139 protein-coding genes, 10 pseudogenes and 1 other annotated feature (2 of these 150 only partly in view) are annotated in these 115,343 nt (G+C 24.5%); of the genes and pseudogenes, 50 read left to right on the forward strand and 99 right to left on the reverse strand.

What is annotated here, in order from left to right; translation table 4 throughout:
* The 3 genes from AACL02_RS04625 to tsaE (AACL02_RS04635) all read left to right on the forward strand — a co-directional run.
* A protein-coding gene (locus AACL02_RS04625; RefSeq protein WP_339043040.1) for an IS1595 family transposase crosses the window boundary here: on the forward strand, positions 1–393 show its 3' portion. The gene continues 429 nt to the left of window position 1, outside the view; 393 of the gene's 822 nt are visible here — the last part of the coding sequence; the start codon falls outside the window, past its left edge; its stop codon occupies positions 391–393.
* A gap of 108 nt (positions 394–501) precedes the next feature.
* Positions 502–654 (forward strand): hypothetical protein, encoded by a 153-nt coding sequence (locus tag AACL02_RS04630; protein ID WP_339043041.1) that lies wholly within the window; start codon positions 502–504, stop codon positions 652–654.
* A gap of 95 nt (positions 655–749) precedes the next feature.
* Positions 750–1,220: a tRNA (adenosine(37)-N6)-threonylcarbamoyltransferase complex ATPase subunit type 1 TsaE gene (tsaE, locus tag AACL02_RS04635; protein WP_281749327.1), complete on the forward strand. Its 471-nt coding sequence runs from the start codon at positions 750–752 to the stop codon at positions 1,218–1,220.
* A gap of 40 nt (positions 1,221–1,260) precedes the next feature.
* Here tsaE (AACL02_RS04635) and AACL02_RS04640 read toward each other — a convergent pair whose 3' ends face one another.
* The 3 genes from AACL02_RS04640 to AACL02_RS04650 all read right to left on the reverse strand — a co-directional run bounded on the left by AACL02_RS04640 (position 1,261) and on the right by AACL02_RS04650 (position 3,981).
* On the reverse strand, positions 1,261–2,061 hold the full coding sequence (locus tag AACL02_RS04640; protein WP_339043043.1) for a hypothetical protein: 801 nt from the start codon (positions 2,059–2,061) through the stop codon (positions 1,261–1,263).
* Between the two features lie 140 nt (positions 2,062–2,201).
* Positions 2,202–3,322 (reverse strand): IS3 family transposase gene (locus AACL02_RS04645; protein ID WP_339040217.1). Its coding sequence is split into 2 segments (ribosomal slippage): positions 2,202–3,079 and positions 3,079–3,322, totalling 1,122 coding nucleotides; the frame shifts between segments, so codons are not numbered across the junction.
* A 509-nt stretch (positions 3,323–3,831) separates the two neighbouring features.
* A complete protein-coding gene (locus AACL02_RS04650; RefSeq protein ID WP_339043045.1) occupies positions 3,832–3,981 on the reverse strand; it encodes a hypothetical protein in 150 nt (49 codons plus the stop codon).
* A 119-nt stretch (positions 3,982–4,100) separates the two neighbouring features.
* On the opposite strand from AACL02_RS04650, the gene AACL02_RS04655 reads away from it, so the two are divergent.
* The 3 genes from AACL02_RS04655 (at position 4,101) to AACL02_RS04665 (ending at position 6,249) form a co-directional block, all read left to right on the forward strand.
* Positions 4,101–5,221, forward strand: a protein-coding gene (locus AACL02_RS04655) for an IS3 family transposase (protein WP_339043047.1) whose coding sequence is annotated in 2 segments (ribosomal slippage) — positions 4,101–4,344 and positions 4,344–5,221 — 1,122 coding nt in all. Because the reading frame shifts where the segments join, the coding sequence is not laid out codon by codon here.
* A 343-nt stretch (positions 5,222–5,564) separates the two neighbouring features.
* Positions 5,565–5,858, forward strand: a complete 294-nt coding sequence (locus AACL02_RS04660; RefSeq protein ID WP_339043035.1) for a hypothetical protein — start codon at positions 5,565–5,567, stop codon at positions 5,856–5,858.
* A complete protein-coding gene (locus AACL02_RS04665) occupies positions 5,839–6,249 on the forward strand; it encodes a hypothetical protein (protein WP_339043037.1) in 411 nt (136 codons plus the stop codon). The genes AACL02_RS04660 and AACL02_RS04665 overlap by 20 nt, the downstream gene beginning before the upstream one ends.
* On the opposite strand, the gene AACL02_RS04670 is transcribed toward AACL02_RS04665, so the two are convergent.
* Positions 6,241–7,479: an IS256 family transposase gene (locus tag AACL02_RS04670; protein ID WP_339043592.1), complete on the reverse strand. Its 1,239-nt coding sequence runs from the start codon at positions 7,477–7,479 to the stop codon at positions 6,241–6,243. The two genes, AACL02_RS04665 and AACL02_RS04670, sit on opposite strands and share 9 nt — an antisense overlap.
* A 75-nt stretch (positions 7,480–7,554) precedes the next feature.
* Here AACL02_RS04670 and AACL02_RS04675 point away from each other — a divergent pair.
* Positions 7,555–7,848 (forward strand): annotated as a pseudogene (locus AACL02_RS04675) (transposase); the annotation flags it as partial.
* A 175-nt stretch (positions 7,849–8,023) separates the two neighbouring features.
* Positions 8,024–8,278 (forward strand): annotated as a pseudogene (locus tag AACL02_RS12465) (hypothetical protein); the annotation flags it as partial.
* Between the two features lie 42 nt (positions 8,279–8,320).
* Here the strand turns inward: AACL02_RS12465 and AACL02_RS04680 are convergent.
* A complete protein-coding gene (locus tag AACL02_RS04680; RefSeq protein ID WP_339043039.1) occupies positions 8,321–8,449 on the reverse strand; it encodes a hypothetical protein in 129 nt (42 codons plus the stop codon).
* On the opposite strand from AACL02_RS04680, the gene AACL02_RS04685 reads away from it, so the two are divergent.
* The 3 genes from AACL02_RS04685 to tsaE (AACL02_RS04695) all read left to right on the forward strand — a co-directional run bounded on the left by AACL02_RS04685 (position 8,395) and on the right by tsaE (AACL02_RS04695) (position 10,043).
* Positions 8,395–9,216 carry an IS1595 family transposase gene (locus AACL02_RS04685; protein WP_339040174.1) on the forward strand — a complete coding sequence of 274 codons (822 nt, stop codon included), beginning with the start codon at positions 8,395–8,397 and terminating at the stop codon, positions 9,214–9,216. The genes AACL02_RS04680 and AACL02_RS04685 overlap by 55 nt on opposite strands.
* A gap of 108 nt (positions 9,217–9,324) precedes the next feature.
* On the forward strand, positions 9,325–9,477 hold the full coding sequence (locus AACL02_RS04690; protein WP_339043041.1) for a hypothetical protein: 153 nt from the start codon (positions 9,325–9,327) through the stop codon (positions 9,475–9,477).
* A 95-nt stretch (positions 9,478–9,572) separates the two neighbouring features.
* Positions 9,573–10,043, forward strand: a complete 471-nt coding sequence (gene tsaE, locus AACL02_RS04695; RefSeq protein ID WP_281749327.1) for a tRNA (adenosine(37)-N6)-threonylcarbamoyltransferase complex ATPase subunit type 1 TsaE — start codon at positions 9,573–9,575, stop codon at positions 10,041–10,043.
* A gap of 40 nt (positions 10,044–10,083) precedes the next feature.
* Here the strand turns inward: tsaE (AACL02_RS04695) and AACL02_RS04700 are convergent, their stop codons facing one another.
* Genes AACL02_RS04700 through ileS form a run of 4 tightly spaced genes read right to left on the reverse strand, consistent with a single transcriptional unit; the run spans position 10,084 to position 15,754 of the window.
* Complete coding sequence (locus AACL02_RS04700; protein WP_339043049.1) at positions 10,084–11,442, reverse strand: hypothetical protein; 1,359 nt, start codon at positions 11,440–11,442, stop codon at positions 10,084–10,086.
* The gene (locus AACL02_RS04705) at positions 11,442–12,365 is read right to left on the reverse strand and encodes an RluA family pseudouridine synthase (protein WP_339043594.1); all 924 of its coding nucleotides are present in this window, start codon (positions 12,363–12,365) and stop codon (positions 11,442–11,444) included. The genes AACL02_RS04700 and AACL02_RS04705 overlap by 1 nt, the downstream gene beginning before the upstream one ends.
* The gene (gene lspA, locus AACL02_RS04710; RefSeq protein ID WP_339043051.1) at positions 12,253–12,960 is read right to left on the reverse strand and encodes a signal peptidase II; all 708 of its coding nucleotides are present in this window, start codon (positions 12,958–12,960) and stop codon (positions 12,253–12,255) included. Before lspA ends, AACL02_RS04705 begins: the two co-directional genes overlap by 113 nt.
* Positions 12,961–12,991: 31 nt before the next feature.
* Complete coding sequence (gene ileS / locus AACL02_RS04715) at positions 12,992–15,754, reverse strand: isoleucine--tRNA ligase (RefSeq protein WP_339043053.1); 2,763 nt, start codon at positions 15,752–15,754, stop codon at positions 12,992–12,994.
* Positions 15,755–15,998: 244 nt separating this feature from the next.
* Between ileS and AACL02_RS04720 the strand changes: the two genes are divergently transcribed.
* Complete coding sequence (locus tag AACL02_RS04720) at positions 15,999–16,844, forward strand: TIR domain-containing protein (protein WP_339043055.1); 846 nt, start codon at positions 15,999–16,001, stop codon at positions 16,842–16,844.
* A 264-nt stretch (positions 16,845–17,108) separates the two neighbouring features.
* Here AACL02_RS04720 and AACL02_RS04725 read toward each other — a convergent pair whose 3' ends face one another.
* Positions 17,109–17,924: an IS1595 family transposase gene (locus tag AACL02_RS04725; RefSeq protein ID WP_339043596.1), complete on the reverse strand. Its 816-nt coding sequence runs from the start codon at positions 17,922–17,924 to the stop codon at positions 17,109–17,111.
* Between the two features lie 235 nt (positions 17,925–18,159).
* Between AACL02_RS04725 and AACL02_RS04730 the strand changes: the two genes are divergently transcribed.
* From AACL02_RS04730 to AACL02_RS04740, 3 genes are all read left to right on the forward strand, one after another.
* Complete coding sequence (locus AACL02_RS04730; protein ID WP_339043057.1) at positions 18,160–18,708, forward strand: hypothetical protein; 549 nt, start codon at positions 18,160–18,162, stop codon at positions 18,706–18,708.
* Positions 18,692–19,747, forward strand: coding sequence for a hypothetical protein (locus AACL02_RS04735; protein ID WP_339043059.1), 1,056 nt, complete (start codon positions 18,692–18,694; stop codon positions 19,745–19,747). Before AACL02_RS04730 ends, AACL02_RS04735 begins: the two co-directional genes overlap by 17 nt.
* Before the next feature lie 37 nt (positions 19,748–19,784).
* Positions 19,785–20,905 (forward strand): IS3 family transposase gene (locus AACL02_RS04740; RefSeq protein ID WP_339040217.1). Its coding sequence is split into 2 segments (ribosomal slippage): positions 19,785–20,028 and positions 20,028–20,905, totalling 1,122 coding nucleotides; the frame shifts between segments, so codons are not numbered across the junction.
* Between the two features lie 102 nt (positions 20,906–21,007).
* Here AACL02_RS04740 and AACL02_RS04745 read toward each other — a convergent pair.
* The 5 genes and pseudogenes from AACL02_RS04745 to AACL02_RS04765 form a co-directional block, all read right to left on the reverse strand.
* A pseudogene (locus AACL02_RS04745) lies at positions 21,008–22,021 on the reverse strand (IS256 family transposase); the annotation flags it as partial.
* A gap of 57 nt (positions 22,022–22,078) precedes the next feature.
* Positions 22,079–22,444, reverse strand: a complete 366-nt coding sequence (locus tag AACL02_RS04750; protein WP_339043063.1) for a hypothetical protein — start codon at positions 22,442–22,444, stop codon at positions 22,079–22,081.
* 95 nt (positions 22,445–22,539) lie between these two features.
* Positions 22,540–22,953 carry an ATP-binding cassette domain-containing protein gene (locus tag AACL02_RS04755; protein ID WP_339043065.1) on the reverse strand — a complete coding sequence of 138 codons (414 nt, stop codon included), beginning with the start codon at positions 22,951–22,953 and terminating at the stop codon, positions 22,540–22,542.
* A gap of 43 nt (positions 22,954–22,996) precedes the next feature.
* Positions 22,997–23,179, reverse strand: a complete 183-nt coding sequence (locus AACL02_RS04760; protein ID WP_339043067.1) for a hypothetical protein — start codon at positions 23,177–23,179, stop codon at positions 22,997–22,999.
* Positions 23,180–24,098: 919 nt separating this feature from the next.
* Positions 24,099–24,779, reverse strand: coding sequence for an IS1595 family transposase (locus tag AACL02_RS04765; RefSeq protein WP_339043069.1), 681 nt, complete (start codon positions 24,777–24,779; stop codon positions 24,099–24,101).
* Between AACL02_RS04765 and AACL02_RS04770 the strand changes: the two genes are divergently transcribed.
* Positions 24,760–25,038: a hypothetical protein gene (locus AACL02_RS04770; protein ID WP_339043071.1), complete on the forward strand. Its 279-nt coding sequence runs from the start codon at positions 24,760–24,762 to the stop codon at positions 25,036–25,038. The genes AACL02_RS04765 and AACL02_RS04770 overlap by 20 nt on opposite strands.
* Before the next feature lie 332 nt (positions 25,039–25,370).
* Here the strand turns inward: AACL02_RS04770 and AACL02_RS04775 are convergent, their stop codons facing one another.
* Positions 25,371–26,711 carry an IS1595 family transposase gene (locus tag AACL02_RS04775; protein WP_339043073.1) on the reverse strand — a complete coding sequence of 447 codons (1,341 nt, stop codon included), beginning with the start codon at positions 26,709–26,711 and terminating at the stop codon, positions 25,371–25,373.
* Here AACL02_RS04775 and AACL02_RS04780 point away from each other — a divergent pair.
* Positions 26,657–26,860 carry a hypothetical protein gene (locus tag AACL02_RS04780; RefSeq protein WP_339043075.1) on the forward strand — a complete coding sequence of 68 codons (204 nt, stop codon included), beginning with the start codon at positions 26,657–26,659 and terminating at the stop codon, positions 26,858–26,860. The genes AACL02_RS04775 and AACL02_RS04780 overlap by 55 nt on opposite strands.
* 219 nt (positions 26,861–27,079) lie before the next feature.
* On the opposite strand, the gene AACL02_RS04785 is transcribed toward AACL02_RS04780, so the two are convergent.
* Together AACL02_RS04785 and AACL02_RS04790 are read right to left on the reverse strand one after the other, a co-directional pair.
* On the reverse strand, positions 27,080–27,679 hold the full coding sequence (locus AACL02_RS04785) for a LemA family protein (protein ID WP_252319773.1): 600 nt from the start codon (positions 27,677–27,679) through the stop codon (positions 27,080–27,082).
* A 143-nt stretch (positions 27,680–27,822) separates the two neighbouring features.
* On the reverse strand, positions 27,823–28,125 hold the full coding sequence (locus AACL02_RS04790; RefSeq protein WP_339043077.1) for a JAB domain-containing protein: 303 nt from the start codon (positions 28,123–28,125) through the stop codon (positions 27,823–27,825).
* A 327-nt stretch (positions 28,126–28,452) separates the two neighbouring features.
* Here AACL02_RS04790 and AACL02_RS04795 point away from each other — a divergent pair, with 327 nt between their 5' ends.
* A complete protein-coding gene (locus AACL02_RS04795; RefSeq protein ID WP_339043598.1) occupies positions 28,453–28,941 on the forward strand; it encodes an IS1595 family transposase in 489 nt (162 codons plus the stop codon).
* A gap of 77 nt (positions 28,942–29,018) precedes the next feature.
* On the opposite strand, the gene AACL02_RS04800 is transcribed toward AACL02_RS04795, so the two are convergent.
* Both AACL02_RS04800 and AACL02_RS04805 read right to left on the reverse strand, forming a co-directional pair.
* Positions 29,019–29,459, reverse strand: a complete 441-nt coding sequence (locus AACL02_RS04800; RefSeq protein ID WP_339043079.1) for a UPF0758 domain-containing protein — start codon at positions 29,457–29,459, stop codon at positions 29,019–29,021.
* Positions 29,449–29,706, reverse strand: a complete 258-nt coding sequence (locus AACL02_RS04805) for a hypothetical protein (RefSeq protein ID WP_339043081.1) — start codon at positions 29,704–29,706, stop codon at positions 29,449–29,451. The genes AACL02_RS04800 and AACL02_RS04805 overlap by 11 nt, the downstream gene beginning before the upstream one ends.
* 88 nt (positions 29,707–29,794) lie before the next feature.
* On the opposite strand from AACL02_RS04805, the gene AACL02_RS04810 reads away from it, so the two are divergent.
* On the forward strand, positions 29,795–30,073 hold the full coding sequence (locus AACL02_RS04810; protein WP_339043083.1) for a transposase: 279 nt from the start codon (positions 29,795–29,797) through the stop codon (positions 30,071–30,073).
* Positions 30,074–30,114: 41 nt separating this feature from the next.
* Positions 30,115–30,438: an IS3 family transposase gene (locus AACL02_RS04815; RefSeq protein WP_339043085.1), complete on the forward strand. Its 324-nt coding sequence runs from the start codon at positions 30,115–30,117 to the stop codon at positions 30,436–30,438.
* Positions 30,439–30,485: 47 nt separating this feature from the next.
* Here AACL02_RS04815 and AACL02_RS04820 read toward each other — a convergent pair whose 3' ends face one another.
* Positions 30,486–30,737: a hypothetical protein gene (locus AACL02_RS04820; RefSeq protein WP_339043087.1), complete on the reverse strand. Its 252-nt coding sequence runs from the start codon at positions 30,735–30,737 to the stop codon at positions 30,486–30,488.
* On the opposite strand from AACL02_RS04820, the gene AACL02_RS04825 reads away from it, so the two are divergent.
* Complete coding sequence (locus AACL02_RS04825) at positions 30,683–31,504, forward strand: IS1595 family transposase (protein ID WP_339043089.1); 822 nt, start codon at positions 30,683–30,685, stop codon at positions 31,502–31,504. The two genes, AACL02_RS04820 and AACL02_RS04825, sit on opposite strands and share 55 nt — an antisense overlap.
* Here the strand turns inward: AACL02_RS04825 and AACL02_RS12470 are convergent.
* Positions 31,490–31,627: a hypothetical protein gene (locus tag AACL02_RS12470; protein WP_339042102.1), complete on the reverse strand. Its 138-nt coding sequence runs from the start codon at positions 31,625–31,627 to the stop codon at positions 31,490–31,492. The two genes, AACL02_RS04825 and AACL02_RS12470, sit on opposite strands and share 15 nt — an antisense overlap.
* Positions 31,628–31,640: 13 nt before the next feature.
* On the opposite strand from AACL02_RS12470, the gene AACL02_RS04830 reads away from it, so the two are divergent.
* Positions 31,641–31,859 carry a transposase gene (locus AACL02_RS04830; protein WP_422397843.1) on the forward strand — a complete coding sequence of 73 codons (219 nt, stop codon included), beginning with the start codon at positions 31,641–31,643 and terminating at the stop codon, positions 31,857–31,859.
* Between the two features lie 95 nt (positions 31,860–31,954).
* Here AACL02_RS04830 and AACL02_RS04835 read toward each other — a convergent pair whose 3' ends face one another.
* The 5 genes from AACL02_RS04835 to AACL02_RS04855 form a co-directional block, all read right to left on the reverse strand.
* Positions 31,955–32,731, reverse strand: a complete 777-nt coding sequence (locus AACL02_RS04835) for a Nif3-like dinuclear metal center hexameric protein (RefSeq protein WP_338976242.1) — start codon at positions 32,729–32,731, stop codon at positions 31,955–31,957.
* An 8-nt stretch (positions 32,732–32,739) separates the two neighbouring features.
* Entirely contained in the window at positions 32,740–34,092 is a 1,353-nt protein-coding gene (locus AACL02_RS04840; RefSeq protein WP_339043091.1) for a sigma-70 family RNA polymerase sigma factor, read from the reverse strand.
* Positions 34,093–34,124: 32 nt separating this feature from the next.
* Entirely contained in the window at positions 34,125–35,912 is a 1,788-nt protein-coding gene (gene dnaG, locus AACL02_RS04845) for a DNA primase (RefSeq protein ID WP_339043093.1), read from the reverse strand.
* A 4-nt stretch (positions 35,913–35,916) separates the two neighbouring features.
* Entirely contained in the window at positions 35,917–37,320 is a 1,404-nt protein-coding gene (locus AACL02_RS04850; protein ID WP_422397844.1) for a glycine--tRNA ligase, read from the reverse strand.
* A 132-nt stretch (positions 37,321–37,452) separates the two neighbouring features.
* Positions 37,453–37,584, reverse strand: coding sequence for a hypothetical protein (locus AACL02_RS04855; protein WP_339043098.1), 132 nt, complete (start codon positions 37,582–37,584; stop codon positions 37,453–37,455).
* 11 nt (positions 37,585–37,595) lie between these two features.
* Between AACL02_RS04855 and AACL02_RS04860 the strand changes: the two genes are divergently transcribed.
* Positions 37,596–38,351 (forward strand): IS1595 family transposase, encoded by a 756-nt coding sequence (locus AACL02_RS04860; RefSeq protein ID WP_339043100.1) that lies wholly within the window; start codon positions 37,596–37,598, stop codon positions 38,349–38,351.
* Here AACL02_RS04860 and AACL02_RS04865 read toward each other — a convergent pair.
* Complete coding sequence (locus AACL02_RS04865) at positions 38,337–38,645, reverse strand: hypothetical protein (RefSeq protein WP_339043102.1); 309 nt, start codon at positions 38,643–38,645, stop codon at positions 38,337–38,339. The two genes, AACL02_RS04860 and AACL02_RS04865, sit on opposite strands and share 15 nt — an antisense overlap.
* Here AACL02_RS04865 and AACL02_RS04870 point away from each other — a divergent pair.
* The gene (locus AACL02_RS04870; protein ID WP_281748321.1) at positions 38,626–39,447 is read left to right on the forward strand and encodes an IS1595 family transposase; all 822 of its coding nucleotides are present in this window, start codon (positions 38,626–38,628) and stop codon (positions 39,445–39,447) included. The genes AACL02_RS04865 and AACL02_RS04870 overlap by 20 nt on opposite strands.
* Positions 39,448–39,865: 418 nt before the next feature.
* Here the strand turns inward: AACL02_RS04870 and era are convergent, their stop codons facing one another.
* From era to AACL02_RS04895, 5 genes are all read right to left on the reverse strand, one after another.
* Positions 39,866–40,762, reverse strand: coding sequence for a GTPase Era (gene era / locus AACL02_RS04875; protein ID WP_338976253.1), 897 nt, complete (start codon positions 40,760–40,762; stop codon positions 39,866–39,868).
* Positions 40,763–40,765: 3 nt separating this feature from the next.
* On the reverse strand, positions 40,766–41,200 hold the full coding sequence (cdd, locus tag AACL02_RS04880; RefSeq protein WP_281748063.1) for a cytidine deaminase: 435 nt from the start codon (positions 41,198–41,200) through the stop codon (positions 40,766–40,768).
* Between the two features lie 11 nt (positions 41,201–41,211).
* Positions 41,212–41,682: an rRNA maturation RNase YbeY gene (gene ybeY, locus AACL02_RS04885; protein ID WP_281748062.1), complete on the reverse strand. Its 471-nt coding sequence runs from the start codon at positions 41,680–41,682 to the stop codon at positions 41,212–41,214.
* A gap of 46 nt (positions 41,683–41,728) precedes the next feature.
* Positions 41,729–42,133: a hypothetical protein gene (locus AACL02_RS04890; RefSeq protein ID WP_339043105.1), complete on the reverse strand. Its 405-nt coding sequence runs from the start codon at positions 42,131–42,133 to the stop codon at positions 41,729–41,731.
* A 138-nt stretch (positions 42,134–42,271) separates the two neighbouring features.
* On the reverse strand, positions 42,272–43,093 hold the full coding sequence (locus AACL02_RS04895) for an IS1595 family transposase (protein WP_339043107.1): 822 nt from the start codon (positions 43,091–43,093) through the stop codon (positions 42,272–42,274).
* Here AACL02_RS04895 and AACL02_RS04900 point away from each other — a divergent pair.
* Positions 43,039–43,167, forward strand: a complete 129-nt coding sequence (locus tag AACL02_RS04900) for a hypothetical protein (RefSeq protein WP_339043109.1) — start codon at positions 43,039–43,041, stop codon at positions 43,165–43,167. The two genes, AACL02_RS04895 and AACL02_RS04900, sit on opposite strands and share 55 nt — an antisense overlap.
* A gap of 373 nt (positions 43,168–43,540) precedes the next feature.
* On the opposite strand, the gene AACL02_RS12475 is transcribed toward AACL02_RS04900, so the two are convergent.
* Both AACL02_RS12475 and AACL02_RS04905 read right to left on the reverse strand, forming a co-directional pair.
* Entirely contained in the window at positions 43,541–43,864 is a 324-nt protein-coding gene (locus AACL02_RS12475; RefSeq protein ID WP_422397845.1) for an ATP-binding cassette domain-containing protein, read from the reverse strand.
* Positions 43,865–44,686, reverse strand: coding sequence for a hypothetical protein (locus tag AACL02_RS04905; protein ID WP_339043111.1), 822 nt, complete (start codon positions 44,684–44,686; stop codon positions 43,865–43,867).
* Between AACL02_RS04905 and AACL02_RS04910 the strand changes: the two genes are divergently transcribed.
* Positions 44,632–45,453 carry an IS1595 family transposase gene (locus tag AACL02_RS04910; RefSeq protein WP_339043113.1) on the forward strand — a complete coding sequence of 274 codons (822 nt, stop codon included), beginning with the start codon at positions 44,632–44,634 and terminating at the stop codon, positions 45,451–45,453. The genes AACL02_RS04905 and AACL02_RS04910 overlap by 55 nt on opposite strands.
* Here AACL02_RS04910 and AACL02_RS04915 read toward each other — a convergent pair.
* The 19 genes and pseudogenes from AACL02_RS04915 to AACL02_RS04995 all read right to left on the reverse strand — a co-directional run bounded on the left by AACL02_RS04915 (position 45,439) and on the right by AACL02_RS04995 (position 60,848).
* The gene (locus tag AACL02_RS04915) at positions 45,439–45,612 is read right to left on the reverse strand and encodes a hypothetical protein (protein WP_339043115.1); all 174 of its coding nucleotides are present in this window, start codon (positions 45,610–45,612) and stop codon (positions 45,439–45,441) included. The genes AACL02_RS04910 and AACL02_RS04915 overlap by 15 nt on opposite strands.
* Before the next feature lie 54 nt (positions 45,613–45,666).
* A pseudogene (locus AACL02_RS12480) lies at positions 45,667–46,056 on the reverse strand (cysteine peptidase family C39 domain-containing protein); the annotation flags it as partial.
* A gap of 54 nt (positions 46,057–46,110) precedes the next feature.
* The gene (locus AACL02_RS04920) at positions 46,111–46,326 is read right to left on the reverse strand and encodes a hypothetical protein (protein ID WP_174480618.1); all 216 of its coding nucleotides are present in this window, start codon (positions 46,324–46,326) and stop codon (positions 46,111–46,113) included.
* Positions 46,327–46,545: 219 nt separating this feature from the next.
* Positions 46,546–47,649, reverse strand: coding sequence for a MupG family TIM beta-alpha barrel fold protein (locus tag AACL02_RS04925; RefSeq protein ID WP_339043117.1), 1,104 nt, complete (start codon positions 47,647–47,649; stop codon positions 46,546–46,548).
* Positions 47,650–47,741: 92 nt separating this feature from the next.
* Positions 47,742–48,185 (reverse strand): hypothetical protein, encoded by a 444-nt coding sequence (locus AACL02_RS04930; RefSeq protein WP_339043120.1) that lies wholly within the window; start codon positions 48,183–48,185, stop codon positions 47,742–47,744.
* Between the two features lie 257 nt (positions 48,186–48,442).
* A pseudogene (locus tag AACL02_RS12485) lies at positions 48,443–48,805 on the reverse strand (hypothetical protein); the annotation flags it as partial.
* On the reverse strand, positions 48,795–49,481 hold the full coding sequence (locus AACL02_RS04935; protein ID WP_339043122.1) for a ribulose-phosphate 3-epimerase: 687 nt from the start codon (positions 49,479–49,481) through the stop codon (positions 48,795–48,797). The gene AACL02_RS04935 and the pseudogene AACL02_RS12485, both read right to left, overlap by 11 nt.
* Before the next feature lie 40 nt (positions 49,482–49,521).
* The gene (gene rsgA, locus AACL02_RS04940) at positions 49,522–50,376 is read right to left on the reverse strand and encodes a ribosome small subunit-dependent GTPase A (RefSeq protein WP_339043124.1); all 855 of its coding nucleotides are present in this window, start codon (positions 50,374–50,376) and stop codon (positions 49,522–49,524) included.
* Positions 50,377–50,388: 12 nt separating this feature from the next.
* A complete protein-coding gene (locus tag AACL02_RS04945; RefSeq protein ID WP_339043126.1) occupies positions 50,389–51,360 on the reverse strand; it encodes a serine/threonine-protein kinase in 972 nt (323 codons plus the stop codon).
* A gap of 112 nt (positions 51,361–51,472) precedes the next feature.
* Positions 51,473–52,288 carry an IS1595 family transposase gene (locus tag AACL02_RS04950; RefSeq protein ID WP_339043600.1) on the reverse strand — a complete coding sequence of 272 codons (816 nt, stop codon included), beginning with the start codon at positions 52,286–52,288 and terminating at the stop codon, positions 51,473–51,475.
* A gap of 103 nt (positions 52,289–52,391) precedes the next feature.
* Positions 52,392–53,141 carry a protein phosphatase 2C domain-containing protein gene (locus AACL02_RS04955; protein ID WP_339043128.1) on the reverse strand — a complete coding sequence of 250 codons (750 nt, stop codon included), beginning with the start codon at positions 53,139–53,141 and terminating at the stop codon, positions 52,392–52,394.
* An 11-nt stretch (positions 53,142–53,152) separates the two neighbouring features.
* Positions 53,153–54,436, reverse strand: coding sequence for a methyltransferase domain-containing protein (locus tag AACL02_RS04960; protein WP_339043130.1), 1,284 nt, complete (start codon positions 54,434–54,436; stop codon positions 53,153–53,155).
* Positions 54,437–54,591: 155 nt separating this feature from the next.
* Positions 54,592–54,960: a SemiSWEET family sugar transporter gene (locus tag AACL02_RS04965; protein ID WP_339043132.1), complete on the reverse strand. Its 369-nt coding sequence runs from the start codon at positions 54,958–54,960 to the stop codon at positions 54,592–54,594.
* 5 nt (positions 54,961–54,965) lie between these two features.
* A complete protein-coding gene (locus AACL02_RS04970; protein ID WP_339043134.1) occupies positions 54,966–55,313 on the reverse strand; it encodes a SemiSWEET family sugar transporter in 348 nt (115 codons plus the stop codon).
* A gap of 263 nt (positions 55,314–55,576) precedes the next feature.
* Positions 55,577–56,332, reverse strand: coding sequence for an IS1595 family transposase (locus tag AACL02_RS04975; RefSeq protein WP_339043136.1), 756 nt, complete (start codon positions 56,330–56,332; stop codon positions 55,577–55,579).
* 275 nt (positions 56,333–56,607) lie between these two features.
* Positions 56,608–57,725 (reverse strand): IS3 family transposase gene (locus tag AACL02_RS04980; protein WP_422397813.1). Its coding sequence is split into 2 segments (ribosomal slippage): positions 56,608–57,455 and positions 57,455–57,725, totalling 1,119 coding nucleotides; the frame shifts between segments, so codons are not numbered across the junction.
* Between the two features lie 1,772 nt (positions 57,726–59,497).
* Positions 59,498–59,812 carry a hypothetical protein gene (locus AACL02_RS04985; RefSeq protein ID WP_339043138.1) on the reverse strand — a complete coding sequence of 105 codons (315 nt, stop codon included), beginning with the start codon at positions 59,810–59,812 and terminating at the stop codon, positions 59,498–59,500.
* 54 nt (positions 59,813–59,866) lie between these two features.
* Entirely contained in the window at positions 59,867–60,679 is an 813-nt protein-coding gene (locus AACL02_RS04990; protein ID WP_339043140.1) for a hypothetical protein, read from the reverse strand.
* 19 nt (positions 60,680–60,698) lie between these two features.
* Entirely contained in the window at positions 60,699–60,848 is a 150-nt protein-coding gene (locus AACL02_RS04995; RefSeq protein ID WP_339043142.1) for a hypothetical protein, read from the reverse strand.
* Between the two features lie 24 nt (positions 60,849–60,872).
* Here AACL02_RS04995 and AACL02_RS05000 point away from each other — a divergent pair, with 24 nt between their 5' ends.
* Positions 60,873–61,688 carry an IS1595 family transposase gene (locus AACL02_RS05000; RefSeq protein WP_339043602.1) on the forward strand — a complete coding sequence of 272 codons (816 nt, stop codon included), beginning with the start codon at positions 60,873–60,875 and terminating at the stop codon, positions 61,686–61,688.
* A 53-nt stretch (positions 61,689–61,741) separates the two neighbouring features.
* On the opposite strand, the gene AACL02_RS05005 is transcribed toward AACL02_RS05000, so the two are convergent.
* The 15 genes and pseudogenes from AACL02_RS05005 to rplU form a co-directional block, all read right to left on the reverse strand.
* Positions 61,742–62,023 carry a hypothetical protein gene (locus AACL02_RS05005; RefSeq protein ID WP_339043144.1) on the reverse strand — a complete coding sequence of 94 codons (282 nt, stop codon included), beginning with the start codon at positions 62,021–62,023 and terminating at the stop codon, positions 61,742–61,744.
* 16 nt (positions 62,024–62,039) lie between these two features.
* Positions 62,040–62,228, reverse strand: a complete 189-nt coding sequence (locus AACL02_RS05010) for a hypothetical protein (RefSeq protein ID WP_174480113.1) — start codon at positions 62,226–62,228, stop codon at positions 62,040–62,042.
* Between the two features lie 40 nt (positions 62,229–62,268).
* Positions 62,269–62,427 (reverse strand): hypothetical protein, encoded by a 159-nt coding sequence (locus AACL02_RS05015; protein ID WP_339043146.1) that lies wholly within the window; start codon positions 62,425–62,427, stop codon positions 62,269–62,271.
* Between the two features lie 16 nt (positions 62,428–62,443).
* On the reverse strand, positions 62,444–63,271 hold the full coding sequence (locus AACL02_RS05020; protein WP_339043148.1) for a hypothetical protein: 828 nt from the start codon (positions 63,269–63,271) through the stop codon (positions 62,444–62,446).
* Between the two features lie 129 nt (positions 63,272–63,400).
* Positions 63,401–63,637 (reverse strand): hypothetical protein, encoded by a 237-nt coding sequence (locus tag AACL02_RS05025; protein WP_339041654.1) that lies wholly within the window; start codon positions 63,635–63,637, stop codon positions 63,401–63,403.
* Positions 63,637–63,759, reverse strand: a complete 123-nt coding sequence (locus AACL02_RS05030; protein WP_339043150.1) for a hypothetical protein — start codon at positions 63,757–63,759, stop codon at positions 63,637–63,639. Before AACL02_RS05030 ends, AACL02_RS05025 begins: the two co-directional genes overlap by 1 nt.
* 116 nt (positions 63,760–63,875) lie before the next feature.
* Positions 63,876–64,109 (reverse strand): hypothetical protein, encoded by a 234-nt coding sequence (locus AACL02_RS05035; protein ID WP_339042954.1) that lies wholly within the window; start codon positions 64,107–64,109, stop codon positions 63,876–63,878.
* 164 nt (positions 64,110–64,273) lie between these two features.
* On the reverse strand, positions 64,274–64,567 hold the full coding sequence (locus AACL02_RS05040) for a hypothetical protein (RefSeq protein ID WP_339042630.1): 294 nt from the start codon (positions 64,565–64,567) through the stop codon (positions 64,274–64,276).
* A gap of 2 nt (positions 64,568–64,569) precedes the next feature.
* Positions 64,570–65,034 carry a hypothetical protein gene (locus tag AACL02_RS05045; protein ID WP_339043152.1) on the reverse strand — a complete coding sequence of 155 codons (465 nt, stop codon included), beginning with the start codon at positions 65,032–65,034 and terminating at the stop codon, positions 64,570–64,572.
* Positions 65,035–65,042: 8 nt separating this feature from the next.
* A complete protein-coding gene (locus AACL02_RS05050; RefSeq protein ID WP_281748672.1) occupies positions 65,043–65,246 on the reverse strand; it encodes a hypothetical protein in 204 nt (67 codons plus the stop codon).
* Between the two features lie 358 nt (positions 65,247–65,604).
* Positions 65,605–65,799: a hypothetical protein gene (locus AACL02_RS05055; RefSeq protein WP_339043154.1), complete on the reverse strand. Its 195-nt coding sequence runs from the start codon at positions 65,797–65,799 to the stop codon at positions 65,605–65,607.
* Positions 65,800–66,183: 384 nt separating this feature from the next.
* The gene (gene coaBC, locus AACL02_RS05060) at positions 66,184–67,356 is read right to left on the reverse strand and encodes a bifunctional phosphopantothenoylcysteine decarboxylase/phosphopantothenate--cysteine ligase CoaBC (protein ID WP_339043156.1); all 1,173 of its coding nucleotides are present in this window, start codon (positions 67,354–67,356) and stop codon (positions 66,184–66,186) included.
* A gap of 102 nt (positions 67,357–67,458) precedes the next feature.
* Positions 67,459–67,746 carry a 50S ribosomal protein L27 gene (gene rpmA, locus AACL02_RS05065; protein WP_338976131.1) on the reverse strand — a complete coding sequence of 96 codons (288 nt, stop codon included), beginning with the start codon at positions 67,744–67,746 and terminating at the stop codon, positions 67,459–67,461.
* A 2-nt stretch (positions 67,747–67,748) separates the two neighbouring features.
* Positions 67,749–68,060, reverse strand: a complete 312-nt coding sequence (locus AACL02_RS05070) for a ribosomal-processing cysteine protease Prp (RefSeq protein WP_339043159.1) — start codon at positions 68,058–68,060, stop codon at positions 67,749–67,751.
* A 334-nt stretch (positions 68,061–68,394) separates the two neighbouring features.
* Positions 68,395–68,685, reverse strand: a pseudogene (gene rplU / locus AACL02_RS12490) (50S ribosomal protein L21); the annotation flags it as partial.
* Positions 68,686–68,696: 11 nt separating this feature from the next.
* Positions 68,697–68,769 (reverse strand) — a sequence feature (ribosomal protein L21 leader region).
* Between the two features lie 388 nt (positions 68,770–69,157).
* Here rplU and AACL02_RS05080 point away from each other — a divergent pair.
* Both AACL02_RS05080 and AACL02_RS05085 read left to right on the forward strand, forming a co-directional pair.
* Complete coding sequence (locus AACL02_RS05080) at positions 69,158–69,493, forward strand: hypothetical protein (protein ID WP_339043163.1); 336 nt, start codon at positions 69,158–69,160, stop codon at positions 69,491–69,493.
* A gap of 61 nt (positions 69,494–69,554) precedes the next feature.
* Positions 69,555–70,376, forward strand: a complete 822-nt coding sequence (locus AACL02_RS05085; protein ID WP_339043165.1) for an IS1595 family transposase — start codon at positions 69,555–69,557, stop codon at positions 70,374–70,376.
* Positions 70,377–70,467: 91 nt separating this feature from the next.
* On the opposite strand, the gene AACL02_RS05090 is transcribed toward AACL02_RS05085, so the two are convergent.
* Positions 70,468–71,418 carry an IS30 family transposase gene (locus AACL02_RS05090; protein WP_339043167.1) on the reverse strand — a complete coding sequence of 317 codons (951 nt, stop codon included), beginning with the start codon at positions 71,416–71,418 and terminating at the stop codon, positions 70,468–70,470.
* A gap of 321 nt (positions 71,419–71,739) precedes the next feature.
* Between AACL02_RS05090 and AACL02_RS05095 the strand changes: the two genes are divergently transcribed.
* A complete protein-coding gene (locus tag AACL02_RS05095) occupies positions 71,740–72,066 on the forward strand; it encodes a hypothetical protein (protein ID WP_339043169.1) in 327 nt (108 codons plus the stop codon).
* Here AACL02_RS05095 and AACL02_RS05100 read toward each other — a convergent pair.
* Positions 72,053–72,301: pseudogene (locus AACL02_RS05100) on the reverse strand (transposase); the annotation flags it as partial. The gene AACL02_RS05095 and the pseudogene AACL02_RS05100 sit on opposite strands and share 14 nt — an antisense overlap.
* Positions 72,302–72,367: 66 nt before the next feature.
* On the opposite strand from AACL02_RS05100, the pseudogene AACL02_RS05105 reads away from it, so the two are divergent.
* Together AACL02_RS05105 and AACL02_RS05110 are read left to right on the forward strand one after the other, a co-directional pair.
* Positions 72,368–73,488 (forward strand): annotated as a pseudogene (locus AACL02_RS05105) (IS3 family transposase).
* A 181-nt stretch (positions 73,489–73,669) separates the two neighbouring features.
* Positions 73,670–74,787 (forward strand): IS3 family transposase gene (locus tag AACL02_RS05110; protein WP_422397828.1). Its coding sequence is split into 2 segments (ribosomal slippage): positions 73,670–73,940 and positions 73,940–74,787, totalling 1,119 coding nucleotides; the frame shifts between segments, so codons are not numbered across the junction.
* Here AACL02_RS05110 and AACL02_RS05115 read toward each other — a convergent pair.
* The 3 genes from AACL02_RS05115 to AACL02_RS05125 all read right to left on the reverse strand — a co-directional run bounded on the left by AACL02_RS05115 (position 74,743) and on the right by AACL02_RS05125 (position 76,633).
* Complete coding sequence (locus AACL02_RS05115; RefSeq protein ID WP_339043173.1) at positions 74,743–75,099, reverse strand: IS3 family transposase; 357 nt, start codon at positions 75,097–75,099, stop codon at positions 74,743–74,745. The two genes, AACL02_RS05110 and AACL02_RS05115, sit on opposite strands and share 45 nt — an antisense overlap.
* 127 nt (positions 75,100–75,226) lie before the next feature.
* Positions 75,227–76,347 (reverse strand): IS3 family transposase gene (locus tag AACL02_RS05120; RefSeq protein ID WP_339040217.1). Its coding sequence is split into 2 segments (ribosomal slippage): positions 75,227–76,104 and positions 76,104–76,347, totalling 1,122 coding nucleotides; the frame shifts between segments, so codons are not numbered across the junction.
* A 37-nt stretch (positions 76,348–76,384) separates the two neighbouring features.
* On the reverse strand, positions 76,385–76,633 hold the full coding sequence (locus AACL02_RS05125) for a transposase (RefSeq protein WP_339043175.1): 249 nt from the start codon (positions 76,631–76,633) through the stop codon (positions 76,385–76,387).
* A 202-nt stretch (positions 76,634–76,835) separates the two neighbouring features.
* Here AACL02_RS05125 and AACL02_RS05130 point away from each other — a divergent pair, with 202 nt between their 5' ends.
* Positions 76,836–77,042 carry a hypothetical protein gene (locus AACL02_RS05130; RefSeq protein ID WP_339043177.1) on the forward strand — a complete coding sequence of 69 codons (207 nt, stop codon included), beginning with the start codon at positions 76,836–76,838 and terminating at the stop codon, positions 77,040–77,042.
* Between the two features lie 114 nt (positions 77,043–77,156).
* A complete protein-coding gene (locus tag AACL02_RS05135; protein WP_339043179.1) occupies positions 77,157–78,251 on the forward strand; it encodes a PQQ-binding-like beta-propeller repeat protein in 1,095 nt (364 codons plus the stop codon).
* A gap of 97 nt (positions 78,252–78,348) precedes the next feature.
* On the opposite strand, the gene AACL02_RS05140 is transcribed toward AACL02_RS05135, so the two are convergent.
* From AACL02_RS05140 to AACL02_RS05155, 4 genes are all read right to left on the reverse strand, one after another.
* Positions 78,349–78,798: a DxFTY motif-containing membrane protein gene (locus AACL02_RS05140; RefSeq protein ID WP_339043181.1), complete on the reverse strand. Its 450-nt coding sequence runs from the start codon at positions 78,796–78,798 to the stop codon at positions 78,349–78,351.
* 253 nt (positions 78,799–79,051) lie between these two features.
* Positions 79,052–79,873, reverse strand: a complete 822-nt coding sequence (locus AACL02_RS05145; RefSeq protein ID WP_339040600.1) for an IS1595 family transposase — start codon at positions 79,871–79,873, stop codon at positions 79,052–79,054.
* Positions 79,874–79,924: 51 nt separating this feature from the next.
* Positions 79,925–80,350: a hypothetical protein gene (locus tag AACL02_RS05150; RefSeq protein WP_339043183.1), complete on the reverse strand. Its 426-nt coding sequence runs from the start codon at positions 80,348–80,350 to the stop codon at positions 79,925–79,927.
* 116 nt (positions 80,351–80,466) lie between these two features.
* Entirely contained in the window at positions 80,467–80,634 is a 168-nt protein-coding gene (locus AACL02_RS05155; protein ID WP_339043184.1) for a hypothetical protein, read from the reverse strand.
* Between AACL02_RS05155 and AACL02_RS05160 the strand changes: the two genes are divergently transcribed.
* Positions 80,580–81,401, forward strand: a complete 822-nt coding sequence (locus AACL02_RS05160) for an IS1595 family transposase (RefSeq protein WP_339043186.1) — start codon at positions 80,580–80,582, stop codon at positions 81,399–81,401. The two genes, AACL02_RS05155 and AACL02_RS05160, sit on opposite strands and share 55 nt — an antisense overlap.
* A gap of 221 nt (positions 81,402–81,622) precedes the next feature.
* Here the strand turns inward: AACL02_RS05160 and AACL02_RS05165 are convergent, their stop codons facing one another.
* The 4 genes from AACL02_RS05165 to AACL02_RS05180 form a co-directional block, all read right to left on the reverse strand.
* On the reverse strand, positions 81,623–83,191 hold the full coding sequence (locus tag AACL02_RS05165; RefSeq protein WP_339043188.1) for a hypothetical protein: 1,569 nt from the start codon (positions 83,189–83,191) through the stop codon (positions 81,623–81,625).
* A gap of 196 nt (positions 83,192–83,387) precedes the next feature.
* Entirely contained in the window at positions 83,388–84,209 is an 822-nt protein-coding gene (locus tag AACL02_RS05170; RefSeq protein WP_339043190.1) for an IS1595 family transposase, read from the reverse strand.
* Positions 84,210–84,261: 52 nt separating this feature from the next.
* Positions 84,262–84,786, reverse strand: a complete 525-nt coding sequence (locus AACL02_RS05175) for a hypothetical protein (RefSeq protein ID WP_338977898.1) — start codon at positions 84,784–84,786, stop codon at positions 84,262–84,264.
* A gap of 226 nt (positions 84,787–85,012) precedes the next feature.
* Positions 85,013–85,504 (reverse strand): hypothetical protein, encoded by a 492-nt coding sequence (locus tag AACL02_RS05180; protein WP_339043192.1) that lies wholly within the window; start codon positions 85,502–85,504, stop codon positions 85,013–85,015.
* Here AACL02_RS05180 and AACL02_RS05185 point away from each other — a divergent pair.
* Positions 85,485–86,306 (forward strand): IS1595 family transposase, encoded by an 822-nt coding sequence (locus AACL02_RS05185; protein WP_339043194.1) that lies wholly within the window; start codon positions 85,485–85,487, stop codon positions 86,304–86,306. The two genes, AACL02_RS05180 and AACL02_RS05185, sit on opposite strands and share 20 nt — an antisense overlap.
* Before the next feature lie 151 nt (positions 86,307–86,457).
* On the opposite strand, the gene AACL02_RS05190 is transcribed toward AACL02_RS05185, so the two are convergent.
* Both AACL02_RS05190 and AACL02_RS05195 read right to left on the reverse strand, forming a co-directional pair.
* Positions 86,458–87,528, reverse strand: coding sequence for a hypothetical protein (locus AACL02_RS05190; protein ID WP_339043196.1), 1,071 nt, complete (start codon positions 87,526–87,528; stop codon positions 86,458–86,460).
* Positions 87,529–87,673: 145 nt separating this feature from the next.
* Positions 87,674–88,183 carry a hypothetical protein gene (locus AACL02_RS05195; protein WP_339043198.1) on the reverse strand — a complete coding sequence of 170 codons (510 nt, stop codon included), beginning with the start codon at positions 88,181–88,183 and terminating at the stop codon, positions 87,674–87,676.
* Between AACL02_RS05195 and AACL02_RS05200 the strand changes: the two genes are divergently transcribed.
* The 6 genes from AACL02_RS05200 (at position 88,129) to AACL02_RS05225 (ending at position 95,325) form a co-directional block, all read left to right on the forward strand.
* Positions 88,129–88,371, forward strand: coding sequence for a hypothetical protein (locus AACL02_RS05200; protein WP_339043200.1), 243 nt, complete (start codon positions 88,129–88,131; stop codon positions 88,369–88,371). The genes AACL02_RS05195 and AACL02_RS05200 overlap by 55 nt on opposite strands.
* 69 nt (positions 88,372–88,440) lie before the next feature.
* On the forward strand, positions 88,441–90,582 hold the full coding sequence (locus tag AACL02_RS05205) for an ATP-dependent Clp protease ATP-binding subunit (RefSeq protein ID WP_281748895.1): 2,142 nt from the start codon (positions 88,441–88,443) through the stop codon (positions 90,580–90,582).
* 83 nt (positions 90,583–90,665) lie between these two features.
* The gene (gene hrcA / locus AACL02_RS05210; RefSeq protein WP_339043202.1) at positions 90,666–91,679 is read left to right on the forward strand and encodes a heat-inducible transcriptional repressor HrcA; all 1,014 of its coding nucleotides are present in this window, start codon (positions 90,666–90,668) and stop codon (positions 91,677–91,679) included.
* A 15-nt stretch (positions 91,680–91,694) separates the two neighbouring features.
* Positions 91,695–92,339 (forward strand): nucleotide exchange factor GrpE, encoded by a 645-nt coding sequence (locus AACL02_RS05215; protein WP_339043204.1) that lies wholly within the window; start codon positions 91,695–91,697, stop codon positions 92,337–92,339.
* 14 nt (positions 92,340–92,353) lie between these two features.
* The gene (gene dnaK / locus AACL02_RS05220; protein WP_339043206.1) at positions 92,354–94,201 is read left to right on the forward strand and encodes a molecular chaperone DnaK; all 1,848 of its coding nucleotides are present in this window, start codon (positions 92,354–92,356) and stop codon (positions 94,199–94,201) included.
* A 20-nt stretch (positions 94,202–94,221) separates the two neighbouring features.
* A complete protein-coding gene (locus AACL02_RS05225; protein WP_339043208.1) occupies positions 94,222–95,325 on the forward strand; it encodes a DnaJ C-terminal domain-containing protein in 1,104 nt (367 codons plus the stop codon).
* 34 nt (positions 95,326–95,359) lie between these two features.
* Here AACL02_RS05225 and AACL02_RS05230 read toward each other — a convergent pair whose 3' ends face one another.
* Together AACL02_RS05230 and AACL02_RS05235 are read right to left on the reverse strand one after the other, a co-directional pair.
* A complete protein-coding gene (locus AACL02_RS05230; protein WP_339043210.1) occupies positions 95,360–96,151 on the reverse strand; it encodes a DUF1295 domain-containing protein in 792 nt (263 codons plus the stop codon).
* A 225-nt stretch (positions 96,152–96,376) separates the two neighbouring features.
* Positions 96,377–97,105 (reverse strand): annotated as a pseudogene (locus AACL02_RS05235) (IS256 family transposase); the annotation flags it as partial.
* Between the two features lie 105 nt (positions 97,106–97,210).
* On the opposite strand from AACL02_RS05235, the gene AACL02_RS05240 reads away from it, so the two are divergent.
* Positions 97,211–98,161 carry an IS30 family transposase gene (locus AACL02_RS05240; RefSeq protein ID WP_339040235.1) on the forward strand — a complete coding sequence of 317 codons (951 nt, stop codon included), beginning with the start codon at positions 97,211–97,213 and terminating at the stop codon, positions 98,159–98,161.
* A 25-nt stretch (positions 98,162–98,186) separates the two neighbouring features.
* Here the strand turns inward: AACL02_RS05240 and AACL02_RS05245 are convergent.
* From AACL02_RS05245 to AACL02_RS05255, 3 genes and pseudogenes are all read right to left on the reverse strand, one after another.
* Positions 98,187–98,699, reverse strand: a pseudogene (locus AACL02_RS05245) (transposase); the annotation flags it as partial.
* A gap of 57 nt (positions 98,700–98,756) precedes the next feature.
* A complete protein-coding gene (locus AACL02_RS05250) occupies positions 98,757–99,977 on the reverse strand; it encodes an IS256 family transposase (RefSeq protein WP_339043604.1) in 1,221 nt (406 codons plus the stop codon).
* A 1,797-nt stretch (positions 99,978–101,774) separates the two neighbouring features.
* A complete protein-coding gene (locus AACL02_RS05255; RefSeq protein ID WP_339043216.1) occupies positions 101,775–102,008 on the reverse strand; it encodes a hypothetical protein in 234 nt (77 codons plus the stop codon).
* 21 nt (positions 102,009–102,029) lie between these two features.
* Here AACL02_RS05255 and AACL02_RS05260 point away from each other — a divergent pair, with 21 nt between their 5' ends.
* On the forward strand, positions 102,030–102,269 hold the full coding sequence (locus AACL02_RS05260) for a hypothetical protein (RefSeq protein ID WP_339043218.1): 240 nt from the start codon (positions 102,030–102,032) through the stop codon (positions 102,267–102,269).
* On the opposite strand, the gene AACL02_RS05265 is transcribed toward AACL02_RS05260, so the two are convergent.
* Complete coding sequence (locus tag AACL02_RS05265) at positions 102,255–102,788, reverse strand: IS1595 family transposase (RefSeq protein ID WP_339043220.1); 534 nt, start codon at positions 102,786–102,788, stop codon at positions 102,255–102,257. The genes AACL02_RS05260 and AACL02_RS05265 overlap by 15 nt on opposite strands.
* Positions 102,789–102,839: 51 nt before the next feature.
* On the reverse strand, positions 102,840–103,073 hold the full coding sequence (locus AACL02_RS05270; protein ID WP_339043222.1) for a hypothetical protein: 234 nt from the start codon (positions 103,071–103,073) through the stop codon (positions 102,840–102,842).
* Between AACL02_RS05270 and AACL02_RS05275 the strand changes: the two genes are divergently transcribed.
* Positions 103,019–103,147: a hypothetical protein gene (locus tag AACL02_RS05275; RefSeq protein ID WP_339043224.1), complete on the forward strand. Its 129-nt coding sequence runs from the start codon at positions 103,019–103,021 to the stop codon at positions 103,145–103,147. The two genes, AACL02_RS05270 and AACL02_RS05275, sit on opposite strands and share 55 nt — an antisense overlap.
* 180 nt (positions 103,148–103,327) lie before the next feature.
* On the opposite strand, the gene AACL02_RS05280 is transcribed toward AACL02_RS05275, so the two are convergent.
* Positions 103,328–104,701: a hypothetical protein gene (locus tag AACL02_RS05280; RefSeq protein ID WP_339043226.1), complete on the reverse strand. Its 1,374-nt coding sequence runs from the start codon at positions 104,699–104,701 to the stop codon at positions 103,328–103,330.
* 102 nt (positions 104,702–104,803) lie between these two features.
* Positions 104,804–104,995 (reverse strand): hypothetical protein, encoded by a 192-nt coding sequence (locus tag AACL02_RS05285; RefSeq protein WP_339043228.1) that lies wholly within the window; start codon positions 104,993–104,995, stop codon positions 104,804–104,806.
* Here AACL02_RS05285 and AACL02_RS05290 point away from each other — a divergent pair.
* Positions 104,941–105,762 (forward strand): IS1595 family transposase, encoded by an 822-nt coding sequence (locus tag AACL02_RS05290; RefSeq protein WP_281747842.1) that lies wholly within the window; start codon positions 104,941–104,943, stop codon positions 105,760–105,762. The genes AACL02_RS05285 and AACL02_RS05290 overlap by 55 nt on opposite strands.
* 133 nt (positions 105,763–105,895) lie before the next feature.
* Here AACL02_RS05290 and AACL02_RS05295 read toward each other — a convergent pair whose 3' ends face one another.
* From AACL02_RS05295 to AACL02_RS05305, 3 genes are all read right to left on the reverse strand, one after another.
* Positions 105,896–106,783: a hypothetical protein gene (locus AACL02_RS05295; RefSeq protein WP_339043230.1), complete on the reverse strand. Its 888-nt coding sequence runs from the start codon at positions 106,781–106,783 to the stop codon at positions 105,896–105,898.
* A gap of 22 nt (positions 106,784–106,805) precedes the next feature.
* Positions 106,806–107,804 (reverse strand): hypothetical protein, encoded by a 999-nt coding sequence (locus AACL02_RS05300; protein ID WP_339043232.1) that lies wholly within the window; start codon positions 107,802–107,804, stop codon positions 106,806–106,808.
* A gap of 97 nt (positions 107,805–107,901) precedes the next feature.
* Complete coding sequence (locus AACL02_RS05305) at positions 107,902–108,024, reverse strand: hypothetical protein (RefSeq protein WP_339043234.1); 123 nt, start codon at positions 108,022–108,024, stop codon at positions 107,902–107,904.
* Between AACL02_RS05305 and AACL02_RS05310 the strand changes: the two genes are divergently transcribed.
* Entirely contained in the window at positions 107,970–108,791 is an 822-nt protein-coding gene (locus tag AACL02_RS05310; protein ID WP_339043236.1) for an IS1595 family transposase, read from the forward strand. The genes AACL02_RS05305 and AACL02_RS05310 overlap by 55 nt on opposite strands.
* Positions 108,792–108,883: 92 nt before the next feature.
* Here AACL02_RS05310 and AACL02_RS05315 read toward each other — a convergent pair whose 3' ends face one another.
* The 3 genes from AACL02_RS05315 to AACL02_RS05325 form a co-directional block, all read right to left on the reverse strand.
* Entirely contained in the window at positions 108,884–109,921 is a 1,038-nt protein-coding gene (locus tag AACL02_RS05315; protein ID WP_339043238.1) for a DUF3137 domain-containing protein, read from the reverse strand.
* Positions 109,922–110,072: 151 nt separating this feature from the next.
* The gene (locus tag AACL02_RS05320; RefSeq protein WP_339043240.1) at positions 110,073–111,227 is read right to left on the reverse strand and encodes a YitT family protein; all 1,155 of its coding nucleotides are present in this window, start codon (positions 111,225–111,227) and stop codon (positions 110,073–110,075) included.
* A 13-nt stretch (positions 111,228–111,240) separates the two neighbouring features.
* Positions 111,241–112,134 (reverse strand): hypothetical protein, encoded by an 894-nt coding sequence (locus tag AACL02_RS05325; RefSeq protein WP_339043242.1) that lies wholly within the window; start codon positions 112,132–112,134, stop codon positions 111,241–111,243.
* Between the two features lie 126 nt (positions 112,135–112,260).
* Between AACL02_RS05325 and AACL02_RS05330 the strand changes: the two genes are divergently transcribed.
* The 3 genes from AACL02_RS05330 to AACL02_RS05340 form a co-directional block, all read left to right on the forward strand.
* Entirely contained in the window at positions 112,261–113,082 is an 822-nt protein-coding gene (locus AACL02_RS05330) for a hypothetical protein (protein WP_339043244.1), read from the forward strand.
* 130 nt (positions 113,083–113,212) lie between these two features.
* A complete protein-coding gene (locus AACL02_RS05335; RefSeq protein WP_339043246.1) occupies positions 113,213–114,058 on the forward strand; it encodes a hypothetical protein in 846 nt (281 codons plus the stop codon).
* Between the two features lie 47 nt (positions 114,059–114,105).
* A protein-coding gene (locus tag AACL02_RS05340) for an IS256 family transposase (RefSeq protein ID WP_339043606.1) crosses the window boundary here: on the forward strand, positions 114,106–115,343 show its 5' portion. The gene runs 1 nt beyond the window's last position; 1,238 of the gene's 1,239 nt are visible here — the first part of the coding sequence; its start codon is at positions 114,106–114,108; only part of the stop codon is in view: it crosses the right edge, with 2 bases visible at positions 115,342–115,343.

Here is a 115,343-nt window from a genome sequence, read left to right on the forward strand (position 1 = left end):
TTGGTGAATAAAACCTTGATTGTTGGCATTTATCAAAAAACAACCAATAATTTAATTGTGAAAGTATTGAAAAACGCAAAGAGTAAAAATCTTTTGCAGTTTGCAAAAAACCACATTTCTTCAAAATGTATTGTATATACTGATTCTTGAAAAGGATATTGCGATTTTAAATCAGTTTTCACTAAGCATGAAACAGTTAACCATCAAGATGGCTATGTTTCAAAAATTGGTGTAAATACCAACCAAATTGAATCAGTTTGAAAACATATAAGAAGAACATTTAAAACACATATCAAAGTTGCAAAACATCATGTTCATTTATATGCTAAAGAAGCTGCATATAAATTCAACAAGATACCTAGTTTTGAAACTGTAATTCTATGTTTGATTTAAAAATGTGGGGAGAAGTCCGTAGATAGGCTTTTCTCAGCATTTATGTGATAAAATTAAAATAGTACATAAAGGGAGAAAAGCCTAATCGTTAATATTTTTCAAATAGCTATGTATTCGGGAGCTGCTCATAATCGTTTGGATGTAAATCTTTTATTAATGTGAATTGTTGCTCTTGGTAATTCATGCTTTGGTTTTTATCAATGATTTTTTGTAAGAAGTAAAGAAAAAGTGGTAGTTAAAAAAGAAACATATGAGCAGTAATAACTTTTAAATAAGAAAAATAATAATTTAGAAAATAAGTTATTATTTTGTATAATAGTTTGTAAAGTATAAAATAATTATCAAAGAAGGTTATTATGAAAAAAAATGTATATATATTAAAAAAATTAGATGACACTAATACTCTTGCCAAAATAATTGCTAAAATTGCTAAACCAAATTTAATTTTATTATTAAATGGTCCGCTTGGTAGTGGTAAAACGCAAATTACTAAATTAATTGGTAATTTACTTGGAGTTAAAAATATTATTAATTCACCAACTTTTATTATTTGAAATAAGTATCAAACTAAATATGAATGAAATTTAATTCATATGGATGCTTATCGTTTAATTAATCCTCATTTAGAAGAATATTATGAAATAATGATGAATAATTTTATGATAATTGAATGATCAGAAAGATTAAAAATTAATTTTAATAATTATTCATATATTGCTATAGATTTTAAAATTATTGATATTAATAGTAGACAAATAGTTATTAATACTAATCTTCTTACAAAAGAGGAAGAAAAGTATTTATTTGACGCATTAAAAAAAATATAGAATTTTATTTATAAAAAAAGTAGGAAAAATCCTACTTTTTTTATACTTGTATATGAAAGTAATTAAGCATAATGCTATTAATAGTACTTTGACTAATTAAGCCAAGTTTTTGATATTGTTTTAATACTTCTAAAGTATAGTTATTATCATCAACAGGATAATAATTATTTAAACCTCAAAGCAAACCAGCAAATAATACTAATGAACCAATAGCAATTGGACTAAAAGCATAATACACATTTATTTTACGATTATGATATCCGATTAAAGAAGCAAATAATCATCCTGTGACAAAAGCAATCATTCAATATAATAATGTCACTACTTGTTGATCAGTTATAAATCAAAATATTAACATTAATAAAATAGTTGTAAAGAAACGACTCATAATTGGAGTTTTAAATAATTTATAATTTCAAATGAAAGGTAACATTGCTCCTAATGAAATTACAGGAAAAACTCAAAATCCTGAAATGATATTAATATTATCAACAACACTTTGTAAAATACCAGTTAGAATCATTGCACCAATTCAAATGAAAATTGCTTTTCATCATCCATAAAATCCTTCAACAAATCTGCCAACACGATAAAACATTCAAAGTGAAAATATTAAATTAATAGGAGCTGAAGGATTTATATCATTACCAGCAAATGGATAAATTAATCACCTTCAATATTGATAAGCACCAAATATTAAGTTATGATAATTGGCACCAAAAAGCAAATGTTGTTTTTTATAATCTAATGCTAATCAATCATCTTGACTAAGATTTATAATTACTAGAAAAACAACAAGTGTAATAATAGGAATTATAAAAAGAAATCAGGTAACTGCCAAATTAGCATTAGTACATTTTTTTAATGTTTCGCTTAAGTAACGACGATTTTGAAAATTAACTTTTTTTCAATTATCACTTAAAGTTCCAGTACTATTATCTTCATTAGTCTCTTCATTTGGAATGGCAACCTTTTTTAGGACTATTTTTTGGTAGACATTTGTTTTTGATAATTAACTGGAGTTAAGTAGTTTAAAGTGCTGTGAATTCTTATGTTGTTATATCAATTGATGTAATCAAATAATTCTAATTTTAATTGGATTAATGATGTAAAATTTTTATCATTAATAAATTCGGTTTTGAAAGTTTTAAAGGTTGCTTCAGCAACAGCGTTATCATAAGGACAACCTTTTTTGCTTAAAGAGCGATTAATATTGAATGCTAGTAAAAGTTTATCAATAATTTTATTATTAAATTCATTACCGCGATCACTATGAAATATTTGAATATCTTTTAAACAGCGATTTGAGTGCATAAATGCTTGATATACTAATGATGCATCTTTTTTAGTACCTACACTATGTCCAATTATTTCGCGGTTAAATAGGTCAATTAATAAACAAATATAGTTTCACTTACCATTTACTTGAACATAAGTTAAATCACTAACAATAACTTCATTTTTAACTCTATTATTAAAGTTTCTATCAACAAGATTGTTTATTGGACTATCGTTAACTTTGTTATTATGATTTTTGTATGATAATTTAGTGTATTTTGATATTAAATTATGTTTATTCATAATTTCTTTAATTTTTCGTCTTGATAAATAAATTTCTTGGTTTTCTAGAATGACTTTTAATCTTCTAGTACCATAAACTTCTTTATTTTCTTTAAAAGCACTAATAACAGCTTCATCATAAATATTATTTTTGATTTTATTTTCTTTTTTCTTTAAATTAAAATAATATGTTGATTTAGAGATTTTTAAAAAATGACACATTGTGCGAATTTTATATTTAACTTTATTTTTGACAATAATTTCTATTTTCTGCCTATTATTAGTGCTGCTTGCTTTAAAATATCATTTTCCATTCTTAATTGTTTTAATTCTTTTCTTAATTTAATTAATTCATTTTCTTCAACAGAACGATTATCTTTAGTTTTAAAACTACCTGAATTAGTAAATTGCTTAATTCAATTGTAAGTAGCTGCTCTTGTAACATTATATTCTTTAGCAAGGCAAGATACTGATTTGCCACTTTGATATAAAGCTACTATTTGTTTTTTAAATTCATCGGTATATGAGTTAATATTGGCCATAATTATAGTTCCTTTCTTTGTTCACTTGTCTACGTAATTAGTGTCCAATAAAGTGTAACCCATCCAATTATTTTCAGTTTCAGTTTCAAGTTGGGGTAAGTCTACCTTAATAAATTTAGTAATACTAGGATAAAATTTAGATAATTCTTGAACAATTTTATCACTAGTAGCAATAATAACATCAACTGCTGGTGACATTCGATTTTCGTTTTGGTTATCATCATTTAAGATAACCATTAAATAACGAATATCTTTAACACCTTCATCTGCTAATTGTTTATGTAAAATTTCATAAACTTCATCTTTGTTTTTTAAATGGTGAGGATTAAAATTATTTTCTTTAATAATTTTAATGATATGATAAGTATTACTATCTTTATTAGTTAGATATACTTCACCTTTAACATGTAGTTTTAATTCTTTAGGAACATTAAATGGTCGATAATCTTGATGACTAATAAAATAATCAACTAATTGTAAACCTAAAATATCTAGAATATTATCATCCATTATTTAATACTTTCCTTTCGTAATAATTGTAATTTATTTTCAAAAAAATCAGGTAAATTACATTCAAAAGTCATAACTTTTTTAGTTGTGGGATGAGTAAAAGTAATGACTTTAGCATGTAAGTATTGTCCAATATTAGCATTTTCCAATTTAAACTTGCTGTATAAAGGGTCATTTACAATTGGATGTTCAATTCACTCAATGGATGGGTTACACTTTATTGGACACTAATTACGTAGACAAGTGAACAAAGAAAGGAACTATAATTATGGCCAATATTAACTCATATACCGATGAATTTAAAAAACAAATAGTAGCTTTATATCAAAGTGGCAAATCAGTATCTTGCCTTGCTAAAGAATATAATGTTACAAGAGCAGCTACTTACAATTGAATTAAGCAATTTACTAATTCAGGTAGTTTTAAAACTAAAGATAATCGTTCTGTTGAAGAAAATGAATTAATTAAATTAAGAAAAGAATTAAAACAATTAAGAATGGAAAATGATATTTTAAAGCAAGCAGCACTAATAATAGGCAGAAAATAGAAATTATTGTCAAAAATAAAGTTAAATATAAAATTCGCACAATGTGTCATTTTTTAAAAATCTCTAAATCAACATATTATTTTAATTTAAAGAAAAAAGAAAATAAAATCAAAAATAATATTTATGATGAAGCTGTTATTAGTGCTTTTAAAGAAAATAAAGAAGTTTATGGTACTAGAAGATTAAAAGTCATTCTAGAAAACCAAGAAATTTATTTATCAAGACGAAAAATTAAAGAAATTATGAATAAACATAATTTAATATCAAAATACACTAAATTATCATACAAAAATAATAATAACAAAGTTAACGATAGTCCAATAAACAATCTTGTTGATAGAAACTTTAATAATAGAGTTAAAAATGAAGTTATTGTTAGTGATTTAACTTATGTTCAAGTAAATGGTAAGTGAAACTATATTTGTTTATTAATTGACCTATTTAACCGCGAAATAATTGGACATAGTGTAGGTACTAAAAAAGATGCATCATTAGTATATCAAGCATTTATGCACTCAAATCGCTGTTTAAAAGATATTCAAATATTTCATAGTGATCGCGGTAATGAATTTAATAATAAAATTATTGATAAACTTTTACTAGCATTCAATATTAATCGCTCTTTAAGCAAAAAAGGTTGTCCTTATGATAACGCTGTTGCTGAAGCAACCTTTAAAACTTTCAAAACCGAATTTATTAATGATAAAAATTTTACATCATTAATCCAATTAAAATTAGAATTATTTGATTACATCAATTGATATAACAACATAAGAATTCACAGCACTTTAAACTACTTAACTCCAGTTAATTATCAAAAACAAATGTCTACCAAAAAATAGTCCTAAAAAAGGTTGCCATTCCAATTTGTTTTTATTCATGTTTTCATATTAAATTTCTCCTTTTTTCCTTGATTTTACTTATAAATTGTACTATTTTTGATTATTTTTACAAGTATGCTTTTAAATGCAAAATAACGCCTAAATTAAAGGCGTTTATTTTATGAGACCTATACTATTAATTATATTGAAATTGTTTATTATATTTTAAATATGAAAGTGGTTTTTAAAATATTTTTTATTTTATTTAAAATAACACTTATATATTTATATAATAATTAAGTAAATTAATTTTTTAAATATATTTACAATAAATTTAAAATTTAAAAAAAGTTAGGAGAATAATATGGATTTTAATATGGATTTTAATTATAAATGAACTTATAAAGAACAATATCCTAAAATTGATAAATTAATTTTAGAACATATAACAAAGAAATGAGAAAAGTGAGATTGAAGAAGAAAAAATACAAGAGATAAAAAGAAATATAAAATTGTTGATTTTCAATATCGAACAAGAAAAACAATGTATGGATTAGTAACTTATAAAAGAAGAATTTATGAATATTTTGATGAAAAATTACAAAAATTAGTTCGTGTTTGTTTAGTTGATGAAAAAAATGGAACTTCCAAAATATAAAAGAATTGGTGAAGATATCGAAGATACTATTATTGAAAATTTTGCTGATGGAAAAATATATCGTGATATTTGTGCGATTTGTAAAAAGGCAGTTATTAGTGTTAGTAGCGTTCATAGAGTTTTTAAAAATTTAGAAATAAATGAAGCAAATCCAGTAAAAGTAAAATTGGAAAAAAATCAACCTATTTTTGTAGCAATTGATGATGGACATCGAAAATTTTGAGATTTTAAACGTAAAGGTACAAAACACTCTATGAGATTAATAGTAACATATACAGATAATATTAATCATAAAGTACAAAATAAAAGAGTAAAAGCAATTATAAGAAAAACAAGAACTCGAGGCTTTTTAATAATATGTGTATCTTTGTTTTATAAAGTACTAGTTTAGATTAATTCTATCTTCAAATTTTATCATAAAATGAGCAATTGCTGTATTTCAATTTTGAATAGGCAATGTTCATTTTTTTGTTATATTTTCAATTGCCAAGTAAAATATTTTGAAAACTGCCATATCATTAGGAAAAAATTTTTTATTTCTGATGATTTTTCGTAATTGACTATTAACAGATTCAATAGCATTTGTAGTATAAATCACTCTTTTGATTTCTACTGGATAACTAATAAAAACCATTAAATTATCTCAATTTTTATATCAAGATTTAGTAATTTGAGGATATTGTTTATTTCATTTACTTTCAAACGATTCTAAAGCTTGCATTGCTTGTTCTTCACTACATGCACTATAAATTGGTTTTAAATCTGCAACTAGACCTTTTCGATGTTTGTATGAAACATATTTTAAACTATTTCTAATTTGATGAACAATGCATAATTGATGTTCTGTTTTAGGATAAACTGATTGTATTGCTTCTGACATGCCTGTTAAATTATCACTACAAGCAATAATAATATCATTTAAGCCACGATTTTTCATTTCTGTGAAATTAGATAATCAAAACTTAGAACCTTCATTTTCACTAATTCATAATCCTAAAACATCTTTTTTGCCTTCTAAATCAACTCCTAATGCTATATAAACTGATTTGTTAATAATCCGTTTATCTTGTCGTACTTTAACTACTATACAATCAAAATAAACAATAGGATAAATACTTTCTAATGGTCGATTTTGTCATGCTTTAACATCATCAATAACATCATCAGTAATTTGACTAATAACACTTTCACTAATATCAGCACCATGATATAACTCTTGCAACTGCATTTTAATGTCAGATAATGTCATTCCTTTTGCATACAAGGAAAGAACTTGTTGATCAAAACCATCAAATCTTCTTTGCCTTTTAGGAACTATTACAGGAGTAAAATTACTATTGCGATCTCTTGGTACATCAATTTCAATTTTACCTTGTTGAGTTATTAATTTTTTTGAACTTGTACCATTACGAGCATTTTCAGTAGTAGTATGTTGATTTTTTTCATATCCTAAATAATTTTGCATTTCAGAATTCAACATTTTTTCAACTAATCTTTTTGTTAATTCTTTATATAAACCGCCAGGTTTAAAAACTGTTGTTAAATCTTCAGTATTTTCTAGTAATAAATCTACTGCTTTTGATATTGGATGATTATTATTAAAGTTATCTTTTTTAGCCATCTGTAACTCACTCTTTCTAGTCATTTAATTATATTTACTAGAATTAATTAAACATAGTTATTTTTGTAAGTTACACAGATTACTAAACATTTCCGATATAAAAATTGAGATAATTTAATGGTTTTTATTAGTTATCCAGTAGAAATCAAAAGAGTGATTTATACTACAAATGCTATTGAATCTGTTAATAGTCAATTACGAAAAATCATCAGAAATAAAAAAGTTTTTCCTAATGATATGGCAGTTTTCAAAATATTTTACTTGGCAATTGAAAATATAACAAAAAAATGAACATTGCCTATTCAAAATTGAAATACAGCAATTGCTCATTTTATGATAAAATTTGAAGACAGAATTAATCTAAATTAGTAACTTTGTAAAACAAAGATACACAGATTATTAAAAAGCTTCAAAAGCCTCGCTTTTACTAATGTTATTTGTATAATTTTAATTTCGTTTGGTAAAATTTCTAATTTTTTTTTGAGGTTTTTTTGCTGTTAGTATTTATGGTTGTATTGCTTTAGTTTGAGATTATGTTGGTGATATGCAGTTGAATTTATTTTTCTTTTTGCCTTTTCAATTTATTGGCTATAGTTTATGGAAATTTCATTTAGATTCACAACAAGAAATAATTTCTAAACGTTTAAATTTAAAAACAAGTATTGTTACTATTTACTTTGCAATTGTTTTATCAGTATTTTTTTATTTTGAAATTCCTGAATTTTCACGTGTAATTTTAGGGAAATATGATTTTGATGGTAATACTTTTCAACAAGTTTTACCACATATTCTAGATTCATTAACTAATTCTTTAAGTATTGTTGCGCAAATACTAATGTTATTACGTTTTCGTGAACAATGAATTTTTTGAATAATCGTTCGGACTTCTCCCCACATGTACTTGTGGAGGTAATAATGAAACTGAATGAATTCAACAATGCTTTTCAAACTGAACAGCAATGTCTTGCATATATAGCAAATTTGAAAGAAAACAAATGTATTAGGTGTTTTAATTTTAATTTGAATACTTCTGATTTAAAAAGAATGAGATGTTTAAAATGTAATCAAACATTTAGCATTCTCACAGGCACCATATTTTCAAGGTCACAAACATCTTTAACATCTTGGTTTTATCTTATCTTTAGATGAATAAACACCAAACATGGAATTCCATCAACATATATTGCAAAAGAATTGGGAGTGACTTTGAAAACTGCTTGAAGAATGACTCATAAAATCAGAACACGTATTGCAAAACAAAAACCTCAATTTATTGTTGAAGGTACAGTGCAAATTGATGAAATGTATCTTTCACATATGGGTTTTAAAAAACAAGGAAGATCCTTGGTGAATAAAACCTTGATTGTTGGCATTTATCAAAAAACAACCAATAATTTAATTGTGAAAGTATTGAAAAACGCAAAGAGTAAAAATCTTTTGCAGTTTGCAAAAAACCACATTTCTTCAAAATGTCTTGTATATACTGATTCTTGAAAAGGATATTGCGATTTTAAATCAGTTTTCACTAAGCATGAAACAGTTAACCATCAAGATGGCTATGTTTCAAAAATTGGTGTAAATACCAACCAAATTGAATCAGTTTGAAAACATATAAGAAGAACATTTAAAACACATATCAAAGTTGCAAAACATCATGTTCATTTATATGCTAAAGAAGCTGCATATAAATTCAACAAGATACCTAGTTTTGAAACTGTAATTCTATGTTTGATTTAAAAATGTGGGGAGAAGTCCGGAGATAGGCTTTTCTCAGCATTTATGTGATAAAATTAAAATAGTACATAAAGGGAGAAAAGCCTAATCGTTAATATTTTTCAAATAGCTATGTATTCGGGAGCTGCTCATAATCGTTTGGATGTAAATCTTTTATTAATGTGAATTGTTGCTCTTGGTAATTCATGCTTTGGTTTTTATCAATGATTTTTTGTAAGAAGTAAAGAAAAAGTGGTAGTTAAAAAAGAAACATATGAGCAGTAATAACTTTTAAATAAGAAAAATAATAATTTAGAAAATAAGTTATTATTTTGTATAATAGTTTGTAAAGTATAAAATAATTATCAAAGAAGGTTATTATGAAAAAAAATGTATATATATTAAAAAAATTAGATGACACTAATACTCTTGCCAAAATAATTGCTAAAATTGCTAAACCAAATTTAATTTTATTATTAAATGGTCCGCTTGGTAGTGGTAAAACGCAAATTACTAAATTAATTGGTAATTTACTTGGAGTTAAAAATATTATTAATTCACCAACTTTTATTATTTGAAATAAGTATCAAACTAAATATGAATGAAATTTAATTCATATGGATGCTTATCGTTTAATTAATCCTCATTTAGAAGAATATTATGAAATAATGATGAATAATTTTATGATAATTGAATGATCAGAAAGATTAAAAATTAATTTTAATAATTATTCATATATTGCTATAGATTTTAAAATTATTGATATTAATAGTAGACAAATAGTTATTAATACTAATCTTCTTACAAAAGAGGAAGAAAAGTATTTATTTGACGCATTAAAAAAAATATAGAATTTTATTTATAAAAAAAGTAGGAAAAATCCTACTTTTTTTATACTTGTATATGAAAGTAATTAAGCATAATGCTATTAATAGTACTTTGACTAATTAAGCCAAGTTTTTGATATTGTTTTAATACTTCTAAAGTATAGTTATTATCATCAACAGGATAATAATTATTTAAACCTCAAAGCAAACCAGCAAATAATACTAATGAACCAATAGCAATTGGACTAAAAGCATAATACACATTTATTTTACGATTATGATATCCGATTAAAGAAGCAAATAATCATCCTGTGACAAAAGCAATCATTCAATATAATAATGTCACTACTTGTTGATCAGTTATAAATCAAAATATTAACATTAATAAAATAGTTGTAAAGAAACGACTCATAATTGGAGTTTTAAATAATTTATAATTTCAAATGAAAGGTAACATTGCTCCTAATGAAATTACAGGAAAAACTCAAAATCCTGAAATGATATTAATATTATCAACAACACTTTGTAAAATACCAGTTAGAATCATTGCACCAATTCAAATGAAAATTGCTTTTCATCATCCATAAAATCCTTCAACAAATCTGCCAACACGATAAAACATTCAAAGTGAAAATATTAAATTAATAGGAGCTGAAGGATTTATATCATTACCAGCAAATGGATAAATTAATCACCTTCAATATTGATAAGCACCAAATATTAAGTTATGATAATTGGCACCAAAAAGCAAATGTTGTTTTTTATAATCTAATGCTAATCAATCATCTTGACTAAGATTTATAATTACTAGAAAAACAACAAGTGTAATAATAGGAATTATAAAAAGAAATCAGGTAACTGCCAAATTAGCATTAGTACATTTTTTTAATGTTTCGCTTAAGTAACGACGATTTTGAAAATTAACTTTTTTTCAATTATCACTTAAAGTTCCAGTACTATTATCTTCATTAGTCTCTTCATTATTTTCAGTTTCAGTTTCAAGTTGGGGTAAGTCTACCTTAATAAATTTAGTAATACTAGGATAAAATTTAGATAATTCTTGAACAATTTTATCACTAGTAGCAATAATAACATCAACTGCTGGTGACATTCGATTTTCGTTTTGGTTATCATCATTTAAGATAACCATTAAATAACGAATATCTTTAACACCTTCATCTGCTAATTGTTTATGTAAAATTTCATAAACTTCATCTTTGTTTTTTAAATGGTGAGGATTAAAATTATTTTCTTTAATAATTTTAATGATATGATAAGTATTACTATCTTTATTAGTTAGATATACTTCACCTTTAACATGTAGTTTTAATTCTTTAGGAACATTAAATGGTCGATAATCTTGATGACTAATAAAATAATCAACTAATTGTAAACCTAAAATATCTAGAATATTATCATCCATTATTTAATACTTTCCTTTCGTAATAATTGTAATTTATTTTCAAAAAAATCAGGTAAATTACATTCAAAAGTCATAACTTTTTTAGTTGTGGGATGAGTAAAAGTAATGACTTTAGCATGTAAGTATTGTCCAATATTAGCATTTTCCAATTTAAACTTGCTGTATAAAGGGTCATTTACAATTGGATGTTCAATTCACTCAAAATGAACACGAATTTGGTGTGTTCGGCCAGTTTCTAATTGACATTGAACTAAAGTATAGTCTTTAAATCGCTCAATAACTGTAAAATGAGTAGTTGCTTTCTTACTATTTTGTTCATTGACCATCATTTTTAGACGATTATTATTGCTTCTAGCAATAGGTGCTTTAATGGTTCCTGATCTACCTTTAATTGTACCATGAACTAATGCAATATAAATTCGTTTAATTTCATGTTTTTGTAATTGTTCTGCTAAAATATGATGACTAATTTTATTTTTAGCTACTAATAATAATCCTGTCGTTTGTTTGTCAATACGATGAACAATGCCTGGACGTAAATTATTTTCTTCAATATTTTCAATTTTAGACTGGAATAATAATCCGTTAACTAAAGTATTATCTCAATTACCTGCTCCTGGGTGGACAACCAAATTATTAGGTTTGTTAATAACAAGAATTTCATTATCCTCATAAACTATTTCAAAATCAATTGCAGTTGTTTTTAAAGTTTTATCTTTGTCATTTTTAATAATAATATTTATTTCATCATTATTTTTTAATAATAAGTTAGCTGATGAAATAGTTTTATTATTAACTATTACTTGCCCATTAGTGATTAAATTTTGGATAAAATTTCGTGAATAATGATGTTCTGTTAATACCATTGCTAAATATTTGTCGATGCGGATATTTTTGTTTTCATGATATTTTAGTTTTATCATCTTTTGATTTTCTGTCATTGATGATTGTTGTAAATGTTCCATTGTTGACTTCATTATTGTGTTCTCCAAACTTTTCTTGATAGGCATTAATTATGGTTCCAATAATTATTTGTAGAATAATAATTGTGATACCAATGGTAATGAATATATCCGCAGTATTAAAAATAGTATATGGTGGGAATAGTTGTCATAATAAAAAGTCAATAACACCACCTTTGTGTAAAAATCTATCTGTTAAATTACCGATTGTTCCTGCAATAACAAAACTGAGACCTAGTGCTCTGTTAATAGATTTAGTAAATAATAGTCAGGTGCTACTAGCAATTGCTACTAGAAAAGCAAAAGTTATTAGAAAGATTCTTTGATTTTGAAAAAAACTAAAAGCAGAACCATAATTAATAATAAATTTTAAATTAATAAATCCGGGTATGAATTTATATTCTTCACCAGCTTTTATTCCATTTTGTACTGCTAATTTTATCATTTGATCAGTGATAATTAGAATAATAATTACGCAAAAACAAATTATTTTAGTTAATCATTTTCAATCACGTGTTTTTAAATGATTTTTAATTGCTAATCAAGAAAATTCCATAATTACTTCTTTCTAAACTAATATTAGTTATTTACATTATTAAGGATAACACTTCAAAACAACGATTACAAACATCTTCTTTTGTTTCATTAACAATTAATCAACAGCGAGGACATTTAGTACCATCTTTTGTTTTAACATTAATAGTTCAATCATTAACGTTGCTATTATCATAATTAATATTAACTTCACTAACAATTAATAATTGTGCTAATTCTTTTTCATCAATTGTTGATAAGATATTATTATTATCTTTAAAAATAATAGTTACTATTGTTTCTAGGGCTGTTTTAACAATTTTGTCTTTTTTAGCTTGTTCAATAACTTTATTAACTTCATTTTTAAAGTTAATAAAATATTCTCATTTTTCCATTAGTTTTGTTGGTTTGTTTAAATTTCATGGTTGTGGAAATTTTTTTAAATGAATAGAATCACTGCTTGTGTTTAAATCTTTTTTAGTTAAACTTTGGAATGCTTCTTCAGTAGTGTGTGGTAAAATAGGGGCTAATAAACCAATTAAAGTTTTTACTATTAAAAACATTGTTATTTGTACTTGTTTTCTTCTAATGTCTTTTTTGCTATTAACATATAAAATATCTTTAGTAAAATCACAATAAAAAGCAGACAAATCATTAGTAACAAAATTTAAAATTAAATGATAGATAGTATTAAATTGGTAAGTTTGATAATTTTCATTAATTTTAATCACTAATCCGTTTAATTTATTTAAAATATATTGATCAACTTCTGATAAAATATTAATAATTTCTTCTTCTGTTTTATTTTCAATAGTTTTGATATTTAAATCAAATAAATTACCTAGTAAGAAACGAAAAATATTTCTGATTTTACGATAGTTTTCAGTAACTTGTTTTAAAATTTCAGTACCAATTCTTGTATCATCAGTAAAATCAACACTGGCTACTCATAATCGTAAAATATCAGCACTATTAGTATCACAAATTGATTTAACACTAATAACATTACCAATTGATTTTGACATTTTATTGCCTTTAGCATCAGTTACAAAACCATGTGCTAACAAGTTTTTATATGGACTACTATTATTAGTAATAGTTCCTGTTGTTAAACTTGAATTAAATCAACCACGAAATTGATCATTACCCTCCAAATATAAATCTGCTGGTCAAGGTAAATTATTATTTTTAATAACTGCTAAGTGGGAAACACCACTATCATATCAAACATCCATGATATCTTGTTCTTTATAAAAAATACCATTTGGGCTATCTTTATGTTGATATTTAGGTGGTAATAAATCTTTTGCTTCTTTTTCAAATCAAATATTTGAACCATGTTTAGCAAATAAATCAGCCACATGATTAATAAGGTTTATATCCATGATTGGTTCTTTTTTTTCAGTGTAAAAAATTGGAATTGGTAATCCTCAAGCACGTTGACGAGAAATGCATCAATCATAGCGATTATTTGTCATTAATAACATTCTTTTTTTTGCTCATTCAGGAACAAAATTTACTTTATTAATATTTTTAGTAAGTAATGGTTTGATTTTTTCAATAGCGATAAATCATTGTAAAGTAGCACGATAAATAACGGGTTTTTTAGTTCGTCAATCATGTGGATATTGATGTTTAAATCATTTCATACCAATTAATGTACCATTATTTTTTAAGCGCTCAACAATAATTTTATTAGTATCATCATAAAACTTATTGACTAATTGTTCATCATTGATTTCTGCTGTAAATTGACCTTGATCATTAATTGGACAAAGAATTTTGATATTATGTTTTAATCCTAAATCAAAATCTTCTTCACCAAACGCTGGAGCAGTATGAACAATTCCAGTTCCATCATTTATAGTAACATGAGAACCATGAACGATTGGGGTTTTTCTTTGATATAATGGATGTAATGCTGTTAATCCAATTAAATCTTTACCAGAAATTGTTTTAACAATTGTAAAATCGGTGATGTTGTTTGCTTTAGTAAAAGAATCAATCAATGGTTGTGCAATAATATATTGTTGTTCATTAGTCTTAATAATACTATATGTAAATTCTTCATTTACTGCTAACATTTGATTGCTAGGAATGGTTCATGGTGTTGTTGTTCAAATTACTAGTGAGGTAGGTAAGTTAAATATTTTTTTTTCATCATTTAGTAAAAAGGCAACATAAATAGCAGCACTAGTTTTTGTTAAATATTCAACTTCAGCTTCAGCTAAGGCACTTTCACTTGATGGTGATCAATATACAGGATATAAATTACGATATACTAGTTTTTTTTCTACCATTTTAGCAAAAACTTTAATTTGTTCAGATTCATATTTTTTATCATAAGTAACATAATGATCTTCAAAATCTGTTAGTAATCCTAATGTTTTAAATTGATTAATTTGATTTGCTACTTGCAGTTCTGCATATTTTTGACATTGTTTTCTAAAATCTGATACTGCTATTGTTTTACGATTAATTCCTGAGTTAGTAACTGCTGTTTCAATAGGTAAACCATGCGTATCTCAACCTGCAATATAGGGTGCATAATAATTGCTACTATTATAATAGCGAACAATAATATCTTTTAAAATTTTATTTAATGCATGTCCTAAATGTAGATCACCGTTAGCATATGGAGGTCCATCATGAAGGATAAAAGTTTTCGTAGATTTTTTATTTTTGTTAATTAGTTGTTGATATATTTTTTGGTCTTGTCAATATTTTTGTAGTTGTGGTTCTTTTATAGTTAAATTAGCACGCATTTCAAAGTTAGTTTGAGGCATTAATAATGTATCTTTATAGTTTTTATTCATGTATATTATTCTCCTTTAAAATAACAAGTTTTATTTGTACTAATTATTCTTTTTTATTCTTAAATCATTATACTAGTAATTACTTGAAATTTGTATAATATTTACTTTATTTTAATAATAAGATTTTATAAAACTTAAAAGTTAAAAATATTACTTTTAGTGAGTATGATTTTATAATAAAGTATAAACTTATTAAAGTTTATAAAAAATATTTTTAAAATTTTAAAAAAGAGGTTAATGAATAATGTTAAAAATTTTTATTTCATATCATCATTTAAGAGAACAAAAAGCAAAGGATGAATTATCAGAATTAATTTTGCAGTGTTATGGAGAATATTTTGAAGTGAAAGACGTATCTGTAAAACTAGGTGATATTGATCCGCAATTGCCTCCTAAAAAGATATTTAAAACTATTAGAGAAGAGTATTTAAAAGATTCAGATATTACTGTAGTTATTTTAGGAAAACATACAAAATGTAGAAAACATATTGATTGAGAAATTGCATCTTCATTATCAATATATGGTAGTCTTCATCGAAGGGGAAAAAATGGTTTATTAATACTTTTAACTGATGATTTTATTAAAAAAGCAAAAAAAAATTGTGATTTTAATGATAATGATTACAAAACTTTAATTAATGAACAAAATTCTACTCCAAGAATTTATGAAAATGTAATAAATAACTATGCAATCGTTGAAAGTTTTTCAAATGTAGTTTCAAATCCTTTAAAGTTTAAAAAATTACTTGATAAATGTCAAGATAAAGTTAAAACTGAAAAATTGAAAAAAAACTTTGATCTTTTCAAAGAAATAAATTTGTTTGAAGAAAATATAGAAGATTGTCCAAAAAAATCTAAAAAGAAACTAAATTGTTATCTCTCTTCACAAAAACAGAAATCACAAACAAATTTATTTGAAGAAAATATAGAAGATTGTCCAAAAAAATCTAAAAATAAACTAAATTGTTATTTCTCTTCACAAAAACAGAAATCACAAAAAAATTTATTTGAAGACATTAAAACAGAAGTGAATAATATAGACTCTATTTCTGCAACTATTCAATATTTATTTGTTGATTTCTTTTTTTAAATCAAATTATTATCAAAAATATATAAAATTAAAAAGGTTTTATTTTTTTTTAGTAAATAAAACTAAAAAAACTTTATTTTAGTAGTATAATAAAAATACTTACTTAGTTAAGGGTAAGTAAATATTCATTGCGGTTGGCACCTAACAGTGAATAGGAGTTACCATTATTGGTAACTCTTTTAGGCTTTTCTCCCTTTATGTACTATTTTAATTTTATCACATAAATGCTGAGAAAAGCCTATATACGGACTTCTCCCCACATTTTTAAATCAAACATAGAATTACAGTTTCAAAACTAGGTATCTTGTTGAATTTATATGCAGCTTCTTTAGCATATAAATGAACATGATGTTTTGCAACTTTGATATGTGTTTTAAATGTTCTTCTTATATGTTTTCAAACTGATTCAATTTGGTTGGTATTTACACCAATTTTTGAAACATAGCCATCTTGATCGTTAACTGTTTCATGCTTAGTGAAAACTGATTTAAAATCGCAATATCCTTTTCAAGAATCAGTATATACAAGACATTTTGAAGAAATGTGGTTTTTTGCAAACTGCAAAAGATTTTTACTCTTTGCGTTTTTCAATACTTTCACAATTAAATTATTGGTTGTTTTTTGATAAATGCCAACAATCAAGGTTTTATTCACCAAGGATCTTCCTTGTTTTTTAAAACCCATATGTGAAAGATACATTTCATCAATTTGCACTGTACCTTCAACAATAAATTGAGGTTTTTGTTTTGCAATACGTGTTCTGATTTTATGAGTCATTCTTCAAGCAGTTTTCAAAGTCACTCCCAATTCTTTTGCAATATCTGTTGATGGAATTCCATGTTTGGTGTTTATTCATCTAAAGATAAGATAAAACCAAGATGTTAAAGATGTTTGTGACCTTGAAAATATGGTGCCTGTGAGAATGCTAAATGTTTGATTACATTTTAAACATCTCATTCTTTTTAAATCAGAAGTATTCAAATTAAAACTAAAACACCTAATACATTTGTTTTCTTTCAAATTTGCTATATATGCAAGACATTGCTGTTCAGTTTGAAAAGCATTTTTGAATTCATTCAGTTTCATTATTCCCTCCACAAGTACATGTGGGGAGAAGTCCGCTCTTTTATTTTAAATAATTATTATATACCTCAAAATTTAATAATATTTAAATTATTTATATAATATGAAAATAAAAAATATTGTAAAAATTTCTAAAATTTGGTAAAAGATAAGTGTAAAACTAAATATAGTTTTTAACCCATTGCTTTGTTTGTAAGTAAATGGGTTTTATTTTACTAAGAAGGTGTATAAAATGCGTGATAATGATAAAAGAAAATCAACAACATTTCAGCGAATAATGGAAAATAATCCAGAAAATATTTTTGCTCAAACCGATGGTTCTATAAAAAAAAGACATGGAGGTTTAGCAATAAAATATTCTAGAAGTGAAAATAGTTTAAATGAAGCAAATAATGATAGTAATGTTTTAAATAAATATAAATATAATTGTCTTACAATTATAGAAGATCAAAAGATAAGTAAACTTAGAGAAGAAATTTTTAATTTTACAAAACAATTAGAAGATGTCAAAAGAACAAATGATGATTTAAATAAAAAATTAACTATTATTAGAGAAAATATTTTTGAATTAGAAATTATTCAACTTAAACCTTTACTTGATGATTTAAAACGTAAAGAAAGAAAAATGGAAATAAATAAAACTAAGAAACAAAATACAACCGATAGTGAATTTAGAGAATATTTTGCGCTTAAAGAAACAATATCAGATAAAGAATTAGAAATTGAAGAACAAAGAAATATAAAAAAAGAATTGAATAATAATATTGAAAAAAAATTCTAAAATTGAAGAATTAGAAAATACTATAAGCAATTTAAATAGTGAACTAGATAGTTATAGTGATGATTGGATGCCGTTATCATTAAAAGAAAATATTAATAGAATAATAGAACTACAAAGAAAAATTGATGAAGAAAATTTAACTGAAGAGCAAAAACTAGAAATATTTTCTAATATTTCTAAGTTAAAAAAAGAAATAAAAAAAGAATGAAATATTAAAAGTCAAAATGTTCAAAAAATTTATGAAGAAATTTTTCCAATTGAAGATAAGATATTTTATATAACAACTTTAGTTTATAATGATGAATCAATTTTTGAAGAAATAATATATTTTGATAATAATGAAAAAAATGAGGTTGAAGTTTGAAAACAGACTAAAAAGTACCAGAGTATTGAAGAATATAAAAAAAGCACTTGTTTAATTGATAAAGAAAATGCAAATAATATTAGTACAATGCCAGTTAAAGAATTATTAAAAGAACAAATGGAATTAAAATCAAAGCCATCTAAAACGGAGTGAAAAGTTTGGGTTATTATTTTAGTCATTACTATTGTTATTGCTGTTCTTCCAAATTTGCTTCCTGTGATTTTAGCTCCTTATTTGGCTGCTGCAGTAGTGGCAACAATTAAGATTGATATTGCTATTGCTTCAGTTTTTATTAGTGGAGGTTTTAAAGCAATTACATCAGTTTTTTCAACTGCATCAAAAAAAGTTGAATCATGAATTTATAATAAAATATTTAAAAATAATAAAGATAAAAAAGAAAAAGAAAAAAAAGAAGTTAAATCAGTATCTAAGGATTTAACAAGTGATAAATTAGAAACTAAGTTAGAAACACAATTTAATATATTAAAACAAGAACTGGATGGTAGAAAACTTAAAACTATAAATGAACTAATGAATGATAAAACAATAATAAATGTTGAAAATAATATAATTCCAGTTGAAAATCAGTTTGATGTAGATAAAGCAAATTCTATGGACAATATGCAACATCCTACAAATGTAAGACTGGATGGGTTACACTTTATTGGACACTAATTACATAGACAAGTGAACAAAGAAAGGAACTATAATTATGGCCAATATTAACTCATATACCGATGAATTTAAAAAACAAATAGTAGCTTTATATCAAAGTGGCAAATCAGTATCTTGCCTTGCTAAAGAATATAATGTTACAAGAGCAGCTACTTACAATTGAATTAAGCAATTTACTAATTCAGGTAGTTTTAAAACTAAAGATAATCGTTCTGTTGAAGAAAATGAATTAATTAAATTAAGAAAAGAATTAAAACAATTAAGAATGGAAAATGATATTTTAAAGCAAGCAGCACTAATAATAGGCAGAAAATAGAAATTATTGTCAAAAATAAAGTTAAATATAAAATTCGCACAATGTGTCATTTTTTAAAAATCTCTAAATCAACATATTATTTTAATTTAAAGAAAAAAGAAAATAAAATCAAAAATAATATTTATGATGAAGCTGTTATTAGTGCTTTTAAAGAAAATAAAGAAGTTTATGGTACTAGAAGATTAAAAGTCATTCTAGAAAACCAAGAAATTTATTTATCAAGACGAAAAATTAAAGAAATTATGAATAAACATAATTTAATATCAAAATACACTAAATTATCATACAAAAATCATAATAACAAAGTTAACGATAGTCCAATAAACAATCTTGTTGATAGAAACTTTAATAATAGAGTTAAAAATGAAGTTATTGTTAGTGATTTAACTTATGTTCAAGTAAATGGTAAGTGAAACTATATTTGTTTATTAATTGACCTATTTAACCGCGAAATAATTGGACATAGTGTAGGTACTAAAAAAGATGCATCATTAGTATATCAAGCATTTATGCACTCAAATCGCTGTTTAAAAGATATTCAAATATTTCATAGTGATCGCGGTAATGAATTTAATAATAAAATTATTGATAAACTTTTACTAGCATTCAATATTAATCGCTCTTTAAGCAAAAAAGGTTGTCCTTATGATAACGCTGTTGCTGAAGCAACCTTTAAAACTTTCAAAACCGAATTTATTAATGATAAAAATTTTACATCATTAATCCAATTAAAATTAGAATTATTTGATTACATCAATTGATATAACAACATAAGAATTCACAGCACTTTAAACTACTTAACTCCAGTTAATTATCAAAAACAAATGTCTACCAAAAAATAGTCCTAAAAAAGGTTGCCATTCCATAGTCATTTAATTATATTTACTAGAATTAATTAAACATAGTTATTTTTGTAAGTTACACAGATTACTAAACATTTCCATTTCTACTGGATAACTAATAAAAACCATTAAATTATCTCAATTTTTATATCAAGATTTAGTAATTTGATGATATTGTTTATTTCATTTACTTTCAAACGATTCTAAAGCTTGCATTGCTTGTTCTTCACTACATGCACTATAAATTGGTTTTAAATCTGCAACTAGACCTTTTCGATGTTTGTATGAAACATATTTTAAACTATTTCTAATTTGATGAACAATGCATAATTGATGTTCTGTTTTAGGATAAACTGATTGTATTGCTTCTGACATGCCTGTTAAATTATCACTACAAGCAATAAGAATATCATTTAAGCCACGATTTTTCATTTCTGTGAAATTAGATAATCAAAACTTAGAACCTTCATTTTCACTAATTCATAATCCTAAAACATCTTTTTTGCCTTCTAAATAAACTCCTAATGCTATATAAACTGATTTGTTAATAATCCGTTTATCTTGTCGTACTTTAACTACTATACAATCAAAATAAACAATAGGATAAATACTTTCTAATGGTCGATTTTGTCATGCTTTAACATCATCAATAACATCATCAGTAATTTGACTAATAACACTTTCACTAATATCAGCACCATGATATAACTCTTGCAACTGCATTCTAATGTCAGATAATGTCATTCCTTTTGCATACAAGGAAAGAACTTGTTGATCAAAACCATCAAATCTTCTTTGCCTTTTAGGAACTATTACAGGAGTAAAATTACTATTGCGATCTCTTGGTACATCAATTTCAATTTTACCTTGTTGAGTTATTAATTTTTTTGAACTTGTACCATTACGAGCATTTTCAGTAGTACTATGTTGATTTTTTTCATATCCTAAATAATTTTGCATTTCAGAATTCAACATTTTTTCAACTAATCTTTTTGTTAATTCTTTATATAAACCGCCAGGTTTAAAAACTGTTGTTAAATCTTCAGTATTTTCTAGTAATAAATCTACTGCTTTTGATATTGGATCATTATTATTAAAGTTATCTTTTTTAGCCATCTGTAACTCACTCTTTCTAGTCATTTAATTATATTTACTAGAATTAATTAAACATAGTTATTTTTGTAAGTTACACAGATTACTAAACATTTCCGTTTTACCTGTTTTTTCTAGAGAAAATTGATCTTCTTCTAAAGCAATTTGTAATTTATCATTATCATTGCAACTAATTTCATATTTAGTTTCACTATGATTAATTTGACCACGATAAACTACTTTACTATAATTCAATATTGTTATTTCATCAGCTAAATTTTGTAATTCTGACAAGATATGTGATGAAATAAATATGGTTTTACCTTGTTTACGTAATTTTCTTAAATCATTAAATAATTCGGTTCTAGCTGTTGGATCTAAATTAGCAGCTGGTTCATCTAAAATTAAAACATCTGGATTATTTAATAATGATTGTGCTAATAACACCTTTTTTTCATGCCTGAATAATATTCATTAGGACTACGTTTTTTAAATTTTCATAAATCCAAGTTTTTTAAAACTTCTTCAGTTTTAACTTTTGCTTATTTATGAGTTAAACCACTAATTTCACCCATTGAAACTAAATATTCATAAGCACTAACTCTTCGTGGAAATTTTGCTGCTTCAGTAATGTAACCAATATGTTTCTTGGCAGCAACACTTCAAGCATTTTTTCCATAAATAAGTAAATCACCTTTATTTACTAACATTGCACTCACTAAACACTTGATAGTAGTTGTTTTACCCGAACCATTTGGTCCAATAAAACCATGAATAGTTCCTTTTGGAACACTAATTGTGGCATTATCTACTGCAACAAATTTTTTAAAGCTTTTTGTTAAATTTCCAATTCCAATAGCATATTCAGAATACTCATGATTATTATTAACAACATAATCAGTATTAAAAATATGAAAAACTTTTTCTTTAACGACATTTTTAAAATTTTTTAACATATTTAAAAAATCATTTCTTTTTTGAATTTAAAATTCTTTTTTATTATTTTTTTGACTTTGATCTAATTTTTTTTATGACTTTATATATAATTAATATTAATAAACTTAAAGCACCAACTACCAAAATAAATACTATTAACATACTTAACATTGGAGTACCACCAGTAGTAGTAGCATCATCTTTTGTATACTTAGCAACAATTTCTAAAAAATTTCATACAAACATATTTATTTTCTCCTTTGCTTTTGAATAAAATATTTAATTATTTTTTTATTTAATGCACTTTTAAAATATAATTATTGATAATTATTTGTAAGGATATAATGGCATTTTGTGATTTTTAAAATTAAGACTATTCTAAAAATATTTATTTTTTAACAAATAATATTTTTAGTATTTTAAAATGGTATTTTACGTTTTTGTAAAAATACAAATCAATTGTTTACTTACTAAATATTTTAATAAGAACGTACTTATTTTCATCACTATATTTTTTTTACTAATTGTAAAATGAAATTAATTTTTATTATATGTATTATGTTTTAAATTTATTGAATTAAACTCATTTTTCAACCATTAACAACTATATAGTCTTTTAAAATTTTATCTTTTAAAAAAACCTTTTTATTTTTACTAATAAAACTTATGTTTCTTTTAATAACTTTATTATTGATTATAGAAATATCATAAACTAATAATTTTGAATTACTACTATTAGTAGTAGTATTTAACAACAAAGTATAGTTTTCTTCATTTTCGGCAAGTAATAAAAATATACTTCATAATTGTTTTAAAAAAACTAAAATATTAATTTTATTTTCATTATTAATGAAGATAGCTTTAATACCTTGATAATTAAAAATAAATAAAGTTAACTTAATTATTTGCGTAATACTAAAAGTAAAAAAACATTTAAAAAGAGGCTTTTCTCCCTTTATGTACTATTTTAATTTTATCACATAAATGCTGAGAAAAGCCTATCTACGGACTTCTCCCCACATTTTTAAATCAAACATAGCATTACAGTTTCAAAACTAGGTATCTTGTTGAATTTATATGCAGCTTCTTTAGCATATAAATGAACATGATGTTTTGCAACTTTGATATGTGTTTTAAATGTTCTTCTTATATGTTTTCAAACTGATTAAATTTGGTTGGTATTTACACCAATTTTTGAAACATAGCCATCTTGATGGTTAACTGTTTCATGCTTAGTGAAAACTGATTTAAAATCGCAATATCCTTTTCAAGAATCAGTATATACAAGACATTTTGAAGAAATGTGGTTTTTTGCAAACTGCAAAAGATTTTTACTCTTTGCGTTTTTCAATACTTTCACAATTAAATTATTGGTTGTTTTTTGATAAATGCCAACAATCAAGGTTTTATTCACCAAGGATCTTCCTTGTTTTTTAAAACCGATATGTGAAAGATACATTTCATCAATTTGCACTGTACCTTCAACAATAAATTGAGGTTTTTGTTTTGCAATACGTGTTCTGATTTTATGAGTCATTCTTCAAGCAGTTTTCAAAGTCACTCCCAATTCTTTTGCAATATCTGTTGATGGAATTCCATGTTTGGTGTTTATTCATCTAAAGATAAGATAAAACCAAGATGTTAAAGATGTTTGTGACCTTGAAAATATGGTGCCTGTGAGAATGCTAAATGTTTGATTACATTTTAAACATCTCATTCTTTTTAAATCAGAAGTATTCAAATTAAAATTAAAACACCTAATACATTTGTTTTCTTTCAAATTTGCTATATATGCAAGACATTGCTGTTCAGTTTGAAAAGCATTGTTGAATTCATTCAGTTTCATTATTACCTCCACAAGTACATGTGGGGAGAAGTCCGTAAAAAGATTTAAAAATAAACGAAAAACTAAAATATATATAAAAATAAAAGGAATGACAGAAAAAATATTAATAGCATTTAATAAATTCAATGTTTGATTAGGAATAGCAACTAAATTGAAAAATAAATTTACAAAAAGAAGCAAAAAACTAATAAATTGTAAAGTATATTTTCTTTCCATATTATTATTAATTCCTAAAAAGAAACTAAAAATAAAAAAATAAAAAGTTAAAAGTGTAAAAATAGAAATAAAATAATTTAACATCATAAAATTTTGAAAACAATAAACTTGAGTAACTTGTAAACTATTATTAAAAACAATATTGTATGGTAAAATTTGCGTTAATAAAAACATTAATAACAATAAATAAAAAATCTTTTGATAACTAATATTACCAAAAACATGTTTTCTTTGAAAATTTAATATTTTATAATTAATAACTAATTTATTTTTAACAATTTTAAAAAAATAAAGGCTTTTCTCCCTTTATGTACTATTTTAATTTTATCACATAAATGCTGAGAAAAGCCTATCTACGGACTTCTCCCCACATTTTTAAATCAAACATAGAATTACAGTTTCAAAACTAGGTATCTTGTTGAATTTATATGCAGCTTCTTTAGCATATAAATGAACATGATGTTTTGCAACTTTGATATGTGTTTTAAATGTTCTTCTTATATGTTTTCAAACTGATTCAATTTGGTTGGTATTTACACCAATTTTTGAAACATAGCCATCTTGATGGTTAACTGTTTCATGCTTAGTGAAAACTGATTTAAAATCGCAATATCCTTTTCAAGAATCAGTATATACAAGACATTTTGAAGAAATGTGGTTTTTTGCAAACTGCAAAAGATTTTTACTCTTTGCGTTTTTCAATACTTTCACAATTAAATTATTGGTTGTTTTTTGATAAATGCCAACAATCAAGGTTTTATTCACCAAGGATCTTCCTTGTTTTTTAAAACCCATATGTGAAAGATACATTTCATCAATTTGCACTGTACCTTCAACAATAAATTGAGGTTTTTGTTTTGCAATACGTGTTCTGATTTTATGAGTCATTCTTCAAGCAGTTTTCAAAGTCACTCCCAATTCTTTTGCAATATCTGTTGATGGAATTCCATGTTTGGTGTTTATTCATCTAAAGATAAGATAAAACCAAGATGTTAAAGATGTTTGTGACCTTGAAAATATGGTGCCTGTGAGAATGCTAAATGTTTGATTACATTTTAAACATCTCATTCTTTTTAAATCAGAAGTATTCAAATTAAAATTAAAACACCTAATACATTTGTTTTCTTTCAAATTTGCTATATATGCAAGACATTGCTGTTCAGTTTGAAAAGCATTGTTGAATTCATTCAGTTTCATTATTCCCTCCACAAGTACATGTGGGGAGAAGTCCGTTAAATTATTGGTTGTTTTTTGATAAATGCCAACAATCAAGGTTTTATTCACCAAGGATCTTCCTTGTTTTTTAAAACCCATATGTGAAAGATACATTTCATCAATTTGCACTGTACCTTCAACAATAAATTGAGGTTTTTGTTTTGCAATACGTGTTCTGATTTTATGAGTCATTCTTCAAGCAGTTTTCAAAGTCACTCCCAATTCTTTTGCAATATCTGTTGATGGAATTCCATGTTTGGTGTTTATTCATCTAAAGATAAGATAAAACCAAGATGTTAAAGATGTTTGTGACCTTGAAAATATGGTGCCTGTGAGAATGCTAAATGTTTGATTACATTTTAAACATCTCATTCTTTTTAAATCAGAAGTATTCAAATTAAAACTAAAACACCTAATACATTTGTTTTCTTTCAAATTTGCTATATATGCAAGACATTGCTGTTCAGTTTGAAAAGCATTTTTGAATTCATTCAGTTTCATTATTCCCTCCACAAGTACATGTGGGGAGAAGTCCGAAAATAAATATGCAAACAAAAAAATTCATAATAAAAACATTAAAAAAGAAAAATTTGAAAAAATTTGAAAAAAAATATTCATATTACTTTACTACTTTCTTTAATATTTATTAAGAACTTACTTAATGAGTTAGATTATACCAAAATATAATTTTTCTTAAATAAAAAATGAAATAAAGAATAAAATAATTAAATCTAATTAATATAAATTTTAATTTTAAATAAAATACCCTTTCTTCAAACAAATCATAAATGTTTATTCAAAACAATTTATTTGTCTAAAGAAAGGGATAAAAAACTAATTTAAATATATTTTCAAAAATAAATTTAATTTTATAAGTCAATTTTAATATCTTGACGATCGCTATCTGATGCAAGAAAGTAATCTTTTGAAACTAAATTTAATGTTGATGCTACAACATTACTTGGAAAGGTTTTAATTTTACTATTGAACACTTTAACATTAGCATTATAAAATCTTCTAGCAGCAGCAATATTATCTTCACAATCTTTGGCACCTGATTGTAATTGTAAAACAGTAGTATTTGCTTTTAAATCAGGATAATTTTCTAATAAAGCATTAAATTTTCCAAAAGCTGCATTAAGTCCACTATCTGCTTTTGAAAGATCACTCATTGTTTCCATTTTTCCACTTCGTAAAGATACAACATCTGTTAATGTACTTTTTTCAAATTTCATATAACCTTTAGTAGCATCTACTAATTTTGTTAATAAATCAAAACGACGCTTTAATTGTACATCAATATCAGAAGCAGTTTCTTCAATTGATTGTTGTAATCTTAGAAAATTATTACGAGAAACAATAAATAAAATTATTGGAAATATTAAAACAAAAGATAAATAAACCATAATTTTTCCAAATAGTGACGGTTGGGCAGTAAATGATTCATTGCTAGGTTTAATTGTTGACATAATTTTCTCCTTTCTTATCAATATCTAATAACAAACTATGTTTAATAACTAGTCTATTCTTGGTAAGTTAAATATTATTTACACACTAAACCATAATAATTTTACTATATTTTTAAATTTAAGTAATGTATTTTTTTAAGTTTTTATTTAAGCTTATAATATTTTTTATTTAAATTTATACTAAAATAATTACCTTTGCCAATAATAATATGATCAACTAAGGTAATATTAAAAACCTGAAAATTTTTTTTAATTTCTTCGGTGATATATAAATCAGATAGTGAGGGTTCACTATTACCACTAGGATGATTATGAATACAAATTACTTTACTTGATTTATGAATAAGTGCCAGATGCAACATATCTTTAACATCAATTTTCATAGTATCATTAGTACCCTTATATAATAAATTTTGATGAATTAATTTACGGACTTCTCCCCACATGTACTTGTGGAGGGAATAATGAAACTGAATGAATTCAAAAATGCTTTTCAAACTGAACAGCAATGTCTTGCATATATAGCAAATTTGAAAGAAAACAAATGTATTAGGTGTTTTAGTTTTAATTTGAATACTTCTGATTTAAAAAGAATGAGATGTTTAAAATGTAATCAAACATTTAGCATTCTCACAGGCACAATATTTTCAAGGTCACAAACATCTTTAACATCTTGGTTTTATCTTATCTTTAGATGAATAAACACCAAACATGGAATTCCATCAACAGATATTGCAAAAGAATTGGGAGTGACTTTGAAAACTGCTTGAAGAATGACTCATAAAATCAGAACACGTATTGCAAAACAAAAACCTCAATTTATTGTTGAAGGTACAGTGCAAATTGATGAAATGTATCTTTCACATATGGGTTTTAAAAAACAAGGAAGATCCTTGGTGAATAAAACCTTGATTGTTGGCATTTATCAAAAAACAACCAATAATTTAATTGTGAAAGTATTGAAAAACGCAAAGAGTAAAAATCTTTTGCAGTTTGCAAAAAACCACATTTCTTCAAAATGTCTTGTATATACTGATTCTTGAAAAGGATATTGCGATTTTAAATCATTTTTCACTAAGCATGAAACAGTTAACCATCAAGATTGCTATGTTTCAAAAATTGGTGTAAATACCAACCAAATTGAATCAGTTTGAAAACATATAAGAAGAACATTTAAAACACATATCAAAGTTGCAAAACATCATGTTCATTTATATGCTAAAGAAGCTGCATATAAATTCAACAAGATACCTAGTTTTTAAACTGTAATTCTATGTTTGATTTAAAAATGTGGGGAGAAGTCCGTAGATAGGCTTTTCTCAGCATTTATGTGATAAAATTAAAATAGTACATAAAGGGAGAAAAGCCTTAATTTATTTTGATTATTTAATAATAATAAATAAAAATGTTCTTGCGTTAAATTTTGATAATATGCATTAACTAAATTAAAAACATCTTCGGGAATAATAATTTTAAAATATTTTTTTTGACTTTCAATAGTTCTTATTCTTTTTACTATTTCTAAACAACTTAAAATTTCTAAAGCCTTACTAACACCAATACCTTTAATACTCATTAAAGATTTAATAGTTACTTTATTTAAATTTTCAAGACCATTAAAATTAGTAATTATTTCTTGCGCTAAAAATAATACATTTTTTTCTTTAGTTCCTGTTCGCAAAATAATTGCTAATAATTCATTATCACTAAGAGCGTCAAAGCCATATTTAATGGCTTTTTCTCTTGGTTTTTTTGTATTATTAAGTTCTTTAAAATTCATAAAAAGGCGGTATTAAATGTGTTAATTTTTCTTGAAATTTATTAAATTCATCTTTAATTTTTGCTAAATCTTTACTATCATCTTTAGAACTGTCTCATTTACTTTCAATACCACCTGGTAACTTAATACTTCCTGAAACACTATTTCATAAATTTTTAATAACAGGAATTGCTATCCCCGCTAACACGGCACCCATTAAAAATTGAGCAAAACAACCACTAACTGCCTGACACTCTTGATCAGTCATTGGTTCTAAATCTTCTAAAATCTGGATGGGTTACACTTTATTGGACACTAATTACATAGACAAGTGAACAAAGAAAGGAACTATAATTATGGCCAATATTAACTCATATACCGATGAATTTAAAAAACAAATATTAGCTTTATATCAAAGTGGCAAATCAGTATCTTGCCTTGCTAAAGAATATAATGTTACAAGAGCAGCTACTTACAATTGAATTAAGCAATTTACTAATTCAGGTAGTTTTAAAACTAAAGATAATCGTTCTGTTGAAGAAAATGAATTAATTAAATTAAGAAAAGAATTAAAACAATTAAGAATGGAAAATGATATTTTAAAGCAAGCAGCACTAATAATAGGCAGAAAGTAGAGATTATTGCAAATAATAAATCTAAATATAAAATTCGCACAATGTGTCATTTTTTAAAACTCTCTAAATCAACATATTATTTTAATTTAAAGAAAAAAAATAAAATTCAAAATAATATTTATGAACAAGCTGTTATTAGTGCTTTTAAAAAAAATAAAGAAGTTTATGGTACTAGAAGATTAAAAGTCATTCTAGAAAACCAAGAAATTTATTTATCAAGACGAAAAATTAAAGAAATTATGAATAAACATAATTTAATATCAAAATACACTAAATTATCATTCAAAAATTATCATAATAAAGTCAATGATAGTCAAATAACCAATCTTGTTAATAGAAACTTTAATAATAGAGTTAAAAATTAAGTTATTGTTAGTGATTTAACTTATGTTCAAGTAAATGGTAAGTGAAACTATATTTGTTTATTAATTGACCTATTTAACAGCGAAATAATTGGACATAGTGTAGGTACTAAAAAAGATGCATCATTAGTATATCAAGCATTTATGCACTCAAATCGCTGTTTAAAAGATATTCAAATATTTCATAGTGATCGCGGTAATGAATTTAATAACGGACTTCTCCCCACATGTACTTGTGGAGGGAATAATGAAACTGAATGAATTAAAAAATGCTTTTCAAACTGAACAGCAATGTCTTGCATATATAGCAAATTTGAAAGAAAACAAATGTATTAGGTGTTTTAATTTTAATTTGAATACTTCTGATTTAAAAAGAATGAGATGTTTAAAATGTAATCAAACATTTAGCATTCTCACAGGCACCATATTTTCAAGGTCACAAACATCTTTAACATCTTGGTTTTATCTTATCTTTAGATGAATAAACACCAAACATGGAATTCCATCAACAGATATTGCAAAAGAATTGGGAGTGACTTTGAAAACTGCTTGAAGAATGACTCATAAAATCAGAACACGTATTGCAAAACAAAAACCTCAATTTATTGTTGAAGGTACAGTGCAAATTGATGAAATGTATCTTTCACATATGGGTTTTAAAAAACAAGGAAGATCCTTGGTGAATAAAACCTTGATTGTTGTCATTTATCAAAAAACAACCAATAATTTAATTGTGAAAGTCTTGAAAAACGCAAAGAGTAAAAATCTTTTGCAGTTTGCAAAAAACCACATTTCTTCAAAATGTCTTGTATATACTGATTCTTGAAAAGGATATTGCGATTTTAAATCAGTTTTCACTAAGCATGAAACAGTTAACCATCAAGATGGCTATGTTTCAAAAATTGGTGTAAATACCAACCAAATTGAATCAGTTTGAAAACATATAAGAAGAACATTTAAAACACATATCAAAGTTGCAAAACATCATGTTCATTTATATGCTAAAGAAGCTGCATATAAATTCAACAAGATACCTAGTTTTGAAACTGTAATTCTATGTTTGATTTAAAAATGTGGGGAGAAGTCCGTAGATAGGCTTTTCTCAGCATTTATGTGATAAAATTAAAATAGTACATAAAGGGAGAAAAGCCTTTAATAATAAAATTATTGATAAACTTTTACTAGCATTCAATATTAATCGCTCTTTAAGCAAAAAAGGTTGTCCTTATGATAACGCTGTTGCTGAAGCAACCTTTAAAACTTTCAAAACCGAATTTATTAATGATAAAAATTTTACATCATTAATCCAATTAAAATTAGAATTATTTGATTACATCAATTGATATAACAAAATAAGAATTCACGGCACTTTAAACTACTTAACTCCAGTTAATTATCAAAAACAAATGTCTACCAAAAAATAGTCCTAAAAAGGGTTGCCATTCCAATCATATTTATCAACCCCCTAAAACTTATTTTTATTTAAAAAATAGTTTTTTCCTTTTTAAATTTTATAAGTTTAAAAAAAAGTAATAGGATTTTCTAAATTATATTTAAAAACTTTAACTTTTGTTGATAATTTTTCAATAAGTAATTGAAAAAGAAAATCAACAAATTTTTGTTCCATATAATGACCAACCAAAATAACATTAATTTTTCTATCTTTAGCTTCCATAATATAGTTTCATTTCATTTCTCCAGTAATTAATAAATCAATATTGTTAGATAAATTACTAATAATATCACCACCAGCACCAGCAGATAAAGCAACAGTCACTATATTGTTATCACTCAATTTATTATTAACCAATTGTATATTTGCAACATTAAAATATTTTTTTAAGTTATTAATCAATTCTTTTAATGGCATTTGTCTATCAAATTTACCAACTATTGCCAACTTTTCTTCATTAATAAAATGAATATTTTTAATTTTTAATTCTTTAGCCATCAACATATTCATACCTACTAATGATATATCAAAATTAGTATGTAATGAATATACATTAATATCTGCTATTAGTATTTTACTATATAATTCTTTTTTTCAATTTGAAATATTAGATTGATTAATATCTTTAGCAAAAACTAATGGATGATGAGAAATTATTAAATCAATATTATTATTAATGGCCTCAGTTAAAACTTCATTAGTAACATCTAAACAAACTAAAATTTTATTAATATTGGTTTTTGTTTTTGATTTAATTTGTATTCCTGAAAAATCTCATTCACAAACATCTTTTAAAGGAAAATATGTTTCTAAAACATTAATTATATTATTGATAGTTAACATGTTAACTATTATCCTTTATAAAATTCTTTAATATGTTTAGATTTAGACGGATGTTTTAATTTTCTAATTGCCTTTGCTTCTATTTGTCTAATTCTTTCTCTTGTAACAATAAATTCTTTACCAACTTCTTCTAGAGTTTTTGGAGAATCGTACTTAGTAATATGACGATGAACAACCTTATCACTTAACAATTCTGTTTTATCTAAACTAGTATCATAGTGTAACTGTAAATTATTAACTACTGTTTTTAATTCAGTAATTTCTTTTTCATCTTCACAAAGTTCTAATAATCTTCTTAATTTTGTTGGTAAAATTCCAAAACGCATTCTAATAACTTTTTCTTCTCGTTTTGTTAATACTTCAGCAAAAACACGATCCAATTGTTCTCTTAATCAATGTCTTTCAGCATATTCATCGGGAGATAGCATATTTTTATCTTTAATAAAATCACCAAAATGTGTATCATCTTCTTCACCAATTGGTTTTTCTAAAGATACTGGTTCAATAGCAAGTTTTTTAATTTCACGAACACGATCGGCTGTCATGTTTTGTCCCATTTTATTGGCAATTTCCTCATGAGTAGGATCACGACCTAATTCTTGTGTTAAGTTTCTTTCAATTCTTGTTAACTTATTAATTCTTTCAACCATATGAACAGGTACACGAACCATTTTACCTTGATCAGCTAAACTTCGTGTAATTGATTGTCTAATTCATCAAGTAGCATAAGTTGAAAATTTAAAACCACGGCGATAATCAAATTTATCAACTGCTTTAATAAGACCAATATTACCTTCTTCAATTAAATCAGCAAAATCTAAACCACGATTTAAATGTTTTCTAGCAACAGAAACTACTAATTTTAAATTTGATTTAATTAATTGCTCACGACCATATGTTCTTTCCTCAACATCTTTTGATTCTAACATTTTAGCATATTTAATTTCCTCACTTTGACTCAATATTTGACTTGTTCCCAAAATATTAAAATAAGACTTAATTCCATCTTTTCTTCTTGTATCATTAGAGATCCCCATTGTATTTTTAAAACTCAAATCACTAACTAAAATATCAATATCTAAATCATCAGGTAATTGTTCATCATCAATATCGGGAAAATTAGCATCATCTTCAACTTCATCCATCAAAATATCAGTAAAGACTACTCCTTCTTTTTCTAACCGATCAAAAATTTCCTCAATCGTATCATCATCTAATTTTAAATGTGCAAACTCTTTAATGACATCTTCTTGTTTTAATTCTTTTGTTTGACTCTTTTCTAATTTTTTAATTAAATTACTTTCTACTTCCTCTAAAGTTAAAAGTTTTTTCAATTTCGTTTTTTGTTGTATAGCAGCCATATTTTCACCTTATCCTTAATTTATCATCATACTTATTTTTTCTTTATTTTATTTTTTAATACTGATATTTCTTTTAATAACAATATTTGTTTTTCAATATTTTTTTCAGATTTCAATTTATCATTGATCATTTTTATTTCATAATCAATTAGTTGATTATTAATAATTTTTAAGTAATCATTAATAATTTGAGGTTTTAAATCAAACTTTTTATTTTTATAATTATCAAGAAGTTTTTCTAAAATATTTAAAAGTGAATTACCTTTAAGTTCTTCTAAAATTAAATCAAAATTAATTGCTTCTATTTGATTATTTTGATATTTTTGACTAATTAAAAAGTATAAATTCATAAAATCTTGATTTGGAAAAATAAATTTTTCTTTTTCTAAAATTAAATAAACATTTCTTGATAACATTACTAAAAAAATAAGTTGTTCTTGTGCTTCAAAAAAAATATTTTTTACTTCTATTTTAGATTTATTTTTGATACTAAAAGTTGTAGTTACTAAATTATTATCAATATTTAAAATTTGTATTAAGTCTTCAGTGGATAAATTAGTTATTTTTGCTAACATATTTAAATAAAACTTTTGAGTAATAACATCATTGATTTTTGTTCAAATTGGAACTAATGATTTTAAAAATTCATTAAGTTCATAACTATCTTTTTTAATGTTATATTTAGTTAATGATAAATTAATTGCAAATTCAAAAGGATGAATAGTTTTTTTTATTATTTCATAAAATTTTTGAGGAAATTTATTTATTAATTCATCAGGATCAAATTTAGTATCATTATTGATAATTTGTACTTTAAAATTATTTGATAATAAAACACTAGCTATTTTTAAAGATGCTATTTTTCCTGGTAAATCACCATCTAAAAAAATAATAATATTAGTAGTAATTTTTTTTAAAAGTAAAATATGTTCTTTTGTTAAATTTGTTCCCATTAAAGCAACAACATTTTTAATATTTTGATTATTTAGAGCAATAACATCCATAAAACCTTCAGTCAAATAAATAACTTCATTTTTTTTAATATAATTTCTAACATTATTAAAGTTATATAAAATTTTACTTTTCTTAAAAAAATCTGTTTCTGGACTATTAATATATTTATAACTTTTATCTTCTCTATTATAATTTCTTGCAGAAAAACCAACACAGTCTCCATCTTCATCTTTAATAGCAAACATAATTCGATTTGAAAAGGTAGGAAGAAGTTGATCCTTATTATTAATTTTCATAAGTCCTAATTTTACAAATTCAATATTATCTTTATAACCTTGTGCATTAAGATAATCTATTAATTCATTATTAATAGGTGCATAACCAATATTAAAATATTTAATATTTTCAGTAGTAATATTACGATTTTGTAAATATTTCATTGCTTCTTGACCAATATCAGTTAGTAACTGATAACTAAAAAAATTCATTGCAATATTATTTAAAATTTTTAGTGGATTTTTTTTAGTTTCAACATTAAATTCAGATAAATTAATATCAAACTCTTTTAAATTTAAATTAACATTATCTGCTGCTTCTTTAAGAGCATTAATAAAATTAATATTTTTATATTTTTGTAAAAAAATAAAAACATTTCCTTGTTCACCACAAGAAAAACATTTATAAATTTGTTTTTCTTGTGAAATTGATAATGAAGGAGTAGAGTCTTCATGAAAAGGACAGATAGCTCAAAAATTATTGCCTTTACGGATCAAATTTAAATATTTACCCATAACTTCGACAATATTAATTTTTGCTTTAACTTCATTAATTTTTTTATTAAACTCGATATCCATATTTTTTCACACAATTCTAACAAATAATGTCTAATTTGTCATATAAATATTCTTTAAGTTGATCAACTTTAACTATAACTTGATTTGTAGTATCACGATCTCTAATTGTAACAGTACCTTTAGTTTTTGTGTCATAATCAATTGTTACACAATACATAGTACCAATACCATCTTGATAACGATAAGATTTACCAACACTTGATGATGCTTCATAAATTACTCTTAATTGTGTTTTATTTAACATTTCAAAAATTTCATATGCCTCTTTACCTAATTTTGTTTTATTTAAAGACATAACAGCTACTTGATAAGGGCAAATACTCTTATTTAATTTTAACACTAACCGTTCTTTATCGTCTTTTAAAACTTCTTTTGTAAATGCTTCACAAACTAAAGCTAATAAAAGCCTTTCAACACCAATTGAAGGTTCAATAACTGAAGGAATAACCATTCTTTTTACTGTAACATTAGGATCTTGAATCTCAAAATTTACACCAGAATTCTCACTATGTTTTGTTAAATCATAATTCCCACGATTAGCTATACCACATAATTCACTCATACCAAAAGGAAAATTATATTCAATATCAGTAGTTGCTAATGCATAATGTGCTAGTTGATTTTGTTCATGATTTTTAAATTTTATATTTTTTGAATTCAATAAACCTACTAGAGAGAGAAATTCTTTACATTGATCAACTCAATAATTAAATCAAGTATTATCATTTTTATCCTTTGGAATAAAGAAAAATTCTAATTCCATTTGTTCAAATTCTCTAGTACGAAAAATAAAATTACCAGGAGTTATCTCATTTCTAAAGCTTTTACCAATTTGACCAATACCAAATGGTACTTTTTTATTACAACTATTTCTTACATTATTAAAATTTATAAATATTCCTTGTGCGGTCTCAGGTCTTAAATAAATTTTATTTTTATCTTCTTTTAAAACACCTTGATATGTTTCAAACATTAATTGAAATTGTCTAACTTTAGTTCAATCTTCATTATTGCATTTAATACATTTAATATGATTTTGATTAATATATGTTTCTAATTTTTCATTACTTCAATTATCACAATTAATACTAGGAAAATAATGATTAATTAAATTATCAACTCGAAAGCGAGACTTACATTTTTTACAATCAATTAATGGATCACTAAAATTACTCAAATGCCCTGAAGCTTCTCAAACTTTAGATTTCATAATAATTGAACTATCTAGCCCAACATTGTATGTATTTTTTTCGACAAAAAAAACTCATCAACTTTTCTTAATATTATTTTTAAGTGCTACACCAAGCGGACCATAATCTCAACTATTAGCAAGACCTGAATAAATTTCTGATCCTTGAAAAATAAAACCATTTTCTTTTAAATGAGTAATTATTTCCTTCATTGACTTATCATTGATAATTTTATTAATCATTGCCCCTCCATTAATCATAAAAATTTTCTTAAATATCTTAAATAATACATAAAATCTCTAAAAAGAATAATCTTTTTAATAATATGTTCATAGATAGGTTTTGTCAACCTATTATAAGTGTTATATATTATTAAAAACAATATAACAACTAATTATTAAAATCGGACTTCTCCCCACATGTACTTGTGGAGGGAATAATGAAACTGAATTAATTCAACAATGCTTTTCAAACTGAACAGCAATGTCTTGCATATATAGCAAATTTGAAAGAAAACAAATGTATTAGGTGTTTTATTTTTAATTTGAATACTTCTGATTTAAAAAGAATGAGATGTTTAAAATGTAATCAAACATTTAGCATTCTCACAGGCACCATATTTTCAAGGTCACAAACATCTTTAACATCTTGGTTTTATCTTATCTTTAGATGAATAAACACCAAACATGGAATTCCATCAACAGATATTGCAAAAGAATTGGGAGTGACTTTGAAAACTGCTTGAAGAATGACTCATAAGATCAGAACACGTATTGCAAAACAAAAACCTCAATTTATTGTTGAAGGTACAGTGCAAATTGATGAAATGTATCTTTCACATATGGGTTTTAAAAAACAAGGAAGATCCTTGGTGAATAAAACCTTGATTGTTGGCATTTATCAAAAAACAACCAATAATTTAATTGTGAAAGTATTGAAAAACGCAAAGAGTAAAAATCTTTTGCAGTTTGCAAAAAACCACATTTCTTCAAAATGTCTTGTATATACTGATTCTTGAAAAGGATATTGCGATTTTAAATCAGTTTTCACTAAGCATGAAACAGTTAACCATCAAGACGGCTATGTTTCAAAAATTGGTGTAAATACCAACCAAATTGAATCAGTTTGAAAACATATAAGAAGAACATTTAAAACACATATCAAAGTTGCAAAACATCATGTTCATTTATATGCTAAAGAAGCTGCATATAAATTCAACAAGATACCTAGTTTTGAAACTGTAATTCTATGTTTGATTTAAAAATGTGGGGAGAAGTCCGTAGATAGGCTTTTCTCAGCATTTATGTGATAAAATTAAAATAGTACATAAAGGGAGAAAAGCCTTAATTAAATACAAATTAGTTATTTGATTACAATTAATACAATTAGTAAAGTTAAACTGAATTCCTTGAAATATTAAACTATGAAATAAGAAAAAAACATAAACTTTCTTAAAATTACTATTTATCATTAACTGTTCATATAAATTAAATAAAAAAGCGGACTTCTCCCCACATGTACTTGTGGAGGGAATAATGAAACTGAATGAATTCAACAATGCTTTTCAAACTGAACAGCAATGTCTTGCATATATAGCAAATTTGAAAGAAAACAAATGTATTAGGTGTTTTAATTTTAATTTGAATACTTCTGATTTAAAAAGAATGAGATGTTTAAAATGTAATCAAACATTTAGCATTCTCACAGGCACCATATTTTCAAGGTCACAAACATCTTTAACATCTTGGTTTTATCTTATCTTTAGATGAATAAACACCAAACATGGAATTCCATCAACAGATATTGCAAAAGAATTGGGAGTGACTTTGAAAACTGCTTGAAGAATGACTCATAAAATCAGAACACGTATTGCAAAACAAAAACCTCAATTTATTGTTGAAGGTACAGTGCAAATTGATGAAATGTATCTTTCACATATGGGTTTTAAAAAACAAGGAAGATCCTTGGTGAATAAAACCTTGATTGTTGGCATTTATCAAAAAACAACCAATAATTTAATTGTGAAAGTATTGAAAAACGCAAAGAGTAAAAATCTTTTGCAGTTTGCAAAAAACCACATTTCTTCAAAATGTCTTGTATATACTGATTCTTGAAAAGGATATTGCGATTTTAAATCAGTTTTCACTAAGCACGAAACAGTTAACCATCAAGATGGCTATGTTTCAAAAATTGGTGTAAATACCAACCAAATTGAATCAGTTTGAAAACATATAAGAAGAACATTTAAAACACATATCAAAGTTGCAAAACATCATGTTCATTTATATGCTAAAGAAGCTGCATATAAATTCAACAAGATACCTAGTTTTGAAACTGTAATGCTATGTTTGATTTAAAAATGTGGGGAGAAGTCCGTAGATAGGCTTTTCTCAGCATTTATGTGATAAAATTAAAATAGTACATAAAGGGAGAAAAGCCTAAAAAAGAAAAGATATTTTTATTATTAATAATAATTTTTTCTAAATAATTAATAACTATCTTGTTAAAACTCTTAATCAATTGATAACTTTTTTCATTTATAAAACTATTAAAACTTTTTATTTTTTTATATGTTATACATAAGTTTGAACAATCATAATTTTGATTAAAAATAAAAATTCAACAATCTAAAAGACTATATTTATTTAAATTGATTTTTATTTCTGGTAAAGAAACTATTTTAACACCATAATTTGATGTTAAAATAGTAACATTATTTATTGATTTAATGTAGTTAATGTTTAAAATCAAACCAGTATCAATATTAAACATATTTTAACTATAACCTAACTCTTTTAATTTTCTAGGATTATTTCTTCAATCAGGTATTACTTTTACAAAAGTTTTTAATATAATATGAGAATCAAAAATACTTTCTAAATCTGTTCTAGCTCTTATTCCAATTTCTTTAATCATACTACCTCCTTTACCAATAATAATTCCTTTTTGTGAGTCTCGTTCAACAACAATAACAGCATTAATATCAGTAATATTAGTATTTGGATTATAATTAATACTTTCAATTAATACTGCTACACTATAAGGAATTTCTTCTTCTGTTAAATTTAAAATTTTTTCACGAATAATTTCCTTAATTAAAGTATTATCTGAAACATCATCGTTATTTTCGATTAAATGATTCTTTTCACCAATTGGTAAATACTCATATAGTTTTTTCAATAATATATCTAAATTCATTTCTTTTATAGCAGAAATTGGAATTATTTCTTTAAATGGTAATAAATCTTTTCACTCATTAATTTTATCCATTAATTTTTCTTTTGTTACTAAATCAACCTTAGTTAATAAAAGTAGAATAGTTGTATTTACCCTTTCTGATAATAATTTAATAATATGTTTATCGCTATTTCCAATGTATTCATTACATGGCGCTAATAAACAAATAATGTTAGTTTCTTTAATGGCGCGATTAGCATCGCGATTCATCATTCGTCCAAGTTGGTTATTATGTTTATGAATGCCGGGAGTATCAAAAAATATGATTTGCATATCATCACTATTATAAATACCTTGAATTTGATTTCTGGTTGTTTGTGGTTTATTAGACACAATTGCCTTTTTTTCTTGAAGAATGGTATTTAATAAAGTTGATTTTCCAACATTACTTCTACCAATAAAACTAACAAAACCTGATTTAAAATTATTATTCATAAATTAATTCCCTTTCAATGAACTTGGTTTAAACGCTAAAGGTAATAAGTCTTTTACTAATATTTTACAAATTGTTTTAGTATCATTATTTTCATTTTTATTACTAATATAAATAGGACATGTTTCTGGCATAATTTCAATCATAAATTGACGACACATACCACAAGGAGAACCAACAGTTTCACTATCAGTAATTAAAAATAGACTAATAATATCTTCTTTTTTATAACCTTGAGCAATAACTTGTGACAAAGCCGCTCTTTCAGCACAAATGCCTACTGAGTATGCAGCATTTTCAACATTTACTCCTAACACTTCTTTACTATTTTTCAAAAGTACTATTGCAGCAACTCTAAATAAAGAATAAGGAGCATAAGCATTTTTTTGTATTGCTTTTGCTTTTTTCAATAATACTAATAAATCTATATCTTGTTCCATTATACCACCCCTTATTTTCTAGTAATACCAAGAATATTTAAAATTTCATCTTGTAAATCAAACATAACCTTTTCTTCTACGCTATTTTGATGATCATATCCTAATGTATGAAGTAATCCATGAATAAAAAGAAATGATAATTCTCTAATTAAACTATGGCCATATTCTTGTGCTTGCGCTACTGCCTTTGAATAACAAATATAAACATCACCTAAATCTCTAATATCAATATTAATATTTGGAAAATCATCATCATTATTTCCAAATGATAAAACATCAGGAACATAATCTTTATGACGATACATTTTATTTAATTCAATACTAGTCTGTTCGTCATTAAAAATAGCAGCAATACACCATGTAATTTTCTGTTTTAACTTAATAGCTACTGCATTTAAAATTTTTTCTGATAAAATATTAAAATTTTTAATGTCATAGTTATGATCATTGTAAATATTTACAATATTAATTTTTGCTGGCATTTATCTACCTAACTTCTTTTTGATTAAATTATATCAATATTTACATTTATGTTGTAATATTATTTCAAATAAATGTTAACAAACTTTCTTCACCAATAATTATTAATACCATTTGATTTAAATATGTATTAGAATTAATATTTTCTTCAATTAAAAGTTGATTATTATCATTTCATTTTGGAAAAAAAATTGTTAAATAACATTTATTAATAGAGAAAAAAATAGTAATTTGATTAAAACTATTAAACTTTAAACATTCTTCTCTTTTAAAATCTAATAAATAAGCAAAGTGTCCCTTATTTTCATATCTTGTCTCACTTATAAAAATAGTTTGACCATTACCAGCATAAACATGAGGAATATTAATAATTTTTAAACCTAATAAGAGTCTTAAAAAAAGAAAAATTGAACTACTCCCTAATAAATAAGTACTTTTTCTAAAAAAAATCATTATTCATTACCATCTATACTTTTATAATTATTTAAATCAATTACATTTTTAAATAAGGCTTTTCTCCCTTTATGTACTATTTTAATTTTATCACATAAATGCTGAGAAAAGCCTATCTACGGACTTCTCCCCACATTTTTAAATCAAACATAGAATTACAGTTTCAAAACTAGGTATCTTGTTGAATTTATATGCAGCTTCTTTAGCATATAAATGAACATGATGTTTTGCAACTTTGATATGTGTTTTAAATGTTCTTCTTATATGTTTTCAAACTGATTCAATTTGGTTGGTATTTACACCAATTTTTGAAACATAGCCATCTTGATGGTTAACTGTTTCATGCTTAGTGAAAACTGATTTAAAATCGCAATATCCTTTTCAAGAATCATTATATACAAGACATTTTGAAGAAATGTGGTTTTTTGCAAACTGCAAAAGATTTTTACTCTTTGCGTTTTTCAATACTTTCACAATTAAATTATTGGTTGTTTTTTGATAAATGCCAACAATCAAGGTTTTATTCACCAAGGATCTTCCTTGTTTTTTAAAACCCATATTTGAAAGATACATTTCATCAATTTGCACTGTACCTTCAACAATAAATTGAGGTTTTTGTTTTGCAATACGTGTTCTGATTTTATGAGTCATTCTTCAAGCAGTTTTCAAAGTCACTCCCAATTCTTTTGCAATATCTGTTGATGGAATTCCATGTTTGGTGTTTATTCATCTAAAGATAAGATAAAACCAAGATGTTAAAGATGTTTTTGACCTTGAAAATATGGTGCCTGTGAGAATGCTAAATGTTTGATTACATTTTAAACATCTCATTCTTTTTAAATCAGAAGTATTCAAATTAAAACTAAAACACCTAATACATTTGTTTTCTTTCAAATTTGCTATATATGCAAGACATTGCTGTTCAGTTTGAAAAGCATTGTTGAATTCATTCAGTTTCATTATTCCCTCCACAAGTACATGTGGGGAGAAGTCCGTTAAATAATTTTACTAGTGTTAAATCATGACCTGCATAAATAATAATTATTTTTTTATAATGATTCAATAATAAAGTTATTAACTTTATTTTTAAATCATTATTGATGTTACTCAAAATTTCATCTAATAAAATTACTTTTCAATCATAAAAAAATAAACTTAAGAAAATAATTATTTGTTTTTGACCTTGACTAAGATTAGCCCCATATTCTTGACAATAATAAAATGTTGTTAAACCTAAACTGCCCAAGAGATCATTAAATCCTAATTTTTGAAAATTTATTAATTTTTCTTTTGTAATATTAAATGATAAAATATTTTCTAAAACTGTACCGTTATGAATAATAGAATTTGAATGTAAATAAATACATTTTTTTGTCAAAATTCATATGAAATATTATCTAATCCAATTTAATTATTAATTAAAATTTTACCTTGAAAAGGCACATATTTCTGAATTAATAATGATAGTAAGGTTGTTTTACCAATGCCAGAAGGACCAATAATAATATTACTTTGTTTTAATATTAAATTTAAATTACTAAAAACTACTTTATTTCTTAAATTAAAATAACAATCTTTTAATACTATTTTATTAATTGATATTGAAAAAAAATTTTTGTTATTCTTATATTGTAATCTACAATTAATAAAAACCGGAAAGAAAATAAGACTATTACCAATATTTTGAAAAAAAGAATTAATATAAATACTAATACTAGTAATAAATATTAATTAAGATAGATTAATTTTACCATCAAAAATTAATATTAATGATAAATATATAGTAATAAAACTTGTTAACGAACTATTATTAATAACTAAATTATTTAATTGTCAATAATTATTAATATGTGTATTATACTTTTTAACTAATATACTTTTAATATGCAGTTGCAAATTGCGAAAAAAGGCATCTTCAAAATTTTTTTGACTTAAAATTATTTGTTGCTGCAAATCTAATTTGGTAACTAGTTCTTTTTTTACTAATGGTTTTTTTCATAACATTATTATAAAATTAATTAATACTGTTATAAAACCATTTAATAAATTTACTAATCAAATCATAAAATGAATCTTAATCAAAACTATGCTAACAATAACACTAGTAATAAAATTAATAATTATCTCTAAACTATTATGACAAAACATAGTTGATATATTATTAATATCTTGATATATTTGTAAAAAATCACTACCATTATATTTTTGTATTTCTATTGGTTTACTTTTAAATCATTTATTATGAAATAAATCTACTAAAAAGTTATTGAAATAAAAATAAAATTTTTGACATATTTTATTTAAAATATATTCAATTAAAATTTTCATTAAATTAATAAAAAAGAAACTTAATAATAAAATCATTGCTAACTGTAAACTATTATTTAAAATAATTTGATTAATAAAATGCTTATAAAATACTTGTGCTATAAAAAAGGTAGTAACCAAAAATAAATTATTAATCGGACTTCTCCCCACATGTACTTGTGGAGGGAATAATGAAACTGAATGAATTCAACAATGCTTTTCAAACTGAACAGCAATGTCTTGCATATATAGCAAATTTGAAAGAAAACAAATGTATTAGGTGTTTTAATTTTAATTTGAATAATTCTGATTTAAAAAGAATGAGATGTTTAAAATGTAATCAAACATTTAGCATTCTCACAGGCACCATATTTTCAAGGTCACAAACATCTTTAACATCTTGGTTTTATCTTATCTTTAGATGAATAAACACCAAACATGGAATTCCATCAACAGATATTGCAAAAGAATTGGGAGTGACTTTGAAAACTGCTTGAAGAATGACTCATAAAATCAGAACACGTATTGCAAAACAAAAACATCAATTTATTGTTGAAGGTACAGTGCAAATTGATGAAATGTATCTTTCACATATGGGTTTTAAAAAACAAGGAAGATCCTTGGTGAATAAAACCTTGATTGTTGGCATTTATCAAAAAACAACCAATAATTTAATTGTGAAAGTATTGAAAAACGCAAAGAGTAAAAATCTTTTGCAGTTTGCAAAAAACCACATTTCTTCAAAATGTCTTGTATATACTGATTCTTGAAAAGGATATTGCGATTTTAAATCAGTTTTCACTAAGCATGAAACAGTTAACCATCAAGATGGCTATGTTTCAAAAATTGGTGTAAATACCAACCAAATTGAATCAGTTTGAAAACATATAAGAAGAACATTTAAAACACATATCAAAGTTGCAAAACATCATGTTCATTTATATGCTAAAGAAGCTGCATATAAATTCAACAAGATACCTAGTTTTGAAACTGTAATTCTATGTTTGATTTAAAAATGTGGGGAGAAGTCCGTAGATAGGCTTTTCTCAGCATTTATGTGATAAAATTAAAATAGTACATAAAGGGAGAAAAGCCTTATTAATTATAATAATTAATGAATAATATAAATAATTTGGAATCAAAAATGGTGAAAAATTTTTAATTTTATTCATCTTTTTTTTATTAGTAATAAAGAATTTATTTATTATATTAGTTGAAATAACAACATTTGTAAAAATTTTTGCAAAATCTTCAATATTTTTTCAACTAAGTTCAATATCTTCTGGATTTGCCACCAGTCATTTATTTTTTTTCTTTTTGTAAATAACTAAAAAATGAAATCCAACATTAGCATTATATATTTGAATAATTAATGGTTTAACAATTATTAGTGATTTTAATTTATCAAAATTAATATTATAAGATTTTAATAATAAATTATAATTACTAGCCAATTGTTTTAATTCTAAAAGATTAATTCCCAATTTTGTTAAAAATATATCTTTTTTTATGTCATTAATTAATAACTTCTTCTTAAAATAAAACCTATATATCATAGCAAGACATGCCAAACCACAATCATTTTCTGTTTCTTGTTGAACAAAAGGATATTTCATATAAAAAATCACCGCCAATAATAATTAACAGTGATTACCATTTTTTCCTTTTTATTACTTACGATGTTTTTTCTTTTTAGCAGCAGCGCTTTGTTTTTCGCGTTTTTCATCACGCGCAGAAAGAAAATGTTTATGTCTTTTTTCTGCTCTTTTAGTCTCTTGGGCCTTTTTACTAAATCCTTTTAAAAGACGTTGAAACTCTTGTTCACTACTTGTTCGTTCTTCGTTTTCTTTGTTGTCTGATGATGGTGATTTTTTCACTGAATGCATTCATGTCAGCTCCTATTTTTTATTTTACTTTAACAATTATATTAGTAAATTAAAAAATTATCAATATTTTTATACAATATTAAACTTTTTATTTTAAAAAAAATTAAAAGTAAGATTATCTTTTAAAATTTCACACTTAATAACTATTATTTAATAATAATTAATGATTTTATCATATTTTAAATGTTTATGTTTTTAATAAATAAAATAAAAATTTATTTATAAAATAAATCTAAATGAACGATTTGACACTAAAAATGGAATAAAATTTAAATCTTCTTTAGAAAGTTTACCAACAACGTTACGAATACCATCATTTTTAATTTTATTTGTAATAATATGTAATTCACCGCGATAATTTTGTGCTTTATTATTAAGAATAACAACATCACCTTTTTCTAATCATTGATTAGTATTGTTAGCAGGGATATCTAATTCTTGATATATAACTCGAGAAATAACACTACGAATTATATCTCGTGCTAAATCAGATCTAACTTTATGAATATTTTTGTCAAAAAGAATCTGTTGTTCACTATCAGTAATATTAGAATTTAACTCAATTTTTAACGATAAATTTTTATAATCAATTTCATTTATCATTTTCAAATCATATTCTGTTAAAAACTGGTTAGCAATAATTATCATATCAATGCATAAAGCAATATAATGACGAATTTGTGTTACCAATGGTCAATCACGATGCAGTTCTAATGTTGGTAAATTATCATTATATTTTCAAGGTCCAATTTTATCTTTTCCTAATAATGTAACAAAGCTGGCAAATGGAATTTTATTAACAACGCTTTCAGATTTATTTAAACAAAAAAAGTCAATATCAGCACCGGTATATCTTTGTGGATAAAAATTATAACAACTAATAAGGTTATTAACATTAGCTTTATAAAATAATATTAAGTAGTTGATATCATTAACAACATATGAACCATTAATAAATATTTTAAAATTTAAACGATTTTGACTTAATTTTGCTTGATGTTTAATATCAATTCCTTCGTTGCAACGAATACCCGATAAACCATACATTTTAAAAAACTTTATGAAATCAAGTCGTTTATTAAGATTCAGATTAAATTCATTAATAAATTCAATATTAATATCTCCAAAAACATGCATATTATACTTTTTAGCAATTTGTGTTAATACTACTAATTTTTTTAAATTTTCATAATCTGTTTTTTTAAAACTAATTAAAGTTGTAAAAATAGTTTTAATATTATTCTTGGCTAATAATTCGGTATAATTTTTAATTTCTTCTAAATTTGCTAAATGTAAATAAACTGCAGCACCAATTTTTTCCATTTACTTCCTCCTTTACTTTTTATATATTAATTTTATCATTTTGTAACTTAATAATTTTTAAGGCTTTTCTCCCTTTATGTACTATTTTAATTTTATCACATAAATGCTGAGAAAAGCCTTAAATTATTGGTTGTTTTTTGATAAATGCCAACAATCAAGGTTTTATTCACCAAGGATCTTCCTTGTTTTTTAAAACCCATATGTGAAAGATACATTTCATCAATTTGCACTGTACCTTCAACAATAAATTGAGGTTTTTGTTTTGCAATACGTGTTCTGATTTTATGAGTCATTCTTCAAGCAGTTTTCAAAGTCACTCCCAATTCTTTTGCAATATCTGTTGATGGAATTCCATGTTTGGTGTTTATTCATCTAAAGATAAGATAAAACCAAGATGTTAAAGATGTTTGTGACCTTGAAAATATGGTGCCTGTGAGAATGCTAAATGTTTGATTACATTTTAAACATCTCATTCTTTTTAAATCAGAAGTATTCAAATTAAAATTAAAACACCTAATACATTTGTTTTCTTTCAAATTTGCTATATATGCAAGACATTGCTGTTCAGTTTGAAAAGCATTTTTGAATTAATTCAGTTTCATTATTCCCTCCACAAGTACATGTGGGGAGAAGTCCGATTATAAATTACTTCTTCATTGTCTAAACTAAAAAAAGAAATATATTTATATGTTAATTGTCAATTGTAAAAAATATATTCTGATTTTGCTTTTAATAAAAAACAATAATTATTTTCACCTAATAAAATTGGGTTAAAACATTCATATTTTTTTATTATATTAATACTAGCAAGTAACATATCCCAACGTATTCCATCACTTACTATCACTATTTGTTGAAAATTAATTTTTTTGGAAATTGCAGTAACTATCGCAAGTTCACTATCAATAAAATCTTTTTCTTTATTAAAAGTAATAATTTCAAAATTATGTATTTTACTTTGATCATTTAAAATCTTTAACTGTTGTTTATTAATGGTATCATTATCACCACAAATAAACTTAATTGGTTTTTTATATTTTAATAATGATAAAACACCAGTTTCAACACCAATAAAAATTGGATTAATAAATTGTTCTCAATTTAAATTATAATCACGACAAACAATTACTAATTGTTTAATATCACTATTTTTCATAATTTGTTAACATCGCAACTTGTTTTTTTACTGAATTATCACTATTTAATAAATAACTACCCGCTACTAGGTAATTAGCACCAGCAGTAATACAATCATTTGCTGTTAAATTATTAATGCCGCCATCAACAGCAATTGTAATATTTGGAAAATTATTATCGATATGTTTTACTAACATTTTAATTTTATTAATAGTTAAATCTAAAAAACGTTGTCCACCGGCACCTGGTTGCACACTCATAATTAAAATTGTATCAAGATCTTTCAAATAATCATAAATTTTTGAAATTGGTGTATCAGGATTAATGGCAATTCCTTTTTTAAAACCAGGGTTTTTTCACTGCATAAATTCTTTTAATTGTTCTTCTGTTAATGCTTCATAATGCAAAGTAATATTTTTAACTTGCGGTAAAATTATAAATGGTTTTAAATAATCACATACTTTTAATGTTGTTATCTTTACCATCATATGACAATCAATATTGATATTAGAACTAAATTTACATACATCACTTAATATTTTTGCACCAAAACTTAAATTTTCAACAAAATGATGATCCATAACATCAAAATGAATTCAATTAATTCCTGCATTTTGTAAATTTAATAAATCATCTTTTAAAGATAGAAAGTTAGCAGTTAAAATGCTAGCGGCAATTGTTACTTCTTTTTTCATATATTACCATCCTTTATTTTAAATTATTAATTTTATTGAATTATATTAAAATTTTACAATAATCTTCATAAAAAAAACCAGAAATTATTTTATTTGCAACTGCTTTTTTAATTGCACATTCTGGTTCTTGCTGATGTAAGCAAGTACGAAACTTACAATTTTGTCAAATATTAGTAAAACTAGGAAAATTAGTAGCAATATCAATACTACTTAAACCTTGCAATTGAAAGACCGAAAAACCAGGTGTATCTGCAATAATACCATCATGTAAAAAATAAAGGCGAGTTTTAGTTGTGGTATGTTTACCACGATTTAAACTTGTAGAAATATCCTGTGTTCATAGTTTTAAATTATTATCCAAACTATTTAAAGTTGAACTCTTTCCCACTCCTGAAGTACCTGTTAATATTGATAACTTGTTTGTAAAAACTTTTTTTAAATCTTCAATACCATTTTTTTTAACATTTGAAATAAAAATTACTGGTAAATTTAAATTCTGATATGCTTTAACTTTTGTTCAAACTTCATTATCTTTAGTTACCAAATCAATTTTTGTAAATATTAAAATTATTTTTAAATGATAATAATTAAAAATAGTTAATAATTTATTTAATAGAAAACTACTAAGAAAAGGATTAACAAGAGAACTAACAATTAATACTTGATCAACATTAGCAATGCTTGGTCGATATAGTTCATTAAATCGAGGTAAAATTGATTCAACCAAAGGATTTTTATCATCTTTAAAATTAACTTTAACATAATCACCAACTAAAATTTTTGCTGTTTGAAATTTTAAATTTCCTTTGATTAAACAAGAATAAATTTGATTTTCAATTCTTACTTCAACAAAGTTATTTGCAACTCCAATAACTATTCCTTGTTTAAAGTTCATAGTGTCCTCCAATTAATATAAAATTAATATGCTTATAATAACACCAATAAGTAATAATATAATTAAAATTAAAGATGATAAAAATTCTTTTTTTAAATAAAATGGTTTTTTTAATTTTTGTGAATTTAAGTAATTTTTCTTAAATAACATATTATTTTTATTTTCCATTTTTAAAAAACAATCTAAATCATTACTCAATTCACTAATTGTCCGATAGCGATCATTAATATCATTAGCAGTTGCCTTCAAAATAATATTTTCTAAACTTTGTGGAATATTTTTATTAATTTCATGAATTAATGGCATTGGTTCTTTAATATGTTTGGCCGCTAATATTTGTTGATTTTTATGAAAAAAAGGTGGTTTACCAACTAATAATTCATATAATATAATACCTAAAGCATAAATATCACTTTGAATTGTTGGTTTTTGAAATTTTACTACTTCTGGAGCAATATATTTCATTGTTCCTACAACTTGATTAGCGTGTTTTTTAACTTCATAATCATCAATAACAGCAATACCAAAGTCTAAAACTTTAATTGCTCCACTACTAGTTAAAATAATATTTTCGGGTTTTAAATCACGATGAATAATATTGACTGCATGACACGCATTAACCCCTTTTAAAATTTCTTTCATAATAACTATAACTTCATTAACTGATAAAACTGAATAATTACTTAAATATTCTTTTAATGTTTTACCTTCTAATAATTCAAAAACTAAGCATCAATCTTTCTTATCAATAAAAACATCATATACCAAAATAACATTGGGATGTCTAACTCTAGATACTGCTCTAATTTCTTGCAAAAATCGTTCTTTTATTAAGTCATCTAGTGGTGAAATTGGATTAATTACTTTTAAAGCAACTTGCCGATTTAAATATTTATCTTGTGCTTCATAAACTTTAGCCATACCACCCGAACCAATAATTTTTAAAATATGATAACGATTATTCAATAATTTATTTATTTCCATTAGTTTCACCATTACTTTTAAATTTATTTTGGCTTTTCTCCCTTTATGTACTATTTTAATTTTATCACATAAATGCTGAGAAAAGCCTATCTACGGACTTCTCCCCACATTTTTAAATCAAACATAGAATTACAGTTTCAAAACTAGGTATCTTGTTGAATTTATATGCAGCTTCTTTAGCATATAAATGAACATGATGTTTTGCAACTTTGATATGTGTTTTAAATGTTCTTCTTATATGTTTTCAAACTGATTCAATTTGGTTGGTATTTACACCAATTTTTGAAACATAGCCATCTTGATGGTTAACTGTTTCATGCTTAGTGAAAACTGATTTAAAATCGCAATATCCTTTTCAAGAATCAGTATATACAAGACATTTTGAAGAAATGTGGTTTTTTGCAAACTGCAAAAGATTTTTACTCTTTGCGTTTTTCAATACTTTCACAATTAAATTATTGGTTGTTTTTTGATAAATGCCAACAATCAAGGTTTTATTCACCAAGGATCTTCCTTGTTTTTTAAAACCCATATGTGAAAGATACATTTCATCAATTTGCACTGTACCTTCAACAATAAATTGAGGTTTTTGTTTTGCAATACGTGTTCTGATTTTATGAGTCATTCTTCAAGCAGTTTTCAAAGTCACTCCCAATTCTTTTGCAATATCTGTTGATGGAATTCCATGTTTGGTGTTTATTCATCTAAATATAAGATAAAACCAAGATGTTAAAGATGTTTGTGACCTTGAAAATATGGTGCCTGTGAGAATGCTAAATGTTTGATTACATTTTAAACATCTCATTCTTTTTAAATCAGAAGTATTCAAATTAAAATTAAAACACCTAATACATTTGTTTTCTTTCAAATTTGCTATATATGCAAGACATTGCTGTTCAGTTTGAAAAGCATTTTTGAATTCATTCAGTTTCATTATTCCCTCCACAAGTACATGTGGGGAGAAGTCCGTTTATTTTTTAAAAATTACTAACTTATTTATAATTTATATTTTACACAAAAATGTCAAAAGACTAAAATTTTATTTCCATTAATAATACAGTAACATTATCAGTTGAAACATTAAGTAATGCTTGCTTAATTAATAACTTAACTTTGTTATTAATATTTCCATTTTTTTCTAAAATATTAACTATTTCATATTCTTCTAAAAAATCATGAACACCATCACTAGTTAAAAGAAAATATGATGGAATTATTAAGGGTAAATGAAAAATATCGGTTTTTAATGGCTTACGTGGACCAAGAGCACTAGTTAATGCCTTTCAATAAGTGTGATTTAAATCAACACTTGATTCTTTAGTTGTGTTTTTTTGTAAATATATATTTAAAATATTATGATCAACTGTTAACTGTTTTAATCCTTGTTCACTATATTGATAAATACGTGAATCACCAATATTTACTAAATAAGCTTTGTTATTAGTAATTAAAATTATTACCATAGTTGTTCCCATATCAAGCGCTTGTTCATTACTTAAACTAAAATTATTCATTTCAATTTGAATAATATCTATCTTTTCTTGTAATCATGCATGAATTTGTTTATCATGTTTTAATTTAGTAAAATCTGTTGTTTCAAAAAATTTTTTTAACATACTAACAGCCATATTACTGGCCACTTCACCACATTTATGACCACCCAAACCATCACAAACAACACCAATAACTTGTCCCGTATTATTTGTTAAATATAAAACGGCATCTTGATTATTTGTACGATAATTACCAACATCTGTTTTATAACTAGCATTTATTTTCATAAACTGACCCCCTATATTCCTTTTTTTAATTTACAAATATAAAATCCATCAGTATTGTTATTAAAACCAAAAAATTGTTTTTCTGCAATGATTGTCATATCTGCGTGATTTTTAACAAACTTCTCAATTTGATTTTGATTTTCTTTAATATTGAAAGTACAAGTAACATACACAATTATCGCTTCGGGTTTTAAAAGTTGATAAGCCTTATTTAATAATTTTGCTTGAACAGTAATTAAGTGATTAATTTCTTCTTTACTTCAATTGATAAGTTTAACTTCTGGTTTTCTTTTAATTAAACCTCAAGCAGTACTAGGAGCATCAATTAAAATTTTGTCAAACTTATTATTAAAATCCAATATTGTAGAATCACCATATTTAAGTTCAGTATTTGTTACGCCTAATTTTTTTAAATAAGTAGCACCAATTTTTAATCGTTCTTCATTGATATCACAAGCAACTATCTTACCGTGATTAGACATTAAAGCTGCCATATGAGCTGTTTTACTAGCAATTCCTGCACACATATCTAATACTTCATCATATGGTTGTGGATCTAAAAAATGACTAACTAACATACTTGCTTGGTCTTGTTTAATAATTTCACCATTTTCATATAATTTTGTGTTAAAAATTGACTTTGAACTAATAATACCATCAGATACTATCTCGCTTAAACAAAAGTTAAAAGATTTATAATTTTCATTGTTTAACACTTTATTAACAGTAGTTTTTAATGTATTAACTCTAAAACTAATTAATGGCATTCTTAAGTTATCTTTTATCAATTGATTTGCAATATTAATACTAAATTGTGATTTTATTAAAGAATATAATCAACTAGGATAACTATATTTAATTAATTTAATATTTTGTTTACTTTCTTTTTGTAAGTTAAATTCTGATCTAAATTCAGTAAAACATAAATCTAATACTTTAGAAATAATAAATGTTAGTTTATTATCAATGGTGCTTACTTTTTTTAAAGTATTTTCAATGAAAATTTCTTTATTAGTAATTTCTAAAAAATAGATTTCATATAAAACTATTCATAATAAAATAGTTATGTGAAAAGGAATAGTAATTACTGATTTCAAAACATTTCATATTTGATTTAATATATAATCTAAATAAATTTGATTTTTTAAAGTTCCTAGTACTATCTTTTCAATTGCTTCTTTTTCTGATAATGTTAGATTTTTATCTCGCATCATTTGTGCTAATAAAACATTACAATGACCTTTTTCTAGGATTACTTGTACTAGAATTTTATAAACATCATTTTTAATTATCATTATTTAACCCCAAAAAATTTTTAATTATACATATATTATAACTTAAATTATTATTTTTAATTTTGATAAGTATTTTACTATTATAACTATTAAAAAATGCATCATTACAATGCATTTTTAGTAATAAATTATTATTTTTAATAAAAAATAAACTATTAAAAGTTGCTCTTTATATTTACTTTACCTTTTCATTTTTTACAAACTTCACAATATTTATACATATTATTAATTTTAATACCAAGAATAATTCCTGATCATATTGCACAAGGTGTATTAGCACAAATTATAACTAAATCTTTCATTAAAATTGTTGATTCAGATCCGCCATGATATGATAAATGAATAATACCCCATAATACTCATAAACTGTTAGCTGTTGTATAAAGAATAAATGTAAGTAAAGAAATACCATCTGTTTTTTTAGTTTTTATTGTTTTTAAAGATTGTGGACAAAATGCTATAACAGCAATAAGTGCTCCAATAATCCCTATTATAGTAATAATTCATCATTCAGTATTTGCCATTATTTTTATTCCTCCAAAGTTCTAGCATTTTCGCCCAACGTTTTCATATTTTTTACTTTAACATAAATAATACAATTAGTTGCAGTCATTGTTACTGTATACGGTATTATTAAGGTAGAACCTCAAATTGCAATTTCAAGAGTATCAGCACCTTTTGGTCACATTACTGGTAATGTTACTGAAAGTATTCCAAATATCAAGAAAAAAAGATTAGCAATATTATAAATTATATAAGTTGATAAGATTATATGTTTAGTTTCCTTAGTTTTTATTGTTTTTATTGCTTGTGGAATAAATGTTATAATAGATAATATTCCGGTTAAATAACCTATAATTCCAATAAAAGTTTGCATTTTCATCCTCCATTAAATTTTAAAAATATTTTAGTAGTTTTTTTAAAACTATTAATATATTTATTTCTTGTTTTATTAAAAACAACATTATTTTACTTTTAATCATTTAAAATAGAAAGTGTTTAATTAATATTTTTTCAAATAAATATAAAAAAATTAAAAATAATTTATAATAAAAAAAGGCTTTTCTCCCTTTATGTACTATTTTAATTTTATCACATAAATGCTGAGAAAAGCCTATCTACGGACTTCTCCCCACATTTTTAAATCAAACATAGAATTACAGTTTCAAAACTAGGTATCTTGTTGAATTTATATGCAGCTTCTTTAGCATATAAATGAACATGATGTTTTGCAACTTTGATATGTGTTTTAAATGTTCTTCTTATATGTTTTCAAAATGATTCAATTTGGTTGGTATTTACACCAATTTTTGAAACATAGCCATCTTGATGGTTAACTGTTTCATGCTTAGTGAAAACTGATTTAAAATCGCAATATCCTTTTCAAGAATCAGTATATACAAGACATTTTGAAGAAATGTGGTTTTTTGCAAACTGCAAAAGATTTTTACTCTTTGCGTTTTTCAATACTTTCACAATTAAATTATTGGTTGTTTTTTGATAAATGCCAACAATCAAGGTTTTATTCACCAATGATCTTCCTTGTTTTTTAAAACCCATATGTGAAAGATACATTTCATCAATTTGCACTGTACCTTCAACAATAAATTGAGGTTTTTGTTTTGCAATACGTGTTCTGATTTTATGAGTCATTCTTCAAGCAGTTTTCAAAGTCACTCCCAATTCTTTTGCAATATCTGTTGATGGAATTCCATGTTTGGTGTTTATTCATCTAAAGATAAGATAAAACCAAGATGTTAAAGATGTTTGTGACCTTGAAAATATGGTGCCTGTGAGAATGCTAAATGTTTGATTACATTTTAAACATCTCATTCTTTTTAAATCAGAAGTATTCAAATTAAAATTAAAACACCTAATACATTTGTTTTCTTTCAAATTTGCTATATATGCAAGACATTGCTGTTCAGTTTGAAAAGCATTTTTGAATTAATTCAGTTTCATTATTCCCTCCACAAGTACATGTGGGGAGAAGTCCGTAAAAAAATAAAAAACCACTAAAATAGTAAAAATTTATTTAAAATAAAATAATAAATTTAAAAAATATTAGTTAAAAATTAAATAAAATTTTAATTTTACAATAAATATAAAATTATGAAATAAATTCGCCTTTTTATAAAAAAGTGATTTTGGAATGGCAACCCTTTTTAGGACTATTTTTTGGTAGACATTTGTTTTTGATAATTAACTGGAGTTAAGTAGTTTAAAGTGCTGTGAATTCTTATGTTGTTATATCAATTGATGTAATCAAATAATTCTAATTTTAATTGGATTAATGATGTAAAATTTTTATCATTAATAAATTCGGTTTTGAAAGTTTTAAAGGTTGCTTCAGCAACAGCGTTATCATAAGGACAACCTTTTTTGCTTAAAGAGCGATTAATATTGAATGCTAGTAAAAGTTTATCAATAATTTTATTATTAAATTCATTACCGCGATCACTATGAAATATTTGAATATCTTTTAAACAGCGATTTGAGTGCATAAATGCTTGATATACTAATGATGCATCTTTTTTAGTACCTACACTATGTCCAATTATTTCGCGGTTAAATAGGTCAATTAATAAACAAATATAGTTTCACTTACCATTTACTTGAACATAAGTTAAATCACTAACAATAACTTCATTTTTAACTCTATTATTAAAGTTTCTATTAACAAGATTGGTTATTTGACTATCATTGACTTTATTATGATAATTTTTGAATGATAATTTAGTGTATTTTGATATTAAATTATGTTTATTCATAATTTCTTTAATTTTTCGTCTTGATAAATAAATTTCTTGGTTTTCTAGAATGACTTTTAATCTTCTAGTACCATAAACTTCTTTATTTTTTTTAAAAGCACTAATAACAGCTTGTTCATAAATATTATTTTGAATTTTATTTTTTTTCTTTAAATTAAAATAATATGTTGATTTAGAGAGTTTTAAAAAATGACACATTGTGCGAATTTTATATTTAGATTTATTATTTGCAATAATCTCTACTTTCTGCCTATTATTAGTGCTGCTTGCTTTAAAATATCATTTTCCATTCTTAATTGTTTTAATTCTTTTCTTAATTTAATTAATTCATTTTCTTCAACAGAACGATTATCTTTAGTTTTAAAACTACCTGAATTAGTAAATTGCTTAATTCAATTGTAAGTAGCTGCTCTTGTAACATTATATTCTTTAACAAGGCAAGATACTGATTTGCCACTTTGATATAAAGCTACTATTTGTTTTTTAAATTCATCGGTATATGAGTTAATATTGGCCATAATTATAGTTCCTTTCTTTGTTCACTTGTCTACGTAATTAGTGTCCAATAAAGTGTAACCCATCCATTCCTTAAAAAATGCTTTTTTATAATGTTTAGTTTTTGTTTTAGTTTTTCTATGTGATATATGAATAATTTCTTTTTGTAATTTTTTCTTACCTTTTTCTGCAACTTGACTATATGCAAATTTTTCTAAATGATGTAATAATCCAGTACCAAATAAAGTATTAACTGAAAACTTTAAACCAACATTTTTAAATGATTTGTTAATATTTTCAATAGGATTATTAATAACATTTACTACTTTATGATAAGTTCTTATTATTCTAAATATTTCTCTATATACTTTAAAACTATCTCTAATTACTTGTTGTAAAACTGGTGGAGCAAATGCTATTGCTTTTAATCATTTATTACGATTAACACCATAACCAATGTATCAACCACTATATCAACGATATCAATGGAATGGATGTATTTGAGTAATAAAAGTTTTTGCTTTAAGAATACTATCAACAACTGTAATTGTTTTATATTTAGGATTGCGATGATAAATAGTAATTGCACATTTATCTAATGACAAAGGTTGAATTTTACAACCCATAAATACTGGGGAATTTAATGGAATTAATTGTGCATGTTTAATTGCTCTTTTTTCTGCACTAGTAAATAAATCAGTTGCTTTTTCTTTTAATTTATTAATTTTTTCAAATGCTTGTTTTTCTAAATTTTCAAATTTTTCTTGTAATTTATATATACTTTCTCTTATTTTTTCAAAATATGGTGTATCTTTTCAAAATTTATTTAAACCTTTTTTTAAATAAAATCTAATATCAAAATATTTAAAAGTTTGATTTGCTTTTAAAACAAGTTTATGAATAACATTATTTTTAAAATTAAATTTAATAGCATTTGCACGAATTTTTTGTAAATCCAAAATTAAATATTTACCATATCTATTTTCTGTATGTATTGTATGAACTAAATTTAATCAATCATGTTGGTTCATAGATAGTACTTTTTTTAAATCAGTATTAAATTTTTTTAAAAAGTTATTTGCTTTTTCGATATCTTTAATTTTAAATTTAGGAGTTAATTGTGGACTTAATTTTATTAATGTATTTTGTAATAATAAGTGTTCCATTAATTTTTCTGTTTCTAGTTTTTGAAAATTATTCTTATATTGTCTTTTAGCAACATAACCTAAATCTCGTAATACTGTTTCACGATTAGGAGTAAAACTATAATTCATTAAATAACGTTTATTACCAATAATTTTATCTGTTAAAATTTCTTTTCCACTTACTTGACTAATAATTTCTTGTAAGTTTTTTGCTTCTTTAACACCAATTTGTTCTAATGTTTTAGTTTTTTGTGCTAATTTAATAAATTTAGTTATACGATAACCACGACTAATTTTATTAAGTCCAGCAAATGCAGGTAATAAATTTAAGAAAGTATTTAATTTTGTTACATTTCCTTTTAAATAATCATAAACTTGATTAATAGTAAAATCAGTTGTAGCATAAATACCAAAATTAATAGTACTTGCAATAAAATCACTTGCACCTAATCCAAGGGCTACACTTTCACTTAATCCACCAGTAAAAGGAGCAAGTGCTACTGCTATAACTTGTACACCAATCATTTCTAAAATTTCTCATCAAAAACTTTTATTTTCTTGTTGTTTACTTATTCTAGTATGTTTTGGTTTATTTATGTTTAAAAGTATTGCTGTACTAGTTGTACCAATTGGCATGATATTAATGTCCTTTATTTAAGAGTTATTTTAATTGGATTTGTTGTTCCTTTATAATTTAAGTCATTAACATTTGCAGTAATAGTTATATATAAGTCACCTGCTTTTTGTTTTTGATTACTTACATTAGTTTTTCCTTGTGCATCACTAAAATATTTAATAGTTGGATTTGTTAAATTAGGATTTAATGATTTAAGTTCATTAGTACTTTTTATTTGTGTATTTAATTCAATATTATTGTTATTAACATTTGCAGTAATATCAGTTGTTAAACTTGTGATTTTAGTTTTTAAATCAGTTTTATCAGTATTAATAATTCCACATAACATTCAGCGTGAAGTTGTTTCTTCTTTTGTTATATAGGGTATTGCTTCACCAGTTACTTATCCACCAACTAAATATCTTCTTCCAACTTTACCATCATTAATATCTTGAACATATACAACTGTATTTTGTAACATATATCTTTTCATTGCTCTTGGTGTTGCTAAAACAAAAGTCATAATTTTAGTTTCATTATTATCAGTAAAAGTCATATAATCATCCATTACAATTTGACATAGTACACCTTTGATATATAAATTTGTTCCATTTAATCTTAATTGTTGTGCTATTTGGTTATCAGTAATTAAACCTTTATTATCTGCTAAGTAAACTAAACTATCATATAAATTATTAGTAATAAAAAATTGACAATTGTTACTATTTCTTAATTGAAATAAAGTATTTCAAGCAGATAGCATTGATTTTAAATATCCTATTGGTGTTTTATCAGTAATATCTAATTTAGTTGAATATTTTGCAATTACATTTGTATCATTATTTGCTAGATAATCTGCTAAATCATTAGCAACTTCATATTGCATTGTATTTAACAAATTTTGTCCATTTTCTGCATTTAAATCAACATTAGCAATTATTTCACCTGCAACTGCTTCTTGTTTAATTTCTTTTAAAATTTTAATAGTTTCAGCATAACTAACATCTAATCCTTTGCTTTTATCATTTCATTTTAGTACTTTAATTTCTGAATTTTTTGGTTTTTTAACTATAAATTCAATTTTTGTAGAATTAACCATTTCAATAGGAAAAAAACTTGCTCATGGTGAATTTGATTGTTTATAAAATTCTATAAACTCCGGTGCTTCTACTAATTTTTCGGTATTATCTAAATTTTGATTGAACGGTACTGACATTTTTTTTATTTCCTTTCTGTTATAAATTATTTTTCTTTTTATAATCCAATAAAGTACTTTTTATTGAAATTGGCTGATTTGTTATTATTGTTTGTGGTTTACCACCTGTATTAATTATTTCTTTAAATAATGGTTGTTCTTTAATAATTTTTCGGACTTCTCCCCACATGTACTTGTGGAGGGAATAATGAAACTGAATGAATTCAACAATGCTTTTCAAACTGAACAGCAATGTCTTGCATATATAGCAAATTTGAAAGAAAATAAATGTATTAGGTGTTTTAATTTTAATTTGAATACTTCTGATTTAAAAAGAATGAGATGTTTAAAATCTAATCAAACATTTAGCATTCTCACAGGCACCATATTTTCAAGGTCACAAACATCTTTAACATCTTGGTTTTATCTTATCTTTAGATGAATAAACACCAAACACGGAATTCCATCAACAGATATTGCAAAAGAATTGGGAGTGACTTTGAAAACTGCTTGAAGAATGACTCATAAAATCAGAACACGTATTGCAAAACAAAAACCTCAATTTATTGTTGAAGGTACAGTGCAAATTGATGAAATGTATCTTTCACATATGGGTTTTAAAAAACAAGGAAGATCCTTGGTGAATAAAACCTTGATTGTTGGCATTTATCAAAAAACAACCAATAATTTAATTGTGAAAGTATTGAAAAACGCAAAGAGTAAAAATCTTTTGCAGTTTGCAAAAAACCACATTTCTTCAAAATGTCTTGTATATACTGATTCTTGAAAAGGATATTGCGATTTTAAATCAGTTTTCACTAAGCATGAAACAGTTAACCATCAAGATGGCTATGTTTCAAAAATTGGTGTAAATACCAACCAAATTGAATCAGTTTGAAAACATATAAGAAGAACATTTAAAACACATATCAAAGTTGCAAAACATCATGTTCATTTATATGCTAAAGAAGCTGCATATAAATTCAACAAGATACCTAGTTTTGAAACTGTAATTCTATGTTTGATTTAAAAATGTGGGGAGAAGTCCGTAGATAGGCTTTTCTCAGCATTTATGTGATAAAATTAAAATAGTACATAAAGGGAGAAAAGCCTAATTTTTTTAATAGTTTCTTCAATTTTTGAATTTTCTAAATTATTAGTTTTAAATTTTAAAAAATCATAAAATTCAGTTTTAACTTGATATTTTTTAAATATATTAATTATTTCTTTTTCTTTAATTTCTTGATTAAGTTTATTTAACTTATTTTCTGCTTCATTAACTTTATTTTCTATTTCTTGTGAAGAAGCATTGTTTTCAGTTAAAGGTTCAGTTGTTTGTTGAACATTATTTTCATTTTCTAACATTTACATCACCTCTTTATTATTTATTTTCTTTATTAATTTTTTCATTTAATTTTGCTAATTTTTTTTGATGTTTGATAATTTTGTTATTTGCTCTAACATGTTTTGGAGTTGTGATAAATCTTTTTAATAAAACAATAATTTCTCTGCAAATTAATGTTCCAACACTTGTTCCAATAATTATTAATTCATGTAAAAATTCTTTCATTTCAATATTTTCCTTTCAACTATTTATTGTTTATTTTTGATTATTCATCAAATTCACCTTTATTAATTCTTTCAATCATTGATTGTGAATTACTTATAACTTCTACTAATACAGATATTTTTTTTTCTAATTCTTCTATTTGTTCTTTATATGTTTTTATTTCATTATTATAATATTCAAGTATTTTTTCTTTATTCATAAATTATTCACCTCCTTTATAAACTCATATGATTATAATCTCAATTTAATGAAGCATTATCATGATTTAATGGTACTTCGCTCATATTATCACTACCATAATATTGACTTGCAGTTTCACTATTAATAGTAAATCTATTATCATTAATTAATCTTGTAGTTTCATTATTAAATGGTGTTTCTTGCATTTCTTGAATATGATTAGTTGTTTCCAATGGTAGTAAATTATGGATAATTTCAGAAGCACCAGCAACTATGGTAGGTATTGCATAAGCATTATTAAAATCATTATTAATACCCATTGCTACACCACTTGATATTAAACATCCACCAGTAGCCATATTACAAATCTTTCTTATTGTTTCAAATTTATTAGGTATTAACTCCGTTAATCCATTAATAAGATTTGATATACCATAAGCATTTAAACTAATATAAGTATCTCAATCCATTAATGACTGATGTTCTTGTTTATTTAATAGTAATCATGGTGGACCTTCTGTTGTAGTTGTAGTAGTGATTGGAGTTGGTGTTGTTGGAATAATTGGAGTAATATTATTTTCTGTTCATTTACTATAATTTGCTAAACCAATAGTCCCTAATCCTAGTAATATTTTTTTACCACTATTAATTAATTTAGTTTTAGTATTTGGTCTTTGATTTAAATTTCAAATATCTAAACCTAATTTTTTACCAAATAATAAACTATTAATTGAACCTAATACTGGATTTACAATTACTTGACCATAATAAGCACTTGTACCAATCATTGCACAAATTGGACTTATACCAGTTATAATTAATTTAGTTAAAGTATAATTTGATTGTGTATTTTCGTTTGGCATTTTAATCTCCTTTATTTGTTTTTATTAGTTCTCTTATAACATCTAGTAAATAATCTACTACATAAGAATTTAATTCAAATTCATAATTTCTAATTTTAATTTTTTCCTTCTGCATTTGTTTATTCTCCTTTAATTTTCTAATTTTTTAATTGTTACTTTAATTCAACCTTGATAAACATCATTATCACCAACTATTAATGCAACATTACTTTCGGGTTCAGAAACAATTATGTGTTTTGATTTAACATTTGGATATTGTCTTAAAATAATTGCTCTAATATCATTACTGGTATGAATTGCTTTTGGAAATGGTGATAATATTTCAATTTCATCTTTATTTTCAAACAAAGTAGGTAATATAATCATTAGTCAAATTCTCCATTTTCAATTCTTTCTTTTAAAGAAAAGATATATTCTGTATAAGTTCTATGTGGATTTTTATCATTTATAATTTCATCGATATCTAAAATTAATTTTTCTTTATTCATAATTTAACCTTTCTTTCCTAACTCTTTTATTTTTTTTTGTTTACATAAGTTATTACATTTATGAGCAAAAACTCTACCATAACCACATTTATTATTCTTTTTTATTTTTATTATCATTATTTATTTTCTTCTCATATGATATTTCCACAACTATTACAATTTTCAATTTTTTCTCAATTTTTAAAATTATTTTCAAAATCATTTATCAATTTTTTAAACTTATTTAAGTCATATTTATCAATACAAATATCATCTAGGTTTAAAGTAAAATCTCCATTTATTGAAAAATGACCAATATTAATTCCTTCTCATTCTTCTTTTCATTTGTTTAAAAATTCATTTATTGTCATTATTTTTTCTCCTTATTTTTAATTTGATTAGAAATTTCACTTAATATTTTTAATACTTTATATTCATTTTTTAATTCTTTAATAATAAATATTAAAATTATTATTAGTGTTATACTTGTTATTAATATTGGTACTATTAATAAAATTTTTCATAATATCATTTTTTACTCTTTTCATTTTTTAAATCATTTAACATTAATTGAACAAAATGTACGATTTTTAGGAATATTTAAAGTATTAAAAATTTGACCAGTTACTATAATTTCATCATTTTTGTTTAATAAAATACATCGTTTATAAAATTTTGGTTTATTAAAAATTAAAGTAACATAATTTAATCCATTTCATTGACCTCTAACACTATAATATAATTCTTTATTACCTTTTTCGTAATATTTTGCTTCAATAGTATTACTTAGTTTTACTGTTAATTTGACATAATTTGCTTTTTCTTTCATGTTTATAATTTCCTTAAATAATTATCAAAAATTAATATTTTTTTATGATTTTTTAAATAATATTGAATATGTTTATAAGCATCTTGTTCATGTTTTGTTAATTTTATATTTCCTTTATAATTTGTTATTTTATTTTTATTTTTTGGGTGGTTTTCTAGATAATCTCAGTTGAAAACATCTTGTACTAATACCATTAATGCACCAATAATTTTAGGTGTTGCTAATGGATTAGTTAATAATTGTTTTGAACTTAAAAAGAAATTTTCTACAATAACTAATATTTTTTTATCAATAAATTTTTCTTTAATTAATTGAAATTTTTCTTTATACATATTTTTAGTTCATAAAACAGTTAATGTATTGAATGTTTCATTAAAAACAATATTATTAGTTTCACTTGAATATATAACCATTCCATTATTACCAATTCCAGCAGGGTCAATTCCAATAATTAAGTCATATTGCATTAATTAAGTTAACCTCTAATAACCGTTTTAATAATTTCTAAATCACAATTACATCAACAATATTTACATTCTTCAATAAATTCTTTATGACCACAAACTAAATTATCTTTTTTTAAATCATCAATCAGTTTAATTAGCCCTATTTTAAATTCAATATCATCACTGTCTGGTATGCAAATCGTTCCTCTTTTAGTTAAATATTCTTTATCCATATTTATACCTCCTACTTAACTTAATATTTAAAATACAGTCATAACAAATTGCTTTACTATTTTTATCTCTTAAAAAATATTTTCTTGTTTTTATATCATTAGTATTAAAGAATAAATAATCTAATTTATTTTGTTTACATGTTCAACAAAAATACTTTTTCATTATGATTTGAAATTCCTTTCCTAATATGTCCTGTTGCTTCTAGCATAAAGGACATATATTTTGATTTTTAAATTATTAATAATACTATTATTAGTTTTATTCATTCCAGAAATTCTGGGCTCAAAAATAAATTATGAAATTTTAAAAAACATTGAGGCATTCGATTCAATATTTATTTAATTTGTGTTAAACAAATTAATATTTTAATTGAACCGGTACCGCTCAATTTTTTTTACAAGTTTGAAATTTATTTTCTCGCCCAAAAATTTTTTCAAAAAAATAAAAAATAAAACCAACACTTGCTCACTGGGGAGTGGCAAGGTTGGTTAAATAAAGAATAGAATTAATACAATAGGTCCCTACAACAGGTCTATATATACTAGTTTCCAATTCGCTCCCACCCCAATAATTACCATTAATGGTTAGTATAATTTATTAGGTATCACTCCACTTTTTATTTATCCATGCAAGTCCACATGCTCTAGCTACTATTTTTAACAACTGTGTTGTAGTTCACTTTTTTAGTTCCCTAACACGTGTTGATAATAGCGTTAAAGAAGATTATTAATTATTAACTTTCTCCTACTTGGTCACTGCGTGTAGTAGATATTTAAAGGATGTTAATAATAAAAATTTTAAAATTTTACAATTACACAAAAAAAGACAAGATTTTTATTCTCGTCTTTTGTAATTTATTTTTAATTTAAGGGTTTAAAAAAGAAAGGAGCTATTTTTAAAACTTTTTAGTTATCGACATCTTCGACACGCTCCCTATTAATAATTTAAAATATTTTTACTTATAATATCAACTATCTGTTTAGAAACTTCCACTTTTGAACCAATCAAATTATAATTATTATTTTTAAAATAAAAATTAATTTCTGTTTCATTTTTACCCATAACACTAATATTATTAATACAAATACCATCGCAATTTTTAATTTTCATTTTTTCGATACCAAGATTTTTATCATTAACTTCTTGAGCAGCAAAACCAATTAAAACTTGTTGTGCTTTCTGCTTACCTAAAAATGCCAATACATCAATATTAGCAATCAGTGATAAAGATAAATTTTCATTCTTATTTTTAATTATTTTATTAGGAATATATTTACTTACTTTATAATCATTTAAAGCAGCAGCACATATTACAATATCAGCATTATCAAAGTTTTCTTTCATTGCTAAGAACATTTTTTCATTAGTATTCGCTTTAATAATAGTTAGGTTTTTTTGCGATTTAATTTCAAAATCACAATCACCTGCAACTAATACTACTTTAGCGTTAGTTTTAAGAAAAGCATCTACTAATGCTTTACCCATTTTTCCTGAAGAATTATTAGTAATATAACGAATTGGATCAATATAAGTTCTAGTGCGACCAATATTAATTAAAATTTTTTTATCAGATAAATCAATATTTTTTTTAAAAAAATCTTTAATTATTGCTAATGCATTATCTGGACTTTTAACCCGTCCATCACCAATCATCTTACAGGCTAACATTCCTGAATCTGGAGGAATAATAGTAATATTTTCAAAATTAGATAATTCTAATAAATTTTTTTGAAAACTTTGATTGTGATACATATTATGATTCATTGCTGGAAATAATATCTTTTCTGCTTTGGAAGCTAAAAATACTGATAATGCTAAACTATCAGCAATTGCTAAATTTGCTTTACTAATAAAACTCATAGTAGCAGGATAAACAACAATTAAATTTGTTTTAATGGCTAAATTAGTATGAGTAATTAAATCTCCTTTAACATATGATTCTTGTTCAAACATTTCAGAATAATAAGAAAATGTTTTATCTTCTAGAAAATGTAAAGAACTTTTAGTACAAATAATATCAACTAAAAATTCTTTTTTTAATTGTTTTAATAAAATTAAGGCTTTGTTTGCTGCAATACTACCAGTAATTATTAAAGTAATATGTTTCATTATTTTCTCCTATCATATCATTAAACATAAAATAAACAAACAAAACCTATCTTCAAAATATGATAGCATTGAAAATAGGTTTTTATTATTAAAAATTTATTTTTACTTTTTATCAAGTATAACTGAAACTCGTGTTTTATTTTTTTTAAAAATAGTATACTTAACAATTCCTGATTTTAAAGCAAATAAGGTATCATCATCACCACGTCCTACATTTTCACCAGGGTGAATTTTAGTTCCACGTTGACGATAAATAATTGTTCCCTCTTTTAAACTTTGTCCATCACCAATTTTAGCACCTAAACGTTTAGAATGTGAATCACGACCATTACGAGTTGAACCCACTCCTTTTTTTGAAGCAAATAATTGTAAATTTAATTTATAAAACATAATTACACCTCCTTTATGTTAATATATTTTTGATATTGTTCTTTAATAGTTTTTAATTGTCAAAGCATTGTTTTTAAAATGATTTGACTATTATTAGTGAAACTAGCAACTTTAAGTTTAACTAATCCAGCAGTATTATTAATTACTTGAACTTGATTATTATCAAGTTCATGAAGTGCATTTAATGTACCAATAACAATGGCTGAAATCCCTGCACAAACAATATCATTTCCAATTTTTGAAAAATTAGCATGACCAGTAATTATAACTTCTACAATGTTACTATTTTGGTAATTATAAGTAACTTTAACCATAATTTAATATTACCTTAAATTATTTTTTATTATTTTCATCATCTTCTTTAACAACTTTAACAGTCATATTTTTATGATCAAAAATAGTTTTTAAATTACCTTCACTAACAACAGTTTTAGTGTTATCTGGTTCTGTAATATTATCCTTAACAACTGATTTAGTTTTAACAACTTTTTCTTTTGTAAGTTCTTTTTTTACTTTACTAACTACTGATTTTGGCTCTTTAATAATAGGAGTTACTACTTCAGAAATTACTTCTTTTTTTACTTCATCTTTAATTACTGGTTTTGATTGTTCATTCTTCTTATCAACAAGACTTTTACCACCAAGTAAGATATCAGTAATTAATACCTTTGTATATGGCTGACGGTGTCCATACATTGTTTTTGAATTTTTCTTAGGTTTATATTTAAACACTCGAATCTTTTTTGATTTATCTTGTTTAATAATCTCACCATGAACTTCAGCACCTTTTAGGAAAGGTTTACCGAATTGTTGATCAATCATCAATATTCTGTCAAAAATAATCTTATCTTTAGCTTTGCCAACAAGTTTTTCAACAAAAATCTCTTGACCATAGGAAACGTTAATTTGTTTTCCTCCTGTTTGAATAACTACAAACATTTTTCTTATTACCTCCAGTTTAGAATCGCCTTATAGGTGGAATAAATCACTTGTTAACCTAAAGTAGAGCGGTTGAAACTGCATAAACAGTCTTAAATATTATAAAGTATTTTTTATTAAAAGCAATACAAAATTTAGTAATTATACACATAATTTAAATATAAAAATTACTAAAAAAGAAAAATAAAAAAATATATCTTTAATATTTAATGTAACTATAATTATATCTACACTAAATTATGTAATTAATATTTTTTTATAATTATTATTAAAATTATGATATTATTTTTCTAAACTTAATATAAGTTTTTAACTCATTACTTGTTAAAAAGTAAATGAGTTTTTTTATTTTTAGAAAGGAAGATTAAAAGAGAGGGCTAAAGATAAAAATATCATTAATGAAACAATTGATTATTTACCGTTGTTTGGTCCTGGATTAGGAGCAATTGACTGTCTTTCATGAACAAATCCAGTGCCTGTTACCAACATTGCGATTGGTGCTGCAGCCGGAGGAATAGCAGTTTATCAAATTAAAAAAGCTGTAAAAAATAAAGATAAAAATAAAACTAAAGTTGGAACATCATTAATTTGTGGTGCTGGTGCTGGTGTATTAAATGCAGTATTAAATCCAGAAGCATCATTAATGAATACATTAAAAGCAACTGCTGGTGGTATTGTAATTGCTAAAGGTGGTAAATATATTGTTGATAAAGGCAGTAGTTATGTAAAATCTAGACCAGAATATCAAATATTGAAACAAGGATATAAAATTAATAAAAAAGTAAATAAGATTCAAGATTTTTCTTAAATAAAAAAAGAAGCAAATTCACTAAACGGACTTCTCCCCACATGTACTTGTGGAGGGAATAATGAAACTGAATGAATTCAACAATGCTTTTCAAACTGAACAGCAATGTCTTGCATATATAGCAAATTTGAAAGAAAACAAATGTATTAGGTGTTTTAATTTTAATTTGAATACTTCTGATTTAAAAAGAATGAGATGTTTAAAATGTAATCAAACATTTAGCATTCTCACAGGCACCATATTTTCAAGGTCACAAACATCTTTAACATCTTGGTTTTATCTTATCTTTAGATGAATAAACACCAAACATGGAATTCCATCAACAGATATTGCAAAAGAATTGGGAGTGACTTTGAAAACTGCTTGAAGAATGACTCATAAAATCAGAACACGTATTGCAAAACAAAAACCTCAATTTATTGTTGAAGGTACAGTGCAAATTGATGAAATGTATCTTTCACATATGGGTTTTAAAAAACAAGGAAGATCCTTGGTGAATAAAACCTTGATTGTTGGCATTTATCAAAAAACAACCAATAATTTAATTGTGAAAGTATTGAAAAACGCAAAGAGTAAAAATCTTTTGCAGTTTGCAAAAAACCACATTTCTTCAAAATGTCTTTTATATACTGATTCTTGAAAAGGATATTGCGATTTTAAATCAGTTTTCACTAAGCATGAAACAGTTAACCATCAAGATGGCTATGTTTCAAAAATTGGTGTAAATACCAACCAAATTGAATCAGTTTGAAAACATATAAGAAGAACATTTAAAACACATATCAAAGTTGCAAAACATCATGTTCATTTATATGCTAAAGAAGCTGCATATAAATTCAACAAGATACCTAGTTTTGAAAATGTAATTCTATGTTTGATTTAAAAATGTGGGGAGAAGTCCGTAGATAGGCTTTTCTCAGCATTTATGTGATAAAATTAAAATAGTACATGCTAAATTGTAAAGGTAAGTGCAACTAAATTATTTTTCTATCCAAATATTCTATCGGTGAAAGATAATTTAGTATTTTTCTTGGTCTTTGGTTTAAAGACAATATAAATTTATGAACTTCATTTTTACAAGTTTTTGAAAAATTAAATTTTTTAGGAAATTTTTCTCTAATTAAACCATTAGTATTTTCATTAGTACCTCTTTTTCAAGGTGAATATGGATTTGCAAAATAAATTTTCACATCTAAATTTTTTTCAAGTTGTTGTCAATTTGAAAATTCTTTACCACGATCAAAAGTAATGGTTTTAACAATATTTTTAGGAAGAATTGATAAATAATGGCTAATATTTTTGTTAATAACTTTAGTAGTTCTGTTTTTAACTAATATTGCTAAAGTAAATCGTGATACTCTTTCAACTAAAGTTATTAAACATTTTTTACTTTTGCCTCGTGATGATACTATAGTATCTCCTTCTCAATGACCAAGTGTTATACGATCATTAATATTAAGATCTCTTTCTTTAATTGATTTGCTATTGAATTTGCCACGATTTTCTTGAGATTTGCGTTTTTTGCCTTTTCTTCTTAAATTTTTACTAGTAACTTGATCAAGCAATCCAGAATAAATTCAATTGTAAATTGTTTTAAAACTAATAACTCATTGTTTATGAAAATTTTTAATTCTGCCATAAATTTGTTCAGGTGATCAGCCTAATAATAGTTTTTGTTGCACATATTTTACTAAATCTTTATTTTTAAACTTATGAAAAAAAATATGTGATTGTTTTCTATTTTCAGCTTTATTTTGTGCAATCAATGAAAAATAATTACTATTATCTTGATTTCTATTAATTTCTCGAATAATAGTACTAATATTTCGATTAAGATTTTTAGCTATTTCACTAATTTTAACTTTAAATTTCAATTGATTCTCAATATAAATTCTTTCATCTACGCCAAGATGTTTATAACTCATATAAAAACTCCTTACTTTTTTTATAAAATAAATTTAGCATTATGAAATTTTTATATGAGAATTTTTTTGCAATTTTATTTACTTGCACTTACAAGTATAATTCAGCACATAAAGGGAGAAAAGCCTCACTAAATTCACAAAAAAAATCTTCAACAAATCAATATAAATTAAAACTAATGTAAACTGATCAATAGTAAATTAAAACATTAAAAAATTATTTAGGAATGAAAATAAAATTGATATTCAATTTAACTCATTCCTTTTTAAGTATTGAAATTCAAACAAAAAAAACAATATAATAACACTTTGGAGTTGTGAAAGATGAAAAGAAAATTAAGTTATAAAAAAATGCTAGCAACAGTTGGTGTATTAACTGTTGTATTACCAATGTCTTTAAGTATTGCATCATGTGCAATAAAAGAAAAACAAAAAAATAATGATCAAAAAATAGTAAATGCAATTAATCAAACTAATTATTCACTTGATAATATCATAATTAATAGTACTATAGATGAATTAAAAACAAACATTAGTTCAGACTTTATTAAAAATTCATTAGATGAAATTAATCAAAAAAATTTTAATAATAATGACTTTAAAAAAATAGGACTTGGAATGGCAACCTTTTTTAGGACTATTTTTTGGTAGACATTTGTTTTTGATAATTAACTGGAGTTAAGTAGTTTAAAGTGCTGTGAATTCTTATGTTGTTATATCAATTGATGTAATCAAATAATTCTAATTTTAATTGGATTAATGATGTAAAATTTTTATCATTAATAAATTCGGTTTTGAAAGTTTTAAAGGTTGCTTCAGCAACAGCGTTATCATAAGGACAACCTTTTTTGCTTAAAGAGCGATTAATATTGAATGCTAGTAAAAGTGGATGGGTTACACTTTATTGGACACTAATTACGTAGACAAGTGAACAAAGAAAGGAACTATAATTATGGCCAATATTAACTCATATACCGATGAATTTAAAAAACAAATAGTAGCTTTATATCAAAGTGGCAAATCAGTATCTTGCCTTGTTAAAGAATATAATGTTACAAGAGCAGCTACTTACAATTGAATTAAGCAATTTACTAATTCAGGTAGTTTTAAAACTAAAGATAATCGTTCTGTTGAAGAAAATGAATTAATTAAATTAAGAAAAGAATTAAAACAATTAAGAATGGAAAATGATATTTTAAAGCAAGCAGCACTAATAATAGGCAGAAAATAGAAATTATTGTCAAAAATAAAGTTAAATATAAAATTCGCACAATGTGTCATTTTTTAAAAATCTCTAAATCAACATATTATTTTAATTTAAAGAAAAAAGAAAATAAAATCAAAAATAATATTTATGAACAAGCTGTTATTAGTGCTTTTAAAGAAAATAAAGAAGTTTATGGTACTAGAAGATTAAAAGTCATTCTAGAAAACCAAGAAATTTATTTATCAAGACGAAAAATTAAAGAAATTATGAATAAACATAATTTAATATCAAAATACACTAAATTATCATACAAAAATCATAATAACAAAGTTAACGATAGTCCAATAAACAATCTTGTTGATAGAAACTTTAATAATAGAGTTAAAAATGAAGTTATTGTTAGTGATTTAACTTATGTTCAAGTAAATGGTAAGTGAAACTATATTTGTTTATTAATTGACCTATTTAACCGCGAAATAATTGGACATAGTGTAGGTACTAAAAAAGATGCATCATTAGTATATCAAGCATTTATGCACTCAAATCGCTGTTTAAAAGATATTCAAATATTTCATAGTGATCGCGGTAATGAATTTAATAATAAAATTATTGATAAACTTTTACTAGCATTCAATATTAATCGCTCTTTAAGCAAAAAAGGTTGTCCTTATGATAACGCTGTTGCTGAAGCAACCTTTAAAACTTTCAAAACCGAATTTATTAATGATAAAAATTTTACATCATTAATCCAATTAAAATTATAATTATTTGATTACATCAATTGATATAACAACATAAGAATTCACAGCACTTTAAACTACTTAACTCCAGTTAATTATCAAAAACAAATGTCTACCAAAAAATAGTCCTAAAAAAGGTTGCCATTCCAATAGTTTCACTTACCATTTACTTGAACATAAGTTAAATCACTAACAATAACTTCATTTTTAACTCTATTATTAAAGTTTCTATCAACAAGATTGGATGGGTTACACTTTATTGGACACTAATTACATAGACAAGTGAACAAAGAAAGGAACTATAATTATGGCCAATATTAAATCATATACCGATGAATTTAAAAAACAAATAGTAGCTTTATATCAAAGTGGCAAATCAGTATCTTGCCTTGTTAAAGAATATAATGTTACAAGAGCAGCTACTTACAATTGAATTAAGCAATTTACTAATTCAGGTAGTTTTAAAACTAAAGATAATCGTTCTGTTGAAGAAAATGAATTAATTAAATTAAGAAAAGAATTAAAACAATTAAGAATGGAAAATGATATTTTAAAGCAAGCAGCACTAATAATAGGCAGAAAGTAGAGATTATTGCAAATAATAAATCTAAATATAAAATTCGCACAATGTGTCATTTTTTAAAACTCTCTAAATCAACATATTATTTTAATTTAAAGAAAAAAAATAAAATTCAAAATAATATTTATGAACAAGCTGTTATTAGTGCTTTTAAAAAAAATAAAGAAGTTTATGGTACTAGAAGATTAAAAGTCATTCTAGAAAACCAAGAAATTTATTTATCAAGACGAAAAATTAAAGAAATTATGAATAAACATAATTTAATATCAAAATACACTAAATTATCATTCAAAAATTATCATAATAAAGTCAATGATAGTCAAATAACCAATCTTGTTAATAGAAACTTTAATAATAGAGTTAAAAATGAAGTTATTGTTAGTGATTTAACTTATGTTCAAGTAAATGGTAAGTGAAACTATATTTGTTTATTAATTGACCTATTTAACCGCGAAATAATTGGACATAGTGTAGGTACTAAAAAAGATGCATCATTAGTATATCAAGCATTTATGCACTCAAATCGCTGTTTAAAAGATATTCAAATATTTCATAGTGATCGCGGTAATGAATTTAATAATAAAATTATTGATAAACTTTTACTAGCATTCAATATTAATCGCTCTTTAAGCAAAAAAGGTTGTCCTTATGATAACGCTGTTGCTGAAGCAACCTTTAAAACTTTCAAAACCGAATTTATTAATGATAAAAATTTTACATCATTAATCCAATTAAAATTAGAATTATTTGATTACATCAATTGATATAACAACATAAGAATTCACGGCACTTTAAACTACTTAACTCCAGTTAATTATCAAAAACAAATGTCTACCAAAAAATAGTCCTAAAAAGGGTTGCCATTCCAGATTGTTTATTGGACTATCGTTAACTTTGTTATTATGATTTTTGTATGATAATTTAGTGTATTTTGATATTAAATTATGTTTATTCATAATTTCTTTAATTTTTCGTCTTGATAAATAAATTTCTTGGTTTTCTAGAATGACTTTTAATCTTCTAGTACCATAAACTTCTTTATTTTCTTTAAAAGCACTAATAACAGCTTCATCATAAATATTATTTTTGATTTTATTTTCTTTTTTCTTTAAATTAAAATAATATGTTGATTTAGAGATTTTTAAAAAATGACACATTGTGCGAATTTTATATTTAGATTTATTTTTGACAATAATTTCTATTTTCTGCCTATTATTAGTGCTGCTTGCTTTAAAATATCATTTTCCATTCTTAATTGTTTTGGAATGGCAACCTTTTTTAGGACTATTTTTTGGTAGACATTTGTTTTTGATAATTAACTGGAGTTAAGTAGTTTAAAGTGCTGTGAATTCTTATGTTGTTATATCAATTGATGTAATCAAATAATTCTAATTTTAATTGGATTAATGATGTAAAATTTTTATCATTAATAAATTCGGTTTTGAAAGTTTTAAAGGTTGCTTCAGCAACAGCGTTATCATAAGGACAACCTTTTTTGCTTAAAGAGCGATTAATATTGAATGCTAGTAAAAGTTTATCAATAATTTTATTATTAAATTCATTACCGCGATCACTATGAAATATTTGAATATCTTTTAAACAGCGATTTGAGTGCATAAATGCTTGATATACTAATGATGCATCTTTTTTAGTACCTACACTATGTCCAATTATTTCGCGGTTAAATAGGTCAATTAATAAACAAATATAGTTTCACTTACCATTTACTTGAACATAAGTTAAATCACTAACAATAACTTCATTTTTAACTCTATTATTAAAGTTTCTATCAACAAGATTGTTTATTGGACTATCGTTAACTTTGTTATTATGATTTTTGTATGATAATTTAGTGTATTTTGATATTAAATTATGTTTATTCATAATTTCTTTAATTTTTCGTCTTGATAAATAAATTTCTTGGTTTTCTAGAATGACTTTTAATCTTCTAGTACCATAAACTTCTTTATTTTCTTTAAAAGCACTAATAACAGCTTCATCATAAATATTATTTTTGATTTTATTTTCTTTTTTCTTTAAATTAAAATAATATGTTGATTTAGAGATTTTTAAAAAATGACACATTGTGCGAATTTTATATTTAACTTTATTTTTGACAATAATTTCTATTTTCTGCCTATTATTAGTGCTGCTTGCTTTAAAATATCATTTTCCATTCTTAATTGTTTTAATTCTTTTCTTAATTTAATTAATTCATTTTCTTCAACAGAACGATTATCTTTAGTTTTAAAACTACCTGAATTAGTAAATTGCTTAATTCAATTGTAAGTAGCTGCTCTTGTAACATTATATTCTTTAGCAAGGCAAGATACTGATTTGCCACTTTGATATAAAGCTACTATTTGTTTTTTAAATTCATCGGTATATGAGTTAATATTGGCCATAATTATAGTTCCTTTCTTTGTTCACTTGTCTACGTAATTAGTGTCCAATAAAGTGTAACCCATCCAGTTTTAATTCTTTTCTTAATTTAATTAATTCATTTTCTTCAAAAGAACGATTATCTTTAGTTTTAAAACTACCTGAATTAGTAAATTGCTTAATTCAATTGTAAGTAGCTGCTCTTGTAACATTATATTCTTTAGCAAGGCAAGATACTGATTTGCCACTTTGATATAAAGCTACTATTTGTTTTTTAAATTCATCGGTATATGAGTTAATATTGGCCATAATTATAGTTCCTTTCTTTGTTCACTTGTCTACGTAATTAGTGTCCAATAAAGTGTAACCCATCCAACTTATTAATGCAAAAATTAATTATAATTATGGAAAAATTAAAAATCAATTTGTTGATTTAAAAATCAGTGTAAAATATTCAGATAAACAAATTGTTGATGCTATTAGTGAAACTACATATACAGTTAATATAACAATGAAAGATAGTTTAGAATCTATCAATAAAAAAATTAATAAATCTGAATTTATTAAAAATGAAATAAAAAATAATGATATTAAAAATGTTTTTAAATTCGAAGATTTTAAATTTAATAAAATTACTAATAATGAAGAAGATTTAAAACAAGAAGATTTAGATAAATGAGGTATAATTAATGCTAAAATCATTTTTAATTATGGATAAATTAAAAATAAAGAAACTTTATTAATAATTAATATTAATGCTTCTTCTGAAAAAATTGTTGATGATATTAATGAAACAAAATATACAAAAAAAGTTAATTTTCAAAGTTCAGTAATGGAATTAAATGATTCAATTAATGCTGAATTTATTAAAAATTCATTAATTTCTGAAATTAAAAATTCTTTTAAAAATAATTTATTTTCATTAAACAAAATTACTAATAATAAAGAAATTGATTTAAAAGATGAAGACTTCACAGTTAGTGGTTCTATTAATGCAAAAATTAATTATAATTATGATTCATTTAAAAATTTAACTACTAATCTAACAATTATCATAGGTGAAGGTCAAATTTCTAATAAATATGAATTAAATGATGGAAAAATAAATAAATTTCTTCAAATCTCAGATAGTATAATATTTGCTGCAACAGAGAACGGAAATATTTGAGAGATTGATTTTACTAATAATACAAAAATCAATAAATATCAATTAAATGAAGAACGTATAAATAGTTTAATTAAAGCATCAAATGGTAAAGTATATGTTGGTACAATAACAAATACAATTTGAGAAATTGATTTAGAAACTGAAACTGCAGAAAAGAAATTCATTGGATTTGGTGATAAGTATGATTCTAAAACTTTAATTGAAGGTTCAAAAGATAAGTTATATGTTGGTACTGGTATTGGTAATGTTTATGAATTAGATATTAATACTGGTAATACTAAAAAATATCGTTTTGACGATTGAGGTGATGTAAATGCCCTAGTTAAAATTGCAGAAAATAAAATATACGCTGGCACTAGTGAAGGGAAATTATGAGAAATTGATTTAGAAACTAAAACCCATAAATTAAAATATGATTTTAAAAATAAAAGTAATATTATTTTTGATATTAAAGCACTATCTGATACTGAATTAATATTAGCAACAGAAGACAAAATTTATCAGTATGATTTAATCAAAAATGAAATAACAGAAAAAATTAATTTGAAAGATGGTAAAATTTTTTCTTTATCAATAGAAGATTTAAATAACAAAATATATGCTACCACTGATAATAATAATGTTTATGAACTTGATTCAAGCTTTAGTCAAGTAAAAAACAAATATGAATTAAATGCTTCAGTATATTCATCATTAATAGTTGATAAAAAAATATTTGCTGGAACAATTACAAATGTATGAGAATTAGATATTGAATAATTTTTATACAGTAAATAAAAAACATATATTTAAAAAGGTGCGTAACATATATTACGCGCCTTTTTTTCGTTTTATTTTTTTAGATTTATATCACTTATTATAACTTAATATATGATTTTTTTTGTTTTTTTCTTAATACTAATAATAAAATAATACTCGTTAAAAAAATACCAATAACAGCACCAGCGATTGAAATAATAAAACGTATTAAAATTTGTTGAGGAGTTAAAAAGTATCCTGACAAATAAAATAATGATAAAACAAAAGCAAATGGAATACTATATGTAAATTGATCTAATTGATGTAATTTTAACTTATATGTAATAAAGGTTATAATAAAAGTAAATATAATTAAAATTAAACTAGAAAGTACCATTATTCAAAAAGGCAATTTAAAAGTAAAATCAGTACTAGTAGTAAAAAAAAGAATAATTCCTGGAATTAATACTTGTATTATTAAATAACCAACACTTAGAAAAAACTTAGTTCTTGGAAATGTATTTTCACTATTATTTTCAAAATTAACTTCTTGGTTTTTATTTTCCATACTTATCCTCTTCTATAATATAATTCTTTACAATAATATAATTATTTACAATTTTAACATGCTTTTATCAATAATTAAATAAGATTTATATTTATTAAATAACACTTATTTTAATACAAAAATTTAAAATAAAAATAAAAATAGTTTTCCACAATTTAATGAAATTAAAAAGGCTTTTCTCCCTTTATGTACTATTTTAATTTTATCACATAAATGCTGAGAAAAGCCTATCTACGGACTTCTCCCCACATTTTTAAATCAAACATAGAATTACAGTTTCAAAACTAGGTATCTTGTTGAATTTATATGCAGCTTCTTTAGCATATAAATGAACATGATGTTTTGCAACTTTGATATGTGTTTTAAATGTTCTTCTTATATGTTTTCAAACTGATTCAATTTGGTTGGTATTTACACCAATTTTTGAAACATAGCCATCTTGATGGTTAACTGTTTCATGCTTAGTGAAAACTGATTTAAAATCGCAATATCCTTTTCAAGAATCAGTATATACAAGACATTTTGAAGAAATGTGGTTTTTTGCAAACTGCAAAAGATTTTTACTCTTTGCGTTTTTCAATACTTTCACAATTAAATTATTGGTTGTTTTTTGATAAATGCCAACAATCAAGGTTTTATTCACCAAGGATCTTCCTTGTTTTTTAAAACCCATATGTGAAAGATACATTTCATCAATTTGCACTGTACCTTCAACAATAAATTGAGGTTTTTGTTTTGCAATACGTGTTCTGATTTTATGAGTCATTCTTCAAGCAGTTTTCAAAGTCACTCCCAATTCTTTTGCAATATCTGTTGATGGAATTCCATGTTTGGTGTTTATTCATCTAAAGATAAGATAAAACCAAGATGTTAAAGATGTTTGTGACCTTGAAAATATGGTGCCTGTGAGAATGCTAAATGTTTGATTACATTTTAAACATCTCATTCTTTTTAAATCAGAAGTATTCAAATTAAAACTAAAACACCTAATACATTTGTTTTCTTTCAAATTTGCTATATATGCAAGACATTGCTGTTCAGTTTGAAAAGCATTTTTGAATTCATTCAGTTTCATTATTCCCTCCACAAGTACATGTGGGAGAAGTCCGATTAAAAATTACCTATCCTATAAATTAATTGATTTTTTTGATTTATTTTTTGTTTTATTTTGTAAATCTGTATTAGAATTTATTGCGTGTTTTTGTGCTTCTTCTAAATCTTGTTTTTGTACTTTTTTCTTTTCATCAAATTTTTTTGCTGCTACTTTTCCTTTTATAATAGCTACATGACTACCTTTAACAACTGCATAAGTAACACCACCAGCAACAGCAGCTCCTGCAACAATAATGCCGGCAGGTGGAGATACAAAAAAAGTTGTAACCAAAACACCACCAGCACCAATAATAGTACCTCTAACAGCACCTTCAGGAATACCTTCATAACCCCCCTTAACAAGTCCTTTAGTAGATGCAGAAATAATTTTTAATGTTTTTGCTGCTGTTGAATGTTTTGTTTTAAATTTTTTTCAGTATTTGTATTTTTTCTTAGTCATTTCTGGATGATAATTACTATCAACTAATATAAAATTAGTTTAATCTTTTTGTCTTTCATCTAAATCTGCAATTGCCTTTTCTAATTCTAATCAAGTCATTATTAACTTCTCCTTTTTTAAAAAAATAAAAAAAACTCATTTACTTTTGAATAAGTAATGAATTTAAAACTTATATTAATTTTTAAAAAAATAATCGGACTTCTCCCCACATGTACTTGTGGAGGGAATAATGAAACTGAATGAATTCAACAATGCTTTTCAAACTGAACAGCAATGTCTTGCATATATAGCAAATTTGAAAGAAAACAAATGTATTAGGTGTTTTAATTTTAATTTGAATACTTCTGATTTAAAAAGAATGAGATGTTTAAAATGTAATCAAACATTTAGCATTCTCACAGGCACCATATTTTCAAGGTCACAAACATCTTTAACATCTTGGTTTTATCTTATCTTTAGATGAATAAACACCAAACATGGAATTCCATCAACAGATATTGCAAAAGAATTGGGAGTGACTTTGAAAACTGCTTGAAGAATGACTCATAAAATCAGAACACGTATTGCAAAACAAAAACCTCAATTTATTGTTAAAGGTACAGTGCAAATTGATGAAATGTATCTTTCACATATGGGTTTTAAAAAACAAGGAAGATCCTTGGTGAATAAAACCTTGATTGTTGGCATTTATCAAAAAACAACCAATAATTTAATTGTGAAAGTATTGAAAAACGCAAAGAGTAAAAATCTTTTGCAGTTTGCAAAAAACCACATTTCTTCAAAATGTCTTGTATATACTGATTATTGAAAAGGATATTGCGATTTTAAATCAGTTTTCACTAAGCATGAAACAGTTAACCATCAAGATGGCTATGTTTCAAAAATTGGTGTAAATACCAACCAAATTGAATCAGTTTGAAAACATATAAGAAGAACATTTAAAAAACATATCAAAGTTGCAAAACATCATGTTCATTTATATGCTAAAGAAGCTGCATATAAATTCAACAAGATACCTAGTTTTGAAACTGTAATTCTATGTTTGATTTAAAAATGTGGGGAGAAGTCCGTAGATAGGCTTTTCTCAGCATTTATGTGATAAAATTAAAATAGTACATAAAGGGAGAAAAGCCAAAATAATATCATATTTTCTATATTTAGTATCGAAAATTTAATTATTTTTATCAATATTACATAAATTTTTATACTATCTATATGATTAAAATTTAATAAACTATATCTATAATGACTAGGCTTACTTCAATTAACCACTTACTTTTTAATTTTTATTCTTCTTAATATTGCTATAACTACTGGAATAGCAATAATAACTAATAAAAAAGTACTACCAATAATTATAATATTTCAATTATTAATTAAAGTTGTTGTCTTTGGTTTTATTTCTGCTAAAGCAAAAGGGTTATTTTTATTTTTTTCATCATGTTTAACATTAGCATATAAATGAGTAATTAAATCGTGCTCATAAAATAATAATCAATAATGTAATTGACCTGGATTTAGTACATCAATTGCACAATCTATATTAGTAGTTTCTTGTAAATACTGATTAAATTCAATACCAGATTGACTATTAGCAAAATTAGTAAAACCAGAAAACTTAGTTGATAAAGGATTAATATTATAAATATTTAAATATTGTCTTGAATAATTATCAACTTTATCATTTACTATTCTTTGTAATAAATAAATAGTATGATCTTCAGATTGATATGTTTTTAATGGTTGATTTGAAATAGGTGTTACCTTTTCTTCTTGCGGAACAAGATTATCATCAACACGCTGATATGTTCATTTATCTTCACTAACATTAGCAGTAATAACAGCTTCTGATTTAATTTGACTAAAAGCAATCATTTGTAAATTACTATTTTTTTCATCATTAATAAAATATTGATGAATTAATGAAGATTTATCTTCTTTTTCATTAATAACTTGAATGTCTGGCATAGAACTATTAATAGTAAGTGTTTCTTGTCTTAAAACAGTACTACCATCACTATCATTTCATTTAACATTATATATAGTGGGCTTATTTTTACTATAATCTTGGTTTAAAATAGCATAGTCAAAAGTTTTATTACTATTAGTTTTAACAATTTTTTTTATTTCTCTGTTTTCATTATTAATAGAAATTTCTAATCCTAATTTTTTAAAAGGAGGATGCACATAAAAAACAAACATTTCATTACTAAAACTATCCTTAGTATTTGCAAATGGTCCAATTGGAAATATTTTAGCACGCTTTTCAAAATTAGATTTTTGAAAATTAGTAGTTGGTTGTAAATTATATGGAACTTCCATTAAAGTATTAATGTCACTTGCTTCATATATTGTTGCAAAAAGTCCTGCATCAATACTTTCTTTAATTGTTTGATGATATTGTAAAATTAAATTATTACTTTTTTCATTAAAAGTATGACCAAAAACACCTGCAGTAAGAAAACCTTCTGCATTTTTAAAATAACTACTATTATCATTAATAATATTTTTTAATTGACTATAACCTTGATCATTAATAATATCATTGGTTTCAATATTACTATGTGTTCAATCATTATTAATAATTTGATCATAACTATCAAAATTAACATTTAATGGTGTATTTTTAACATTATTATATAAATATTGTGAATCATTATTTAAAGATTTAATACTATTAACTAAGTTACGATTTGATGACTTAACAGTAATATGAAAGCCGCTAACTTTACTATTACTAGTTTGATGATTTTTATTATTAAAACTAATACTTAATACTGAGGTTACTAATAAACTGCTAGCACTAAGTAATAAAATTAATTTTTGTTTAAATTGTTTCATAATATTTCCTTATCAAATTTAATATTTAAAAGTTATTAAATTACTATTATTTATTTTTATCTAGCAATTATGTAATTAGTATATCAATTCTTTTAAAAATATGATATATATTATGGCTTTTCTCCCTTTATGTACTATTTTAATTTTATCACATAAATGCTGAGAAAAGCCTATCTACGGACTTCTCCCCACATTTTTAAATCAAACATAGAATTACAGTTTCAAAACTAGGTATCTTGTTGAATTTATATGCAGCTTCTTTAGCATATAAATTAACATGATGTTTTGCAACTTTGATATGTGTTTTAAATGTTATTCTTATATGTTTTCAAACTGATTCAATTTGGTTGGTATTTACACCAATTTTTGAAAAATAGCCATCTTGATGGTTAACTGTTTCATGCTTAGTGAAAACTGATTTAAAATCGCAATATCCTTTTCAAGAATCAGTATATACAAGACATTTTGAAGAAATGTGGTTTTTTGCAAACTGCAAAAGATTTTTACTCTTTGCGTTTTTCAATACTTTCACAATTAAATTATTGGTTGTTTTTTGATAAATGCCAACAATCAAGGTTTTATTCACCAAGGATCTTCCTTGTTTTTTAAAACCCATATGTGAAAGATACATTTCATCAATTTGCACTGTACCTTCAACAATAAATTGAGGTTTTTGTTTTGCAATACGTGTTCTGATTTTATGAGTCATTCTTCAAGCAGTTTTCAAAGTCACTCCCAATTCTTTTGCAATATCTGTTGATGGAATTCCATGTTTGGTGTTTATTCATCTAAAGATAAGATAAAACCAAGATGTTAAAGATGTTTGTGACATTGAAAATATGGTGCCTGTGAGAATGCTAAATGTTTGATTACATTTTAAACATCTCATTCTTTTTAAATCAGAAGTATTCAAATTAAAACTAAAACACCTAATACATTTGTTTTGTTTCAAATTTGCTATATATGCAAGACATTGCTGTTCAGTTTGAAAAGCATTGTTGAATTCATTCAGTTTCATTATTCCCTCCACAAGTACATGTGGGGAGAAGTCCGATTAAAAATTACCTATCCTATAAATTAATTGATTTTTTTGATTTAGTTTTTGTTTTATTTTGTAAATCTGTATTAGAATTTATTGCGTGTTTTTGTGCTTCTTCTAAATCTTGTTTTTGTACTTTTTTCTTTTCATCAAATTTTTTTGCTGCTACTTTTCCTTTTATAATAGCTACATGACTACCTTTAACAACTGCATAAGTAACACCACCAGCAACAGCAGCTCCTGCAACAATAATGCCGGCAGGTGGAGATACAAAAAAAGTTGTAACCAAAACACCACCAGCACCAATAATAGTACCTCTAACAGCACCTTCAGGAATACCTTCATAACCCCCCTTAACAAGTCCTTTAGTAGATGCAGAAATAATTTTTAATGTTTTTGCTGCTGTTGAATGTTTTGTTTTAAATTTTTTTCAGTATTTGTATTTTTTCTTAGTCATTTCTGGATGATAATTACTATCAACTAATATAAAATTAGTTTCATCTTTTTGTCTTTCATCTAAATCTGCAATTGCCTTTTCTACTTCTAATCAAGTCATTATTAACTTCTCCTTTTTTAAAAAAATAAAAAAAACTCATTTACTTTTGAATAAGTAATGAATTTAAAACTTATATTAATTTTTAAAAAAATAATATCATATTTTCTATATTTAGTATCGAAAATTTAATTATTTTTATCAATATTACATAAATTTTTATAATATCTATATGATTAAAATTTAATAAACTATATCTATAATGACTAGGCTTACTTCAATTAACCACTTACTTTTTAATTTTTATTCTTCTTAATATTGCTATAACTACTGGAATAGCAATAATAACTAATAAAAAATTACTACCAATAATTATAATATTTCAATTATTAATTAAAGTTGTTGTCTTTGGTTTTATTTCTGCTAAAGCAAAAGGGTTATTTTTATTTTTTTCATCATGTTTAACATTAGCATATAAATGAGTAATTAAATCGTGCTCATAAAATAATAATCAATAATGTAATTGACCTGGATTTAGTACATCAATTGCACAATCTATATTAGTAGTTTCTTGTAAATACTGATTAAATTCAATACCAGATTGACTATTAGCAAAATTAGTAAAACCAGAAAACTTAGTTGATAAAGGATTAATATTATAAATATTTAAATATTGTCTTGAAGAATTATCAACTTTATCATTTACTATTCTTTGTAATAAATAAACGGACTTCTCCCCACATGTACTTGTGGAGGGAATAATGAAACTGAATGAATTCAAAAATGCTTTTCAAACTGAACAGCAATGTCTTGCATATATAGCAAATTTGAAAGAAAACAAATGTATTAGGTGTTTTAGTTTTAATTTGAATACTTCTGATTTAAAAAGAATGAGATGTTTAAAATGTAATCAAACATTTAGCATTCTCACAGGCACCATATTTTCAAGGTCACAAACATCTTTAACATCTTGGTTTTATCTTATCTTTAGATGAATAAACACCAAACATGGAATTCCATCAACAGATATTGCAAAAGAATTGGGAGTGACTTTGAAAACTGCTTGAAGAATGACTCATAAAATCAGAACACGTATTGCAAAACAAAAACCTCAATTTATTGTTGAAGGTACAGTGCAAATTGATGAAATGTATCTTTCACATATGGGTTTTAAAAAACAAGGAAGATCCTTGGTGAATAAAACCTTGATTGTTGGCATTTATCAAAAAACAACCAATAATTTAATTGTGAAAGTATTGAAAAACGCAAATAGTAAAAATCTTTTGCAGTTTGCAAAAAACCACATTTCTTCAAAATGTCTTGTATATACTGATTATTGAAAAGGATATTGCGATTTTAAATCAGTTTTCACTAAGCATGAAACAGTTAACCATCAAGATGGCTATGTTTCAAAAATTGGTGTAAATACCAACCAAATTGAATCAGTTTGAAAACATATAAGAAGAACATTTAAAACACATATCAAAGTTGCAAAACATCATGTTCATTTATATGCTAAAGAAGCTGCATATAAATTCAACAAGATACCTAGTTTTGAAACTGTAATTCTATGTTTGATTTAAAAATGTGGGGAGAAGTCCGTAGATAGGCTTTTCTCAGCATTTATGTGATAAAATTAAAATAGTACATAAAGGGAGAAAAGCCTAAATAAATAGTATGATCTTCAGATTGATATGTTTTTAATGGTTGATTTGAAATAGGTGTTACCTTTTCTTATTGCGGAACAAGATTATCATCAACACGCTGATATGTTCATTTATCTTCACTAACATTAGCAGTAATAACAGCTTCTGATTTAATTTGACTAAAAGCAATCATTTGTAAATTACTATTTTTTTCATCATTAATAAAATATTGATGAATTAATGAAGATTTATCTTCTTTTTCATTAATAACTTGAATGTCTGGCATAGAACTATTAATAGTAAGTGTTTCTTGTCTTAAAACAGTACTACCATCACTATCATTTCATTTAACATTATATATAGTGGGCTTATTTTTACTATAATCTTGGTTTAAAATAGCATAGTCAAAAGTTTTATTACTATTAGTTTTAACAATTTTTTTTATTTCTCTGTTTTCATTATTAATAGAAATTTCTAATCCTAATTTTTTAAAAGGAGGATGCACATAAAAAACAAACATTTCATTACTAAAACTATCCTTAGTATTTGCAAATGGTCCAATTGGAAATATTTTAGCACGCGTTTCAAAATTAGATTTTTGAAAATTAGTAGTTGGTTGTAAATTATATGGAACTTCCATTAAAGTATTAATGTCACTTGCTTCATATATTGTTGCAAAAAGTCCTGCATCAATACTTTCTTTAATTGTTTGATGATATTGTAAAATTAAATTATTACTTTTTTCATTAAAAGTATGACCAAAAACACCTGCAGTAAGAAAACCTTCTGCATTTTTAAAATAACTACTATTATCATTAATAATATTTTTTAATTGACTATAACCTTGATCATTAATAATATCATTGGTTTCAATATTACTATGTGTTCAATCATTATTAATAATTTGATCATAACTATCAAAATTAACATTTAATGGTGTATTTTTAACATTATTATATAAATATTGTGAATCATTATTTCAAGATTTAATACTATTAACTAAGTTACGATTTGATGACTTAACAGTAATATGAAAGCCGCTAACTTTACTATTACTAGTTTGATGATTTTTATTATTAAAACTAATACTTAATACTGAGGTTACTAATAAACTGCTAGCACTAAGTAATAAAATTAATTTTTGTTTAAATTGTTTCATAATATTTCCTTATCAAATTTAATATTTAAAAGTTATTAAATTACTATTATTTATTTTTATCTAGCAATTATGTAATTAGTATATCAATTCTTTTAAAAATATGATATATATTATGGCTTTTCTCCCTTTATGTACTATTTTAATTTTATCACATAAATGCTGAGAAAAGCCTTAAATTATTGGTTTTTTTTTGATAAATGCCAACAATCAAGGTTTTATTCACCAAGGATCTTCCTTGTTTTTTAAAACCCATATGTGAAAGATACATTTCATCAATTTGCACTGTACCTTCAACAATAAATTGAGGTTTTTGTTTTGCAATACGTGTTCTGATTTTATGAGTCATTCTTCAAGCAGTTTTCAAAGTCACTCCCAGTTCTTTTGCAATATCTGTTGATGGAATTCCATGTTTGGTGTTTATTCATCTAAATATAAGATAAAACCAAGATGTTAAAGATGTTTGTGACCTTGAAAATATGGTGCCTGTGAGAATGCTAAATGTTTGATTACATTTTAAACATCTCATTCTTTTTAAATCAGAAGTATTCAAATTAAAATTAAAACACCTAATACATTTGTTTTCTTTCAAATTTGCTATATATGCAAGACATTGCTGTTCAGTTTGAAAAGCATTGTTGAATTCATTCAGTTTCATTATTCCCTCCACAAGTACATGTGGGGAGAAGTCCGTATATTATTTACACGAGAAATATATATTTAAGATCTAAAATACCTACAAGATCTATCACAAATATTAATATTATATTAAGTTTCTTTAATTGAAAATACTTATCCCTAAGTCAATTAAATATAAAATTAGCAGTTACTACTTGAAACTGCTAATTTTATTTGTTAGTATATTAATATGATTAGCAATCAATTAATTATATTGCTAAAAAGAGGAGTGACATTATGCAATTAAATGAAATCCCTAACTATAGTAATGATCCTAAAATTCTTGATAAATTCGCTCGTAATCTAATTGTACAAGCTAAAACAGGAAAAATGGATCCTATTATTGGACGTGATGAAGATATTCGTAAAGTAGAAGAAATACTCTCACGAAAAACTAAAAACAACCCCGTCTTAATCGGTTTACCTGGTATTGGTAAAACTGCTATTATTGAAGGTTTAGCCCAACGTATTGTTCGTGGTGATGTTCCTAGTAACTTAAAAGATAAAATTATTTATGAACTAGATATGGGAGCACTAATTGCTGGCGCTAAATTCCAAGGTGAGTTTGAAGAACGATTAAAAGCGGTTATTAACCAAATTAAAAATTCTAATGGTAAAATTATTTTATTTATTGATGAACTACATTTAATTGTTGGTGCTGGTAGAACACAAGGTTCAATGGATGCTTCTAATTTACTAAAACCAATGTTAGCGCGTGGTGAGCTACGTTGTATTGGTGCCACAACGCTTGACGAATATCGTCAATACATTGAAAAAGATGCAGCCCTTGAACGAAGATTTCGTAAGATGATTATTAAAGAACCAACAACAGAAGATACAACTGCTATCTTACGTGGTTTAAAAGAACGTTTTGAAGCTTATCATGGTGTAAAAATTCATGATAGTGCATTACGAGAAGCTGTTTATCTATCTAATAAATATATTAATGATCGTTACTTACCTGATAAAGCAATTGACTTAATTGATGAAGCTTGTGCTAGTATTAAAACTGAAATTGCTTCGGTTCCTAGTGATTTAGATGATATAAGAAGAAAAGTCTTACAATTAAAAATTGAACAAGCAGCCTTAAGCAAAGAAAAAGATGAAAACTCGCAAACAAGACTAATTGAAGTCGATAAACAATTAAAAACTAAAAAAAATACTTTACAACAATTAGAAGATAAATGAATCAAAGAAAAGTCAGCATTAGACCATATTACTAGTTTAAAAAATAAATTAGAAAATGCTAAATCAGAACTAGAATTGTATCAATTATCAGGTAATTTTACAAAAGCTGGTGAACTACAATATAGTATTATTCCCAACTTAGAAAAAGAACTTAAAGATAGTGAAAATATAAAAAAAGATAATCCTTTACTACGCGAAGATGTTACTAGTGAAGATATTGCAAAAGTTGTTGCAAAATGAACCGGCATTCCTGTTACTCGTTTATTAGCAACCGAAAAAGAAAAATTATTAAAATTACCCTTAACTTTAAATACAAGAATTAAAGGTCAAAGTAATGCCCTACAGTTGGTAAGTGATGCTTTAATTAGAGCTCGTGCTGGTATTAAAGATCCCAATCGTCCAATTGGTTCATTTATTTTCTTGGGTCCAACCGGTGTTGGAAAAACTGAAGTTGCCAGAACCTTAGCTGATATTTTATTTGATAGCGAAAAAAATATGGTTCGTATTGATATGTCAGAATTTATGGAAAAACACGCAGTTAGCAAATTACTAGGTTCACCTCCTGGCTATGTTGGTTATGAAAATGGTGGACAATTAACCGAAAAAGTAAGAAGAAATCCTTACAGTATCATTCTTTTTGATGAAATCGAAAAAGCCCATCCTGAAGTATTAAATATTTTATTACAAATTCTTGATGAAGGTAGAATTACAGACAGTCACGGTCTCTTAATTGACTTTAAAAACACAATAATTATTATGACTTCAAATCTTGGTTCACAAGAACTATTAAGTGGTAAAGATAACAGTAAAGAACAAGCATTAAATATCTTAAAAAAATCATTTCGACCAGAATTTATTAATCGAATTGATGAAATTATTATCTTCAATCCATTAAGTAAAAAAGTAATAACAGAAATTATTATTAAAGAATTAGATACTTTATTATTACGATTAAGACAAGAAAAAAATTTACAATTATCTTATGAATCAGAAGTAGTTAATAAAATACTAAAAGATGCTTATGATGAAGAATATGGCGCACGACCGATTAAACGCTATATTCAACACTATATTGAAACTATTATCGCACAAGCTATTATTAAAGAAGAACTAATACCCCACAAACGAATGGTAATTACTATCAATAAAGATAATATGTTTATTCTCAGTAAAAAAATAAAATTCAATTAAGTCTTGATATTATTACACTCTCAGTTATAATTATATAAGTATTGGCATTCAATGTTAATGAATGCTAAAAAAGGTGGTGAACAATGTTAAGTAACAGACAATCACAAATTTTAAAAATCATTGTTGAAAAATATATTAAAACAGGATTACCAATTGGTAGCAAAACTATTTTAGAAAATAATAACAATATTAATTTTTCTAGTGCTACTATTCGTAATGAATGTGTTGAATTAGAAACATTAGGATTATTAGAAAAAGCACATAGTTCTAGTGGTCGTATTCCTTCAACAAAAGGTTATCGCTATTATGTTGATAATTTAATGAATATGGGTGAACACCAAGAACTAGAAATCTTGAAGAAAAAAATAGCAGAAGTATTTAATAACCGTAATTTAGTAATTACCGAAGTATTAAATAAAACTAGTAGTATTTTAAGTGAAATGACTAATTTGATTAGTATTGTTACTGGTCCTAATCTTAATGAAGATACTTTAAAGAAAATTGAATTAATACCGATTAGTAATGATAATGCTTTAACAATTTGTATTACTAGTAATGGTCATGTTCAAAACAAAATGTTTAATATTCAAGAAACATCATTAACCGATTTATCAATTGCTATTGATATTTTTAACACCAGATTAATTGGTACTAAAATTAGTGAAATTAGTGAGAAAGTAAATTTATTAAAACCAATTCTTGAACAACAAGTACAAAAATCAGAATATATTATTCAAGGATTTGTTAACACTTTAATTAATTTCTCACGACCACTATCAACAACACATGGTGTTCAATATATGTTAGAAAATCCTGAATTTAATGATATTAATAAGGTTAAAACAATTATTAAATTGATTGAATCACAATCACCATGAATGTATTTTGATGAATTAAATAATAATCAACTACAAATTAAAATTGGTGAAGAACTGGGCAATGAAAATAACGATATGGCAATGATTACTACTACTTTTAAAATTCATGATGGTGAACAAGGACAAATTGCAATTGTTGGACCAAAACGTTTAGAATATGAAAAACTAACCGAAATTCTAAATTGGATTAATCAAACATTGATTAAAAAATTTAAATAGAAATGAGATGATAAAATGACAAAAGCTAAAAAAGATAACATTGATAACGTATCAGCAACAGAAACTAAAGATACAACTATTTCAACTCCTGTTACTGAAACACCAGTAAGTGTCGAAGAAGAAAAAATATCTTTAAATAAAGAAATCGAATTAGAAACAAAAATTAAAGAATTAACAACAGAACTTAATAAAATTAATTCACAGCAAAAGCAATTAATGCTAGCTACTAGATTAAATACCATTAAAGAATTAGAAATTCAAAATAAAGAAAACATTAAATATGCTAACCAAAAAATTATTAAAGATTTAGTTCATACTTTATTAAATTTCCAACGAGCACTAAACTTTAAAACTGATAATGCAGCAGTTAAAAATTTCCTAGTTGGTTTTAAATTTATCTATGAAGAATTAATTAAAGCACTTGGTAAAGAAGGTTTAAAAGAAATTACTGCTAAAGTTGGAGATCAATTTAATTCTCACCAACATGAGGCAGTAGAAATTATTAATGATAATACAAACAATGCTTATCAAAATGTAAAAAATAATACTATTGTTGAAGTTATAGCTAATGGTTATGAATTGCATAATCGTGTCATTAGCACTACTAAAGTTAAAGTTTTTCAAACTAAAGAAGAAAAAACAGAAACAAAGAAAAATTAAGGAGTGAAAATATTATGTCTACAAATAAAACAACAAATAAAGAAATCATTTTAGGAATCGATCTAGGAACAACTAATTCATGTGTTGCCGTAATGGAAGGTGATAAGCCAAAAGTTATTGAAAATGCCGAAGGTGGAAGAACAACACCATCAGTTGTTGCTTACAAAGATGGTCAAATTATGGTTGGTGAAGTTGCTAAACGTCAAGCTATTACTGATCCAGATAATACTGTTAGTTCAATTAAAAGAATTATGGGAACTAAAGAAACAGTTAAAGCCGCTACTAAAACACGTAAACCAGAAGAAGTGTCTGCAGAAATTTTACGCACTATTAAAACCTTTGCTGAATCAAAACTAGGTAAAAAAATATCAAAAGCAGTTATTACTGTTCCTGCTTACTTTAACAATGAACAACGTGAAGCTACTAAAAATGCAGGAATTATTGCGGGATTAAAAGTAGAAAGAATTATTAACGAACCAACTGCTGCTGCCATTGCTTATGGTTTAGATAAACAAGATAAAGATCACAAAATTTTAGTATTTGACTTAGGTGGTGGAACATTTGACGTTTCAGTTCTAGAATTAGCGGGTGGAACATTTGAAGTATTATCAACTAGTGGTGATAACAAACTTGGTGGTGATGACTTTGATGACTTAATTGTTCAACATTTAGTTAGTGAATTCAAAAAAAGTAATGGTGTTGACTTATCAAAAGATAAAATGGCAATGCAACGTTTAAAAGATGCTGCTGAAAAAGCGAAAAAAGACTTATCAGGAGTAGTACAAGCTGATATTTCATTACCGTTTATTTCAATGAATGCCTCAGGTCCATTACATTTAAATGAAAAATTAACACGTGCCAAATTTAATGAACTAACAAAATCACTAGTTGAAAGAACTATTGCTCCTGTTCGTGATGCCTTAAAAGAAGCTAAATTAAGCAAAAATGAAATTGATGAAGTTATTTTAGTTGGTGGTTCAACAAGAATCCCAGCTGTGCAAGAAGTTATTAAAAACGAAATTGGTAAAGAACCACATCGTGGTGTTAACCCTGATGAAGTAGTAGCTTTAGGTGCTGCTATTCAAGGAGGAGTATTATCGGGTGATGTTACTGACGTTTTACTATTAGATGTAACTCCTTTATCATTAGGTATTGAAACTTTAGGAGGAGTAATGACACCATTAATTTCTCGTAATACTACTGTTCCTACTAAAAAGTCACAAGTATTTTCAACTGCTGAAGACAATCAACCCGCTGTTGATATTAGTGTTTTACAAGGAGAACGTCCACTAGCTAAAGATAATCATTCACTAGGTCGTTTCCAATTAAGTGGCATCGAACCAGCACCAAGAGGTGTTCCACAAATTGAAGTTACTTTTGATATAGATGTTAATGGTATTGTATCTGTTAGTGCTAAAGATCTAAAAACTAATAAAGAACAAAAAATTACTATCAGCAATAGTGGTACTTTAAGTAAAGACGAAATTGAAAAAATGGTACAAGATGCTGAAAAGAATCGTGAAAACGATGAAAAACATAAAGAAGAAATTGAATTATCTAATCAAGCACAAGCCTATATTTATGATATTGATAAAATGACTGCTGAAGTTACTAAATCAGAAAAAGAAGGTGAAGCAGAAAATCAACAAATTGCTGAAATGAAAAAACTACGTGATGACTTACAAAAATCACTAGATGAAAAAAAATATGATGATTTAAAAGAAAAACTAGAACAATTAAAACAAGCGTTTGCTGCTGCACAACAATTTATGAACCAACAAAAACAAGAACCAACAGATCATATTAAAAAAGATGATAATAAAAGTGATGATGTTATTGATGTTGATGCAACAACTAAATAAAATAATTAGAGGTGGACAAAATGGCAAGTAAAAAACGTGATTATTATGAAATTCTAGGAGTTTCACGTAATGCTACTCCAGATGAAATTAAGAAAGCGTTTCGTACGCTTGCAAAAAAATATCATCCTGATTCACCAAGTGGTGGTGATGAAGCTCGATTTAAAGAAATAAGTGAAGCTTATCAAGTTTTATCTGATACTAATGAAAGAGCAAAATATGATCAATTTGGTCATGATATGCCTGGAGTTGGCAGTTCTTCTGGTTTCGGTGACTTTAGTTCAGCATTTGGTGACTTATTTGGTGACTTATTTGGTGGTAATAGAAGACAACAACAACGCTATAATGGTAAAACACCAGGTGATAATATCCTAACAAAAGTTGAAATTAGTTATCGTGATGTATTCTTTGGCAAAAAAATGACCATTAGTATTAACATTGATGTTGCTTGTAAGGATTGTAAAGAAACTGGTGCTAGAACTCCTAATGATATTAGTACATGTGATAAATGTAAAGGTAAAGGAGTTCTTGAATATGTTCAACAATCACCATTAGGTATGTTTAGACATCAAGGTGTTTGCAACCAATGTCAAGGACTTGGTAAAATTATTCGTCAAAAATGTTTAAAATGCAAAGGACATCGCTATTATATTGAAAATCAAAAATTAGAATTTGATATTCCTCGCAGTATTTTTGATGGTCAACAAATTAGAATTAAAGGTAAAGGTAAAATTGGTCATAATGGTGGCACTCAAGGCGATTTATTTGTTGGTATTAATATTAAGCGACACGCTTTCTTAGATCGTCAAGGTAGTGATATGTATATTAAATTACCAGTATCTTACTTAGATATTATTTTGGGAAATATTATTATGATTCCTACCTTTGAAGGAATAATTAAACATAAATTACCATTAGGACTACAATACGGTGACAAAATTACTTTAAAAAATAAAGGATTATATTACCCTAATAGTAGTAAACGTGGTGATTTACATGTTATTATTGATATACAAATGCCTAATAAAGTTACTAAAACAGAGCAAGAAAAATTATGAAATATTAATAACGAAACTAAATTTGATCCAAATGAAGATTTTGTTAATAGTGCAATAAAAAGAATTTAATAAATTAATATATAAAAAATAAGAACATATGTTCTTATTTTTTATATATTAATTTTTTCACTTTATTAATTGGACCTTTTTTACCAATATAACACATTACACAACTAGTTTCATTTAAATATTTGTAATAATCTTCATTAGAGTGGAACCTTTGTCATTGTTTTACTTCTCATATTGGTATGTCGGTAATATTAATTACTACAACATTAAAATACAACGAACTTAATAATCATAATAAATGATATAAATAATTTATATCACTATTAATATTTTTAAATAATAAATCACAAATAAACAATGCTGTCATCATATATCAAAACCCAATTTCTGCTAAATAATTAGGGTGACGACAATCTTTTCATAAACCATAATTAATAAAAAATAAATCATGTTTTTTCTTTAAGGAAAATCTAAAATTTTGTCAATCTGCAATTGTCTCAATAACTAAAAATAAAATAGCAAGCATAATAAAAATAAGTAAGTAATTATTAAATGTACTATTAAAATAAACAATATCAAGACTTAATGCAAAAACCGTAGGAATACTAATCATAAAAACTGAAATTCCTTGTAAAATTGAAAAAATACTAAATTTTCAAAAATTAATAATAATTTTATCAAACCGATATTCAACCTTATGTTTAATAATTTTTAATAATAAAAAACTACTTAATATTAGAACTCAAATATTATAAAGAACAAACAACGAAATTTGGACAGGACTAAAATTTTGCTTTCAAGCAAAAATGATCACACTTAAACAAATAAAACTTAAACAATAAATAATTTCAGTTAAAATAGCAGTTTTAAAAATAAAAGCTATCATAAAGAAAATAAAATTAATAGTTAATGATATTAAAAATATTCAAAGTATAATATAAAAATCCATAATAAATACCCCTTAAATTATATTAAATATATTTCAATTATAACAACTAATGAAATAATTTTAATAACTTAGATTTAAATTTTAATTTTGTACAAAAATATATTTAAATTATATATTTAAAGAGGCTTTTTAATAATATGTGTATCTTTGTTTTATAAAGTACTAGTTTAGATTAATTCTATCTTCAAATTTTATCATAAAATGAGCAATTGCTGTATTTCAATTTTGAATAGGCAATGTTCATTTTTTTGTTATATTTTCAATTGCCAAGTAAAATATTTTGAAAACTGCCATATCATTAGGAAAAACTTTTTTATTTCTGATGATTTTTCGTAATTGACTATTAACAGATTCAATAGCATTTGTAGTATAAATCACTCTTTTGATTTCTACTGGATAACTAATAAAAACCATTAAATTATCTCAATTTTTATATCAAGATTTAGTAATTTGAGGATATTGTTTATTTCATTTACTTTCAAACGATTCTAAAGCTTGCATTGCTTGTTCTTCACTACATGCACTATAAATTGGTTTTAAATCTGCAACTAGACCTTTTCGATGTTTGTATGAAACATATTTTAAACTATTTCTAATTTGATGAACAATGCATAATTGATGTTCTGTTTTAGGATAAACTGATTGTATTGCTTCTGACATGCCTGTTAAATTATAACTACAAGCAATAAGAATATCATTTAAGCCACGATTTTTCATTTCTGTGAAATTAGATAATCAAAACTTAGAACCTTCATTTTCACTAATTCATAATCCTAAAACATCTTTTTTGCCTTCTAAATCAACTCCTAATGCTATATAAACTGATTTGTTAATAATCCGTTTATCTTGTCGTACTTTAACTACTATACAATCAAAATAAACAATAGGATGCTGAATTATACTTGTAAGTGCAAGTAAATAAAATTGCAAAAAAATTCTCATATAAAAATTTCATAATGCTAAATTTATTTTATAAAAAAAGTAAGGAGTTTTTATATGAGTTATAAACATCTTGGCGTAGATGAAAGAATTTATATTGAGAATCAATTGAAATTTAAAGTTAAAATTAGTGAAATAGCTAAAAATCTTAATCGAAATATTAGTACTATTATTCGAGAAATTAATAGAAATCAAGATAATAGTAATTATTTTTCATTGATTGCACAAAATAAAGCTGAAAATAGAAAACAATCACATATTTTTTTTCATAAGTTTAAAAATAAAGATTTAGTAAAATATGTGCAACAAAAACTATTATTAGGCTGATCACCTGAACAAATTTATGGCAGAATTAAAAATTTTCATAAACAATGAGTTATTAGTTTTAAAACAATTTACAATTGAATTTATTCTGGATTGCTTGATCAAGTTACTAGTAAAAATTTAAGAAGAAAAGGCAAAAAACGCAAATCTCAAGAAAATCGTGGCAAATTCAATAGCAAATCAATTAAAGAAAGAGATCTTAATATTAATGATCGTATAACACTTGGTCATTGAGAAGGAGATACTATAGTATCATCACGAGGCAAAAGTAAAAAATGTTTAATAACTTTAGTTGAAAGAGTATCACGATTTACTTTAGCAATATTAGTTAAAAACAGAACTACTAAAGTTATTAACAAAAATATTAGCCATTATTTATCAATTCTTCCTAAAAATATTGTTAAAACCATTACTTTTGATCGTGGTAAAGAATTTTCAAATTGACAACAACTTGAAAAAAATTTAGATGTGAAAATTTATTTTGCAAATCCATATTCACCTTGACAAAGAGGTACTAATGAAAATACTAATGGTTTAATTAGAGAAAAATTTCCTAAAAAATTTAATTTTTCAAAAACTTGTAAAAATGAAGTTCATAAATTTATATTGTCTTTAAACCAAAGACCAAGAAAAATACTAAATTATCTTTCACCGATAGAATATTTGGATAGAAAAATAATTTAGTTGCACTTACCTTTACAATTTAGCGATAAATACTTTCTAATGGTCGATTTTGTCATGCTTTAACATCATCAATAACATAATCAGTAATTTGACTAATAACACTTTCACTAATATCAGCACCATGATATAACTCTTGCAACTGCATTCTAATGTCAGATAATGTCATTCCTTTTGCATACAAGGAAATAACTTGTTGATCAAAACCATCAAATCTTCTTTGCCTTTTAGGAACTATTACAGGAGTAAAATTACTATTGCGATCTCTTGGTACATCAATTTCAATTTTACCTTGTTGAGTTATTAATTTTTTTGAACTTGTACCATTACGAGCATTTTCAGTAGTACTATGTTGATTTTTTTCATATCCTAAATAATTTTGCATTTCAGAATTCAACATTTTTTCAACTAATCTTTTTGTTAATTCTTTATATAAACCGCCAGGTTTAAAAACTGTTGTTAAATCTTCAGTATTTTCTAGTAATAAATCTACTGCTTTTGATATTGGATGATTATTATTAAAGTTATCTTTTTTAGCCATCTGTAACTCACTCTTTCTAGTCATTTAATTATATTTACTAGAATTAATTAAACATAGTTATTTTTGTAAGTTACACAGATTACTAAACATTTCCTTTCAATTTTGAATAGGCAATGTTCATTTTTTTGTTATATTTTCAATTGCCAAGTAAAATATTTTGAAAACTGCCATATCATTAGGAAAAACTTTTTTATTTCTGATGATTTTTCGTAATTGACTATTAACAGATTCAATAGCATTTGTAGTATAAATCACTCTTTTGATTTCTACTGGATAACTAATAAAAACCATTAAATTATCTCAATTTTTATATCAAGATTTAGTAATTTGAGGATATTGTTTATTTCATTTACTTTCAAACGATTCTAAAGATTGCATTGCTTGTTCTTCACTACATGCACTATAAATTGGTTTTAAATCTGCAACTAGACCTTTTCGATGTTTGTATGAAACATATTTTAAACTATTTCTAATTTGATGAACAATGCATAATTGATGTTCTGTTTTAGGATAAACTGATTGTATTGCTTCTGACATGCCTGTTAAATTATCACTACAAGCAATAAGAATATCATTTAAGCCACGATTTTTCATTTCTGTGAAATTAGATAATCAAAACTTAGAACCTTCATTTTCACTAATTCATAATCCTAAAACATCTTTTTTGCCTTCTAAATCAACTCCTAATGCTATATAAACTGATTTGTTAATAATCCGTTTATCTTGTCGTACTTTAACTACTATACAATCAAAATAAACAATAGGATAAATACTTTCTAATGGTCGATTTTGTCATGCTTTAACATCATCAATAACATCATCAGTAATTTGACTAATAACACTTTCACTAATATCAGCACCATGATATAACTCTTGCAACTGCATTCTAATGTCAGATAATGTCATTCCTTTTGCATACAAGGAAAGAACTTGTTGATCAAAACCATCAAATCTTCTTTGCCTTTTAGGAACTATTACAGGAGTAAAATTACTATTGCGATCTCTTGGTACATCAATTTCAATTTTACCTTGTTGAGTTATTAATTTTTTTGAACTTGTACCATTACGAGCATTTTCAGTAGTACTATGTTGATTTTTTTCATATCCTAAATAATTTTGCATTTCAGAATTCAACATTTTTTCAACTAATCTTTTTGTTAATTCTTTATATAAACCGCCAGGTTTAAAAACTGTTGTTAAATCTTCAGTATTTTCTAGTAATAAATCTACTGCTTTTGATATTGGATCATTATTATTAAAGTTATCTTTTTTAGCCATCTGTAACTCACTCTTTCTAGTCATTTAATTATATTTACTAGAATTAATTAAACATAGTTATTTTTGTAAGTTACACAGATTACTAAACATTTCCAAACAAAGATACACAGATTATTAAAAAGCCTCTTTTATTTTATTAGCAATCATTTCTCTAATACTATTAGTACTATTAAATTCTTCAATTGTGGTTACCTTTGTAATAGTAAATTTACCAATAACTTCTTCTTTAGAACAAATATTATTGTTACTATTATTATTTATCTTTTCTTCTAAATCTATTTTTTCTTTTTTTATTTGTTCAAGTTCTGATTGAATTTTAATTATTTTTTCTTGAAGTTCTTTTTTATTATTTTCTAAAAGTTCTTTTTCTAAATCTTTTTGTTTTTGTTCTAAATCTTTAATTTCTTTATCAATTTTAGCTGCTTTATCATAATCAGCATCTTTTACAAATTGTTCTTTTTCTTTAATTAAATTATTTTTATTATTTTCTAATTCACTTAACTTATCTTTAATTTCTTGACTATTAGTATTATTATTATTTATTTTTGCTTCTAATTCTTTAATTTGTTTATTCTTTTCTTCAATATTTTTGTTTAATTTTTCAATTTATTTCATAGATTTATCATTATTATAATTTAGAAGTTGATCCATTTTTTTATTAATTGTTTCACAACATTGACTATTATCATTTTTTTCATTAGATTGACAATTATCAAGTTTTTCATTTATTTCTTTTAATTGCTCTTGTAAAATTTGACAATTAATTAAATGAATCTTATTTTTTTTCTTCTTTTATTAAAATTTCCAATTTTTTTTAACACTATTGATTTGTTTTTCAATAGCTTCTTTTTCTTCTATATTATCTTCTAAGTCCTCTAATGACTCTGGATCATTTTTAATATTTTGAATTTATTTTTCCTTTTCTTTTAATTTCTTTTCAAGTCTTTCTAATTTCTCTTTTAATAATTCAATTTTAGGATTAGGTTTTATTTCATTATTATCTTTTTCATTTAATTGTTTTCTTAATTTTTCAATTTCTTTATTAGCTTCTTCTAACTTATTTTTTAGTTCTTGTAATTTTTCATTATCACTACAGTTTTTAATTTCTTCTTTTAATTTAGATACTTCTTTATTAGCTTCTTCTAACTTAGACTCTACTTCTTCTTTAGCCTTACTAGTTTCATCTAATTTAGATTGAACTTCCTCTTTTTCTTTACTTATATTTTCTTTTTCTTTATTAGCTTCTTCTAACTTATTTTTTAGTTCTTGTAATTTTTCATTATCACTACAGTTTTTAATTTCTTCTTTTAATTTAGATACTTCTTTATTAGCTTCTTCTGATTTAATTTCTAATTATTTTATTTTTTCATTATCATTAGCATTATCAATTTCTTCTTTTAATTTTTCAATTTCTTTATTAGCTTCTTCTAACTTATTTTTTAGTTCTTGTAATTTTTCATTATCACTACAGTTTTTAATTTCTTCTTTTAATTTAGATACTTCTTGATTAACTTCTTCTAACTTAGACTCTACTTCCTCTTTAGCCTTACTAGTTTCATCTAATTTAGATTGAACTTCCTCTTTTTCTTTACTTATATTTTCTTTTTCTTTATTAGCTTCTTCTAACTTATTTTTTAGTTATTGTAATTTTTCATTATCACTACAGTTTTTAATTTCTTCTTTTAATTTAGATACTTCTTTATTAGCTTCTTCTAATTTAATTTCTAATTCTTTTATTTTTTCATTATCATTAGCATTATCAATTTCTTCTTTTAATTTTTCAATTTCTTTATTAGCTTATTCTAACTTATTTTTTAGTTCTTGTAATTTTTCATTATCACTACAGTTTTTAATTTCTTCTTTTAATTTAGATACTTCTTTATTAGCTTCTTCTAACTTAGACTCTACTTCCTCTTTAGCCTTACTAGTTTCATCTAATTTAGATTGAACTTCCTCTTTTTCTTGAGTAATTTTTTCTAGTTGCTTTTGTAAATCTTCTATAGAAATATTTTCTTCATCACTAGTATACATTGATTTTTTCTACTTCTATATATGTTAAAAATAACATTTTTTATAATCTGATTTTTAATTAAATTTAAAAATAAAAATATCAGAATAGTTCTAATTTATATTAGTAGTTTCCTTGTACCAATATTAAGATTCATCAAAAATATAATTTTTTTAATTTTATTTAAGGCTTTTCTCCCTTTATGTACTATTTTAATTTTATCACATAAATGCTGAGAAAAGCCTATCTACGGACTTCTCCCCACATTTTTAAATCAAACATAGAATTACAGTTTCAAAACTAGGTATCTTGTTGAATTTATATGCAGCTTCTTTAGCATATAAATGAACATGATGTTTTGCAACTTTGATATGTGTTTTAAATGTTCTTCTTATATGTTTTCAAACTGATTCAATTTGGTTGGTATTTACACCAATTTTTGAAACATAGCCATCTTGATGGTTAACTGTTTCATGCTTAGTGAAAAATGATTTAAAATCGCAATATCCTTTTCAAGAATCAGTATATACAAGACATTTTGAAGAAATGTGGTTTTTTGCAAACTGCAAAAGATTTTTACTCTTTGCGTTTTTCAATACTTTCACAATTAAATTATTGGTTGTTTTTTGATAAATGCCAACAATCAAGGTTTTATTCACCAAGGATCTTCCTTGTTTTTTAAAACCCATATGTGAAAGATACATTTCATCAATTTGCACTGTACCTTCAACAATAAATTGAGGTTTTTGTGCAATACGTGTTCTGATTTTATGAGTCATTCTTCAAGCAGTTTTCAAAGTCACTCCCAATTCTTTTGCAATATCTGTTGATGTAATTCCATGTTTGGTGTTTATTTATCTAAAGATAAGATAAAACCAAGATGTTAAAGATGTTTGTGACCTTGAAAATATGGTGCCTGTGAGAATGCTAAATGTTTGATTACATTTTAAACATCTCATTCTTTTTAAATCAGAAGTATTCAAATTAAAATTAAAACACCTAATACATTTGTTTTCTTTCAAATTTGCTATATATGCAAGACATTGCTGTTCAGTTTGAAAAGCATTTTTGAATTCATTCAGTTTCATTATTCCCTCCACAAGTACATGTGGGGAGAAGTCCGTTATTTAATATAAACAATTGTAAATTTAAAAAAGTATAAAATAATATTGAATTATATGGTATTTTGATTAAATTCCAATTTAAATTTATAATTGAAAAAATAAATATACAATAAAAAAAGTACTTTAATTTACTAAAATACTTTTTTTGATTTATTAAATTTCAAAATCACATAATTATATAATATAGAAATATTATTATACATTTACTATATACTGTTTTATATAGTAAATGAGCGTGGCTTTGAAAGAAATGATTGTTCAAACTCTGTTTTAAGAATTGAACTAATAATTCCACCATCCAAAGAATTTGTACCCTCACAATAGTTATTGAATGTTCCATAGTTATTTCTTGGCTTAGTAGTAGATCCAAAATTACTATCTACTTTCTGCTCTTCAACAGCATCAAAAAATTCTTCATCACTTTCAAAAGATAGTTTTGATTTTTCAAAATTTCATTCTTCTTCATTACATAATTGTCCAATAACACTAGAAAATTCTTCAATACTTTCTAATTCACTAAAAATATCTACTAAACAAGAATCATTAATAGAGGATTGACATGATGTTACTGATTGTTCAATATTACCATTATTTTGTTGATAACCAGTTCATCTTTTAATAGTATCTATAACAGTACTCAGTTTTGGAAGAAATGGTATTCCTTCTTTATTAACCATACAATTAAGTAAAGATGAAACTAGAGAAAGAGTTATACCACCAATAACTTTTGGAGCATCTGTTGACAGTTTTTTTCAAGTAAATTCTTGATTAGATATATAATTCTCAGTACCTCATGTTATAGCCATTGATATTGGTGTTATAAAAAATAATGGTAAAATATTTTTATAAAAAAAATTACTATTTTCATCACTATTTTGTTCACTATTAAGAAGTTGATTTTCTATATCATTAATATTGTTATTAAATAAACTTTTAACTTTTTCTCAACCTAATTTTATTACTTTTTCTATCCTAGAAATGATTGCACCATGAAAAGTCATATTTAACACATAACTAGTAAATTCAATAGTTGTCTGTCCAAGAATTTCCATTGAAATTCAACTATCTAAAATATTATTAGAAGCTCTATCCAAAATTACACCAGAATAACTTAAAAATAATAAGAAAGGAATAACTTTTATTATTTCTTTTCCTACATTAATATTATTTTCATTGTTTTTTCATTTATCTATAACTCAATTTTCAATATTTTCGATTGAATCAAAAATAAAAGGTTCAATAGCTGTATCACAACCAATAAGTATACCACTAAATATCAAACTATCCTTAATAGTTTGTCAATTTCATGATGTTTTAGCAACAGTAGTACTAATTATCATTTGAGCAGTGATATTACCAGAAAGAGCAACAATAAAAGTAATATTTTTACCTAAAAGTTTAGTTATTTTTGATAAATATTTGTTTTCTTTAATAGCAGTTTCTTCAAAAATAGATATTGTACTACTATTAGATATGCTAGAAAAATCACCACTTGAACCCAATAAACTTATTGCACTATCATCAGACATTCTACGAATATTAGGATTTTGATTACCTGTAAATAAAGGAGACATTTTAAACACTTCTTTCATATATAATAATATTTTTTTAAGTTGCTACTTTTTTAAAATAAAAAGTAGCTTCCAGTAATATAATTATTACGTGAAACTACTTCTTTTAGTCGCATATATTATTTAACCTAAAAAGGTATGAAAAAATAATAGCATGTGTTTTATAACTTGTCTATATTTTTTTAATTTTTTTAAAACAAAAATAGTTATAAAAGTAATTTTTATCGGACTTCTCCCTACATGTACTTGTGGAGGGAATAATGAAACTGAATGAATTCAACAATGCTTTTCAAACTGAACAGCAATGTCTTGCATATATAGCAAATTTGAAAGAAAACAAATGTATTAGGTGTTTTAGTTTTAATTTGAATACTTCTGATTTAAAAAGAATGAGATGTTTAAAATGTAATCAAACATTTAGCATTCTCACAGGCACCATATTTTCAAGGTCACAAACATCTTTAACATCTTGGTTTTATCTTATCTTTAGATGAATAAACACCAAACATGGAATTCCATCAACAGATATTGCAAAAGAATTGGGAGTGACTTTGAAAACTGCTTGAAGAATGACTCATAAAATCAGAACACGTATTGCAAAACAAAAACCTCAATTTATTGTTGAAGGTACAGTGCAAATTGATGAAATGTATCTTTCACATATGGGTTTTAAAAAACAAGGAAGATCCTTGGTGAATAAAACCTTGATTGTTGGCATTTATCAAAAAACAACCAATAATTTAATTGTGAAAGTATTGAAAAACGCAAAGAGTAAAAATCTTTTGCAGTTTGCAAAAAACCACATTTCTTCAAAATGTCTTGTATATACTGATTCTTGAAAAGGATATTGCGATTTTAAATCAGTTTTCACTAAGCATGAAACAGTTAACCATCAAGATGGCTATGTTTCAAAAATTGGTGTAAATACCAACCAAATTGAATCAGTTTGAAAACATATAAGAAGAACATTTAAAACACATATCAAAGTTGCAAAACATCATGTTCATTTATATGCTAAAGAAGCTGCATATAAATTCAACAAGATACCTAGTTTTGAAACTGTAATGCTATGTTTGATTTAAAAATGTGGGGAGAAGTCCGTAGATAGGCTTTTCTCAGCATTTATGTGATAAAATTAAAATAGTACATAAAGGGAGAAAAGCCATTTTTATTATTAATTTTTATCTTTTCAAAAAGGAACTAAAAATTTATTAATTAACTATTAGTAGTAAAAATAAAAGTTAAACCTTCATATTTATTACCAAAAGCAATATCCTTTGAATTTTTACCCTCTAATCCAATTTTTATATAATCATAATATTTATCACCAAATTTTTTATTACCAGTAATAGCAATAACATTATTATATCCACCAGCATTTAACAAATATGGTTTAAAATTATCAAAAGTTAACCAAGTAACGGGTTTTTTTGGAATAAAATTTAACAATGGAACTAAAATATTACCAAGTAAAGGGTTTTTCACTTCTTCAGAAGGAATTCACTCTTGAAATGATTTTCAAAAATTTTCAGCTGCATCTGAATTATTTCTTAAATATTGTTCTTTTTGATTTTTTTCTTCTCTTTTAAAAGTAGCACCAGCAGTAACTAAATCATTATAAAATCCACCACTATCCTTTTTATTAATTGATAAATATTGTGTTCCATTAACTAATGGTTCTAATTTTTCATTTATATAATCTTGTAATGGACTAAAATTAGCATTAAAACTACAATCTTTTACTGCAGAATTATTATAAATAGTTAAATGAATTTTAATGTTAGTACTATTAATTTTTTTTATTTCATCTTGACCATTAGGAATTTCATAAGTAATATTACTAAAATCTTCTGGAGCAGTATTAAACAAGTTCCAAATATTGTCTTCAATTAATTTTTTAAAATCAGAAACATGAGTTTTATTTTCGGGTTTTAAAAAATTAGTAAAATTGGGATAAGTATTATTAGCAATTAAATTTGCAGCATCTTCTAATAATTGCTGATAATCAACTGATGAATTGTGAAAAACATCACATGCGCTAATATTAATACTAGTAATACTAGTAAATGCAAAAACACTTATAATTTTTAATATTTTTTTCATAATAAACTTCCTTAGATAATCACTACTTTTTTAGTATTATCTTCAAATTTTTCTTTTTTGTATTAATAATTCTATTTTTAATTTGTGAAATTTCAGCGTGATCTGTTATTTCATAAAATAAATGATAATAAATATATTTCAACTCACTAACTTTAATATTTTGTTTTTCAACAAATATTAGAAATTGATAAATTTCATGTAAAAGTTCAAATATTTTATTTTTTTCTTCATTAGTTAATACTTTTTGTTTTAATTCATTTCGAATAATTATTGGTGCTTCTTTAACAAATAGAAAATCACTAATGATATTTTTATAATCTCAATTATAAAATATTTTAAAATCATCAACTTTGGTTTTAACATCTTTAATATTTTTTAAAATAGTTTTAACATCGTTTTTAACTAAACTTTGAATAAAGACTGCTAATATTAATGCTAAAGAACTAGCGGGAATAAAGTACTTTAAAACTTGATCAATGTTAATAGCACCCTTAGTAAAATTCAAAATTGAATTTTTTACAATTAAATATAAAACTTCAAAACCTAAAATAATAAATAATGATCGTTTTTCTATATCTTTTCATCAAGGATTACCAAGAATCTGATTTTTTTCTTCTAATATTTTTTCTAAAATAATATAAATAATAAAATAACAAAATCAATAAGTTAAAACAAATAATGTGGTAAAAAAATTAGTAAAACAAAAAATATAAGTAATGTTTCTAGCAACATTTAATACTAATAAAGCTTTAAAAATAAAGAAATTATTTTCAAAATTTGAAATTACCTTATATTTATTTTCAATATATTTTTTCATTCAACATCTGATTTGAATAAATATTAAAGTATTACTTGCAATACAACTACTAAAAATAGCAATATATAAATAAGTTTTTAAAGTAATAATAGTTTCATCAGTAATACTAGCATTATTAAAAAAATCAAATGTTAAAATTTTATTAAAAATACTACTTTTAACTTCTCATAAAATTGCACAAATAATCAAACAAATTGTTAACAATATTCATAAGATCGTCTGCATCAAATATTTATTGTTAAATCATTTTCAACTTGATTTTAATAATTGATAGTTATTCATAATTTTATCTACCTTATTTTTAAATTATTGTAAAGTAATTTATATAAATTATCGGACTTCTCCCCACATGTACTTGTGGAGGGAATAATGAAACTGAATGAATTCAACAATGCTTTTCAAACTGAACAGCAATGTCTTGCATATATAGCAAATTTGAAAGAAAACAAATGTATTAGGTGTTTTAATTTTAATTTGAATACTTCTGATTTAAAAAGAATGAGATGTTTAAAATGTAATCAAACATTTAGCATTCTCACAGGCACCATATTTTCAAGGTCACAAACATCTTTAACATCTTGGTTTTATCTTATCTTTAGATGAATAAACACCAAACATGGAATTCCATCAACAGATATTGCAAAAGAATTGGGAGTGACTTTGAAAACTGCTTGAAGAATGACTCATAAAATCAGAACACGTATTGCAAAACAAAAACCTCAATTTATTGTTGAAGGTACAGTGCAAATTGATGAAATGTATCTTTCACATATGGGTTTTAAAAAACAAGGAAGATCCTTGGTGAATAAAACCTTGATTGTTGTCATTTATCAAAAAACAACCAATAATTTAATTGTGAAAGTATTGAAAAACGCAAAGAGTAAAAATCTTTTGCAGTTTGCAAAAAACCACATTTCTTCAAAATGTCTTGTATATACTGATTCTTGAAAAGGATATTGCGATTTTAAATCAGTTTTCACTAAGCATGAAACAATTAACCATCAAGATGGCTATGTTTCAAAAATTGGTGTAAATACCAACCAAATTGAATCAGTTTGAAAACATATAAGAAGAACATTTAAAACACATATCAAAGTTGCAAAACATCATGTTCATTTATATGCTAAAGAAGCTGCATATAAATTAAACAAGATACCTAGTTTTGAAACTGTAATTCTATGTTTGATTTAAAAATGTGGGGAGAAGTCCGTAGATAGGCTTTTCTCAGCATTTATGTGATAAAATTAAAATAGTACATAAAGGGAGAAAAGCCTAAATTATTATTATAATTGTAAGCTATTAACTCACATTTGTGCTTGCGTTAAATTTAAAATATCTTTACTAATCATTGCTAATAATTTATTAATAAACTTTTCAAGATTAGTAGTAGTGGGTAAAACCATCAATTTTCCTTTTCCATCATTATATGGATTTTTTCCTAATTCATATTTTCAACTTAATGTTAATTGTTCATTTTCTATGTGAATAACTGGTAAATCCTTATTTCCTAAACTATAAGCAAATTCATTAAGTAAATTCATTACTTTTGGTTCTAAAATTAATCTTAATTTAATTTGATTATCACATTTTACTTCAAATAAATCTTCAAATAAATGTGATTCTAATTGAACTTTCTTTTTACTACGAAATTTTTTTGAAAATATATTACGTGGTGTTAATGTCATTGTAAAATTATTATTCCTAATAATAGTTGTGTAATAAACAAAACGTGTATAATAACAAGTAATTTTTTCTGTTTCAATAACTTGAGCAGCACTATTATATCCAGAACTTGTTTCATACATAACTTTTTGGTTAATGATACTTCCATAGTTAAAATTTTGACCATTAATACTTCCTATCATTACTTGTTCGCAATAATTATAATAATAATTAGGTTGTTCATCTAAAGGTAAATTACCTTGTGGTTCAATTGTTCAATAATCACTAATAGTTGTTAAATTCATTTGTGAATTATTATCTTTAATAACTCATTGATAATAGTTAATAATTGGTAATTCTTCTATTAATTTTTCATTAATTTTAGTTTTTAATACAAAACTCTGTACTAATAAAAAACATCCAACAATAAATCCAATAATACTAATAATGGTAAATGGTTTTTTAATAAATGATGATTTGTTAATACCAATACTAGCACCAATAGCAATTAGAGCAATAATGGTAGTAATAATTCATAAACTAATTCATAAACGATTATTTATTAATTTAATTCATCAATGATTACTACTATTATTATAGTCAGTATGAATATTATTAAGAATCTCATTTACAACCTTTGGCGATAAATTATGTTTCATAATTATTCCATTCTTTTTTAATTCTTAATATAGTTTATAACTAATTTTGTTTTATAAAAAATAGAAAAAGACTAACTATAGATGTAATAATCTATTTAGAAGTCTAAAAACCTATTATTATAAAACTAATTACATTATAACATATATATTATTAGTTTTTTTCTAAAAAATCATTAATTTCAGTAATATTAACAGGTGCATTTTGTGGAGGTTTACCTGCATTACCACCATGCATATATTTTGCAAGAACTGCTACCATAAAAACTTTAGGATCGATTCGAACTATTTTTGTTTTAAAAAAATTATATTCTAATAATGACATTGTTGTCATCATCATTTTATATTCATTACCTGAATACAAACCTTTCACATTTCAAACATTACCACCACGTAAATAATTATTTCGATAAATATCATTACGGATTTGCTCTAATTCATTAGAAATAATAAAGACACTCATCAACATATATTTTGGATAAACTCTATTCATAACAAAAGCTGCTACATAAATATAAACAAGCGTTGACATAAAATAAGGTCTAACTAAAAAATTATCAACAAGACTAGTTTTCTGTAAAAAAGTTCCATCAAGAATTAAAACAATAACAACAATAATAATATTAGTATTTCTAATAATAGTAGCAATTGAATATTTACGTTTCATAGAAATATAAGTACTAATAAAATCCATACCACCACTAGATCCACCAGTTTTAAATAAAATACCAATACCAGCACCATAAATTAATCCACCTAAAGCAGCAAAAATAAAAGTACGTGGTAAAACTAAGTGCCAATAATCTGTAGTACCTTTTAATGGCTCATTACCTAAAACTTGAAAATTTTTAAGAACATCAATTGATGTTAACAAAAAGTTAATTCCGTTTTGAAATAACAAATAAATAATAGTATAAAGAGTAAAACGAAATCCAACCTTGAATAATCCTCAAATAATGATAGGACCATTAATAAGAAAATATACTGGATAAAATCAAAATGCTTGGGTTGTTTCTTGTTCAGTAATACTGCCATTATAAGATAAGGCAATAAATTTAGCTATTAATTGTGCAAAAGCTGATAAACCATTAGTATATAAACCAGCACGATTAATAAAATAAAAAAAGGAAACAGTTGTTAAAAAAGCACCAATAAAAATTAATAATAAATTTTTGGAAGTTATTTTTCAATTAAATTTTTTTCATGAAGAATGGATCTCTTGCTTAACACCAATATTTTTAAAAGTAAAGGCATCAACAATTAACGGTGGCTCTTTATCTTTATTTTTTGCTTCTGAATTATTGGACATATTAAACTCCTTTTTAACTATTAAATTGAAGTATTGTTGGAACATAATTACTATCATCATAAGGCGAAGGTAAAGACATGTCAATTAATGAATCTTGAAAACTAATCACAAAATTAACTTTAAGTTCTAATTTATTAGGACCAGAACTTGTAACTTTTTGACCATCAATTCCTTTGATATTAATATTAACAGAATTAACATGAGGATTATTATTTAATGCTAAACTTATTCCTTCTTGAACTAAAGTTTTAGTTTTTTGAGAAAAATCAGCATATGTTTTATCAATATCAGGTTTAGTTTTTTCATCAACACTAATTGGTACTATTTGTTCTGATAATTTAGTAACATCACTAACACAACTATAAACTATGTAATCGCTTTGTGTATAAGAACATTTTATATTAAAAGTTTTTTTTATGTATTGTTCAACTTTAAAACTTTTATCATTATTTACTACTCCAACTTGATAAGTAATATTAATACTAATTCTACCAGTTGAAGCATCAACATCTCAAGTTATTGATTTTGTTAATTCATCTATTTTACCATTATCAATCGTAAAATAATAACATTTAGTACCCACTTCTAATTGACTATCAAATCAAGTTGGTTCTTTAATATTTGCTTTATCTAAAATTAATTTGGCAAGTGATTGTGCAAGACTGTTTTCTAATGCTTCATTTTTAATAACTTGTTCTTTTTCAGGTCTTTGACCATCAATAGGAACATCCACTGGTTTTTTAATACCAACTTTTGACAAAGTTGCTTCTCAACCATTATAATTACCATTACCATTAGTAATTGCTTTTAAAATACTATCTTGTTGTTGATCAGAACAAGCTAAAACTGGCGTTACTATTCCACTACCAAAAGCAATAGTACCCATTAATGTTAAAATTTTTTTCATAATTATAATCATTCCTTAATTTATAAAATATCATATATAAATTGTAACTTATTTTTATTATTTTGCTATACACTATCTTCAAAATCTTTATAATTAATATTAGTTTATATTAAAGGAATTGATAATATGTTTAAAATTTTATATACACTAGTTACTATTTCACTAGTCACTTTTACTAATTTAAGCCAAGTGAAAATAAATAATTATCATCATAAAGAAATAAAATCAGAAAATACTATCCTAAACGAACAAAGTTTAACCTTAGCTTTTGAAAGTGGAAATTTTTATAATTGAAATGAAAATGATTCAAATAATTCTATTGCTGGTATTTTTACAAATTCACAAGCACAATCTTATTTATTAAATAAGGATGGCACATATAATAATTTAGACTTACAAATTAGTAATTTTATTAGATTTGATGATAACTTAGGAATTGCTACTTTAAATAATTTTCATAAAAGTGATGATAGTAATTTTATTAATAATTCATTTTTAATGACTAAAAATGGTATTAGTGATGATGCTACTGCCATTGAAACTCCAAATCATACTTTTACTAACTTTGGTAATAATATCGTTAGTACCGATATTGGTGCTGACTTAATTAATACAGACGGAAAAGTAACTAACTTAGTTACTCCCTATCATTATGGAAAAGGTAAAACTAGTTTTACTACTATAAATGCTACTTTTGGCGTTTTTGTTGGTGGTGATCAAAATTCTTATATTCTAAAAGTTGATGGTAATATCAAACCAATTAATATTAATGTTCCTAATCCAATACTATTAAATTCTTTTGTTGCCATTAATGATAATGGTGGCATTATTCGTGATGTTAATGGGCAATTATTTTATTTAACAATAGATGATAATGGTAATGCTACAACAAAACCATTAATTATTAATAAGGAACCACTGTTTAGTACTACTACTGTTTTTTTTTAGCAAGACTGGTAACAATCAAGGAATTTTAAACGTAAATCTCAAAAATAGCTCCAAATTTTTTGGACAACCTTATCATTTAAGCATTACTGATAGTAATGATATTAAACTTACAAAAATTAATGAACATTATATGAATAATTTCATTTTACTTCATGATGGTTTAGGTGTTTTTATTGATGAACAAGAAATTGGCTATTTTGTAAATGAATTAGGTACTTTTACTAAAATTGGTTATTGTGCCAATTTCCAAAGAATAAATGATAATCTTGGTTTTATTAATAATAATACAAGTAAATTATTACTAAGTGATAGTAAAAATAACAATTGAAGTCGAATTAATACTATTAAATTTACTAAAACTAAAGATGAACAATTGACTAATTTTATTAATTCATATATTGATAAAGATAAACTCACTGCAGTTAATCGTACTAATAATTGAATTAGTAATAATAGTTTAATTTTAAATGTAACTAATGATGAGCTAAAAGATATTACTATTAATGATAATCAACCATTATTACCAAATATTAATAATAATATTACGACTATTATTAATAGTAATTCTGAAATTAATATTAAATTTGAAGATGAAATAATAACTTACCATGTATTAATATATAATCAAAATATTTTGCCAACACTAGATAATAGTACTAATACTAATATTAAATATGTTGGAATAGTAAATAATAATTTATATGATATTAATAGCACTAATACTAATGACGGTTTTACAATTGATTTTAACTATGATAATACTATCCAATTTGTAAATATTATTACTATTGATAGTACTACTATGAATAAAATGAATTTATGAACATTAAAACCAAAAACTACTTTTAAATTAAATGCCAAAAGCAATAATAATGTATATCTACTACAAACTGTTAATTGAAATAATATTAGCAACTGACAATATTTTAGGAAATGTTTAGTAATCTGTGTAACTTACAAAAATAACTATGTTTAATTAATTCTAGTAAATATAATTAAATGACTAGAAAGAGTGAGTTACAGATGGCTAAAAAAGATAACTTTAATAATAATCATCCAATATCAAAAGCAGTAGATTTATTACTAGAAAATACTGAAGATTTAACAACAGTTTTTAAACCTGGCGGTTTATATAAAGAATTAACAAAAAGATTAGTTGAAAAAATGTTGAATTCTGAAATGCAAAATTATTTAGGATATGAAAAAAATCAACAGAGTACTACTGAAAATGCTCGTAATGGTACAAGTTCAAAAAAATTAATAACTCAACAAGGTAAAATTGAAATTGATGTACCAAGAGATCGCAATAGTAATTTTACTCCTGTAATAGTTCCTAAAAGGCAAAGAAGATTTGATGGTTTTGATCAACAAGTTCTTTCCTTGTATGCAAAAGGAATGACATTATCTGACATTAGAATGCAGTTGCAAGAGTTATATCATGGTGCTGATATTAGTGAAAGTGTTATTAGTCAAATTACTGATGATGTTATTGATGATGTTAAAGCATGACAAAATCGACCATTAGAAAGTATTTATCCTATTGTTTATTTTGATTGTATAGTAGTTAAAGTACGACAAGATAAACGGATTATTAACAAATCAGTTTATATAGCATTAGGAGTTGATTTAGAAGGCAAAAAAGATGTTTTAGGATTATGAATTAGTGAAAATGAAGGTTCTAAGTTTTGATTATCTAATTTCACAGAAATGAAAAATCGTGGCTTAAATGATATTCTTATTGCTTGTAGTGATAATTTAACAGGCATGTCAGAAGCAATACAATCAGTTTATCCTAAAACAGAACATCAATTATGCATTGTTCATCAAATTAGAAATAGTTTAAAATATGTTTCATACAAACATCGAAAAGGTCTAGTTGCAGATTTAAAACCAATTTATAGTGCATGTAGTGAAGAACAAGCAATGCAAGCTTTAGAATCGTTTGAAAGTAAATGAAATAAACAATATCCTCAAATTACTAAATCTTGATATAAAAATTGAGATAATTTAATGGTTTTTATTAGTTATCCAGTAGAAATCAAAAGAGTGATTTATACTACAAATGCTATTGAATCTGTTAATAGTCAATTACGAAAAATCATCAGAAATAAAAAAGTTTTTCCTAATGATATGGCAGTTTTCAAAATATTTTACTTGGCAATTGAAAATATAACAAAAAAATGAACATTGCCTATTCAAAATTGAAATACAGCAATTGCTCATTTTATGATAAAATTTGAAGATAGAATTAATCTAAACTA

It is taken from the genome of Spiroplasma endosymbiont of Apeira syringaria (assembly GCF_964020205.1).
GTDB lineage: Bacteria > Bacillota_I > Bacilli_A > Mycoplasmatales > VBWQ01 > Spiroplasma_E > Spiroplasma_E ixodetis_A.